This window comes from Pseudomonas reinekei (genome assembly GCF_001945365.1).
GTDB lineage: Bacteria > Pseudomonadota > Gammaproteobacteria > Pseudomonadales > Pseudomonadaceae > Aquipseudomonas > Aquipseudomonas reinekei.
In genome coordinates this window covers 1-87522 of record NZ_MSTQ01000022.1, presented here as the reverse complement: position 1 = coordinate 87522, position 87522 = coordinate 1, and the positions used below count along the sequence as shown (strand labels likewise).

Here is an 87522-nt window from a genome sequence, read left to right as displayed (position 1 = left end):
GTGAGGCCGAGCGCAGGTGCTGCGCAGTGGGCAACCCGGCATGGATGCCGGGTTAGCCGCCCCCGGCCATGGATGGCCGATGGCGGCGGGCCCACGGAGCAGGACCGGAGCGCGGGCATGCCGAGCCTAGGCGAGGCACCGAACGAAAGGGGCAAGAGCCCTTTGGTTACTTTGGGGCTTTTCCAAAGTGACCCGCTGTAAGAGCGGAACCCTAAGCAGCCGTTACCGCAGAAACGGATATGTACACCAGCAAATGCAAGGCTGACAGTCAGGCCGCCATCGCTGGCAGGCCAGCTCCCACAAGAATCGGGTACGACCGCAACATCAAGGTCGCCTGTCAGGCCGTCATCGCTGGCAGGCCAGCTCCCACGGAAATCGGGTGTGGCCACAACAGCCAGGTCGGCTGTCAGGCCGCCTCGCATTTGATTTGGCTTTTGATTCACCTGCCCCCTCGTGAGGCCGAGCGCAGGTGCTGCGCAGTGGGCAACCCGGCATGGATGCCGGGTTAGCCGCCCCCGGCCATGGATGGCCGATGGCGGCGGGCCCACGGAGCAGGACCGGAGCGCGGGCATGCCGAGCCCAGGCGAGGCACCAAACGAAAGGGGCAAGGGCCCTTTGGTTACTTTGGGGCTTTTCCAAAGTGACCCGCTGTAAGAGCGGAACCCTAAGCAGCCGTTACCGCAGAAACGGATATGTACGCAACCCACCCAAAGCATGGTCGGCTACAAGGCCGCCAAGCCCAAAAAATCCGACAACCACAATCGCCGCCGCTCCTCTAGAATGCCCCAAACCGCGAATAACAAAAGGATCACCCCATGGACCACACCAACCATATCCTGATCGTCGACGACGATCGTGAAATTCGCGAACTGGTCGGCAACTACCTCAAAAAGAACGGTCTGCGCACCACCATGGTCCCCGACGGCCGGCACATGCGCAGCTTCCTCGAAACCAGCCAGGTCGACCTGATCGTCCTCGACATCATGCTCCCCGGCGATGACGGCCTGGTCCTGTGCCGCGAACTGCGCTCAGGCAAACACAAAGCCACGCCCATCCTGATGCTCACCGCGCGCAACGACGAAACCGACCGCATCCTCGGCCTGGAAATGGGCGCCGACGACTACCTGACCAAACCCTTCGCCGCCCGCGAACTGCTGGCGCGGATCAACGCCGTGTTGCGCCGCACCCGGATGCTGCCACCGAACCTGCTGATCACCGAAAGCGGCCGCCTGCTCAGTTTCGGCCGCTGGCGCCTGGACACCACCGCGCGCCACTTGCTGGACGAAGACGACACCCTGGTCGCCCTCAGCGGCGCCGAATACCGGCTGCTGCGGGTATTCCTCGATCACCCGCAACGGGTGCTCAGCCGTGATCAATTGCTCAACCTGACCCAAGGCCGCGATGCCGACCTGTTCGACCGGTCCATCGACTTGCTGGTCAGCCGCCTGCGCCAACGACTCAAGGATGACTCGCGGGAGTCGACCTACATCAAGACCGTGCGCAGCGAGGGCTACGTTTTTTCCTATCCGGTGGAAATGCTCGATACCCAGGTATAAGCATTTACCGAGGGTTTTGTATCCGTCTGTATAAAATCCTCCCCCGGATACCTAAACGCCGATTTCGAGCGTTTCAGGCACACATCAGCGATACACCCCGGCGTTTAACTGTGAACACCAGCTAGCACGAGCTACTGACCCCTCACACTTAAGCGCACGGAGAATTACCCATGTTCAACTTCTCGAAAGTTTCGTCCCTGGCACTCGGTCTCGCCTTGGTGGGCGGTCTTGGCTTGTCCAGCCTGGCATCGGCCAACACCTCGAACACCGTGTCAAACAGCCAGATTCAGTCGCTGCTGGCAGAGGGTGGTTCAGACCGGTTGCAACAAAATCGCGTGGTTGAAGGTGGCTCTGACCGCCTGATCCAGAACCGCGTCGCCGAAGGTGGCTCTGACCGGTTGCAACAAAATCGCGTGGTTGAAGGTGGCTCTGACCGCCTGATCCAGAACCGCGTCGCCGAAGGTGGCTCTGACCGCCTGATCCAGAACCGTGTCGCCGAAGGTGGTGCCGATCGTTTGCGAGAACTGCGTGAGCGAGTGGCTTCGATCCCTCACAACGCGCTGCTCGGCGGCGTGATCGTTGCCGAAAACCGTGCCGAGTTCGGTTCAAAATATCAGCGCTACTGATCACGATTGCCCAATCAGCAAATATCCCTGTGGGAGCGGGCTTGCCCGCGATGATGGAACACCAGGCGACATCATCGTCGACTGTCAGGTCCCATCGCGGGTAAGCCCACACAGTTTTGTTTTTTGAAGATCATCGCTCTCGATAATAACTATGCGTCAGGGTGTTTTTTCATCACGACGCTCCAGCACTAAAGTAGGCACATCTTCTCCCCACACTCTGGAGCAACATCATGAAAAGCATCATCGGTATCGGCTTCGCCCTTTCGGTTCTTGGCGCCACTTCCGCCATCGCCGCCCCACACGCAACGACCCCCGTCGTAGCAGCAGCCAAAGTCAGCCAACCGGCCATCCTGAACGTGAACACCGTCAGCGTTGACCAGAAAGACACCCAGGCGAGCAAACTCTACGTCGCCGAAAATCGTCCTGAGTTCGGTTCCAAATATCAGCGCTATTGATCAACGGCCTTGGGCTGCTTGAAACAAGAAACCCCGCCAACGTGCGGGGTTTCTTCATTTCCAATGTGGCAAACTCGCTCATCACTGGGTTATTCCAACAGCAATTAAACAGTTGCCAATCGTGCAGCCAACGCCTTGGCCTGACTGGCGACGTCAGTGACGGCGGTGCTTTCCCACCACATACCGCGCAACGGCGGGCCCATGGCGAACAGCCGCTCGGCCACCCGTCCCTCGGCATCCAGCACCGCGCCATCCACCTCGGCGGCAATCCCCAGCGCCAACGGCCCCGGCCGAATCAGCCCGCGCGCCAGCAATTGCTGCGGCAACGGCCGGGCGACCCGGCGCCAGTCGTACTCGATGCCACTGGAGTTGATCAACGCCGCGCCCCTGACGACAATTGTCTGCGCCTCAGCTCGACGACGAATACGGATACTCACGCCACCGCCCGCAGCAGGCTCCAGCCCTTTGAACGACGCGGCCTGAATCCGCAAGCGCCCTTCTCCGTGCAAGCGTTCCACCAGTTCGGCGCTCAAGGGTGGCGAACGGTGGTGATGGCTTTCCCACCAGGGACGCACATGGCGCACAAACTGCCGGCGTTGCGCATCGGTGGCCTGATTCCACAAGCGACCAATGTGCGCGCGCACCGTGTCCAGCGGCGCTTGCCAATCAATCCCTTGCGCAATGGCATCGCGGCAGTGCCGACGCAGTTCACGCACCAGCTGGCGTGGTGTGCGAATGCTGTGATCCTCGGCCAGGAAATCCACCCAGGCCGGTGGCTGCCGCCGCACATGAGGCAACAACCCGTGACGGGAAAACACCTCGATTGGCCCGCGATGCCCGGCCTGTTCCAGCGACACCACGGCATCGACCATGGTCAGGCCCGAGCCGATGATCAGCACTGTCGATTGCGGGTCGAGCTGCTGCATGGCCGCCACATCCCACGGGTCGAGCGCCGCCGCGTTCAAGCCGCTGGATTCGGTCTGCGGTGTGCGCGCGGCCGGAAACATCCCTGTGGCAAGCACCGCACATGCACCCTGCAAACGCTGGCTATCGCTCAACGTCAGCCGCACCGATTCGGCATCGGTTTGCAAGTCCACTACTTCAGCCCGCACGTGCTCGACCGTCGAACCGTTAAAAGCCCCCACCGATTGCGCCTCGGCCAGACGCTGTTGCACATACAGGCCGAAAATCCCCCGGGGCGGGAACAGTTCACTGATCGGCACAGGTTGCTCGTTCGACTCTGGCCACCCTCCGGCGGCGATGTATTCGGTCAGCCATTGCGTCAAGTCATCGGCGTTGTCCGGGTCGACGCTCATGCGCGCGGCGTTGCCGTTGAGCGTATGGCCCAGTTCCACGGCGCTGTAGGCTTCGCCGCGCCCCAGCTCGGCGCGCGGTTCGATCACCAGCACCTGGCGTTTGCCCGGCAGGCGCAACAATTGCGCCGCCAGCATCGCGCCGCTAAGGCCGCCGCCGATGATCAGGATGTCCGCGTGACGGATGACGTCGGTCGGCTGTCCGCTTTGGGTTTCGCTCATGCCGTTCTCACTGATCAATGTTTGCCTGGATAAAAATCATGCAAATCGCCCCGGGCCAGCAGCTCGCTGGCGCTGCCGGACAACACCCTCTGGCCGGTATCGAGGGCGGGGGCCGTGGACGCGGACTTGATCGCCACTGTTGACGGGCCGACAGTCAGATCACCACGTTACGTACGAACCGCACCGCCACCGCCCCCTCGTTACGATAGGAATGTGGCTGGTTGCTGGCGAACATGAAAAACTCACCTGCGGCAATCTTGTGCGGCACATCGCCGACCATCAGCGTCAGGCAACCCTCGAAGACATAGAACTGCTCGCTCCAGCCATCGGCATCCGGCTCCGACGGGTAGTGCTCGCCCGGTTCAAGGCGCCATTCCCAGAGTTCGACTTCACGGGAGGCGTTGGCCTTGGCCAGCAACACCGCCTTGCTGCCGGGGATCGTCCCGGCCCAGGCCAGTTCGTTGATGCGGCTGTGGTCACGAACATCGGGCGCCTGGATCAGATCGCTGAACGCCACGTCCAACGCTTCGGCCACGCGGTCGAGGGTCGTCAGGCTGACGTTCTTTTCGCCCGCTTCGATGGCCACCAGCATACGGCGACTGACCCCGGACTTTTCCGCCAAAGCAGCCTGGCTCATGTCGGCCGCATGGCGCAGACGTCGAACATTCTGGCTGACGTGCTGAAGGACCGAAGCCCGCTGCGAAGAATCTTTGTGCACTATATTGCTCACTCAGTGGTGCTGCGCAGTATACTGCCCAACTTCCGGCGCATTGTGCGTCCCCCTCAGGTAGCACGCAAGATTATGACGTCGGTGAATACCTCCCAGAACCCTTCCCGCTTCCTTCGGCTCAGCAAGGCCGAATGCGTACTGGTGTTGATCACCATGGTCTGGGGCGGGACCTTTTTGCTGGTCCAGCATGCGATGACCGTCAGCGGCCCGATGTTTTTCGTCGGCCTGCGCTTTGCCGCCGCCGCGATCATCGTCGCCCTGTTCTCCTGGCGCAGCCTGCGGGACCTGACCCTGTTCGAACTCAAGGCCGGTGCCTTCATCGGCGTGGCAATCATGCTCGGATACGGCTTGCAGACCGTCGGATTGCAGAGCATTCCCAGCAGCCAGTCGGCTTTTATTACCGCGCTCTACGTGCCATTCGTGCCCCTGTTGCAGTGGCTGGTGCTGGGACGTCGACCGGGGCTGATGCCGAGCATCGGGATCATGCTGGCCTTTACCGGATTGATGCTGTTGTCCGGTCCTTCCGGCGCTGAGTTGAACTTCAGCCCCGGTGAAATCGCCACGTTGATCAGCGCCATCGCGATTGCCGCCGAGATCATCTTGATCAGCAATTTTGCCGGCCAAGTGGATGTTAAACGGGTAACGGTGGTGCAACTGGCGGTGACGTCGGTGCTGTCGTTCCTGTTGGTGGTGCCGACCCAGGAACCTATTCCGGACTTCTCCTGGCTCCTGTTGTGCAGTGCCTTGGGGCTGGGCGCGGCGAGTGCGGCGATTCAGGTGGCGATGAACTGGGCGCAGAAGAGTGTCTCGCCGACTCGCGCCACCTTGATTTATGCCGGCGAGCCGGTATGGGCCGGGATTGTCGGGCGGATCGCCGGGGAACGTTTGCCGGCCATTGCACTGCTGGGGGCAGGGTTGATTGTGGCGGCGGTGATTGTCAGTGAGTTGAAGACCAAGGGTAAAACTGTTACGGCGGCGCAAGCGCTGGAGCGGGAGACCCAGGGTTAACCGCTTTTTTTCTGCGTTTTATAGACAGCCATCGCGAGCAGGCTCGCTCCCACTCCTGGAATGCATTTCCTGTGGGAGCGAGCCTGCTCGCGATGGGGCCGGCACAGGCGAAATCCATATCCCCGAAACAATGTTAAACAGGCTTTTTCCGTCTACCTTGTAGGATTCTGCGACAGCTTGGCGTTTGGTGATCCGGGAGCTGGCACGTATGATGCTTCACAAACTTCCGCAGATTAGAAGCCTATGTCCCTGATAGTTCTACTGCTTCTGCCTTTCTTGGGTAGCTGTCTGGCAGCGGTGCTGCCACACAATGCGCGTAACACCGAATCGCTACTGGCTGGCCTGGTTGCCCTGATCGGCACCCTCCAGGTCGCTCTCCTGTACCCGCAAATCGCCCATGGCGGCGTGATCCGTGAAGAATTCTTCTGGCTGCCAAGCCTGGGTTTGAACTTTGTCCTGCGCATGGACGGTTTCGCCTGGCTGTTCTCGATGCTGGTGCTGGGCATTGGCACGCTGGTGTCGTTGTATGCCCGTTATTACATGTCGCCGGACGATCCGGTGCCACGGTTCTTCGCGTTTTTCCTGGCGTTCATGGGCGCCATGCTGGGGCTGGTGATCTCGGGCAACCTGATCCAGATGGTGTTTTTCTGGGAGCTGACCAGCCTCTTCTCGTTCCTGTTGATCGGCTATTGGCACCACCGCGCCGACGCACGGCGCGGAGCCTACATGGCGTTGATGGTCACCGGCGCGGGCGGTCTGTGCTTGCTGGCGGGGGTCATGCTGCTCGGCCATGTGGTCGGCAGCTATGACCTGGACAAGGTCCTGGCCGCCGGCGATCTGATTCGCGCACATGCCCTCTACCCTATCCTGCTCCCCCTGATCCTGATTGGCGCACTGAGCAAAAGTGCGCAATTTCCCTTCCACTTCTGGCTGCCCCACGCCATGGCCGCACCGACACCGGTGTCGGCCTATCTGCACTCGGCAACCATGGTCAAGGCCGGTGTGTTCCTGCTGGCAAGGCTGTGGCCGTCGCTGTCCGGCAGTGAAGAATGGTTCTACATCGTCAGCGGCGCCGGGGCCTGTACCCTGTTGCTCGGTGCCTACTGCGCGATGTTCCAGAATGACCTCAAGGGTCTGCTGGCCTATTCGACCATCAGCCACCTCGGCCTGATCACCCTGCTGCTCGGGCTGAACAGCCCGCTGGCTGCCGTGGCCGCGGTGTTCCACATCCTCAACCACGCCACCTTCAAGGCCTCGTTGTTCATGGCCGCCGGGATCATCGACCACGAAAGCGGCACCCGTGACATCCGCAAACTCAGCGGTCTGGTCAAACTGATTCCATTCACTGCGACCCTGGCCATGGTCGCCAGCGCCTCCATGGCCGGTGTGCCACTGCTCAACGGCTTCCTGTCGAAAGAGATGTTCTTCGCCGAAACCGTGTTCATCAACGCCACGGCCTGGGTCGAAGCCACCTTGCCGATCGTCGCGACCATCGCCGGGACCTTCAGCGTCGCCTACTCCCTGCGCTTTACTGTGGACGTGTTCTTCGGCCCGCCCGCCACCGACCTGCCCCACACTCCGCACGAGCCGCCGCGCTGGATGCGGGCGCCAGTCGAGTTGCTGGTGTTCGCCTGTCTGGTGGTCGGAATCTTCCCGGCGCAGGTGGTCGGCCCGTTGCTCGCCGCTGCGGCGCAACCGGTCGTTGGCGGGCAGTTGCCGGAATACAGCCTGGCCATCTGGCACGGTTGGAACGCGCCAATGATCATGAGCCTGATCGCCATGTCCTGCGGTGTGTTGCTTTACCTGCTGCTGCGCAACCAGCTCAAGCGCGGTCGCTTCAACCATCCGCCACTGGTGGGTCGATTCAACGGCAAGCGTCTGTTCGAACGGGCGCTGGTGCTCAAGATGCGCTTGGCCCGCCGTGTGGAACAGCGAGTCAGCACCAGGCGCCTGCAAACCCAACTGTTCCTGATGGTGCTCGCCGCCGTGCTGGCTGGGTTGATCCCGATGCTGCACAGCAGCCTGAGCTGGGGCGACCGGCCGAAGATTCCGGGTTCGATTGTATTCGTCATTCTCTGGTTGCTGGCAATCGCCTGCGCGCTTGGCGCAGCCTATCAAGCCAAGTACCACCGTCTCGCCGCACTGACCATGGTCAGCGTTTGCGGCCTGATGACCTGCGTGACCTTCGTCTGGTTCTCGGCGCCGGACCTGGCGCTGACGCAACTGGTGGTCGAAGTGGTGACCACCGTGCTGATCCTGCTGGGCCTGCGCTGGTTGCCACGGCGGATCGAAGAGGTTTCGCCGCTGCCGAGCACCCTGCGCAAAGCCCGCATCCGCCGCTTCCGTGACTTGCTGTTATCCACCGTGGTCGGCGGCGGCATGGCGCTGCTGTCGTACGCCATGTTGACGCGGCAGACGCCCAACGACATTTCTTCGTTCTACCTGAGCCGTGCCCTGCCCGAGGGCGGCGGCAGCAACGTGGTCAATGTGATGCTGGTGGACTTCCGAGGCTTCGATACCCTCGGTGAAATCACCGTGCTGGCGGCAGTGGCGTTGACCGTGTTCGCCCTGCTGCGGCGTTTCCGCCCGCCGAAGGAAAGCCTGCAATTGCCCGCCCAGCAGCGCTTGCTCGCACCCGACGTGGTCACCGATCTGGTCAACCCGCGGCACGCCAGCGATACCGCGCTCGGTTTCATGATGGTTCCGGCGGTGCTGGTGCGTCTGTTGCTGCCGATTGCGCTGGTGGTGTCGTTCTATCTGTTCATGCGCGGGCACAACCAGCCGGGCGGCGGTTTCGTCGCCGGGCTGGTGATGTCGGTGGCGTTCATCCTGCAATACATGGTGGCCGGCACCCAGTGGGTCGAGGCGCAAATGAGCCTGCGTCCGCTGCGCTGGATGAGCGTCGGCCTGCTGTTCGCCACGCTCACTGGCCTGGGGGCGACGCTGGTTGGCTATCCGTTCCTGACCACGCACACCTGGCACTTGGACTTGCCACTGCTGGGTGACATACACCTCGCCAGCGCGTTGTTATTCGACGTTGGCGTGTACGCGGTGGTGGTCGGTTCGACGCTGTTGATCCTCACCGCCCTGGCCCACCAATCGGTTCGCGGCCACAAAACCGCGTCCCAGCCCAAACCCGTCGCCATGAAGGAGGCCGTCTGATGGAAGAAGTCATCGCAATCGCCATCGGCGTCCTGGCCGCGTCCGGCGTCTGGCTGATCCTGCGCCCACGGACATTCCAGGTGGTCATGGGCCTGTGCCTGCTGTCCTATGGCGTCAACCTGTTCATCTTCAGCATGGGCAGCCTGTTCATCGGCAGAGAGCCAATCATCAAGGACGGTGTGCCCCAGGACCTGCTGCACTACACCGACCCGTTGCCGCAAGCGCTGGTGCTGACGGCGATTGTCATCAGCTTCGCCATGACCGCGCTGTTTCTGGTGGTTTTGCTGGCCTCCCGAGGCCTGACCGGCACCGACCATGTGGATGGCCGGGAGCCTAAAGAATGAATGCAATGACGCACCTGATCGCCGCGCCCATCCTGCTGCCGCTGCTGACCGCCGCGATCATGCTGATGCTCGGCGAGAAACACCGCCCGCTCAAAGCCAAAATCAATCTGTTCTCCAGCCTGCTCGGGCTCGGCATCTCCGTTCTGCTGCTGCAATGGACCCAAACCACCGACGTGCCCGGTTCCATCGGCGTGTACCTGCCGGGCAACTGGCAAGTGCCGTTCGGCCTGGTGCTGGTGGTCGATCGCCTGTCGGCGCTGATGCTGGTGCTCACCGGGATCATCGGCGTCTGCGCGCTGTTGTTTGCCATGGCCCGCTGGGACAGCGCGGGTTCGAGTTTCCACGCACTGTTCCAGATTCAGTTGATGGGCCTGTACGGCGCGTTCCTGACCGCCGACCTGTTCAACCTGTTCGTGTTCTTCGAGGTGCTGCTGGCCGCTTCTTATGGCCTGATGCTGCACGGCTCGGGCCGGGCGCGGGTGTCTTCGGGGCTGCATTACATCTCGATCAACCTGTTGGCCTCGACCCTGTTCCTGATCGGCGCGGCGCTGATCTACGGCGTCACCGGCACCCTGAACATGGCTGACCTGGCACTGAAAATCCCGCTGGTGGCGGAAGCCGATCGCGGCCTGCTGCATGCAGGCGCGGGGATTCTGGCGGTGGCATTCCTGGCCAAGGCCGGCATGTGGCCGCTGAACTTCTGGCTGGTGCCGGCGTATTCCTCGGCGAGCGCGCCGGTGGCGGCGATGTTCGCGATCATGACCAAGGTTGGCATCTACACCCTGCTGCGCCTGTGGACCCTGCTGTTTTCGGGTCAGGCCGGGGCGTCGGCGTACTTCGGTGGCGACTGGCTGATCTACGGCGGCATGGCGACCATCATTTGCGCTGCCGTGGCGATCGTTGCCGCGCAACGCCTGGAACGCATGGCCAGCCTGAGCATTCTGGTGTCGGCCGGGATCCTGCTGTCGGCGATCGGCTTCGCCCAGCCCAACCTGATTGGCGCGGCGTTGTTTTACCTGGTCAGCTCGACCCTGGCCCTGAGCGCGCTGTTCCTTCTGGCCGAGTTGATCGAGCGCTCGCGCTCCGCCAATGAAATCCCGCTGGAGGATGAAAACGAGATGCTGCCGCGGCCGCTGGAATCGCTGCACCCGGCCAAGGGCGTCAACCTCGATGACGACCGCAAAGCCGTGGTCGGCCAGGTGATTCCGTGGACCATGGCCTTCCTCGGCCTGAGCTTCATTGCCTGCGCCCTGCTGATCATCGGCATGCCGCCGCTGTCCGGGTTCATCGGCAAACTGAGCCTGCTCAGCGCCCTGCTCAATCCGATGGGCCTGGGCAATGGCAGTGACGCGCCGATCTCTAATGCGGCGTGGGGTTTGCTGGCGTTGCTGATTCTTTCCGGGCTGGCCTCGCTGCTGGCTTTCTCGCGCCTGGGCATCCAGCGTTTCTGGACCCCGGCAGAACGGCCTTCGCCGGTGCTGCGGCGGTTTGAGTGCGTGCCGATCTTCGCCCTGCTGGGCTTGAGCATCGCGCTGACGTTCCAGGCCGAGCCGCTGTTGCGCTACACCCAGGCCGCTGCCAATGCCTTGAACAACCCGCAGCAATACGTGATGGCCGTGCTCGGCACCCGTGCCGTGCCGAGTCCGGAAGCTCGGGCTGCACTGCTGGAGGTGCAACCATGAAGCGTCTGTTTCCTGCGCCGTGGTTGTCACTGGCCCTGGGGCTATTGTGGCTGGTGCTGAACTTGTCGATGAGCCCCGGCAACCTGCTATTGGGCGCTGCCCTGGGCTTCTGTGCGCCGCTGATGATGCGCAAGTTGCGTCCGTTGCCGATCCGCATTCGCCGGCCGGGTGTGATGCTGCGCCTGTTGTTGGTGGTGGGTCGCGATGTGCTGGTGTCCAACCTTGCAGTGGCCTGGAGCGTGCTCAATGCCGGCCGCCGCCCGCCCCGCTCGCGCTTCATCAAGGTGCCGCTGGACCTGCGCGATGCCAACGGCCTGGCGACGCTGTCGATGATCTGCACCGTGGTGCCCGGCACCGTCTGGTCGGAATTGGCCCTGGACCGCAGCATTCTGTTGCTGCACGTCTTCGATCTGGATGACGAAGCGCAGTTCATTGAACACTTCAAGGTGACTTACGAGCGCCCGCTGATGGAGATTTTCGAATGAGCGCCCTGCTGTCAAATGCGATTCTGCTGAGCCTGTTTCTGTTTTCCGTGGCGATGATCCTGACCCTGATCCGCCTGTTCAAAGGTCCCTCCGCCCAGGACCGGGTCCTGGCGCTGGATTACCTGTACATCGTTGCGATGCTGATGATGCTGACGCTGGGCATTCGCTACGCCAGTGACACGTACTTTGAAGCGGCGTTGCTGATTGCGCTGTTCGGCTTCGTCGGCTCCTTTGCCTTGGCGAAATTCCTGCTGCGTGGCGAGGTGATCGAATGAACGCAGAACTGTCTCTATGGGTGGAAATCCCGGTGGCGATCCTGCTGGTGCTCGCCGGCCTGTTCGCGCTGATCGGCGCCACGGGCCTGCTGCGTATGAAAGATTATTTTCAGCGCATGCACCCACCGGCCCTGGCCTCCACGTTGGGCGCGTGGTGCGTGGCACTGGCTTCGATCATCTACTTTTCGGCGTTGAAGTTCGCACCGGTTCTGCACGCCTGGCTGATCCCGATCCTGCTGGCGATCACCGTACCGGTGACCACCCTGCTACTGGCGCGGGCGGCGCTGTTTCGCAAGCGCATGGCGGGGGATGATGTGCCGGCGGAGGTGAGTAGTCGGCGGACCGAGAGTGGTAGCTAAGTTAAGAATATGCAGGGACTGAGCGGGCCTCATCGCGAGCAAGGCCGCTCCCACAGGTTATAGGCTGTACGCAGATTGTGTGAACGACAGCAATCACTGTGGGGTGAGCTTGCTCGCGATAGCAATCGTCCATTGAACACCGCAGACCCGCCTGTCTCAGCTCCAGGCCACTGCCAATAATCCACTGCCCAACACCACGCACAACGGCGAGTAAACCCAGGTATCCCAACGGGCAAACCTGGAGCCCTTGATCTCCTTGAAAAAACCCATCAGCTCCGAATCGCCAATTGCCCTGGCGAACAGCAACAGCGCAATCGCACTGATCACCCACTGCAACATTTGATGATGCACCTGCGGCAGCCACCAGCCGACCCGCAAACACACCAACAGGGCAATCACCATCAGGGCTGCGGCCACCAGCAGCGTGAGCCAGCCTCGCGGCTTGAAGGCCGGACGCAGTTGCGTGCCGCCTTCCAGTGGCACTTGGGGAACGGCCGCCACCGCGGCCCATTCACCGCCCAGCGCCCAATAAACGTGAACCAGAGCAATCGCCGCAAATATCGTCACCAGCCATTGAGCCAACGCAAAGGTCATGGTTGAGGATCCTTGAAAGGGATTTGGTCAAATCATCCTAGTCGGCATTTTTTGATGTGCACGACCGTTGGTGCACAACCTGACAAACGTGGGGGGCAACAAAAATCAGGAGCATCGCGAGCAGGCTCGCTCCCACTGGGGTTCTTCAGTGATCACAGATTCTGCGAACGACCGGGAACCCTATGTGGCAGCGAGCCTGCTCGCGATGGCGGTGTCAGACTCGCCGCATCACTTCAATTCGGCAGACACTTTGTCCGCCACATCCTTCGGCACCCAGGCCTTCCACACATCCGGATGCTTCTTCATGAAGTTCTCGGCTGCCTGACGGGGCGCGGTGTGTCTCTCGCTCATCTCGGCCAGTGCCTTGTTCAACGGATCAATCGGAAAATCGACCTTGGCGAAGAACTCGGCAATCTGCGGATACTGTTTCTGGAACGGCGTGGATACGCCAATGGACAGCTTCGAGGGCAGTGAACGCGTAGGTTGGGGATTGGGGTTGTCGGCGTCGGTCAGGGTTTTCCAGGCTTCGGCGTCGAACGGTGGCTCTTCAAGCTGGATGAGCTTGAAACGACCGAGCAAGGGCGTAGGCGACCAGTAGTAAAACAGCACCGGCTTGCCCCGGCGGATCGACGAGCTGATCTCGGCGTCCAGCGCCGCCCCCGAACCGCTGCGGAAGTTCACATAGCTGTCGTCCAGCCCATAGGCCTTGAGCTTTTGCTTGTTGACCACTTCCGAGGTCCAGCCAATGGGGCTGTTGAGGAAGCGTCCCTTGCTCGGCGCTTCCGGGTCCTTGAACACGTCCTTGTATTTGGGCAGGTCGCTGACACTGCGCAAATCCGGCGCCATCGGCTTGATGCCCTTGGCCGGGTCACCCTTGATCACGTACTCCGGCACCCACCAACCTTCGGTGGCTCCCTTGACCGTATCGCCGAGGCTGACGACCTTGCCTTGCGCTTCGGCCTTGACCCACACCGGACTGCGTCCGGCCCACTCTTCGCCAATCACCTGAATGTCATTGTTGGCCAGGGCGGTTTCCAGGGTAATGGTCGTGCCCGGCAACGTGTCGGTCGGCAGGCCGTAACCCTTCTCGACAATGATCCGCAGGATGTCCGTGATCAGGCTGCCGCTTTCCCAGTTCAGGTCGGCGAAATGAATCGGCGCCTGGGCGGCCAGAACCGGAACGGGAGACGTCAACAAACCGCAAGTGGCCAGAACCGCAGCCAGCAACCGTCTAAAACCTTTCATGCTTTTGCACCTCGTGCTGTTCACAGCAATCTCAGGATGGCCTGGCAGAAGACCGCAAAGCCTCTGAATAATCAGTCAACTGACTGTAGTAGAGGTTCCTGCTTTCGAGGGGCATGGATCAGTTTTCAGAAATTTCCTGCAAGCGCATCAACTCTCTTCTGACCATGCTGGCGTAGGCCGCCGGGCGCAACGCGTAGATCTGTGACGCCACCCAGTTCAGCCAGGCTCCCTGCAGAACAGCTTTCTGCTCGAACAACCGCAGGGCTTCGGCTTGGGCGCTCGCCTGATAATGTTCGTGGAAGTCGGCGCGGGTCTGGGTCATTACTCGCTGGCCTTGAAGGTCACCAGCTCGCCTTTGCGCCATTTAGCGGCTTTGGCGGTTACCGCTTTCAAGGTTTTGGTCAGGCCTTCCTGTAACTGCTGGTGGGCGGCAAACACCGTGACCACGCTATGACCTTCCTTGAACAAAACGGCCTGGCCGTCGGCGGTGGTGACGAAGGCGTAGTCGCCCAGGCCATAGACCGTCAGTTTGATTTCACGGAATTTGATTTCCAGCTTGCCGCCCTCACGGCTGGGCAATACCGAAGCGCTGAAATGATCACCGACCTTGAGCTTGAGCCCCGGCTTGTCATCCACCACCAGTGCTGACTCGGTGTCGATTTCGGCAACGTAGATGCCTTCGGCATTTTGTTCGGTGATGTAGACGAAACGTGACTGAAACTGCTTGACCAGCTTTGCGCGCAAATCACCCAGAACGAACAAAGCATGCATATCGAGATTACTTACTGCCAAGGAAACATCCCCACATCTAAAAATGATGCTGCACGCGAAAAAGCGCACAGCCGAAAAAGGCGGCAATGCCGAAAATAAAACCAAAAGACCCGAGGTTGAAAGCCTGAATGAGCAGAGGACTCATCCATCAAGCGGCTAGAGCAGACTACTGGAACGTCGCTCAAATCGCTTTGCCTGGCATTCGTCAAGGGTTGAAGGAAAACGCCTTTCTTACAGCCAGAGAAATACGGACTATCAACTTCAGGGAAAAAACTCTTAAAAAAAAGCACTTTTCTGACATATCGCCCGCCGAAAATTGCTTTAGATACCCCTCAATCCCCACCAGTGAGGGTGATTCTAGAGCAGCGATGCTCACCGAGACTACCCATAACGACGTACATACGTCGGCAAAACTACGAAAAGGACTTCATATGTGCACGATGACACACTTCGCCCACCCGCAACTTCCCTGCTCCGGCAACCCTTCGGCCCTGTATCCGGTGGCATTGCATGCCCCTGACACGCATCTGCCAGACCACCAGCCGCCCAGGTTTCAGGTGATTCTGGCCGGGAATGCATTTTTCCATATCAAGGAAATTTCCACGGGGCATGTAAGAGGCTTCCGGGGTAATCACAACGACGCCTGCGCCCTCGCCCGTTCGCTTGAGTCGCGCATTTGACTGCTTTACCGCTCCTCTCCCTTGAATACGTTTCGTCATGCCGGCGACTTAACTCAGCCGCCGGCCTGCAACTGCTGCCATACTGCCCGACCAATCAAACGCGTCCCGCCAAAGAGGACGACGTTGAACACAACAATATATTTCCAAGGGAAGGCTGCGACGTGACGGAATTTGATATCGGCGAGTTTTTTATCCGGGGCGAAGCCAGAGAAATCGAAGGCGAGTTCCAGGCAGTGATAGTCATGCGCGCCAAGCCACCACAAAAAGCCGTGACCTATCACCAGGTCGAAAAAGATCGCTGGTTCAAAAGTTCTGAAATTGCCGCCATCGCTGCCCAGGAATCCGCCCGGGAATTGAAGGCTGCCGTCGACGCCGGGGCATTGAAAGCCTGATGCCCGGGTTTGTGGCGTCTATGCTCATCGCTGCGTTTGAACATCGCTTTCGAACTTACTGAAACGCTACCCGCTCAGAAGTAATGGAGCCGTAGCTCAGGCTTCGTACGCGACCGATTATCTGCAAGGAGATGAAGATGGAATCACCGACCCACGACTTGAAAGGCTTGTTCGACCAGCTCGGCCTGGATTCCACCCAGAAAGCTATCGACGATTTCATTGCCAGCCATTCACCGCTGCCCGATGACAAGAAGCTCATCGATGCCGATTTCTGGACGCCACAACAGGCAGGTTTCCTCAAAGAACAATTGCGCGAGGATGCCGACTGGGCGCGGGTGGTCGACGACCTCAACCTGCGCATGCATCAGGTTCACTAGTTTGAGCCTCAATGCAGGCTGGCTGATCTGTCGGCGTTCAATTGCGCCAACCAGGCAGCCTTGCATTCCTCCGCTTCGGTGCGGCTGGAAAATGCCGTCCCCCGGCGTTCACCGTTGAGCAACACCACCCAGCAAACACTCTGCCCCAGCGCCCGCAAACTGGCGGGTACGCCGCTGCCGATCATCACCGCGACATCCACTTTGCCTTGCATGCTGCCCCCTCGCCTATGGTTAGCAACCTGATTAGTAGACAGGTTAATCAGGTTCGTCGCGAGGAAACAGCAAAGACCCTGCACAGATTAATTGCAGGGTTAGTAACAATCGTTCACCGGGCCAAATGGGCTAACGCGGTTTTTCTGGCTTGTACCCCAGGCGCAAGCCACCCCAATGACGCCCCTTGAGCATGATCGGCACCGACAAGTCGTGCATCAGCTCACCCGTGTCACGGGTGTAAGTCTGTAGCAGCACCGGTTGCTGGTGGCTGCCGCAACGGATCCCGGTGCGATCGGCGAACTTGCGTTTGGTACGGTTTTGCAGGGTATCGACCTGGGCATCACCCGTCAGTGGCTGACTGAAAACCGCGTTATGGGTCGGTACGTAGCCTTGCTGAGTGCAGGCGATGGCGAATACCAAACCTTCATGGCGTGGCAGCAACGGCTCTTGGATAGTCGGCAAGACCTGATCGGTGTAGCGGTCGAAGCGTGTCTGAAATTTCGCCGGGCTGGTGTTGGGGATCGCCTGATAGTTGCGGTCGAACAGGTCGTCGAGGCTGATACGGCCCGCCTCAATATCCGCCTCGAAACGCGCCGAGATCTGGCTTGCGCCTTCCCGGGCCAGGTCATACACGCGCTGGTGATAGTCATCCAGGCCGACTTCGGCCAAGCGCTCGCTGATGGTTTCGGCCTGACCTTCCATCTGCACCGCGGCTTCGGCCAGGCGCCGGGTCTGCTGGTCACTGATCGCCAGGTCGCTGCGCATCTGTTCGATAGCGTGAAACAGACTGTCGAGTTGCTCACGATTGGTGTCGGCGCCACGGGCAATTTCCCCGACCTGATTCTCGACGCTGGCGGCCAGTCGGGCGATGTTTTCCAGGTGTTGCCCGGTGTGCTCGACTTGCTCGACGCCGGTATCCAGGTCCCTGGATAACTGACGAATCTGTTCCACCACCTGGGCGGTTCGGTGCTGGATGTCGGCCACCATTTCCCCGACCTCTCCCGTCGCCGTCGCCGTTCGCGCAGCGAGCCCGCGGACTTCGTCGGCGACCACCGCGAAACCACGGCCATGCTCGCCGGCGCGTGCGGCTTCAATGGCGGCGTTCAGCGCCAGCAGGTTGGTCTGGCTGGCGATGGACTGGATGACCAGGGTGACGCGCTGGATATCATCACTTCGCAAGCTCAACGCTTCGATCAGTTCACGGCTGCTGTTGGCGCGCTGGCTGAGTTGATGCATGCGCGCAATCGACTCGATCAGCTCGACCCGCCCTGCTGCACCGCTCTGATGGGCCTCGCTGGCCGCACTCAACGCCTCGCGACTGAGGATCGAAGTGGCCTGTTCGGTAGCGATCATGACTTCAGCGTTGCTGACGATTTGTGCGGCCGCGCCGAGTTGCGACTGCAGCTTGTCGGCCAGCTGTTTGACGGAAAAGGCTACGCCAGCGGCTGACAGCGCATTGTGACTGGTGGTGTAGGAAAGATCCCGGGTCAGAGCAGAAATGGCGCTGGACGTATCCGCAGGCGCGGTTTCGGGCGTTGCGCGCGACCGCAGGCGTGGCAGCCAGATAATCAGGATGACCAACGGCAGACCAAGGTAAAGCGACCAGCCCCCCAGCGTCATGCCACACAGCAACAGCATCAGGGCGATGCTTTGCAGCGTCGGTGTGAACCAGCGGTTTTTCGGCAAAAACACTGGTGCAGGCACGGCCGCAACCAGAGACTCGTCTCTCGTCATCGTTGTCACCCCAAACATCTTCTAATTGTTGTCTTCGGATTAAACGCCACTATAGGGCCATTATCTATGAGCCTTTAGTCGTGGACGTTGCAACAGATCAATAGAAGGACGGAGGTTTCTACGGACGTCGGAAAGCAAAGATCGCAGCCTTCGGCAGCGCCCATAGGGTTAAGTGAACCCATGCAGGTGCTGTCGAAGGCTGCGATCTTTTCAAGGCAGCCCACGTTAAACGGGCTGCCTCGCAGAATCAGGCCTGACGCTGGTGCTTGTCGATCTGCTCGTGACGCTCTTGAGCTTCGATGCAGTACTTGGTGGTTGGACTGATCAGCAGGCGCTTGAGGCCGATTGCCTCGCCGCTATCGTCACACCAGCCGAAGCTGTCTTCCTTGATGCGCTCAAGGGCTTGTTCCAACTGAGGCAGCATGCGCTGGTCGCGATCGATCGCGTTCACCAGCCAGGTACGCTCTTCTTCAACGGAAGCCGCGTCAGCCGGATCGGCCGGGGTGTCCAGGCTTTCGATGGCGATGCGATTCTGTTCGATGCGCTCATGGGTTTCGACTTTCATGTTCTGCAACAGCTCGCTGAAAAAAGCATGTTGCTCGGCGTTCATGTAGTCATCCGCCGGCATGGCCAGCAACTTGTCCTTTGTCATTGATATCTCTATAAAAAACGTGCATTAAGGCGAATTAGGGAGCGTTCCGGCAGACCTGGACGGGTCATCGGAAAGGCGCCGTTTATACCAAGCGCCACCCGGCACTCAATTTACGAGGGGCGGCAGTCTAAGGCCGAGTTGAGGCCTCAGCAACTGAAAAGACAGCGAATTTGTCCGACAAAGCCTCGAAAATGTTTTACGGCAGGCGTTGAGGTGGATATCGGAGTGCGTTTATAGCAAGAAATTCAACCCAGCACAGGTATATAGAAGATAAACGGCTGTGTTTGCACGTCCCTGTACCGGCCCTGCATAAACAAAGTCGCCGCTTCCACCCAAGGTGGAAGCGGCAGAGGCACGAGCCTCAGTCGATCAATGCATGAACAGAGCGATCAGGATGATGATCGGGATCGGTACGCCGAGAAAGAACAGCAATAATGAACGCATGATGATTCTCCTGGTTTAACGAATCGTTGGGGTGGTTACGTAGGTGTCGGTTTCCAGATACACCACGGCATCCCGGCGACGGCCACCGAAGGTCGCGGCAAGGCTGGCGAAGAACGCACCGGCCAACAGGGCAACAAACATCCAGAGGGTGGTCCAGGCGGCGACTTTGGCGGCAGTGTCAGCCGCTTGCTGCGCAGCCAGCTTGGCGTCGGCCACGGCTTTTTGCGTGCGGGCATAGACTTCATCGACCCGACGTTCTGCGTCCGCTTGCGTCAAATTGGTCCGTTGCGCCACCAGTTGCGCCAGATAAGCGCGATCTTCGGCGGCCAGTTGCCCGTCGTTGCTCAAGGAGCGCACGAAGATCCGGGTTACCGTGCCCCGCGCGGCGTCATCGCTGACGGCGGCCGGACGATCATCGCGAAACAGGCTGTCAATGTAGTAACCGTATTGATCGCCATCGGAATTACCAGCCGCAGCGCCCGCCGCTTGCGTGGCTGCAGTGGCGGCACCACCGACCATGTTTGCCCCTGCCTGCACCCCGCCGCTTACCAGGCTGCTGACCGAGCCAGCCACCAAGGTGGCCGTCACCAGCGTCGCCACGCACCAGGCGAGAAAGCCATGGGCGGTGTCGCGGAAGTACACCTCATCGCCATGCATGTACGCCCACTTCACCCGCAGCCGCCCGGCGATGTAACCGCCGGCGCCAGAAGCGATGATTTGTGTGACAGCCAGCCAGACAATGGTCGAAATACCCAGGCCCTTGGCGCTTACACCTTCATTGGCCCACGGCGAGACCGCCGAGAATCCCAGGCCGAAACCCAGCAGCACAAGGATCAGCGATAACGCCGCGGCAGCCGCGGCCCCGGCGAAAATCGCCCCCCACGACACGCCGGACAGCGTCGTCGATTCGTCTTCGGCAGGATAGAAACCATCAGAGGATCTATTCATTGTTATATCGCTCCAGGCAGAAAAATGGTGTTACAACTCTCGAAGGAGCAATTGCAGACACCGTGCCAGGCGCGCATTTTGAAAAACCCCAAGGTTTTCAGTGAGGTACAAAGTTTGAACTTCGGCGATTCTTGCAATTTGCAACGAATAGGCAGACTCAGCGGGTTTTATGCATTGAAGCGTCCATGAACTTTTATTTAGAAAGCCTGCGACCATTTCTTGGCAAAATGCCCCACAACGTTGTGAACATTTAATCAGGCCAAATCCATGACCCGCATCTTGACCATCGAAGACGACGCCGTGACCGCCCGTGAAATCGTCGCCGAATTGAGCAGCCATGGCCTCGACGTCGATTGGGTCGACAACGGCCGTGAAGGGCTGGAGCGTGCGGTCAGCGGAAACTATGACCTGATCACCCTCGACCGCATGTTGCCCGAGCTCGATGGCCTGGCGATTGTCACCACGTTGCGGACCATGGGAGTGGCCACGCCGATCCTGATGATCAGCGCCCTGTCCGACGTCGATGAGCGCGTTCGCGGTCTGCGCGCTGGCGGCGACGATTACCTGACCAAGCCGTTCGCCACCGATGAAATGGCTGCCCGGGTTGAAGTGCTGCTGCGTCGACAGAACACCGTGACCGCCCAGGCCACCACGTTGCGGGTGGCGGATCTGGAGCTGAACCTGATCAGCCACGAAGCCAGCCGCGACGGTCAACTGCTCACGCTGCTGCCCACCGAATACAAGCTGCTGGAATTCCTTATGCGCAACACCGGGCAGATCCTGTCGCGGATGATGATTTTCGAAGAGGTCTGGGGTTACCACTTCGACCCCGGCACCAACCTGATTGATGTGCACATCGGCCGCTTGCGCAAAAAGATCGACCCGCCTGGCAATGTCCCATTGATTCGAACCGTGCGAGGCTCGGGTTATGTCATTGCCGAACCCGTCTAAAGGCTGGCGCTCTTCCAGCAGTCGCTTGCTGGCGCTCTACAGTGCGCTGTTCGTCGCCTGGAGCGGCATTCTGATGGGCGTCATGTACTTCGAAGTATCCGCTTACCTGGACAACCTGGCCAAGCATTCGCTGATGCAGCGCCAGCACCTCTTTTCGCGTTTCCAGGGCGAACAACTGGTGGACGCCCTCGCCGTCAGCATGACCTTCGACATCCGCGGCATCGATGGCTATGGCCTGTTCGATCAGCAACAGCGTTACCTGAGCGGCGCCCTGGACCACATCCCCCGTGGCCTGCCGCTGGACGGCAAGATTCACATGCTCAGCGATTGCGCCGACTCCGACGACCCGACGCTGCCCAATGACAGCTGCGACGCCGTGGCGACCCAGACCCGGGACGGCCTCCTGCTGGTGCTGGTGCGCGACAACGGCTCGCTGTTCGCCGTAACCCGGATCATTTTGCACGCGTTGTTCTGGGGCGTGACCCTGACCATCCTGCCGGGCATCGTTGGTTGGCACCTGTTGCGCCGCCGTCCGCTAAGGCGGATCCGCGCGATTCAGGCCAGCGCAGAAGCCATCGTCGCCGGTGACCTCACCCGACGCTTGCCGCTGTCCAATCGCCGGGATGAACTGGACATGCTCGCGGCCATCGTCAACGCCATGCTCGAACGCATCGAGCGCCTGATGCACGAGGTCAAAGGCGTTTGCGACAACATTGCCCATGACCTGCGCACGCCCCTGACCCGCCTGCGCGCCCAGCTTTACCGCATGCAGCAACAGGCCGGCGAAGGTTCGGCGCAGGCGGCGCAACTGGATCTGGTATTGGGCGAGGCCGACACGTTGATGGCGCGGTTTCGTGGCTTGCTGCGGATTTCCGAACTGGAGGATCGCCAGCGCCGTTCCGGCTTCGTGCAACTCGATCCGGTGTCGTTGCTGCAAGAGTTGCATGAATTTTATCTGCCACTGGCGGAAGACGACGGCCTGACGTTCGAGCTGCAATTGCCTGAATCATTGCCGCCGCTCAATGGTGATCGGGCCTTGCTGTTCGAAGCGTTGGCCAATCTGTTGAGCAACTCGATCAAATTCACCCCGCCCGGCGGCCAGGTGATTTTGCGCGGGATCGACGAAGGCGGACACACCCGCATCGAAGTGCTGGATTCCGGCCCGGGCATTCCCGAGGCCGAGCGCGAAGCGGTATTCCAGCGCTTCTACCGCGCTGAGGCGGGGAATCTGAAAAGCGGTTTTGGCCTGGGGCTGTCGATCGTCGCGGCGATTGTCAGCCTGCACGGGTTTACGCTGGAGGTGGGCCGCAGCGAATTGGGGGGCGCGCGGTTGGTGCTCGATTGTGAGCAGCGTCTGATTGCTCCCGCCTGACGCTGCTCACAGACAAACCACCCCCTGTGGTGTTGTCAGGTCGGGTAATTGGCCCGCAGCGCCTCGAGGCCTCCCTGGTAGATCCCGGCAAACAACGCCTCTACTTCCTCGTTACTCACACCTACCGGTTCAAACCGGCCGGACCATGTAACCCGAGCCCCGTCGCCCTGCGCTTCAACCTTGATCGTCGCCAGGTATTCGGACGCCGGAAACGGTGCCTGCAAAATCGAGTAGCTGTACGTCTTGGCGGCGTTGTCGAACGTTTGCAGGCGCTCGACCACCACGCCACCGTCCGCCGTTTGCAGACTGCGCACACGCCCGCCTTCGCTCAGCTCGCTCTTGGGGATGAACGGCAGCCAGTCCGGCAGCGAGTTGAAACCACCGATCAATTGCCAGACCTGATCGGCCGAGGCCGGGATGTCGATGAATGCTGATGCAGTTGCCATGTAAAGCGCCCTCAATGAATAAGGTTCAGATGGCCATGCTGTCGACGACACCGCCGTCGACTCGCAACGCAGCGCCCGTGGTGGCCGAGGATAGCGGCGAAGCAATGTACGCCACCAGGTTCGCGACTTCATCGACATGGGCAACGCGCTGGATGATCGAGGTCGGCCGCGCCTCACGTACGAAGGCGTCGGCTTCCTCCTGGAGGCTGCGACCGGACGCGGCAATGGCATCCTTGAGCATCAGCTCCACGCCATCGGTCAACGTCGGGCCTGGCAGGATCGCGTTGACCGTCACCCCGGTGCCCGCCAGCCGCTTGGCCAGTCCGTGGGACACCGCCAGGTTGGCGCTTTTGGTCACGCCATAATTGAGCATGTCGGCCGGAATGGCGATGCCGGATTCCGAGGACAGGAAAATCACCCGCCCCCAGCCCTGCTTGACCATGTCCGGCACGTAATGCCGGGCCAGGCGTACACCGGAGATCACATTGATTTCGTAGAAGCGCGTCCACTCGCTATCGGGCGTTTCAAAGAAATCCACCGCGTTGAAAATCCCGAGGTTGTTCACCAAGATGTCCGCCCGCGGTTCGGCGGCGAACAGTTTCTCCGCGCCTTCAGCCGTACCGAGGTCAGCGGTCAGTCCACGTAATTGAGCACCGGGCACCTGCTCACGAATGCTCGCCAACGCCTGCTCGACCTTGGCCGACTCGCGACCGATCACCACCACCGTGGCGCCGGATTCGGCCAGTGCCTTGCTGATGCCCAAACCAATGCCAGCGGTGCTGCCGCTGACAATCGCCAGTTTTCCACCCAGATCGATTTTCATGCTCAAGCTCCAATGATCGGCAACGGCGCGCGCTCGGAAACCAGTTTCGCTTCGCGCATCGCTTGCCAGAAGGCTGCGGGAATCACCGCCGACAACGCGGCCACATCTTCGGCAATCCGTTCCGGGCGGCTGGAACCTGGAATCACCGCCGCCACGGCCGGGTTTGCCAACGAGAACTGCAACGCAGCGGCTTTGATATCAACGCCATGGGCTGCCGCGATGCGTTTGATCTGCTCGACCTTGTCGATGATCGCCGGGCTGGCCTTCTGGTACTCGAAGTGCGCGCCACCGGCCAGGATGCCCGAGCTGTACGGGCCGCCGACCACGATCTCGACGTTCTGTGCCAGGGCCGCGTCCATCAAGCGTTGCAAGGCGCGGTCATGGTCGAGAAGAGTGTAGCGACCCGCCAGCAGAAAACCGTCCGGTTGCGCTTCGCTCAGATCAAGGGTCAATTCGCACGGCTCGACCTTGTTCACGCCCAGGCCCCAGCCCTTGATCACGCCTTCTTCACGCAGGCGGGTCAGCACTTTGAACGCGCCGGTGCGGGCCTGGTTGAAGTACTCGAGCCACTGATCACCGTAGAAGTCCTGGGCGATGTCATGCACCCAGACAATATCCAGTCGATCGGTCTGCAGGCGCTTGAGGCTGTCTTCGATCGAACGCAGGGTGGCGTCGGCGCTGTAGTCGTTGACGATCTTGTTCGGGCGACCGTGCTCGAACACCCCGCTCTTCTCGCCCAAATCCCGGGCAGCGGCGTCTTCGACTTCATCGAGGATCACCCGCCCGACCTTGCTGCTGAGTACGTAGTCGTCGCGGTTGTAGCGCGACAGCGCAGCGCCGAGGCGAATCTCCGACAGGCCCGAACCGTAGAACGGCGCGGTGTCGAAGTAGCGCACGCCGGCATCCCAGGCAGCGTGGACGGTGGCTTGCGCTTGCTCTTCAGGAATGGCACGGAACATGTTGCCCAGTGGTGCAGTGCCGAAACCCAGCGCGCCGGGCAGTTTGTCTTTCAAGCTCATCATCAATTCCTCTCGAATGCGGATTGACCCTGTAGGAAACGGCTTGCAGGCGATCGCGATTTAGCCGGCGATACCTGTGGCGACTGGTTCAACGCTATCGCCAGCAAGCCGGCTCCTACAGAGAACGGTGATTTGTCTTACCGATGGGCCAATCCTAGATTGCGCCGTTCGGACCGTCCAAGACATAATGTGCAGCACTTGAGTCCCTATAGGTCTGACATGATCGACATCCGCCAATTGCGCTACTTCGTCGCCGTCGCCGAAGAAGAACACGTCGGTCGCGCCGCCGAACGCCTGCACATTTCCCAGTCGCCCCTGAGCCGGCAGATCGCCCAGCTCGAAGAACGCCTGGGCCTGACCCTGTTCGAGCGCAGCCAGCAACGCATCCGCCTGACCCGCGACGGCCAGACGTTCCTCGCCGAAACCCGCGCCCTGCTGACCCACGCCAATCGCCTGGAATCCCTTGGCAAACGTCTGGGCCGTGGTGAGGAAGGCGGGTTGTGCATCGGCTATATCGAAAATGCCATGCATGCGGGCGTCCTGCCCAATGCCTTGCGCGTGTTGCGGGTTGACCGGCCGAATGTGCATGTCGCGCTGTACAACCTGAGTTCCGCCGAACAATTGGAAGGTCTGCGTCAGCGTAGTCTGGATATCGCCCTGGTCAGCGAGCCGCCGACGGACGACGATCCGGACTTGCTGGGTTTTCAGGTGTTGGATGACCCGATGCTATTGGCCATGCCCGAGGAACATCCGCTCGCACAGAAAACCGTGCTGACGCCGGAAGATCTCGCCGACCAGGAGTGGATTGGCGTGCAACACCACCAGAATGTCAGCGGCCGCGAAAACTTTGTCAGCGCCTGCATCCGCGCCGGCTTCACCCCGGACATCCGCATGGAGGCCACCGGCCCCTTCACGGCAATGGCGCTGGTGGCCTCGGGACTGGGCATCGCGATGATTCAGAAGGGCCTGAGCCGCAACGCACCGCCGGGCGTGGTGCTGCGGGAGGTGCCATGGATTTCCCTCTCCAGACCACTGTGGGCGGCGTGGCACCGGATCAATTTGCGGCCGTTGGTGGAGACATTCAGGAAAGTGCTGACCGAACCAGACTCGGCCCAGGGTTTATGGCAGCCGTTCAAGGTTGTTTAACGGCTGTCAGCGTTACTTCATGAAAGCTACAACGCCTTGCGTCGTTGCCTACGCTTACGCCAGAATCCGCCGGCTTGTGCGCCTTGGGGCCGGGTTCTATCGTTGGCCGGTCGCTGGAAAACAGTGATCGGGTTTGGTAGCCCGGCTTGCGAAGTGCACAACATCATTTGCGATGATTCTCCGTCGCTGTTTTATGGTGGTCATGCACAGGGTGCCCTCGGGCGCGCCGGTCTCCTCGCATCCCGGTCTACCAACCTGTGCATGGCCGCCACCTTCGTTTGGTAGCGAACGGTGATGGCTCCTTTATTACGATGAGAGGAGTTCTATGTATGTGCAAACCCACGCCACCAAACACCGATCCAATCGCCCCGAACGAAAACCTCCATTCACAAAAAAACCAAGAACACATTGACCACATCCTCTCCGCCACCGACATCCGCGCCACCCCACGCACACTCTGCACGATGTACGTCATCGACCCGCAAATCGACGTCGAAACCCTCCTGGGCGATGCGTGCGAATCACTGGCCTCGGCCCATGTCATGACCCTGGACCTGGCGGATCGGACAGAGGGATCAAGCCGCAACACCCTGCTGGGCATCGCCCAAGTCATCATGCTCGGCGAACTGGCAGTGAACCGGGCTCTGGATCGAATCGACCCACCTGCATAAACGCAATCCCCTGTGGCGAGGGAGCTTGTCGGATCGCCGCACCGTCCCGCTGGGTCGCGCAGCGGCTCTAACCCCTGCAACCTCGGTCATTCAGGCACACCGCATACGCAGGGTTTACGACTGCTGCGCAGCCGAGCGGGACAGTGCGGCGATCCGACAAGCTCCCTCGCCACAGGGTTTAGGGCGTTCAGGAAAGCGTTGATGAACTCAAAACCTGCTCTATAACCCTGCGGGTTTGAGCTGTTTTTGGAAGAGCTGCTCCTAGAATGCTGCGTAGAGTGCCGGCCCCTTACATTGCGCCGAGAATGGCTCATGCCCATCAAAAATCGCCCAGCTCTCCTGGAGCTCACTCAACTGAAATTGAACGTACTTGATGCCGCTACACCACAGTCCACACATAGGTACTTGAACTCCAATTTTGAAAGTTTGATACACCAGATGCGCATCGAGCCGGTGCCTGACTTCAAGCATGCGTCTCATGCTCCGGACTACTGCAACATACTTCGAAGTGGGTTCTATGATCGACATAACAGCTTCATGTTGAACAACAGTGGAGAAGACGTGTTCATACACGCGCGTCGTGAACCAGCTCAATGCACAGGTCCGTTTGACGGCGATAAGTTTCACCTCAGCATCAAACCCGATGAGGTGCCAGAGGCATTTGACGCATTACGTGGGCTACTCTTTTCCGATGACAGTCCAATTGACCAGTGGAAAGTCACAGATATGGAGAGAGCAGAACCTGCGAGTCGCGTCAGCGAGGGAGCCCAATTCACCCTCTACGTAAAATTGGACCTGGCGAGCGAGCAAAACTTGGTACAGGAACTGCATCGCGTGCGGCACTTTGTGGAATGCCTGGAGTCGATACTGACCGAAAGCAACATCCAGCCTGGCCAGCACCCGGACTCAGACATTCGCCCCTCGTCCTGGCAGTACGTCAGCTATAGAAACGAACTGCGCAGTCAGCGTGAAGGAAACGAGGCACAAAATCAGATGCTCAGAAGCGAGCCGTTCTACCGGTTGGTCACTGAATAAACACCGCGGATAAACTGCCCTTCTCCACAGCCGATCAAAGCCGTATGCAGAACCTGTGCAGGAGCAAGCCTGCTCGCTCCTAGCGATTGCATTTCGAGTGCTTGTTTAATGGCTGTCAGCGTTACTTCATGAAAGCTACAACGCCTTGCGTCGTTGCCTACGCTTACGCCAGAATCCGCCGGCTTGTGCGCCTTGGGGCCGGGTTCTATCGTTGGCCGGTCGCTGAAAAACAGTGATCGGGTTTGGTAGCCCGGATCTTCCAGGTGTGCAAGTGCGACCTTCTGTGAAGGCTTTTTTGTCTTTACATTTATGGTGGCCATGCGCAGGGCGTCTTCGGAAGCGCCGGATTCCTGGGATTACGAGGGTGTCAGAAATTTTGTGTTCGGGCATAACATGAGTAAGAGGTGCATGTATGGCAACCAAAAAGAAACCCCTGCGTGACCTACCAAAGTAAACGCCATCCCTGTGGCGAGGGAGCTTGCTCCCGCTGGGTCGCGCAGCGGCCCTGAACCCTGCCGCCCAGGTCATTCAGGCAACCCGCCTACGCAGGGTTTACGACTGCTGCGCAGCCGAGCGGGAGCAAGCTCCCTCGCCACGGGGTTTGGTGCTTTACTTGAAAAAACCGAGCCCAAGCGAGTAAGCCGTGATGAACCGCAACGATCTGCGCCGCGTGGACATGAACCTGTTGGTGATTTTCGAAACCCTGATGTTCGAAAAAAACCTGACCCGCGCCGGGGAGAAACTGTTCCTCGGCCAGCCTGCCGTCAGTGCGGCACTCGCCCGATTGCGCGATTTGTTTGATGACCCGTTGCTGGTGCGTAACGGTCGTGTGCTGGAGCCGACGCCCCGGGCGCTGGCCATTCTCAAGGAGTTGCAGCCGGCGATGGACACCATTTCCGGCGCGGTGAGTCGGGCCAAGGATTTTGATCCGTCGATCAGCCGCGATGTGTTTCGCATCGGGTTGTCCGACGATGCCGAGTTTGGTCTGTTTCCACCGCTGCTCAAGCAGATCCGCGAAGAAGCACAGAACGTTGTGGTGGTGGTCCGGCGGGTGAATTACTTGTTGATGTCATCGATGCTCGCCAGCGGGGAAATTTCGGTGGGCATCAGTTACACCACAGAGTTGCCGGCCAATGCCAAACGCAAAAAATTGCGCGACCTGAGCGTCAAGGTGCTGCGCGGTGATGATCGCCCCGGCCCGCTGACACTGGATGAATTCTGCGAGCGTCCCCATGCGCTGGTGTCGTTTTCCGGGGACTTGAGCGGTGCGATCGATAACGACCTGTCCCGTATTGGTCGCTCCCGTCGAGTGGTGCTGGCGGTACCGCAGTTTTCCGGCCTGCGGGCGTTGCTGGCAGGCACTGACATGCTTGCGTCGGTGCCGGACTATGCGGCGACTGCTCTGATCGAAGGCAGCGACCAGTTGCGTGCCGATGACCCGCCGTTCGATATCAATCTGTCGGAACTGTCGATGGTCTGGAACGGCGTCAGCGATAACGATCCGGCAGAACGTTGGTTGCGCTCGCGTATTGCGGAGCACATGTCTGCTCCACTGCCGAAGCATTGAGCGAATTGAAGTTCGGGTCGGTCTCGCGCAGGTAGATCGGCAGGTCGGTCATCGGCGGCATGGCCGGTATTTCGAAGTACATCTGGATCACCCAGCCCCGGTGATAGCTGGCGTGGTTGACCACATGCATGAGCATCGCGCCGGCGTTCATGGTGCCGCTTTCACCGGAGATAAACGTGAACCGCAGGGGTTTGTCCAGCGAGGCATCGGTCTGCCGGGCGCTCCAGTCGCAGTACCAGTGATCAACATTCTGTTGCGCCAGGCGCAGGTCGGGCAATGCCGGGTGCACCAGGTCATGGGAAGTCTTGAAACCATGCCCTCGGCCCTCAAGGTGAGCCTGCCAGAGACAGTCCACCACGTACATGTGATTGAGCGTGCCGATCATGCTCTTGAAGATTCCGGCGCGCTCCTTATCGATTTCGCCTGGCGGTAACTGCGCCAGATTGTCGAAGAGGCGCTGGTTGGCCCATTGTTTGTAATCGGCAAGCATGCGGGCAGTGCGGGCATTGATCATCGAACTTCTCCGATGGCGAATAGCGCTTCTCCCAAGGATAGCGCTATCCACGCCAAATGCCGCGGGTGCTGATCATCGGTACGCATCAGAAAATCCGACCCGGTGGACTGCACGATCCAGCCAGTCATGATCGGCACGATTTCTGTACCTGCCGGCAGTGCTAGAGTAAAACCGCTTGTTCGACTGACATAAAACCCTGAAATAATGACAGCCGACCAATTGCGTTAACCTTTAAGGCGTTTGCGAATTATGATTATTCCCACTCGCTGAAACAGAAGCCTATGAACATCGCAAACTCGTCCGCCCCCCACGAAATCCAATCCGAAGCACCGCGCCTGATCGTCTTCCTCGCTTACCCGGAAATGGGCCTGCTGGACCTGACCGGCGCGCAAACCGTGTTCTGGGCGGCCTCCCGTTATCTCAAGAGCAGCAATCTGCCGGGTTACACACTGCAAACCGCGAGCCTCACCGGCGGCCTGATTCAGACTGCCGAAGGCCTGGCAGTCGACACCGTGCCGTTGAGTGGTTTATCCGAACACTTGATCGACACGCTGATCGTCCCCGGGGCGCCGGAGATTATTCTGGCCATGAACAATTCCCTGGACGTTGTCGGCTGGCTCAAAAACGCCGCGACCAAGGTCAGACGTACCGCCTCGGTGTGCAGCGGCACGTTCCTGCTGGCTGAAGCCGGATTGCTCGACGACCGGCGCGCCGCTACCCATTGGGCGATGTGCGGCTTGCTAAAGGAGCGTCACCCGTCGATCGAAGTCGACAACGATGCGATCTTCATTCAGCAGGGCTCGGTCTGGACTTCCGCCGGGGTCAGTGCCGGCATCGACCTGGCCCTGGCGCTGGTCGAAGAAGATTGTGGACGTGAACTGGCGCTGCTGGTGGCGCGGGAAATGGTGGTGTTCCTCAAACGTCCCGGGGGCCAGGCTCAATACAGTGAATTACTGCAATCGCAGACCACCGACGGCGCCGTGTTTGACGACCTGCACCTGTGGATCTCAAAAAATCTTGCGAGCAATAACCTGACAGTCGACCTGCTCGCCCAGCAGGTGCAGATGAGCCCGCGCAACTTCGCCCGGGTCTATAAACTCAAGACTGGCCGCACCCCGGCCAAAGCGGTGGAGGTGCTGCGCGTGGAGGCCGCCCGACGCCTGCTGGAAGATTCCGAGCGCAACATCGATCAAATTTCCCGACTGTGCGGGTTCGGTGATGAAGAACGCATGCGCCTGACATTCCAGCGCAACCTGGGCGTCTCGCCAAGGGACTATCGCAACCGCTTTTCCCGTTGATCAACGGCCCGTTGCATCGGCAGGGAACTCCTGGGGGTCACCGGGCATCCTAATCGTTGTGGTACTTCCTTTATGCTCCACGCTTTCGGAGGACACCGTCATGCGACGTTTGTTGATCATTTCTTCCCTGGTACTTTGTTTGCCTTTCGGTTCGGCCATGGCCAAAGTGGACGCGGGTGATGTTGCCACCTCGGCCGGCGTATCCGCTTCGCTCTACTCGACGTTCAAGGACGACAAAATGATGATTCCCGCCCGTGACGACGCCTCCAGCTTCGTCGCCAGTGGCGGTGCGATTCGCGGTGTTTATCTGGAGCAGGTCTTACAGCGTATCCGGCAGGAAAACCCCGGCCTCAATGCCAGCGATGAAGATTTGGCGCAAGCCATTCTTGTCCAGCAAGGCGTTGCTGCCGATCACTGAAGACGACCAACCTCAGCGGTGGGGCTCGTGACACCTGGATTGCGTTTCCAGCCCTGCCTTGCTGTCGGTTGACCGTCCCCTGCCCCAGACTTGACCGGACACTGTTCAGCGATAACGCGGTGCCGCCGTGGAGTTGCCGAACAGCCCGCTCAACACTTGGCGCTGCGCTTCATGGCGGTCCCACTGGCTGCCATCGTGCAACCCCGGGATGGTCACCACTTCACCCTTCGCCAACCCCACCAATGCCGCATCGACCATGTCCTGCGCGGACATCACGATCTCCGGCGGCAGATTTTCCACCGGGTTGCCCGCTTCGCTCCAGAAGTCGGTCGCGGTGGCTCCCGGCAGCACTGCCTGGACGCGCACGCCTTTGTCGGACAACTCCCGATGCATCGACTGGCTCAAGCCCAGCACAAATGCCTTGGTCCCACCGTACACACCGTTGAGGATTTCCGGGGCAATGGCAACGATTGAAGAAATGTTGATCACCGTCCCGGCGCCGCGCGCGACGAAGCCAGGCACCACGGCGTAGGCCAGTCGCATCAATGCGGTGACATTGAGGGTGATCATGTCTTCCATCTCATCCACCGGGCTGCCAAGCAACGGCATGACTGCGCCGACCCCGGCGTTATTGACCAGCAGCGTGATGCTGGCATCGTTGCGCAGAATGTCTTCTACCCGCCGCACATCGGCCTTTTCCTTGAGGTCGGCGGCGACCACTTCCACGGTGCGACCGGTCTGGTCACTCAAATGTCTGGCCAGGGCATTGAGTTTTGCCTGGCTGCGGGCGACCAGAATCAGGTCATAGCCCTGGCGGGCGAGACGGTCGGCGTACACCGCGCCAATTCCCGACGAAGCGCCGGTGATCAATGCAGTGCCTTTGGATGAGAGCGCCATAATCGGTTTCCTTCACAGTGGGGCGAGATATTCGCCGGTTGGATACCGTTATAAAGGCCCTCGCCTGCGTCTCAAATGACGTTTAAAGTACGGTTTTAGGACATCACCATTTGAGGACATCCTGATGATCACCGTGGCGTTCGTGGTATTCGAAGGCTTCCAGTCCATGGCACTGGCGGCGATGCCGGTGTTCGAGTACGCCAACTTCAGCGCTGGCGAAACGCTGTACGACGTGCGCGTGCTATCCGCGGACGGCTGCTCGTTGCGGGCCTCCGGCGGTTTGAGTATCGGCACTGAAGCATTCGATGAGCGCGTGTTCGACACGGTGATCGTGGCCGGCGGTGATTCCATCCTCGAACAGGCGCCCGACGCGGTGCTTGAATACCTGCGCACCAGCGTCAACACCGCGCGCCGCACCGCGTCGATTTGTTCCGGGGCTTTTGTCCTGGCTCAAGCCGGTTTACTTGAGGGAAAACGCGCGACCACCCATTGGGCGTATGTGCGGCAGCTGCAGGAACGTTTCGAGGGGATCCACGTGGAGGCCGACCGGATCTACGTGATTGACGGTGCCATCTGGACCTCCGCCGGCATGACTGCCGGCATCGACCTGGCGCTGGCCATGGTCGAGAAAGACCATGGCGCCGACCTCGCCCGTTCGGTGGCGCAGAAGCTGGTGATGTATCACCGCCGCGCGGGCGGTCAGTCGCAGCATTCGGCGCTGCTGGAACTGGAACCGAAATCCGATCGCATCCAGACCGTCTTGACCTACGCCCGCGAACACCTGGACCAAGCGCTTTCGGTCGAGCAACTGGCCGAGGTGGCGCGCCTGAGTCCACGGCAGTTCAGCCGGTCATTCCGCGCCGAAACCGGTCAGTCGCCGGCCAAGGCCATTGAAAACCTGCGCCTGGAAGCGGCGCGGCAAATGCTCGAGCGCGGGCGTTTGACCCTTGACCAGATCGCCCTGGAAACCGGCTTCAGCGATCGCCGCCGCATGCGCGAAGCGTTCCTGCGGGCATTTGGACAGCCACCGCAGGTGATACGGCGCAGTGCGCGATCAGCGTCGACTTGATCCCGGCAGGCGCGCGCCTGTATTTAGCGCGGGCGCAGGCTGAGACGTTCCTCAGCCAAATGTGCCTCGACCCAATCGTAACCCGCCAACGTCGCATGCTCCGTTTGAATCGGTTGTTCATGCGCCGCCGTCACAATCAGCAGATCCGCACCCGCCGCTTCGGCCGCGAGAATCCCCACCGTCGCGTCCTCGAACACCAGGCATTGCGTAATCTCCACGCCCAGCCGTTCAGCCGCGAGCCGATAACCGCCAGGGTCGGGTTTGCCGAGACTGACGTCTTCGGCGGTGACCATCACGTCCGGCTCGGGAATCCCCGCCGCTGCCATTCGACGCAATGCCAGCCTCCTCGGCGCAGAGGTGACGATGGCCCATTGATCAGCCGGCAGCGACTTGAGAAACGCCGCAGCGCCGGCCACTTCCTCGACGCCCTCGACATCGTCGATTTCCGCCTGGGTGATCCACGCCGCTTCGGCTTCGGCATCCACACCGGGCAAGGCCAGGCGCGTGATGGTGTCGATGGCGCGGGCACCATGGATGGTCGGCAGGAAGGTTTCGACGTCGACACCATGGCGCAAGGCCCAAGTGGTCCAGACGCGCTCGGCGGCGGCAATCGAAGTGAGGATGGTGCCATCCATGTCGAAGAGGAAGGCACGGTAAGGGGTATCGAAGACGGATGTTTGAGCTGGCAAAAGGTCCTTCCTGTCTCAAGAGTCTGACGGATGTTTTGCGCAATCTACATGATCCGTCGCAACACCTACAGGACAGGTCGGGACTTGAGTGCGCCTTCCACACAATCGAGCAATTGCCCCAGCGCCCAGGGTTTCTTGATGAAAGCCACCTCGTGCCGGACCCCGGAGCTTTGCGGGGTTTCGTAGCCGGACATGATCATGATCGGCTTGTCCGGCCAGCGATCGCCAAACTGGTTGGCGAGATCGGCACCATTGAGTTTGCCGGGCATGGTGATGTCCGTGAGCAGCAAACTGACTTGCGCAGCATGCTGCTCCAGATACTCCGCTGCAGCATCGGCACTGTCTTGCGGCTGCACCTTGAAGCCTTCTTCCTGGAGAATTTCACAGAGAAATTCCAGGATCAGCGGATCGTCTTCAACCACCAGAATCAACCCTTCAGGAAGAATACCGCCCGCCGTCGTCACTTGGCTCATGAACTTGCCGCTCCCTGATTGCACCTATGATTTCACGGGTCTGAACCCGCTACCTACAAGTAGGAGCAGCGGACTCAGCGGAAATTCATTTTTGATACACCCAGGTGATAAATCAAGCGTCCTGCAGGATCAGATCAGCGCCCTTCTCGGCCACCATCAACACCGCGGCATGGGTGTTGCCCGAGGTGACGTTGGGGAAAATCGACGCATCGACGATGCGCAGTCCGTTGAGCCCGTGCACCTTCAGGCGCTTGTCGACCACCGACTTCTGCTCGTCGGCACCCATCGCGCACGAACCGCACAGGTGATAGATCGAACCGCTGTTTTCACGGAAGTACTGCAGCATTTGCTCGTCAGTCTCGACCACCGGGCCCGGCAACACCTCTTCAACGGTGATGCCCTTGAGCGCCGGCGCCTGCATGATCTTGCGCATCAGACGGCTGCCCTGGATCACCTCGTCGATGTCCTTCTGGGTGCTCAGGTAGTTCGGGTCGATCAGCGCTGCATCACGCGGATTTTTCGAGGCGATGGTGATGTGCCCGCGACTGGTCGGCCGGCACGGGTTGAAGCACAACAGGAAGCCAGAGTACGGCTCGGGCTTGAGGCTGGCCTTGTTGTTTTTCGGGATCTGGTACGACAGCGGGTTGAAGTACAACTGCAGGTTCGGGTTGGCCTGCTGCTCGTTGCCGCGGAAGAAACCGCCAGCCTGGTTGACGCTCATCGCCAGCGCGCCCTTGCGGGTGAACAGGTATTTCAAGCCGAGCTTGAACTGACCGAACAACGAGCTCAGTTCATCGTTGAGCGTCGCAATGTTGGCTTTGTAGTAGTAACTGACGCACAGGTGGTCCTGCAGGTTTTGCCCCACCGCCGGCAGGTGTTTGACCAGCGGGATGTTGTGCCTGGCCAGCAGTGCCTGATCGGCGACACCGGACAGTTGCAGAATCTTTGGTGTGTCCACGGCGCCGGCGCAGAGAATCACTTCCTTGTTGGCCGTGAAGGTGCGCGCCACGCCGTGCTGGGTGATGGAGATCCCGGTGGCCCGCTGTTGTTCATCGAACAGCACGCGGTCGACCAGGGCGTAATGTTCGACGGTCAGGTTCGGCCGGCTCAACGCCGGGTGCAGATGGGCGAAGCTGCTGGAACAACGCTGGCCGTCACGGGTGTTGACGTCGTAGATGCCCGCGCCTTCGAATTTCGGCCCGTTGAAATCGTCACTGTGCGGATAGCCCAGTTCATCGCAGCCCTTGAGGAACACATCGCAGATCGGATGGGTCTGGCCCTTCATCGGCGTGATGCTGATCGGTCCGCTGCCACCGTGATATTCGCTGTCGCCCAGCGGATGATTTTCCAGTTTGCGGAAGTACGGCAGTACGTCCTTGAAGCCCCAGCCGTCGTTGCCGTTCGCCGCCCAGTCGTCAAAGTCATGGGCCTGACCGCGGACATAAATCATCGCGTTGATCGAGCCCGAACCACCCTGCACTTTGCCGCGCGGGGCGTAGATTTGCCGATTGCCCAGTTGCTTCTGTGGCTGGCTGTAATACATCCAGTTGAAGGTCGGGTTGTAATACATTTTGGCGAAGCCGACCGGGATCTTGAACCACAGCGAACTGTCCTTCCCGCCCGCTTCCAGCAGCAGCACCGTGTGTTTTCCCGAGGCCGAAAGGCGATTGGCCAAAACACAGCCCGCGGCGCCAGCGCCAGCGATGATGTAGTCGTATGTCATGCACGGTTACCGCGTAAGTCGTTGTACAAAAAAAACCTTGGCCAGGCGCACATCCCTGTGGGAGCGAACTTGCTCCGGGCGGCGTTCCGACAATGGCGTCGTATCAGTCAACATCAATGCTGAATGTCAGGCCCTCATCGCGAGCAAGCTCGCGCCGACATGGAGTGCGCCAGGCCGCAATCTCCTGTCAGCCCCTGGCTGGCGATGTGTCTTTGACGTCCGCCGGGGTCGGTGCCATTTGCAGGTGCAGGCGCTCTCCGGTGTAGGGCGAATGCTTGCGCACCACGTCCATGTTCAGCTCTACGCCAAGGCCCGGTTCGGTGGACGGGATGATGTAGCCGTCCTCCCATTGCAGCGGCTTGGTCAGGACTTCGGCATGGAAACCACCCCAGGTCATGATGCTTTCCTGGATCAGGAAGTTCGGCGTGCAGGTCGCCAACTGGAAACTGGCCGCCGCGCCAATCGGCCCGTTGTAGAGATGCGGCGCGATCTGCGCGTAGTAGGCTTCGGCCATGCTGGCGATTTTCTTCGCCTCCAGCAGGCCACCGCAGCGGGCGACGTTCATTTGCAAGATCGATGCTCCGCCCGCCTGCAGCAACTTGAAGAATTCGTACTTGGTGGTCAGTCGCTCGCCCGTGGCAATCGGGATGCTGGTCTTGGCCGCGACTTGCGCCATGGCGTCTTCCTGGCCAGGCGGCACCGGCTCTTCGAACCACAGCGGGTCGTACTTCTCCAGACGCTTGGCCAGGCGGATCGCCGAGGACGGCACCATTTGCCCGTGGGTGCCGAACAGCAGGTCGCACTTGTCGCCCACCGCTTCGCGGATCTTGCGGCAGAAGGTTTCGCAGCGCTCCAGCACTTCCAGCGAGATCTGGTGCCCGGAATACGCGGTGTACGGTCCGGCCGGATCGAATTTCAAGGCGGTGAAGCCTTTGTTCATGTTTTCGATCGCGCACTCGGCGGCCAGGTCCGGGTCGTCGTAGTCGTACTCGCCCTTGCTGTTGACCGGGTACAGATAGGTGTAGGAACGCAGGCGTTCGTTGACCTTGCCGCCCAACAGTTCATAAACCGGTTTGTTCGCCGCTTTGCCGATGATGTCCCAACAGGCCATCTCCAGGCCGCTGACCACGCCCATCATGGTCAGGTCCGGACGCTGGGTGAAACCGCTCGAATAAGCCTGGCGGAAAAAACGCTCGATGTGGTGCGGATCCTGGTTCAACAGGTAGCGTTCGAACACGTCCTCGATGATCGGCAGCATGGCTTTGGGGCCGAAGGTGGCGGCGTAGATTTCGCCCACGCCTTCGATGCCGCAATCGGTCTTGATCTTGACGAACAGCCAGTACATCCCACCGACGTGCGGTGGCGGCACGGCAACGATATGGGTTTCAAGGGCGACGATTTTCATCTCAGGCACCTGTCTTCTTCAAAGATTTACGATTGATACGTGCGCGCAAAGTCAGGGCCGCCAGGGTTCCGAGCAGGCCGACGAAAGCGATGTAGCCGAAATACAGCTTGTAACCAAAGGCACCGGGGTAATGTTCGGTGAGGTAGCCGTTGATCAATGGAATGAACGCGTCCGGCAGGTAACCCACGACCGAGACAATGCCGATGGCCAGGCCGGTGATGCGCAGCGGAATGTTGCAGGTGTCGAGGATCGCCCAGTACAAGCCGCGAATGGCGTAGGTCATGAGGCCGATGAAGATCACCGTGCCGATCAGCAGGCCCATGCTGTTGAGCGCCGGGAATACGATCAGGCCCACCATCGCCAGGGACGCCAGCAACAGCGCCACGATCAGTACCGAAATGTTCGAGAACCTGTCACCCAGCCAGCCACCGCCGATACCGCCGATCGGGCGCATCCACAACTTGATGGTGGTGATGGTGCCGGCCATGACCGCGGTCATGCCGCCGCCCTGCAAATAGTCCGAGAAACTGTAAGTGGCCCAAAAGATGTGATAGCCGCAGAACACAATCGCGGTGACCAGCCACAGCTCCGGAATTTTCACCAGGGTGGCCAGGTCGCTGAGCAGGTTGAACTTGCCCTTCTCCACCGCCGCCGTGTCTTCCATCGACTTCGGATCCTTGATCAGCACCAGCACACAGCCGATGGCAATACAGGTGAAGGCATAGAGATAGACCACGTGCTTGAAGCCTTCGGCGGCCGATTCGCCACGGGTTTCAGTGGCGAAAGCGAACAACCCCAGCGCCACGGTGGCCAGCAAGGCTTCAACCAGACCGCGACCGCCATCGAGGATGCCGAAGAAGCGGCCCTGTTCAGTGTGGTGAGCGATCATCTTCACCCGCTTGAGCACCGAGGCCCAGAAGGTCAGGCCGGTGGTCAGGCCCCAGCAGCCAAAGATAATCATCAGGCCGGTCATCGACGGCGCGGTGGAATACCACAAGCCGAGGGCGCCGGTGGCGACCAGCGAAAAGAAAATCAGGAAACGTGGCGCAATGCGATCCGCCAGCCAGCCGCTGGGCAGGTACGACAACAGGAAAATCGTTCCCAGCATCGAGTACAGATAACCCAGCTCGCTGTGGTTGATCTGGAACACTTCGAGCATGGTGGTCTGGTAGACCTGACGCAGGTACAGGATCGGGTAGATCGCACCGGCGGCCAGCACCAGCAGCATCAGTTGGAAATAGCGACTTCCCTTGTCACTCTGGCGTTGTGTAACCGCGTTCGAACCCTGAACAGCGGCAGCAGTGGATGCATGCTTGGACATCGAGTAGACCTCTGGCGCCCGGTGGTCCGGGCGGCCGTGTTAATTGTTTTTATGGGTGCAGCGTGAGGCGTGTTGCGGTTGGATCAATACTTCATGACCACCAGGCGGGTCTGGGTGAATTCGAGCATGCCGTGCTTGCCATCATCGCCGCCCAGGCCCGAGCGTTTCCAGCCGGCGTGGAAGCCCTGATACGGGTCGGCCGGGGTGCGATTGACGTACAACTCGCCGGCCTCGATGGCATTGGCGACTTTTTGCACGGTGCGGTAGTTCTCGGTGTAGAGCACCGAGGCCAGACCGAACTGGTGGTCGTTGGCCATGGCCAGGGCTTCGTCGATGTCGCGGTATTTGAGGACCGGCAGCACCGGACCGAAGATTTCTTCCTGGATGATTTCCATGTCCTGGCGGCAACCGCTGAGCAGCGTTGGCGGATAGAAATGGCCCTTGCCTTGCGGGATGAAACCGCCGGTTTCCAGCACCGCGCCGTCGGCGATGGCGCGCTCGACCATGGCGTGGATGTTCTGCCGCGAACTGGCGTTGACCAGCGGGCCCATCTGGCTCGCGTCAGTGACACGGTCACCGAATTTCACGGCGCTGATTTTTTCTTTCAGCAGGCCGAGGAATTTGTCGTACACGCTTTCCTGCACATAAACCCGCTCCACCGCCGTGCACAATTGACCGCAGTGGGTGGTCTTGGAGGCCACGATGGCGTTGGCGGCTGTTTCAAGGTCGGCGTCGGCTTCGATGATCGCCGGGGTTTTACCGCCCAGCTCCAGCGACGGCTTGGCGATGTTGGCCTTGCAGTAATCGAGCACGATGCGCCCGGCGTTAACGCTGCCGGTCAGCGTGATCAAGCCCACGGCCTTGTGCGTGCAAACCGCTGCCGCCGTGCCGTGGTCCATGGTCAGGATGTTGACCACACCTGCCGGCAAGCCTGATTGCTGCACTGCCTTGGCGATCTCGAACGCCGAGGTTGGCGTGTTGTTGCTCGGGCGAACGACCACGGTGTTGCCGGCAATCAGCGCCGGGGCGATTTTGCGCAGCAAGGTATAGACCGGGTAGTTGAACGGAATCAGGCAAGCGACCACGCCAATCGCTTCGCGGTGCAGAAACAGGTTTTCGTTCGGGCTGTCGCTGGGGATGATTTCGCCTTCGATACGGCGTGCCCATTCGGCGTGATAGCGGGTGATCTGCGCGGCGTAGCGGGCTTCGTTGCTGGCATCGCTGACGCTTTTGCCGGACTCGGCTGCCAGCGCTTCACCGATGTTCATCGCGTTGGCTTCGAGGGCGTCGGCGAAAGCGCGCAGGTGTTCGGCGCGTTCGATGCTGGTCAGTTTGCCCCAGACTTTTTGCGCCGCTGCCGCCGCGTCGACGGCAGCAGTGGCCTCGTCCCGGGTCGCCGCCGAAACGTGGCCCAGCAACGCTTCGGTCGCCGGGTTATAGACCGCGATCAGCGCTTCGCTGGCAGGTTCAATGAAGTGGCCGTTAACAAAGTTTCGCTCGAGTCGCATGTGAATCGCCCATCGTTGTTTTTATCCAGTCCGGGCAGTTTTGGCGTCCGGCGCGTGTTGGACAAACGATTTATTGAGCGAGGTAACATTCTAAAAATGAATGTTACCTGTAGGCGCTGAGCTTGCTCGGCTCCTACAGGGGCTGCTGACGTTCAGGTAGCGGCGGTAGAGGGTTCGAGCTGCCTTTGCGCCAGCCAGATCTCTTCCTGCAGCCACTGGCTGAACACCTGCAATTGTGGCAGCGACTGCTCGGGGCGTGTAACCAGCCAATATGACTGGTGGCCTTCGACGTGCACGTTGAGTACCTGGGTCAACTGTCCGCTGGCCAGTTCCGACGCAACCATGTGCCAGTCGGCGATGGTGATGCCCAAGCCGTCGGTCGCCGCGCGAATCGCCAGGTCGAGCAGGTCGAACTCATAGCCGCCCTGGGTATCGACGCCACTGATGCGCGCCGCGTCCAGCCAGTGTTTCCAGGTCAGGTAGCGTTGGTCTTCCCTGGCCAGCACGTGCAGCAACGTCAGGCGATTGAGGTCGATGCCCTGCTCGCTCCATTCCCGCGCATACAAGGTGGGTGCACACACCGCAATGTGCCGCTCCTGAAACAACAACGAACTGTCCAGACCGTCCCACTCGCCGTCGCCAAAACGGATCGCGCAATCCAGCGTACTGGTTTCCGCCAGGCTGTCCTGCAGGCGCGTGGTGATGCTCAATTCCAGCTCCGGATGCCTCTCGCGCAAGCGCCCCAGGCGCGGCATCAGCCAGCGGTTGGTGAAGGTCGGCGGTGCGTTGATGTGCAGGCGATTGGCGTGGGATTTCTGCTGAATGCTGCGCACCGTCAGCTCGATTTTGTCAAAGGACTGGTGCAGCGCTCGCAGCAACACCCGCCCGGCGCTGGTCAACTCCAGGTGATGGTGACGCCGCTCCAGCAGGTTCTCGCCCAGCTGTTCTTCCAGTTGCCGCACCTGGCGGCTGACTGCGCTCTGGGTCACGTTGAGCAACTCGGCGGCGCGGGTGAAGCTGCCGGTGCTACCAGCCACTTCGAATGCTTTGAGGGCATTCAGGCCGGGCATTTTGCGTTTCATGAAAGGCTCTCAAGGACCGGTGACAAGGCCCAAGGATCCCACGTCGCCGCCACATTGTCCTACAGGATTTTTTCAGTAACATGCGTTCGAGGAAGGTTTCAGTGGATTTTTAATCGTTTGTTCATCCCTGCGCAGATCGCAAGACTTGTCGGCATCTCTAATAAAAATAAACGAGAGCCGTCACATGCCCTTCCCCGCGTACTTGCGCCACAGTCCGTTATACCTCGCTCTACTCTGCACCTTTGCGGCCCCTGCCATGGCCGTGCAAGTCACCGACAACCTCGACCTCGGCGGCGCCGTTCGCGCCCGTTGGGATTACGATCCCGATCGCGACATCCAGAAGTTCGGCCTGGACACCGTGTTCCTCAGCGCCAGGTACAATTCCGACACCTGGATCGGTGAGGCCCAGTACCGTTTCTATGGTCGCTCCTATCCGTACCAGTACACCAAGGATTACGGCGATATCCAGTTCGCCAAGTTCGCGTGGGTCGGCTACAAGTTCAATCCCGATCAGCAGGTGCAAGTGGGCCTGAACACCGTGCCGTTCGGTTTGCAGCCGTACTTCGGCAGCACCTTCTACGAAACCCTGGGCAACGTCATTGGCCTTGAAGATGTGCAACAGGTCGGTGCCAAATACATTCAGCAATCGGGTGACTGGAACGTCCAGGCCGGCTACTACTTGCGCCCGGCCTGGCAAGGCAAAGGCACCAGCAACGGGGTCAGCTACTCCAGCATTGTTTCCGAAGCCGACAGCTATGTGGCCGACGGCAGCGACAACCAGGAGCGCAACACCGTGGTATTGCGCGTGGCCAAGGCACTGGACCTGGGGCCGTGGAAATCCGAGGTCGGCCTCTCAGGCCTGACCTCGACCCTGGAAAACCGCGACACCCATGACGACGGCCGGCGCAACGCGGTCGCCGTGCACTACCTGGGCAAGAACGGCCCGTGGACCGTACAACTGCAAGCGGCACGCCAGCAGATGTCGCCACGCAACCCCGGCTCCGATGAGCTGGTGACTCTCGGCGGTTACGACGGCACCTACAACGTTGCCAGTCGCGGCAATCTGTATGTCGCGGACATCAGCTACGACATTGCCGGCAAATACCTGTTCGACCAGCTCAGCGGGATCAAGCTCTACGCCAACTACAGCGGCTTCGACAAATCCGCCAGTGGCTTCCAGACGTCGCAACGGGCAATCCTCGGGACGTCGTTCTCCCTGAGCAAACTGTGGATCGCCACAGAATGGATATTCGGCAAGAACGATCCGTACATCGGCGGCAGCAGCTACACCCAGAGCCTGGGGGCTGGCGGGACGAATCAGTGGGAGAATCAGTTGTACATGAACATCGGGTACTACTTCTGATCCAGTAGTTTTTTTTCAAGTAAGCCATCGCGGGCAAGCCCGCTCCCACAGGTTCGGTGCCCCCTGTGGGAGCGGGCTTGCCCGCGACGGCGTCCGCCCAAACAACACTTGCATCGGCCCTTGGCCAATAGTCAGATAGGCACACCCGACAAAAAACAATAACCGAGTTTCCCTCCCATGCGACAACTGCCCTCGCTCAACATGCTGCGCGTCTTCGAAGAGGTCGCGCGGCATCGTAGTTTCAGTCAGGCCGCGTTAGGGCTGAACGTCACCCAGGGCGCGGTGAGCCGGCAGATCAAACAACTCGAAGACTACCTCGGCGTGGTGTTGTTCGTCCGCACCCCGCAAGGCCTGTCGCTGACCGAAGCCGGCAGCGCCCTATCCCCGCAACTGAGCGATGCCTTCGACCACATCGAACGCGCACTGCAAGCCGTGCGCGTGCCCAACCTGCGTCAGCGCCTGAGAATCCTGGCGCCGCCGACCTGGGCGACGCGTTGGTTGTCAGCGCATTTGCGGGTGTTCTGCCAACGCTACCCGGACATCAGCCTGAGCGTGACCAACCAGGCCAGTCACGACAGCCTCGCCGAGATCGATTGCCATATCCGTTTCGGCCTCGAAGCGAACAGCCACTGCCACAGTCAATTGCTGGTGATGGAACGGCACATCGCCGTGGCCAGCCCAGAATTGTTCATCGACCGTCAACCACCCGACCTGCAACAGTTTCCCTTGCTGCACATCCTGCACAACGGAAAACGCTTGAAGGTCTGGGAAAACTGGCTGGCGGCGATGGGCCGGGAGGATGTCGATGCCGCGCGAGGCCTGGAATTCAGCACCCTGGACCAGGTGATCCACACGGCGCTGGCCGGTGGCGGCCTGGCGGTGATCGACCGGCAGATGATCGAGAAGGAACTGGCCAGTGGCAGCCTGTTGCCCATCACCCCTGTGGAAGTGATCGGGCCGTATGGCTATTGGCTGGATGTGGCGAATGACAAATGGGGGTTGTCGAAAGTGCGGTTGTTTACCGAGTGGCTCGGTTTAGTCAGCAATCCCTGATACCCCCCTGCCTCCCCTGTGGGAGCGAGCCTGCTCGCTCCCACATTGGGCTGGTGCAGGTATTTAGACTGAGGCGGCCACTTTCACCGCCACCGCAGCCCCCCCCTCCACCGGACTCTGCGCCTTGCACGCCTGGCTCAAGGTCAGCGACTTGGTTTCCGGCGCCCAGGCCCACGACAGCAACGCACCAATCGCCAGGATCGCCGCGAGAATGCCCATGGTCGGGCTCAGGCCGATGCCTGCCACGCTCACCGGTAGCAGGAACGTACTGACCGCCGAGCCCAGGCGACTGACCGCCGTGGCCAAGCCGATGCCGCTGGCGCGTACTTCGGTCGGGAAACTCTCGGCCGGGAACACGCCCACCAGGTTGCTCACCGCCGACAACACCAGGGTGAACAAGCCGAACACCAACACCATCAGCCAGGCTGCACTGCTCGGCAACACCGCCAGCAGGAACAGCGCCACGGCGAGGATGATGAACGAGTTGATCAGGAACCCGCGTCGGGTGAACTTGATGGTGCACCAGATGCCGATCAGTGCACCGAGGATCAGCAGCATGTTCAGCATCAGCTCGGTGCCAAAGCCTTCGGCCAGGCCCATTTTCTGCAGGATCGACGGCAGGAAGGTATAGATGGCGAAGTACGGCATCACGATGCAGACGAAGAACAGGCAGTTGAACGCCGTGCGTTTGCGGTATTCAGGGCTGAACAACACCGCATAACCGGAACGGGTTTCGGTGGACTGGGTTTCGTCGAGCTCGACATTGGCGCCCAGGTGCTTCTTGACGATGGCACGAGCCTCGGCAATCCGGCCTTGATTGACCAGCCAGCGTGGTGACTCCGGGGTGCCGATACGGGCAATCAGAATCAGCGCGGCGGGGATTGCCGATGACGCCAGCATCCAGCGCCAGGCATCGTCGCCAAGGCTGAGCATCGCGGTGCCGACGAAGGTTGCGGCCACGTAGCCGAAGGTCCAGATCACGCTGAACGAACCGAGCAACACGCCGCGATGTTTCTTCGGCGCGAACTCGGCGAGCATGGCGTGGCCGACACTGAAGTCACCGCCCAGACCAATGCCAATCAGCACCCGGCAGAGGAACAGCGCCATGGCTGATTCAACGTAGAACTGCATCACTGAAGCGACGGTGATCAGCACGAAACTGACCAGGAAGATTTTCTGCCGGCCGACCTTGTCGGAGATCCAGCCGAAAAACAGACTGCCGAGGAACAGGCCGATCAGCGCCGAGGCACCGATCAGGCCTTGCCAGAAGGCGTCGAGTTGCATCTGCGGGCTCAGCAGGGTGAACGCGATACCGATCAGGCCGAGGATGTAGCCGTCGGTGAAATGCGCACCGAAGGTCAGGCCGGCGATCTTGATGTGAAAGCGCCCGATAGGCAGGTCGTCGATTTTTACCGGTTGTACGGACATGTAAGTCTCCAATTGTTGTTATTGACGGAGAAATGAAGCCGATAACGCTTGTTTCTAACTGTGGGAGCGAGCTTGCTCGCGATGGCGGCGTGTCAGACAACAATGATGCTGAACGCGAGACCGCTATCGCGAGCAGGCTCGCTCCCACAGGGGTTTAGGGGAGGTTAGAGGCCACCCATCAACAGGTATTTGATTTCCAGGTAGTCCTCCAGACCGTACTTCGACCCCTCGCGGCCCAGGCCCGATTCCTTGATGCCACCGAACGGCGCGACTTCCGTGGAAATGATCCCTTCGTTGATCCCGACCATGCCGGCCTCCAGGCCTTCAGCCATACGCCACACGCGGCCGATGTCGCGGCTGTAGAAGTAGGCCGATAAACCGTAGGGCGTGTCGTTGGCGCGTTGCAGCACTTCGGCTTCGTCCGTGAAGCGGAAGCACGCGGCCACCGGGCCAAAAGTTTCGTCCTGGGCGATCAGCATGTCGCTGCGGGCTTCGGCGAGGATGGTCGGCTCGTAGAACGTGCCGCCCAAAGCATGGCGACGACCGCCGCAGAGCAACTTGGCGCCCTTCTCCAAAGCATCGCCAACGTGCAGTTCAACCTTGGCCAGCGCCGCTGCGTTGATCAGCGGACCTTGCTCGGTTTCACCGTCCAGCGCATTGCCCACGCGCATCGCTGCGACGGCCTCGGCCAGTTTGCCGGTGAAGGTTTCGTAGACGCCGTCCTGAATGAAGAAGCGGTTCACGCAAACGCAGGTTTGCCCGGTGTTGCGGAATTTCGAGGCCATCGCGCCTTTGACCGCCGCGTCGATGTCGGCGTCGTCGAACACAATGAACGGCGCGTTGCCGCCCAGTTCCAGCGATACCTTTTTCAAGGTCTCGGCGGCCTGGCGCATCAGCAATTTGCCGGTTCGGGTCGAGCCGGTGAACGACAATTTTCGCACGATGCCGGAGGCCTGCAGCGCACCGCCAATCGCCACGGCATCGCCGGACACCACGTTGAACACACCCGGGGGAATCCCGGCCTGCTCGGCCAATACCGCCAAAGCGAACGCCGACAACGGGGTTTCCTCCGAAGGCTTGAGGATCATCGTGCAACCGGCCGCCAGCGCCGGGCCGACCTTGCGGGTGACCATCGCCAGCGGGAAGTTCCACGGCGTGATCGCGGCGACCACGCCGATGGCTTCCTTGACCACAATGATCCGCGCATCGGCTTTGTGACTCGGAATCACGTCGCCATAGGCGCGCTTGGCTTCTTCGGCGAACCACTCCAGAAAGCTCGCGGCGTAGACCACTTCGCCCATGGCTTCAGCCAGCGGTTTGCCTTGCTCGCGGCTGAGCAACGTGGCCAGGTCCTTCTGGTTGCTCAGCATCAATTCGCCCCAGCGCTTGATGCGCTGGCTGCGCTCCTTGGCGGTCAGCTTGCGCCATGTCGGCAACGCGCGATTGGCCGCGTCGATGGCCAGGTTGGTTTCTTCGGCGCCGGCCTTTTGCACATTGGCGATCAGCTCGCCGGTGGCCGGGTTGAGCACCGGGTAAGTGGCGCCACCGCCGGACCCTTCGCCGGTAAACCAGTGCCCATCGATGAAGTTGCCGTGTCGGATCAGCGCGCTCATGCCACGGCCTCGGTCAGGTTAAAGCGCTCCAGGCCCGGACGGGCGGTGCGCAGGATACGTTTGCCGGCGGTGTAATCGTTGATCACGTCGCACGGGGTGTAGTTGCGTTCCAGTTCGTGCAGTTCTTCGGCGTCGAGTTTGGTCTCCAACGCAGCCAGGGCACTGTCGAATTGCTCGGTGGTGTCCGCGCCGACCAGCATGCAATCCACGCCTGGGTGATTGGCCACCCACGCCTGGGCAATCTGCGCATTGGACACGCCGCGGGCACGGGCCACACGTTGTACCGAATGGGCGATTTCGAAGGAGGCTTCGTCGCTGTACATCTGCTGGGTGAAGAAGTCGGTCTGGTTGCGGGTCGATTTTGCATCACCGGTCAGCAAGCCACGGGCCAGCGGGCTGAACACTGAAACGCCCAGGCCCTGATCGCGGCAGAACGGGATCATCTCGCGCTCTTCTTCGCGGTAGGCACAGTTCAGTTGCAGCTGCATGTTGATCGGTTTGACCCAACCATTGCGTTCGCAGGCCATGAGGATTTTTGCCAGTTGCCCGGTGAGCATGGTCGACACGCCGATGTAGCGCGCCTTGCCGGAGCGCACGATCTCGTTCATGGCGCTCATGGTCTCTTCGACCGGGGTGTTGACGTCGAAGTAATGCAGCATGAAGACATCGACATAATCCATGTCCAGGCGTTTGAGCGAAGCATCGATGCTGTCCATGATGTGCTTGCGCGAGTGGCCGCTGGCGTTGATGCCGGTGCGGGTGCCGTAGCCGACTTTGGTGGTGATCACCAGGTCTTCACGACGGGCCAGGCGCTTGACGATGCGCCCTACCACTTCTTCGCCGACACCGGCGGAATAGAAGTCCGCCAGGTCGATGAAGTTCACGCCGTTGTCCAGCGCGTGTTTGACGATCGGCTCGCTTTTCTTCTCGTCGAAGATCCACGGTTTCCAGTCCGGTGTACCCATGTTCATGGTGCCCAGGCACAGGCGGGAGACTTCGAGGCCGGAGTTGCCCAAACGGATGTATTGCATGGCGCGGACCTCAGGCTTTTGGCGTGTAGAAAGGGTTGCTGATGTGGTTGACCACATCTTTGAGCTGCGCGGTTTCCGGCTTGCCGGTCAGGGCGGCGCGGATGGCGGTGCGGCAGGCGTTGTAGTTGTTCAGGTACACGGCATCCAGGTCATCGCAGGCCGGGTTGACCCAGTTGGCGGTGACGATGGCCCACTCGTCTTCGGCTTCCGGCGGCAGGGTGCCGTCGAGCAGTGCTTCGAGAACAGCCTTGGCGATACCGGCCTGGGACGCGCCCCACGTGGCGTTGCCGTGCAGGTCGCTGCCAATCGCGGCTTTGTTGACGTACAGGGTCATCGGCTTGACCGGAATGTTCGGCTGGGCGATGACCATGAACGGGCAATGACCCTGGCTAGGCGAAGCCAGGCTGTTGGCAAACGCCTGCCCTGCCGGGCCGTTGCGCGGGCCGATCAAGATGTTGATGTGCGCGGCGTTCACGCCTGGGCCTTCGAAGCCTTCACCGATGTACAGGTCGAGTTCTTTCATGAGCGGTTACTCTTCAGGGAGTTTTCTGGATGATCACAAGCACACGCATGCACAGGGCATGGCGTGAGTACGGAGTGGATTCGAAGAGCGCAGCAGGACGCTGGCGAAGACGCGGCAGTGATGATTGATCATGGTTGCAAACGCTCTTTTTTGTTGTTGATGAGCTGGTTTGCGATTTTTTAACACTGGGGATTGGCGGGGCTGTAACCATTAAAAGTCATGGGGGTATGAGTTCAGGTCATACCCTTTCAAGCGCGATAAAAAAACCTGTGGCAGCGCGCCTGCTCGCGATTGCGTAGTGTCAGCCAATACATCTGTTGGCTGACACACCGCCGTCGCGAGCAGGCTCGCTCCCACAGGGGATTGCGTTATTTATGGTTATTGCGACATCGCGTCTTTTTTCATCGCGTCTTTGGACATGGCGTCTTTTTTCATGCCGTCCTTACTCATGGAATCCTTGGACATCGCGTCTTTTTTCATCGCGTCCTTGGACATGGCATCTTTCTTCATGGCGTCTTTGGACATGGCATCCTTGGACATCGAATCCTTGCTCATGCTGTCCTTGCTCATGGTGTCAGCCGCGAACACGCTAGCGGCACCTACGGCCAGGCACATGGACAAAACGACGGTGGTCAACTTTTTCATGATGAAACTCCTTGGAGCATGGGTTTGCGGACGGTGAAGGTGTCGGACGTTCATCAGCTGCCACCGAACCAGTTGTAGCCCTGGTCTTCCCAGTAGCCGCCGCTGAAGGTGTTGCTGACGAAAATCGCCTGAATGTGTTTGGGGTTTTTGTAGCCCAGCTTGGTCGGCATGCGCAGCTTCATCGGGAAGCCGTACTCACGCGGCAGCACCGCGCCGTCGTAAGTCAGCGACAACTGGGTTTGCGCGTGCAGCGCGGTGGCCATGTCGATGCTGGTGTAGTAGTCGTCAGCGCATTTGAAGCCGACGTATTTGGCATCGGTGTCGGCGCCGATGCGCTTGAGGAAATCGCTGAAACGCACGCCACCCCAACGGCCAATCGCGCTCCAGCCTTCCACGCAAATGTGCCGGGTGATCTGCTCGGTCTGGGCCATGGCGCGCAGTTCTTCGAGGCGCCAGCTGCGTTTGTCGGCGACCAGCCCGGTGACTTCCAGGCGATAGCTTTCCTCCTCCACCGTCGGCGCGTCTTCGATACCGTAGAAAGCATTGAAGGGAAACGGCCGGGTGATCATCGACGCCGGGTAGGTCGGTGCCATGGCATTGGGGTTGAACAGCCAGCCCTGCACCCGGTCGTTGAACCGCGACATCGACGACAACGCCGTCTCGACGCTGTCATTGTCGGTGATGTTGCAACCGGACAGCATCGCCACGCCGCCGAGGGTCAGGCCCCGCAAGAGAAAGGAGCGACGCGAGCGATCTTCGATCTGGGGTGCGAGGATCTTGCGGGCATCCGTGAGGATCGAAGCCTCATCCAGCCCGGGCACCTGAATGCGCTTTTTCATACCGGCTCCTTGCGGCCAACAATCATGGCCAATAGCGTTTTGGGCACCAGCGCGACCATCACCAGATGCACCGCGACAAAAGCCACCAACAGCGCCATGGCGAAGAAGTGCACACGGCGCGCACCTTCGTAACCCCACATCAATTCGCGCAAGATCGGGAACTGCACCGACTTCCACAGCACCAGCCCGGAGAGCACCAGCAGCGTGATGTCGATGATCACAAACAGGTAGGCGAAGCGTTGCACCTGGTTGTAATGACCGAGGTCGGCATGCCCGAGTTTTCCGCGCAATGCAGCCCACAGGTCGTGCAACACGCCTTTGGGCGACAGCGGAAAAAAGCGTCGTTTGAGCCGACCACTGAACAGATTGATCATCAGGTACACCAGGCCGTTGATCGCCAGGAACCACATTGTCGCGAAGTGCCATTGCAAGGCGCCACCGAGCCAGCCGCCGAGGGTGATCGACGTGGGAAAGCTGAAGTCGTAGATCGGCGAGGCGTTGTAGATGCGCCAGCCACTGGTGACCATCACCAGAACCGCCAGGGCATTGAGCCAATGGGTCAGGCGCAGCCAGCGTGGATGACTGGCCTTGGGTGAGGCAGATGACTGCGCCATGTCCGGCTCCCGATGTTGTTGTTCGTTGGAGCCGAGTATGGGAGCCGGAAGATCGCCAAATCCTCACGTAAAGTTAAATTTAATGTGATAAATGGCCTCTGCGGACACCCCGCTTCCACAGGGGTTTGTGTGATCTGTAACAAGCGCATCTATGGTTAAATGCCGCCCCCGCAAATTGCCGACCCAAACCCATGAACGCAGACGCCCTCTCCACCCTTCACGACCACTTGCTGACGGCGCTGGCAACACCGCCCGCCGAAACCCGCCGCCTGTTCCACGGCCGGGGTCGCTGCTGGCCGGGGCTGGAGCAGCTGACCGTGGACTGGCTGCAAGGGGTGGTGCTGGTGGCGTTGTTCAAGGAACCGCAAGCTGAGCAACTGGAAGACCTGAAGCAACGGCTGATGGCGATCACCCAGTCACCGCAGTGGGCGCAATCCGGCGCACACACGTTGCTGCTGCAACACCGCTACCTGCTGCAAAGCACCACCGAATGGCTGCTGGGCGACGTCATCGACGAAATGACCATCACCGAAGGCGGGCTGAGATACCGGGTGGACCTGGGGCGCAAGCAGAACACCGGGCTGTTCCTCGACATGCGCTATGGCCGCGATTGGGTGCGGGCCAATGCCGACGGCAAACGGGTGCTGAACCTGTTCGCCTACACCTGCGGCTTCTCGGTGGCAGCGATCGAAGGCGGTGCGACCCACGTGGTCAACCTCGACATGTCCAGCCCGGCGCTGAGCCGTGGCCGCGACAATCACCGGCTCAATGGCCATGACCTGAGCCAGGTCACGTTCCTCGGCCACGACCTGTTCAAGTCCTGGGGCAAAGTGATCGGCAAAGGCCCGTACGACCTGGTGATCATCGATCCGCCGTCGTTTCAGAAAGGCAGCTTTTTGCTGACCAAGGATTACCAGCGTGTGCTGCGCCGCTTGCCGGAATTGCTCGCTGAAAACGGCACGGTGCTGGCCTGCATGAACGACCCGGCGTTCGGCGCGGACTTCCTGATCGACGGCGTCACCCGCGAAGCACCGAGCCTGCACTTTGAACAAAGGCTGGAGAATCCGCCGGAGTTTCCCGATGCGGATGTGGAATGCGGGTTGAAGGCATTGGTGTTCAAACTCGGGAACTGAAAATGAACGCGTGATTTCAACGCTGCCGCAAGCCATCATCAACGCCATGCTCGCCGCCGATACCGCTGAAGGTAATGGCCATGCGGTGCCGGGGCTGGATGCTCAAACGCTGCTCAAGGCGCTGCGTCGGGCCGGCTGGCCGGGGGATTCGACTAGCGGTACTTGAGTGAAACACTCGGTCTTTCTAGGATGAACTTACGCAGCCGCTTGTTTGCTCAACAAGCCGTTGCGTAAGTGGTGAGTGCACTGAACCCCCTACAAGCTCACCGCTTGCTTCATGCGCATCTTGAGCTTCAATGGCTCTACTTACTCCCCATCAAAGAGCTTTGAGGCTCTTTTTTTACCTTCGAAAAACACCCTCTTTCATTGTGGGAGCGAGCCTGCTCGCGAAAGCGATGTTTCAGTCGCGATCAAGGTGACTGACACGACGCCATCGCGGGCAAGCCCGCTCCCACAGGGTTCTGGATTGTGGAACAGAGGGTGATCAGACCAGGCGCAATCGCGGACCGCTGGCTGGCACCGCGTCATCACCCAACCGTCCACGCACAAACTCATTGGCTTTGAACGTCAACTGATCCAGATGCCGGTCCCGCTGTTTCTCGGCATCGACCATTGCCCGCTTGCCATGTTTTTGCAGCAGGTAGGTATGAATCTGTCGCACTTCCAGCGAGCTGTAGATCGGTGCCACGTCCAGCAGCGCCATCAAGCCGTCGCTGCCGTGGTCGCGGGTGTTCATCAGGACCTGGGGCGCCCGCACGCCCACCACCTGAAACCCCATTGCCTCGAAATACGGCACCTTGGCCACCGCGCAAGTCAGCTCGGCATGGGGGTAACGGCCGACCATTTCCCGCAGCATCCGGCGCGCAACGCCCTGGCGCCGATGTTCCGCCTGAACCGCCATATACGCCACGCCACACGCCTCGGGATCGTCCTTGACCGGCAGGTACAACAAGAAGCCAGTCACCGTGTCCGGATCGTCCGGATCGGTGGCGACGATCAACTCTACATCAATGCCTTTCGCACCGTTCAACGCTTCCAGGTACAGATGCACCTCGTAGCCGATCGCGTACTGGTAAACGTTGTAGAGCAGGTTGCTCGGCGGTATCGCGACCATGCTGATGTCGGTCAGGTTGTCGACCACCATCTGCAGGATCTGGCTGTTGATGTGCTCGGGGCACGGCGTTTTGAAGTGCGTGATCTGCGGCATTGCGAGGGTTGGCTCCGGGGTGGCGTAAAGCGTTCGTTGCGGGCGGCCATCTTAACGCGTTCCGGCCCCTTTCTGGATTCATGAACCACGCGCATGACTCTATAGCTGAAAACCGCAAAAACATTTTCATCAACCCACAGGTCACTCCTATTGATGAGGGCTGCGAAGTGCCACAGGGCACTGCACGCGAAAATAACCCGAGGAACTGACCTGATGACGATTTCCCGACGCACATTTTTGATTGTCGGTGCAGTGACGGCGGCCAGCGTGGCGCTGCCGCCGTTCATTTCTGTACAGGCATCCATCGCCAATGCCGCGCGCCCGATCAAAGCCTCGGTGACGATCTGGGTGAACGACGAACCGCGCGACCTCGACCTCGATACCCGCACCACGCTGCTCGATGCCCTGCGGGAAAACCTGCAACTGACCGGCACCAAAAAAGGCTGCGATCACGGCCAATGCGGCGCCTGTACGGTGATCGCCAATGGACGGAGGATCAATTCGTGCCTGACCCTGGCCGTCATGCACGAGGGCTCGAAGATCACCACCATCGAAGGCCTCGGCACACCGCAACAGCTGCACCCCATGCAGGCCGCGTTCATCAAGCACGACGGCTATCAGTGCGGTTACTGCACACCGGGGCAGATTTGTTCGGCGGTCGCCGTGCTGGGGGAAATTCGCGATGGCATACCCAGTCATGCCAGCCCCAGTCTCACTGAACCACCCAAGCTGATCGCCAGCGAAATCCAGGAGCGCATGAGCGGCAACCTCTGTCGCTGCGGGGCGTACTCCAACATCATCGAGGCGATCAATGAAGCCGCGGAGGCCAGCGCATGAGACCTTTCACTTATCTGCGCGCGAAATCCCCCGCTGAAGCGGCCGCACTGGCAGCCCAAGTCAGTGACTCGCGATTCATCGCCGGCGGCACTAACCTGCTCGACCTGATGAAGCTCGACATCGAAACGCCCACGCACCTGATCGATGTCAATGGCGTCGGCCTGGACCGCATCGAAGCCACGCCCGAAGGCGGTCTGCGCATCGGTGCCCTGGTGAGAAACACTGACCTCGCCGCCGACTCGCGCATTCGTAAAGACTACGGTTTGCTCGCACGCGCCCTGCTCGCCGGCGCCTCCGGGCAGTTGCGCAATGTCGCCACCACCGCCGGCAACCTGTTGCAACGCACACGCTGCCCGTACTTTTACGACACCCATCAGGCCTGCAACAAACGCCAGCCGGGCAGTGGCTGCGCGGCCATCGATGGCTTCAGTCGACAGCTCGGTATCATCGGCGTCAGCACCGCTTGTATCGCCACCCACCCCAGCGACATGGCCGTGGCGATGCGTGCACTGGATGCCCTGGTCGAAACGGTGAAACCCGACGGCACCACCCGCAACATTCCCCTCGCCGAGTTGCATCGATTGCCCGGCGCCACACCGAACATCGAAACCACGCTGACAGCTCACGAATTGATCACCGCTGTCACCCTGCCGACGCCGATTGGCGGCACTCACATTTACCAGAAGGTCAGGGACCGCTCGTCCTATGCGTTCGCCCTGATTTCAGTCGGTGCGATCATCCAGAACGACGGCAGCGGCCGCGTCGCCCTCGGCGGCGTGGCGCACAAGCCATGGCGTGTCGAAAGTGCCGAGTCGGTCATGCCACAAGGCGCGAAAGCCTTGACCGAACAGCTGCTCGCCGGTGCGACACCCACCCATCAAAACGCCTTCAAACTGACCCTGGTCGAGCGCACGCTCGCGGCGGTGATGGCCCAAGCGAGGGAGCACGCATGAAATTCGACACACCAGCCACCACCAACCCGATCGACCAGATGAAGGTCGTCGGCAAGGCCACCACGCGCATCGAAGGCCCGTTGAAAACCACCGGCACGGCGCATTACGCCTACGAGCATCACGACGCCGTACCAAACCAGGCTTACGGCGTGGTGGTCGGCTCGGCCATCGCCAAGGGTCGAATCGCCTCGATGGACCTTGAGGCCGCCCAAGCCGCGCCGGGCGTGCTCGCCATCGTCACCGCCGCCAACGCCGGCACGCTTGGCAAAGGCAAATACAACACCGCCAAATTGCTCGCCGGGCCGGATATCGAGCATTACCACCAGGCCGTCGCTTTGGTAGTGGCAGAAACCTTTGAGCAGGCACGGGCCGCCGCGGAATTGGTCAACGTCAGTTATGCCCGCGCCGAGGGCGTGTTCGATCTCGCGGCTACCCGTGATTCGGGTAAAGAAGCCAAGGACCAAATGCCCGACACCGTACATGGCGACTTCGAAGGGGCTTTCGCTGCTGCGCCGGTGCAACTGGATGCGACTTACACCACCCCCGATCAGGCCCACGCGATGATGGAACCATTCGCCTCGATGGCGGCGTGGGACGGCGACAAGCTGACCCTGTGGACATCCAATCAGATGATCGACTGGTCCGTCTCGGATCTGGCGACCACCCTCGGCGTGCCGAAGCAGAACGTGCGATTGATCTCGCCGTACATTGGCGGCGGCTTTGGCGGCAAGTTGTTCATCCGTGCCGACGCAGTGCTGGCCGCGCTCGGCGCACGCATGGCCGCAAGGCCGGTGAAAGTCGCGCTCGCGCGGCCAATGATGTTCAACAACTCGACCCACCGCCCCGCCACCATTCAGCGCATTCGCATTGGCACCACCGCAGACGGCAAGATCACCGCCATGGCCCACGAAGGCTGGTCCGGTGACTTGCCAGGCGGCAAGGTCGAGAGTGCCACGCAACCGAGCCAGTTGCTGTACGCCGGGGAACATCGCCGGGTGACGATGCGCCTGTCGACCCTCGACCTGCCGGAAGGCAATGCCATGCGTGCACCGGGAGAGGCACCGGGCATGATGGCGCTGGAAATCGCCATGGATGAAATGGCCGAGAAACTGAAACTCGACCCGATCGAATTCCGCATCCTCAACGACACCCAGGTCGACCCGGTCAAACCGCAACGGCCCTTTTCGCAACGACGCTTGATCGAATGCCTGCGCACCGGGGCCGAACGTTTCGGCTGGAGCAAACGTCAGCCGCAAACGGGCACGCAACGCGAAGGCCGCTGGTTGATCGGCCAGGGCATGGCCGTTGCCTTTCGCAACAACCTGCTGGTGAAGTCGGGAGCCCGGGTTCGACTGAATGATCAGGGCATCGTCACCGTTGAAACCGACATGACCGATATCGGCACTGGCAGCTACACGATCATCGCCCAGACCGCAGCGGAGATGATGGGGGTCAATCTCGACAAGGTCGTGGTGCGCCTCGGCGATTCGAGCTTTCCGGTGTCGGCAGGGTCCGGTGGCCAGTTCGGTGGCAACTGCTCGACGGCCGGGGTCTATGCGGCGTGCCTGAAACTTCGCGAAGCCGTTGCCCGGCGCCTTGCGATCAAGCTGGACGATGCAACGTTCGCCGAAGGCGAAGTCCGTTCCGCCGATAAACGCGTGCCGCTGCAAGCGGCCGCGAAAAGCGGGGAACTGGTGGCCGAGGATTCGATCGAGTTTGCCGAGCTGAGCAAGACATTCCAGCAATCGACCTTCGGCGCGCACTTCGTCGAAGTCGCCGTGGACAGCGCCACTGGTGAAATCCGCGTGCGGCGGATGCTCGCGGTCTGTGCCGCCGGGCGCATCCTCAATCCGACCTCGGCACGCAGCCAGGTGATCGGTGCCATGACCATGGGCGTCGGCGCGGCGCTGATGGAAGAACTGGCAGTCGACAAGCGCCTGGGCTTTTTCGTCAACCATGATTTCGCCGGATACGAAGTGCCGGTGCACGCCGACATCCCGCATCAGGAAGTGATTTTCCTCGACGAGACCGATCCAATTTCATCGCCAATGAAAGCCAAGGGTGTCGGTGAACTGGGGATCTGCGGGGTCAGTGCCGCGATCGCCAATGCGGTTTACAACGCGACGGGCATTCGAGTCCGTGAATACCCCATCACGCTGGACAAAATGCTCGATAAATTGCCGCCAATGATCTAATTCGCTCGCCGGGTCACGGCGCGTCGGGATCATCCGCCGCGCTGACCGGTTTCCTTGATTGGCGCCTCGACCCGCACCCGGTCAAATAATCGCTCGGCCCCTTCATAGAAGCTTTTGAGCCGTTCTCGGCGTTACAATCAGGAATGACCTATGAGGGAGACTCATGAATGTTGCGCGAGAACGCGAATGACCTGCTCGCGTTTCTCGCGGTAGCGCGGGAGCGAAGTTTTACCAAGGCGGCCGGTAAACTCGGGGTTTCCCAATCGGCGCTGAGCCATACCATCCGCAGCCTGGAAGCCCGGTTGGGTTTGCGCCTGCTGACGCGCACCACCCGCAGCGTCTCGCCCACAGAAGCCGGTCAACACTTGATCGACAGCGTGGCTCCGCACTTCGAAGAAATCGAAATCGGCCTGGCAGCATTGAGTAATTTGCGCGATACGCCTGCCGGTAACATCCGCATCAATGCGGTGGATCATGCCCTGGAATACATTCTGTGGCCGGTGCTCAAACCCTTTCTGGCGCAATACCCGGACATCTCGGTCGAGGTGAGCTGCGATTACCGCTTCGTCGACATCGCGGCCCAGGGTTTTGATGCGGGGGTGCGTCTGGGTGAAGACGTAGCGCAAGGCATGATCGCTACGCGCATCGGACCGGACATGCGCATGGCAGTGGTGGGATCGCCAGCCTACTTTGCCCATCGGACGCTGCCGAAAACCCCGCGGGACCTGACCGATCATCAATGCAATAACCTGCGCCTGCCCACCCACGGCGGCTTGTATGCCTGGGAGTTCGAAAAGGGTAAGGAAAGTCTCAAGGCCCGAGTCTCCGGGCAGGTCACGTTCAACGGCGTGTATCCGTTGCTCACTGCCGCGCTGGATGGTTTTGGCTTGAGCTACATCCCTGAAGACCTGGTGGCCCCGCATATTGCCGATGGCCGACTGGTGCGGGTACTGGAGGACTGGTGTCCGTTGTTTGCCGGGTTTCATTTGTATTACCCGAGCCGTCGACAGGTGTCGCCGGCGTTTGCGTTGTTGCTGGAGGCGTTGCGGTATCGAGGGTGATGATGATTTGGCGGGGAGCTGGCACCGGCCCCTTCGCGAGCAGGCTCGCTCCCATAGGTATTTGGGTGTTCACGCGGGCGTTGGCAAGACCACCCCAGGATTGGTGAATCCAACCCGATGAAAAATGGGGGGTTCCCCCGTAAATGCGGAATATGCCCCACACGTTTTTTCCAAGCACCCTGAAACAATCTGAAACAACTTGCTAATTAATTAACACTTTTTCTCCGCGCCTGAATGATGGCCCAACAGTTGCACTTGCCCCAATACCGCAGCAGCTGTCGATCCCGAACGGGATCACAGGGTTGGCCGATTTGGCATGACGCGAGGGGAAAAAATGAAACGTGCTACTCCACCGACTCACCCCGTGAGCGGTTTACGCATGACAGGCCTGGCCTCTGCGATGCTCGTGACTCTGGCCACGGCCAACGCTGTGCCGCTCGACGATGTAAACGAGCCGCCACCGACAGACCCCTCGGCCTACTACCCTCCGCCCGCTGACCCGATCGCTGCGGCCGCCGCGCTGGAAGCCTTGAAAAGCATGCCGGAAGCCAACCAGGGGGCGATTGCCTACCCCAACGGCGTTTACGGTGATCGCAATTCACCGCGGGCCGAGAACGTGCTGCCGCCGAGCATTCAGACCTCGTTTAATTTCCCTACCAACGGCAAGCCCAGCCCATTGTTCGGCGCCCAGCCTTACACCCAGCAATTGCTGCTGTTCGAGGAGTTCGGTACGGAAAAACTCGACCCCACCCTGCCTGCACCACCACTGACATTCCCGGTACCCACCGTCGGCCCATTGCCGCAGCAAGACCCGGACAATGTCGCCCGCAGCGGCCCTTCGAGTTCGGCATTGGAAGCCTTCATGCGCCAGCCCGGGCTGTACCCGTTTCCATCGCAGTTCTCCAACGTGCTGGACCGCAACCCGTGGAAGGCGCAGATCGAAACCTTCCTCAACCGCCATCCGGTGGGTTCGCCGGCAGAGGGCCGGCCACCGGGAAAAGGCTGGTCGCATCAACGCTGGAACGAGTTCTATCCACAGGTCGCCTTCAAAACCGTGCAAGCAGGCGCTAAGCTCAATGGCGGCATGCGTGACCGCCGGCAATTGCACAACTATGCCGTTGGTGAGTTCGGGCCAGGCGGGCTCTACTACCAGACCTCGGACATTCCGACCACGACGGGCACGACCAAAGGCATCGATACCCGATTCCACCCCAGCATGCCGGTTCAGAATCACAATGCACTGTGGACCTTCGACGGCACCTTTCCGCCCAAATTGCTCATGGTCCGTTACGGCCAACCGTTGCTGATGCGGCACTACAACGCCCTGCCGATCGACCCGGCGGCCAACATGGGATTCGGTCTGCACACCATCAGCACCCACGAACACAATGGCCACTCCCCGGCCGAAAGCGACGGCTACACCAACGCGTTTTTCTTTCCGGGGCAGTACTACGACTATCGCTGGCCGCTACAACTGGCCGGCTACGACACCATCAATACCGACGCGCACGACCCACGCGCGGCGTTCCCCTGCGCCCCGGGTGAAACGCTGTTCGTCAACGACGCCCACCCGGGCCTCAAGACCTGCGACAACGGCACCATCAAGATACGTGGCGACTGGCGCGAAACCATGAGCACCCACTGGTTCCACGACCACATGCTCGATTTCACCGCGCAGAACGTCTACAAGGGCAATGCAGTGATGATGAACTACTACAGCGCCCTGGATCGCGGTAACGAAGCAGTCGAAGACGGCGTCAACCTGCGTTTGCCCAGTGGTTCGGCGCTGCCGTGGGGTAATCGCGACTACGACGTCAACCTGGTGGTGGCCGACAAGGCCTGGGACGCGAACGGTCAACTGTGGTTCAACCCGTTCAACACCGACGGCTTTCTCGGCGATCAGATCCTGGTCAACTGGCAGTACGAGCCGCGCCTGAAAGTGCGCGCGCGCAGTTATCGCTTCCGCATCCTCAACGGCTCGGTGTCGCGCTATTTCAGAATCGCCGTGGTGCGTGAAATCGCCGGCAACGGTGGCGAATTTCCAGGGCCGGCAGGTTCCAACGTGTCTTACGCCCGCGTGCCGTTCCACATGATCGGCAACGACGGCAACCTCATGGAACACGCCATTCCGTTCGACGGCAGCATGGACCTGGACGGCGACGGCGATAAGCAGAACCACAACGCGATCCTGCCAACCCAGGGCATCGCCGAGCGCTTCGACATCATCATCAACTTCGCGAAAAACGGCATCAAGACCGGTGACAAGCTCTACTTCGTCAACCTCATGGAACACAAGACCGGCAAGGGTCCGGAGAAAAACCTGCTGAGCCTGGCCGATGTGTTGTCCGAGAAGTACAAAGCCGTGATCAAACAGGGCAGCAAAGGTCCGGAATGGGACAAGGGTGACCCGGTGGTTGGCAAGTTCATGCAAATGGTCGTGCAGCCTTACTCCGGCACCGATGTGAGCATGAACCCCGCTGACTACGAGCCGGCCAAACCCGGCAAAACCGCCGGGAAAATCATGATCCCGCTGACCCTCGATCGTGACGATCCGCAGGTCCAGGCCAGGCTTAAACTGGCGCGGCACCGCGAGTTCGTCTTCGGCCGTTCCGACGGCACCGATGAAGCACCGTGGACCATCAAGACCGACGGCGGCTTTGGCTACGCCATGGACTCGCGGCGGATCAGCGCAGCACCGCAACTGGCCAACGGCCCGACCGATGGTGGCTACAGCGGCGACGGCACGCTGGAAGTGTGGAAAATCAAGAACGGCGGCAACGGCTGGAACCACCCGGTGCATGTGCACTTCGAAGAAGGCATCATCCTGAGTCGAGACGGCAAGGCGCCACCGGAATGGGAAAAAGGCGCACGCAAGGACGTCTATCGCATCGGCGAAGGCATCGACAGTTCGGTGGATGTGGAAATGGCCATTCACTTCCGCGAGTTCGCCGGGACCTACATGGAGCACTGCCACAACACCCAGCACGAGGACACGTCGATGCTGCTGCGTTGGGATATCGAGCATCCCGGCCAGTTCCAGTTGATGCCAACGCCCCTGCCAGGTTGGGACGGTGTTACCTACGTCAACTCCGCCGCGCTGCCAACCTTCCGCAATGGCGATGGCAACGGCAGTGATGACGATGATGACGAAACCCAGAACAAGAAACCGATAGCCATCGCCGACAGCGCGGCCAGCAGCAACGGCCAACCGGCGACCATCAACGTCTTGGCCAACGACAGCGATCCGGACGGCAACGTGCCGCTCAAAGTGGTGGGCCTGGCGCAACCTGACTCCGGCCGGGGCACGGTCAGCACTGACGGCCTGCGCGTGGTCTACACGCCACCGCCAACCGTTACGGCACCGTTTACCGCGGCCTTCACCTACCAGGCCAGTGACGCCAAGGACGCCGTCTCGGAACCGGCAACGGTCTCGGTGGCCGTTACCCCGGCAGCGGTCAATGAAGACCTGGTGGTCACCAGTGCCTCGGTCACGTCCCGCAGCAACAGCCGCTACACCTGGGAACTGGCCGGCACCACCTCACGGGGCACCGGCAACACGCTGACGGTCACCGCTACCACCACCGCCGGCCCACTCAGCCTCGGCAACGCAATCCTCACGCCGATTGGTACCGGTGCACGCTGGAGAGTGTCAGTGACCACCACCGGGGCAGGCCCGACACCCAACCCGACCGTGACCCTTCGCTCGGCGTTCGGCCAGGCGGTGACGGTGCCGGTCGTGGCGCATTGATGGAGTTCGATGGCGCCCGGTTCATGCCATGTGAACGGGGCGCCGTTCGATCAAGGAGCACCTTGTTCTGTCGCGAAAGCGCTCGCCGGTGACTCAACTGATTTTGTTCACCGGGCAATAGGAACCGGACAAATAGACGTGCACTTTATTTTTGGGCCGGTAGTTTCCCATGGCGATCACCCGCTGCTGCACACTCTCATCAAAACATTCCTGACCGAACTGTGTGTTTCCAATGGTTCGGAAGTACCGTGAATTCAACAATCGGTAGGTGCCACCTAAAAACTCACTATAGGAATCGGTGATTTGCGGAATGGTTTTCGGCTCGCGGGGAATCTTGTTCGGGTCCAGTTCCAATCCACAGTCCATGATTTTGTTCGCCATCCATCGCAGGGGGATATCCGACAACGCATTCTTGGCATACCCGCCTCCGACATTGGCATGAGCACCGCAGAACCAAACCTGCTCCATGACTTGATTAGGCTTGGCAATCGGACACCACAGTGCACACACATAATTTTCCCGATGCTCATCAATGGCTATTGCATGGAATGCATTGCGCACAATCCCGCTGAGTTCCGTGTCATGGAACTCATAATATTGATGGTTGAATCTCTCAGCAGATTTAAACGGGACGCCCAAGGCACCCACCGTGTCCCAGACGCCCAGAAAATGAATATTGATTTCCCGGGAATAACTTTGGCGGAAGAATCTGGCGTTTTCGGTATCCGCGCTGGAGTCACGGTTGCGGTAGAGGCTGTAAGCGTCGTCAATGCGCTTGAGGTGCGTTTTAGTCAGCAAGCCGACGTTTCGAATCATGCCGACCAGGCTACGTGCAGAATAGGCACCACGACTGAAACCAATGATGTAGACCTGGTCGCCTTCCTCGTAGCTCTTCGCCAGTTCCGAATAGCCTTCCTTGATTTTTTTCGACAACCCGACACCGAATACACCGCCTTCGAGCTTGTCGTACCAATCGGTACCTACCCCAGTGATATAAATGGTTTTTTGGACAGTTCCGTCTTTGTGCGTCGGCAAAACTGCATCACGCAGCTTGACGACGTTAGTGCTGGTGTTGCCGTCGATTTCCGGCGCCTGATCGGGTAAGTTCCAGGTGCCGTCGAAGGCGACAATGATTTTTTTTGGCATGATAATCTCCGTTCGCTGTTGGTAAGCCATTCACCATAAACGTCGTGCGTGCATCCACTGCGCAGCTCGTATAACCCCGACTGACTCCGGCTTTCCCAACCCAGCGCTTCGTCACCTGGCACTTGCTCGACTTACGTCAACGCTCGGGCGCAACGATGCGGAAACGTATGTTGATGTCGTTGGAGACCACACTGTCAGCCCATTCACCCAAACCGATCTTGAAGTCACTGCGCTTGAGCGTTAACTCGCCATCGAAAATGCCAACGGCATTCTCCGCTTTCAGCTGCACTGGCACCTCCACCTCTTGAGTGAGGCCCCTGAGCGTAAGACTGCCGGTGATCAAGTATTGGTTGTTGCCCAGGTCCTTGACCTGAGTCGATTCGAAGGTGGCCTTCGGATAGGTGGCTGTATCGAACCAGGCAGGCTTGGGGAGTTCGGTTTTGGCATCGCTGTCGTCCACCTCGATGCTGTCGAGGTCGATGATCAACTTGGCGCGCGCATTCTGTGGGTGCGTTGTGTTGAAATCGAGGACCCCGACGAATTTGCCGAACGTGCCATACACCCGCGAGCCCATCTGGTTGTAGGTGAAACTGAGGGTACTGGCCGCGGGATTTACTTCGGTGTATTCGACTGCATGGGCGCACGCACACACACTGAACAAAAGGACGCAAGCCCATGTAGAAAAACGCGAAGCATGAGCGCTCATTGGGCTCTCCGGGGTGCAGGCGACAGTAGGTGGACTAAAGCAAAGAACCACCGTTTATGCCACCCGCAAAAAAGGGCAGCCTCACGGGCAGCCCATTTCAGCGAATCACATTGATGCTCACCACTGATACGTCGCACTCGTCTGCACCGTGCGTTGCGCGCCGTACCAGCACCACGAGCAGGAATAGCAGAGAGCCACATACTCTTTGTTGGCAAGGTTGCTGGCGTTCAAGGCCAGGCGGAGGTTGTCCGCCCACGCCGAAGCTTTTGGCGACGCCATCGTGGAAGGTGTAGTCGGCCCAGGCCGAAGCGGTATGACGCGCTACACCCTATGCATTATGAAGCTTCAGGGCTGTTTCCCTACCTGCCTGCCAAGGAAATCCCCCACCAACCGCGCGATCTCCCCGGGTTTTTCATCCAGCGCAAAATGCCCGGCCTCCAGCACATGAATTTCCGCATTCGGCAGGTCTCGTCGATAAGCCTCGGTTTCGGCGACGTCAAACGACGGATCAAACTTGCCCCATACCACCAGCGTCGGCGGTTGATGCTCGCGCAGCCAGGCTTGCCACTTCGGATAGCTGGCCACATTGTTGCGGTAGTCGTAGAACAGATCGCTCTGGATATCTGCATGACCTGGCTGGTTCAGGAAGTTGAACTCGTCGGTCCATAAATCCGGGTTGAACACCTCGATCGCCGGATTGGCGCCGACATGCCGTTGCCGGGTGGTCGCCAACGAGAAAAAGCTCGCTCGCAACCCCGCCTCGTTCGGCGCTCGATTGGCCCAAAACTCACGTCGCTTCTGCCACAGCGGCCCAAGCCCGTCTTCATGCGCAACCGCATTCTGAACGATCAGTGCCTGCAGGCGTTCGGGATGGGCGAGCATCATTCGAAAGCCCACCGGGCCGCCGTAATCCTGCACATACAGCGCATATTTGTTCAGGCCCAGGGCCTCGGTGAAATGCTCCATCACACTGGCCAGGTGATCGAAGGTATAGGCAAACCGCTTCGAATCCGGGGCATCGCTATGACCAAACCCCGGATAGTCCGGCGCCACCAGGTGATAGTGCTGCGCCAACCGTGACAGCAACGGGTCATACATGCGCGAAGAACTGGGAAAGCCGTGCAGCAACAACAACGTTGGCGCATCCGGCCGACCCGCTTCACGATAGAAAATCGTCAGGTCATCGACTTTGATACTGCGGTAGGCAACGGCCATTTGCTCCACCGCAGAGCTCGCCGATTCGGCAGCGTAGGCGGCGCTGGAAAGCGACAGGCCCAAGGCGCAACCGAGGGCCAGGGCAGACAGCAATTTACTCATGGGAAACTCCGATTCAAGGTGCAAAAGTGACCTGGCAAACAGTGCCACTTCGATGTATCCACCCCGTACCGGATTTGTAATCCCCTGTATGTTCAGCGCCGATCTTACAGAGCGATACACACGCCCCGCGGCCGCTCTGCTACACCAGCCGCTCAATCTTCTGATGTTTCCACACCAATTGGTAATACAGCGTCTGCAACACCAGCATCCCCAGATACGCCACTGGAAACGCCATCCATACGCCTTGCAATCCGAACCGCGCATCCAGCCAATACGCCACCGGCAACTGCACGCCCACCACGCACACAATTGAAATCGCCACGGGCACCATCACCGTGCCGCTGGCGCGCATGATGCCGCCGATGATCGCCTGGAAACCGAACACCAGCAGGCTCCAGAGCATGATGTGCAACAGGTGCTCAGCCATGTTCAGCGTCGACTCTTCGGTGAGGAAAGACGCCAGCAACCCGCTCGACAACAAATAACCGAGCACGATCAAACCGCCCGTCAGGCATACATTGATCATCAGCCCGGCCTTCAAAATCGGCCCGATGCGCTCGATGCGCCCTGCCCCGATGGCCTGCGCCCCAAGGATCGACGCCGTGATTGCAATCGACAGCGCCGGGAACTGCACGTAATTGACGATCTGCGTCACCGCGCCATACGCCGCCGTTGCCTGCGAACCGTGCTGGTTCACCAGCGCCAGAATCACCAGCTCCGACAGCGACAACACCACCATCTGCAACCCGGTGGGCAACCCGATGCGCAACACCTTGCCGAGGATCACCCAATCCAGCTTCATCGCCGCAAAAAACTCGCGGTCCGGCGCCAACGGATGGCCACGACGAATCAAGCGCCAGGCCAGCCACCCCATCGCCGCCAGGTTGCCCGCCAACCCGGCAAACGCCGCACTCTGAATCCCCAGCGGCGGTAACCCCAGCCACCCGCGAATCAACGCTGGCGTCAGCGCCAGGCCAATCGCGGTCGACACCACCAGCGCCAACAGCGGCGACAACGTATCGCTCACCCCGCGCAGCAACTGCGTGAACAACACAAACACCAACAGCGTCGGCATGAACCACAACATCACATGGGCATACGCCACCGCATCGTCCAGCACATCCGCCGGCGTCCCCAAACCCACCAGCGACGACCGCGCAAACACACCCCCCACCACTGCCGCGACCAGCCCGATCAACACCCCCAACATCAGCGTCGCCCCGGCAATCGCTTTCACCAAATGCGTCTCCCGCGCCCCCCACGCCTGCCCGATCAACACCCCTGCGCCAGCGCCCAAGCCAATGACCAACGCGATGAAGAAAAACACGATGGGAAACATGCCGGACACGGCCGCCAGCGCTTGCGTGCCAAGCATTTGGCCGATGTAGATGCTATTGACCGTACCGGACATGGATTGCAGGAAATTCGACAGGACCATGGGCGCGAGGAACAGCAGGTAGATTTTCCAGAGTGGATGTTGGGATTGCGCTGGGGTTTGCATTAGCTGGAGGTCCATCTCGACGGCGTGAGGGCTGAAATGAGGATAGCTTCAGTGAGTTATGACCGAGGGGTACAGTTCAACCCGGGGTTCCTGGCGCTCAATCCCAATGGCCGCATACCCGTGTTGGTCGATCATCGCCATGGAAGGACGTTGTTCGAGTCCGGGGCCATCCTAATCTATCTGGCCGAGCAATTCTCACACGCCAAACAAAGGCGACGCCCGCGTCAATGACGATTGTCGGCACGCTATGGATATTGCATGCCCTCTATGACCTGGTTCACCAACGGTTTTTCATTAACCCAGCGGTACCAGACTGGTATCCGGTGTTCTGCGCCAGCGTTGATGTCACGATCGGGATATACGTCATTTGGCTGGCTCGGCGGACCAAACGTCCATTCGCCTGATCATTGCAGCACCGCAGCGCCCGCTGCGAATGTTCTGATACGAAACGCACACACGGCCCCTTGGTTTTTTCACGCTCAAAGATGGTTGACTTAAAATAGATGACCAGTTAGTTTACTAAAACCTTCTCTCAGTCGGATATTGCCATGGCTCGCCCAGTCAACCTTGAAGTCAGATCCCGTTTGCTGTCGATTGGTCGTCAGGTCGTGCATAACCATGGCTTCAATGGCTGTGGCGTACAGGACATCACTGCCGCCGCCGAGATTCCCAAGGGTTCCTTCTACAACTACTTCGCCAGCAAGGAAGACTTCGCCGCCGAGATTCTCGAGGAATACTGGACCTCGATCGAAAGTCGTCACGGCCCGATTTTCTACGATGCGCGAATCAAGCCGCTGGAGCGTATCAGCCAGTTCTTCCAGGCCCTGGTGCACGAGCACGGCGAGCATGCGTACAGCCTGGGTTGCCTGATCGGCAATCTGTCGCTGGAAATGTCCAAAGGCAGCGAGCAGACCCGCCTGCGTCTGGCCGACGTTTTGGCGCGCTGGGAAGGTTTGCTCGCCAGTTGCCTGCGAGAGGCGCAACAGCGCCGCGAACTGGCTGAGGAGCGCGACGCCGAAGAACTGGCCTGTGTCATCGTCGAAGGTTGGGAAGGCGCGGTAATGCGCGGCAAGGTCTTGCAGGACAGCGCGCCGTTGCAGCGTTTCGTTTCCATCGTTTTGCCACGGCTACTGGAGTGAGTTTTTTTGCTCACTTAATAAACCGACTGGTCATTTATGACCTCATTAACCACCCGTTCTTCCATGAAAAACCTCACAGGTGAAACCGAAATGAGCAGCCTCTACGCAGACCCCGCTGAACCCGCACTGCCGGCCACTGGTTTTCAACTCGACCTGGCGAAAGCCGCGTTGGTGGTCATTGATCCACAGAACGATTTTCTCAGCCCGACCGGCGCCAGTTGGGCCGTGTTCGGCGAGAGCATCGTCGAGAACAACACTGTCGAAAACCTGGAAAAACTATTCAAAGCCGCCAAGGATCTGGACCTCCCGGTCGCCGTGTCGCCGCACTATTACTACCCGCACGACCACGACTGGCATTTCGGCGGGCCGCTGGAAAAAGTCATGCACAGCATCTGCATGTTCGATCGCAAAGGGCCGAACACCCTGGAAGATTTCGAAGGCTCCGGCGCCGATTTCCTGGAGATCTACAAACCGTACATTCTCGACGGCAAAACCATCATCGCTTCACCGCACAAAGTCTACGGCCCGGAAACCAATGACCTGGCCCTGCAACTGCGCAAGAAGGGCGTGTCGCAAATCATCCTCGCGGGCATGGCCGCCAACCTGTGCGTGGAATCGCACCTGCGTGAATTACTGGAACAGGGCTTTGAAATTGTTGTGGTGCGTGACGCCACTGCGGGACCCCGTCTGCCGGATGGCGACGGATACCTCGCGGCGATCATCAATTACCGCTTCCTCGCCCACGGCTTGTGGACGACAGAAGAAACCGTCGCGCATCTAAACCAGCAGCGGGCGACCTTGCACGCTTGACTTGACGCAAGGGTGGTCGAGCACGTTGTTCGGCCGCTCAACGATCTCTGTCTATGAGAGAACCGCCATGAAAATCCCGTCTCGGTACGAACATTTCGTTTTCGGCATCGTGCAATCTGGTCTCACTTGCCTGGTCGCCGCCGCCATCGCTACTAGACCTCATGCATTCGAGATCGCATTCGTTGGCCGCTGGCTAAGCTCATGGATGTTGTCATGGGCGCTGATTGTGCCGGTGGTGCTGCTCGCAGCGCCCTTGATTCGGAGCTTGGTGCGAAGCCTTACTGTCGCTGGTGAATGAGTACGGTCTCGGTTATCGGGGGATTTTGTCGCCCAACAATAACCCCAAGCATCCACTCCGGACCTGACATAAACGCATCGACGAGATCTGAGACCAGGGCAACATCGACGACGAGCGTGGGCAGGAGCAATCGCTACCGCCATCATCTGTTTAAGTCACTTACGGGCAGCCACGCAGATAGATCTGTGTCTGGTTAGCCGATACCACCGGCGTGAAAAATCCGCTCACAGCCTTGCAACGCCGCGAGGGCTTCGGGGCGGAGTAGACCGTGGGTATCGGAAATCACGCCGATTTTCATGCAGGGCTCCAGGCCGGTTCAGGGATTAGCGACGCTCACTTCGGCGCATTCCGGGGATCGTCATGGCTATCAACATACTCGAGCCCCAGCGGCCCTGTCCCGTAAACCTGTGAGATGTACTCGCCGGATTTCGCCCAGTGAAAGTGCGGCGTGTTGGCCGGCAGTATCACGACGCTACCCGGCCCGTAGGCAACCAGTTTGTCTGGATCAAAAACCGTACCGAACCCGATGTAGAACACACCGGACATGACGGTATAGATCCGGCTTTCAGGGTGGGTATGGGGCATTAATTTGGTGCCGTTGGGCACTTTGACTCGAACGACATAAGGCGCGGGTTTGCTGGGGTCGCCGGCCACTATGGCGAGTTTTACTTCTTTCGGGAATGCGGGAAAGCTGCGCCATTCCACGTCTTCGTTGTGTACGGCGCCGACTTTATCGAGGGGCAAGGGTTGCGCCTGGACAAGCGGCGCGGCTGCACTGGCGACAAGAAGTGCTGCCAGGGACGTGGTTTTGAGGATGTGCTGAATCATTGGAGACACCTTAGCGATGCAGTGGACAGTATCGTCAGGGTGACTGTAGGGGTGATTGGCGTGGCTGATAATGATGCGGTCGCGCAATACAGTTGATCCGCGATGTAACCAATGACCTGGCGCACCCGGTTCGACAGACTGCGCCCCATCATCACCATGACCATAGGCGCTGCGGTCGCCCTATCAATGCCATCGATGTTCAACATCACTTCAATGAAGTTCTCTTAAAAATTGTGCGGCGTAACATTGGCTCCATACCAACCAAACACCCCGGAGCACACGATCATGAAACGCCAGACCATCCTCAGCATCGCATTCTCGATCTTCGCAGTTAACGCGTTTGCCGCGACCTCTGCTCAACCCGTAGTCGCTGAAGGCGGCTCGGACCGATTGATTGAAAGCCGTGTGGCTGAAGGGGGTTCGGATCGTTTGATCCAGAATCGTGAGGCTGAAGGCGGTTCGGATCGTTTGATCGAAAAACGCGTCGCTGCCGATGGTTCTGACCGCCTGAAAGGCAACACCGTTGCCGCTGATGGCTCCGACCGCCTGAAAGGCAACACCGTTGCCGCTGACGGCTCCGACCGCCTGAAAGGCAACACCGTTGCCGCTGACGGCTCCGACCGCCTGAAAGGCAACACCGTTGCCGCTGATGGCTCGGATCGTCTGAAAGGCAACGCTGTCGCCTGATTGAATCGCTTCACCGCAACACCTCGAAAAGCCCGGCCTGATCAGCCGGGCTTTTTCGTGGGCGGTGTTTTGCCTGCAGGTACTTGCGGAGGCTGGCGGTAATCCTTGTGGGAGCCGGCTTGCTCCCACACTGGAAGTTGGTGCAGAGCATTGCAGAACTCAGCCGACGATGCAGTTTTTAACGCTCCATCACCGCGCTCGCCAACAACGCCTCCAGCCCCATCGGCTTGGCAAAGAAATAACCCTGGGCCTGCCCTGCGCCTATTTCGCGCAGCAGATCCAGAGTCGCTTGATCCTCTACCCCCTCGGCCACCACGCTCAGGTCCAGTGATTCGGCCATCCGCACGATGGCCCGGACGATTGCGCGGCTGCGGGCGCTGGTGGTCAGTTCGAGGATGAATGACTTGTCGATTTTCAAGCCGCTGAATTGGTATTGATGAACATAGCTCAGGGATGAAAACCCCGCGCCGAAGTCATCGAGCACCACCGTCATGCCGTTGTCAGCCAGTTGCTGCATGGTCTGGCGGGCAATCGCCGGCTCGGCCACCAGCGCACCTTCAGTCAATTCCAGGCAGATCCGCGAGGGCGAGACCTGGTGTTGCGCCAGCAGGGCAAGGACATCACTGGCGAAGTCAGGGCGCGTCATGCTGTAGCTGGAGCAATTGACGTGCACTGCCGGCCAGTTGGCGTGCTCGGGTTGGGCGAGGATCGCGGCGATGCTGGCCAGCATGTACAAATCCAGGCGGCCGATCAGGCGCAACCCCTCGACATCCGGCAAGAACTCGCCCGGTGCGATCACCCGCCCGCCCGGCTGATGCCAGCGGATCAGCGCCTCAAGGGCCAGCAGTTCGCCGGTTTCGACGCTGACGATCGGCTGGAAATATGGCAGCAGTTCGTCGGAACGTTTGAGCGCGTTGCGCAAGGCCCCTTCCCGCTCGACCTGGTCCGAGACTTCACGGCGCACTTCCTGGTTAAACACCGCGTAGCTGTCTCGCCCGGCACTCTTGACCCGGTACATCGCCGCATCGGCATCGCGCAGCAAGTCGGCGGGCTCGTGGTGGAACTGATTGTCAGCGCTGACGATACCGATACTGCAGGACGAAAAAACTTCATGGCCATTGATGAAAAACGGCAGGTCGAACGCCACCAGTATCCGCTCGGCGATTTCAATCACCACCTCCAGCGGCGCCTCGGGCGCGAGCACCGAAAACTCGTCGCCGCCCAGGCGCGCCAACATGTCGCTTTCGCGCAGGCAGCCGCGCAGACGGTGGGCAGCCTGCATCAACAGCAGGTCACCAAAATGATGGCCGAGACTGTCGTTGACCATCTTGAAACGGTCGAGGTCGATGAACATCACCGCCAGGTGTCCGCCTTCGCTGCCGAAGCGCGACCAGGCCAGGTTGAGGCGCTGTTGCAAGTAGGTGCGATTCGGTAGCCCGGTCAGTGCATCGTGAGCGTTTTCGTGCTGCAACTTGGCATTGGCGTGATCGAGCTCGCGGGTGCGGTTCTGCACCCGGGCCTCGAGCTTGAGGTTGGCGGCGTGGATTGCTTCGGCGGCGGTGCGTCGTGACAACGCCGTGTCGATGTGGCGCGACACGAAGGTCAGCAGTTCCTGATCACGCTGGGTGTACAACACCTGCGAGGTATAGCTTTGCACCGCCAGCACGCCACGCACCACATCGCCATCGAACAATGGAATGCCCAGCCACGAATGCGACCGGACAGCCAACGGGGCCAGTTCAATCTCCCCGTATGCGGCCAATCGCTCAGCCTCGCCGACGTCGATCAGGCAAGGTCGACGCTGGCGGATCACGTACTCGGTCAGCCCCCGGCGCCCTCGCCGCGCTGCCGGGCAGATGGTCTGTCGCTCGTCCACGTAATAGGGAAAGGTCACTTCATTGGTGGCATCGTCAAACAGCGCAATGTAGAAATTCTGCGCAAACAGCAAGTCACCGACGATCCCATGCAAGGTCTGGAACAATTCGGCCATGTCGCCTGGCTGGCTCGACAACTCAGCAATCTGGAACAACGCGCTCTGCAGATGCTCGGCGCGCTCGCGCTCAGTCACTTCCTGGCGCAGGGCGTCGTTGAGTGCCGACAACTCCAGGGTACGGCGCATCACCGTTTGTTCCAGGTCCTCGCGATGCAGAATGCGGTCCAGTGCCATGGCCACGTGGCGCGCCACCACCAGAAACAGCGCGCGGTCTTCAGCGCAGTAGATGCGCGAAACGTCATAGACCTGCATCGCCAACATGCCAAACACGTCGTCCGAGGCATTTTTCAACGGTGCGCCCATCCAGAACTCGGGACGATCACCCACGCAGTAAAAGCGCTCCTCGGCCTGGGCCGCGAGAATGCCGGCGGCATCGATCAGCAACGGCTGGCCGGTGGTGAGGACTTGACCGGTCAGCGACAGGTGCGAAGGGTCAAGGTATTCGTAGTGCGAGGACTCCACCGCATCCGCGTCGATGATGTCGACGTAATACGGGTAGTCGATCTTGCCACTGTGCGGGTCATACAACGCGAGATAGAAGTTCTCCGCGTCGATCAGGCTGGCCAGCAGCCTGTGCACGCCCACCAGGAAAACCGAGCGGTCGCGGGTTGAACTGGCCAGGTAGGTGATTTCATACAACACACGCTGTGTGATCTGCGCACGGGCAAGGGTGCTGGTCTGTAACTCTACGCCCAGGCGCAGGGCGAATTCGGCGAGTGCCGGTTCTGCGGCCTGATCCTCTGGCGCCAGCAGCCAACCCAATTCACTTTCGCCTCTGCCGGTCGGCCAGCGGTGCAAATGCCGGGTCTGGCAAAAGGTTTCAAACGCTTCATTGTCGATGTTTGCAGGCCACTGCACCTGCGGGTCACCTTGTCCGACCCAATGCAATTGTTCACCGGCGCGATAAAACACCCACGTGTTGGTGTAGCTCCAGCTACGCGCCGTCTCCAGCAATTGATCGATCGTGTCCTCGCGGGCAACGCCCGCCACGCAGACCGTATCCGGGTTGCCTGTTGATTGAGGTGAAACAGTTTCGCAATCGGTCAATTGTGGGGAGTCGGTCAGTGTACCAAAACTCATCAGCGCTCCCTGAGCCAAACCTGGCGATACTTACTGATTACTAGCAATGTGCCAGTGATCTTTCCGTTTAAAGCGTATGGGGATTTTTTTCAATCACTTTATCGATTGAGTACCCAGTATGAGACGGGCAACAAGGTATTCGCGCGTCAGACGCAACTCATCAACTATTCCCAGCTCCCAGTGCGTGCGCCATGCGCACCAAGTCCGCAAAGGACCGGGCGTGCATCTTCTTCATGGCATGGGACCGGTGAATTTTGACGGTGATTTCGCTCAGGTTCATTTGCCCGGCGATCTGCTTGTTCATCAGGCCTTTGACGGCAAGCGTCATGACTTCTTTTTCACGGGCCGTCAGTGATTGGTAGTCAGCATGCAGGTTCGAAGATTGCCGTTCGAGTTCACGGCGCTTGATATCGGTTTGCAGTGCGCTGGATACCGCGTCCAGCAGATCCTGTTCACGAAACGGCTTTGCCAGGAAGTCCACGGCCCCGGCTTTCATCGCCTTGACCGACATTTCGATGTCACCATGGCCGGTGATGAAAATAATGGGAATGGTCGTGTTGGTTTCAACCAGTTGACGCTGGAAGTCCAGCCCGCTGTTGCCTTGCAGGCGTACATCCAGAACCAGGCAACTGGCGCTGCCGGTCTTCGGCTGGCTGAGAAATTCCGCCGTGGAGGCGAAGGTTTCGACACGGATGCCGGCCGAGCGCAAAAGGTTGCTCAGTGCGTCGCGAATGGAGGCGTCATCATCCACCACGTACACGATAGAACCATTGCTTTGCGGCTCACAGGCTGGGGCGCTCATGCACGACGCTCTTCGTGAAATTGACGAAAAAAAGTGTAGCACAGCCCCATCGTGCGTCCGGCATGCCCCTAGTGTGCGGTTGTAGCATGATGGCGGGCCTTGCTCAGGTTATGCAATGAAGCGCGGTTGCAGGGCTGAAATCATCGAAAAGAACCCCCGTGGTGAACGCAGCAACGCTTCCACCTGCACGCTGTAACTTTTGCCACGGGTGCACCAACTGCAAAAGTGCTCGCAGTTGTTGGAAAAAATCCGGTAGTGACGTTCACCGACTCTCGAACGCGCGCGACTGACGATTTCAGCGCTGGAATATTCGCTGCGTTCCTGGAGTATCCACACGGGCCTGCCGCCGGCGAAGCTTTCCAGATCGGTGACCTCGATCGGCCCTGGTTTGATTGAACCGCTGTACCCGGCGTAATGAGCGACGCGGCCGCCTCCCAAGTGAATGCCGTGATGGATGTAGAACCGGCGCGGGCTGATCAGGTGCGAGCCGACCGGTGAGTGAACAAATGCCCGTTCGCTATTCAACAAGGGTTCGGCAAGCAAGTAGCTGTGCAAAAGGCGGGCATCTGAATATCGGCCCAATACGCTGGTCGTCAGCCTCAAGAGTTCCAGTGCTTTCGAACGCAGTAATGAAAATCCTTCGATGAGATTAGCTATTGAGTTTTTCACGATAACGTTCTCCGCAACCCTTGAGACTCACTATATCGTCGGGGTTGCGGAGATTCATTTGTACATCCGATTAGTTGATTAGACCCATTAATATGCCCCACATAAACTTAGGTATGACGTGGGCATTGGCCAACCATACTCACCGCTGCACCACGGGAAGCGTGAACTGCACAGTGGCCCCGCCAGGCTGGTTGGCGCCGGCCCATAAACGGCCGCCATGGGCCTCGATGATCGAGCGACAGATCGACAATCCCAACCCCAGCCCCGTCGGCTTGGTGGTGTAGAAGGAAGTGAACACCTGATTGGTGTTTTCCACCGGAAAGCCCGGGCCTGAATCGCTGACGCTGACCCGCACGTAACCGACATCGCCCGGCTCCGCGCGGACCTGCAAGTGCCGCTCGCCTTCACGGGTGCTGCTCATGGCCTCCAGTGCATTCATGATCAGGTTGAGCAGCACCTGTTGCAGCTCAACGCGGTCGCCCTCGATGAGCGGCAGCCCATCGGTGAGTTGTGTCTGCAGCACGGTGCCAGTTTTCAGGATCTGGCTCCGGGTGAAGCCGATCATTTCGCCGATGGCCGCATTGATGTCCACCGGACCTTTCTGCGGAGGCGCCTTGCGGATATGCCCGCGGATCCGCCCTAACACATCCGCAGCCCGGTTCGCATCCTCGATGAGACTGCTGAGCACATGGCGGACTTCGTCGAGCTCGGGCGGCCGGGCGTTCAGCCAGCGCTGCGCGGCATTGGCGTTGAGGATGGCGGCGGCGATCGGCTGATTGACTTCGTGAGCGATCGACGCCACGAGCTGGCCCATGGTCGCGACGCGGTTGGCGTGGGACAACTCGGTCTGCACCTCGCGATAGCGCCGCTCGCTTTCACGGATTTTTTCTTCCGCCTGCTTGCGTTCACTCAGGTCCAGCACGAAAGCCACCCCTTCCTTGCTGTTGGCCTCGAACATCGCCAAACCGACAATGACCGGCAGGCGGCTACCATCCTTTTTGTAGTACTCCTTCTCGAAGGGTTGAGCGTGGCCGGTTTGCACCGCTTGCCGCATCGAACGCTCGCTGACTTCGCGATACTCCGGCACCGTCAATGCGCGCCAGTTCATGCGGCCCGAGACCAGATCCTCGCGATTGAAGCTCAGCATGCGCAGGAACGCATCATTGGCCTCGACAAGGTCACCCTCGGCATTCCACACGACGATACCGATGATGTTGGCGTCGACCAATCGGCGGATCTTCGCTTCGCGCTCTGCGACCTCGCGGTACAGACGAGCATTTTCCAGCGAGATCGCCGCCTGCGACGCCACCAGTTTGAGCACGGCGATCCGGTCGGGGCTGAATGCCCGGGCGGTCAGATTGTTTTCGAGGTAGAGCGCCCCCACCAACTTGGCCTGGATCATCAACGGCAAACACAGAATCGAGCGCGCGCGCTGCTGACGAATGTACGGGTCTGTGGCAAACATCGCCTCGGCCACGGCGTCGTCGAGAACAACGCTCTCACGGGTGCGCAGGACATGATAGAGAACAGACTCCGGCAACAATTGCGAACTCACCGGCGTATCGCGCAACAGGGTGGTGTCGTCAGCGGTGGTCACTTGCGCGACGATCCGGTGCTCGCCACCGTCCGACAGGATCAACAATCCCCGCTCGGCGCCGGCCTGTTCGATGGCGGTGAACATGACCGTATCGATCAGTTTCTCCAGAACGATTTCGCTGGACAGGGCCTGGGACACTTTGAGAACCGTGGCAAGGTCAAGGTGTTCGACCGCCGTGGCCATGGTGGTGGTCGGGCCGAGCGTGTGCGCTTGGGTCCTCAGCGATGGATACTTCGCGTCGAGCTCCCGCACCTTGCCGTCGGCGCCCCAACGCAGGTAGCCGTAGCGGGCATCCTGCAAATAGACATGGGCGATCTTGCCGAGTCCACGCCTGGCGTAGAAACGCGCGGCCAGTTCGTTGGCCAGCGCCTCGATATGGCTGAAGCCGCTGTCCTGCGCCGACTTGATAGCCTGCTCGTACAGCAACTCGGCATCAACCAACCGCCCTTCGACACGGGCAATTTCGGCACCGACCAATGCCGCACGGCTGGCAAAGTTTTGCGGACACTGCTGTGCCCAGGTCTGCAGTTGCCGGTGATCGGCGGTCATGGCGAGCAAATGCTGCGTTTGCTCGCTCACCGGTATGCCATCGCACCAGGCTGCCCGGGCCAGCGCGTCATGGAAATAGAATTCGGCTTCTTCGAAGAACGACTGGCAGACCCAGAGTAACCCCTGCGCCTTGGCGGCGGCGTCCATGGCCGCTTCAATATCGTCGGCCATGTAGCGCGCCTGCAGCTTGCGAACCCAGTACAAGCACTCCGCCAGTACCAGATCCGGGGTGCTGGACAAGTGGGCTTCAGTGGCCTGCTCATTCAACTCGCCGTCGTCCAGGCGTCCGAAGGTCGGCGTCAAGCCGCGCAGCATCCGGATCAGCAGCCATTGGGTGAGGATAAAATCAACCACCAACCCGAAGCGCACCTTCCTGGCGTAAGCCAGACCCTGTTCGGATTCACCCTGCACTTCGGACAACGGCTCGCCGGCAAAGAGCAAGTCGGCAGTAAGGTTATTGCCCGCGTAGGCGCCATACGGCAGATCACCGATGCGGTTCGCCGCCACAAACGAACGGCGCAGCAGGTCGCGGCATTGCCCCACAGGTTTCATCCAGCGCACGGCGAAACACGAGAAGCAGAGATAGGTACTGGCCTCGAATCGCGTCAGGCCTCGTTGTTCAACAAGGTCGCACCCCAGCTGACCGAATCGGAACCCTATCTGGTAGTCACCGAACCGCCGACCCGCGACCCTGAACACATTCGCGTAAAGCACACAGGACGCATCGCAATTGCCCCACTCAAGGCTCAGGCTGACCGCCTTGCAAATCGTCAGGCACGACAGGTTCGCGTCCGTCTGCAAGGCTGGCGCGAAGAGTTTGCCCAGCGCATTGACCGTCACGAGGGATGTAGGGTCCTTCATCAATGGCAGGTCGATAAGATCCTCAATGGCCCGGTCCCCCAGTAACGAGCCGATTTGGTCGTACTCGCGACGCACTTCATCATCACTCGGATGTGCCGACCACTCGATGCCCACATGCCGCAGGTAGTCAAGGCACACCGCGACCGCGGCGTCGCTGCGATCCAGCAGCAGGTAGACGTCCATTTGCAGACAAGCAACGCTGGCGCGTTCCGTCACCGTCCTGGCGCGACCTGACAGCGCGGCCAGGCGTTTGTCCGCGAGGGTGAGCTTTCCGGTCAACAGCTCGCATTCGGCCCGGTTCAACGCCAGTGCGAAGACCAGTCCATGCCGACGCTCCCAGCAATCGTCGCCGGATAAATGCGCACCCGTGGTCAGATAATTAAGCGCGGAAGCGTACGCCGTCGACGCCTTGGCGCGCTGGCCGGCAATCAGGTTGAACTCGGCCAACTGCTCCCGCTCACTCCGCTCCGTGAGCAGAGACGCGCCGAGATTGAGCTGGCCAACGATGTCGAAGATCGCCTCTTCCAATTCTTGCGCAGGCGTCTGCGATGCGAGCAGCCGGCCGATTCGCAGGTGGGCCTCAGCGCGTGAATCCTTGGGAATCAGTGAGTAAGCGGCTTCATGGATCCGGTCATGGACAAAACCATAGGCATCGTCCAGTCGCTCGACCAGTTCCTGGCGAATCGCGTCCCACAACACCGTGCGCACTTGTGCCTGGGGCACGCCCATGGCAGTCGACAGTGCAGCGATACCGGCGACGTGCCCCAGACAGGCAAGCTGCTGCAACGCTTGCTGAGTCTCGGGCTTCAAGCGGGTGAGTTTATCGACCATCAGGTCGACGATGTTATCGGTATAGCCCTTGGCATGGATGCGATCCGGGTCCCAGCACCAGCGCCGCGCAGCATGATCGAACGTCAGCAGTTGCTCCTCGGCGAGCGCTTGCAGGAACTGGATCACAAAGAATGGGTTGCCGGCGGTTTTATCCAGCACCAACTGCGCCAGAGGCTCGATACGCGCCACCTCGTCATGCAGCGCCTCGGTGATCAACTGCTCGATATGCGCCTTGGTCAGCGGCGCCAGCGTGATCTCATCGACCCTGCCGCCCGCATCACGAATGGCCTGGAGCTTGCTCGTCAGCGGGTGCGTGACATCCACTTCGTTACTGCGATAGGCCCCCACCAGCATCAGATGGCGCATATCCGAACGGGTCAGCAAATCTTCCAGCAGATCGAGGGTCGCCGTGTCGAGCCACTGCAGATCGTCGAGAAACAGCGCGAGCGGATGGTCGGCCCGGGCAAACACACCGATGAAGCGCCGGAACACCAGTAGGAAGCGCCGTTGCGCCTGTTGCGGGTCCAGCGCCGGGACCGGTGGCGGCTCGCCGATGATGAGCTTGAGTTCGGGGATGAGGTCGGTAATCAGCCTTGCATTGGCCTCCAGCGCCTCGTGCAAGGCGTCACGCCAGTGCGCCAGTTCCGCATCGTTCTTGCCCAGCAGTGAGCGCACCAGGCTTTGAAACGCCTGCACCAGCGTCGAATAGGGAACGTCGCGCCGGTATTGATCGAACTTGCCGGAGGCGAAAATCCCGCGCGGTGGCACCAGCACTTTGTGCAGTTCGTTGACCACCGACGATTTACCGATGCCGGAATAACCGGTGACCAGCACCAGCTCCGGCGCACCATTTGCCACGATACGCCCGAACGCGGCCACCAGTGTCTCGACCTCCTGCTCACGGCCGTACAATTTTTCAGGGATCATCAAACGATCGCTGGTGCCATGTTCGCTCAGCATAAAGGCGTTGATCTGGCGCTGCTGCTGCCAGTCGGCCAGGCATCGACGCAGGTCATGCTCGACGCCTGCGGCCGTTTGATAGCGGTCTTCGGCAGTTTTGGCGAGCAGCTTCATGACGATGCCGGACAGCACGTCGGGAATGGTTTCAACCCGCGCACTCGGTGGCAGCGGCTTCTTCGCGATGTGGCAATGCACCCATTCGATGGGATCGGTGGCGGTGAACGGCAGGGAGCCGGTCAGCATCTGGTACAGGGTGACGCCGAAAGAATAGAGGTCGCTGCGCGAGTCGATCGAACGGTTCATCCTGCCGGTTTGTTCGGGCGCCATGTACGCGAGCGTGCCGGCGATGGTTTCCGGCGCCTGCCGCTCACGGGGCAGCCGTGACGCGAGGCCGAACCCGGTTAGCCGTGCCTGGCCATCCGCACAGTTCACCAGAATATGACTGGGCTTGATGTCTTTATGGACGAGTCCGCGTTGATGGAGCTTGCCCAGGACCACGGCAATGCCGATGGCGTGACACAGAAAAACGCTGATCTCCATGGGCGCCGCCAGCAACTGCAACAACGGCTCGCCACCGGGATCTTCAAGCACCAGCTGCATCTGCCCGGCTTCGCGCAGCATCTCAAGCGGGCGCACCGCCCAACTGCCCTCCAGTTCACCCTTCAAGGCAAACTCATGGGCGAGACGACCAAGGCAGGCCGGCAGTGGCTGCTCGGCAGCGGGACGCGCGACCAAGACAGTACTTTCACCGCTGGCGCTGGAGCGCAGTTCCCGACAGAAAATACGCTCACCATCGTCCCAAAGTATTTGCATGTTGTTTTCCATCGCTGAGGGCACAAAAGTCGTGTTTTGCCTGCCGTTTGTCGCCGAGTCATCCACCGGTAACGCTCACGCCGAATCACATTAACGCTTAATCGCTACGCGCCAAGTGTTCATTGCCGGCACGCGCACGATTGAACACCGACCACAATGTCATTGAACGGCGTGGGCTACATCAACAATCAGATCTCAGCGACCTATACATAGATATACTTTTCCACCTTTCAGGACCGCGTATCTTGTGGTGACGACAGGCGCATTCACGAGCCGATCACATGACGCAGAACACTCCTATGCGCACTGCTACAACCATTGCAATTGTTGACGATGACGATTCCGTTCGAGGTGCCCTGGAAAGCCTCGTGCGGTCCAGTGGCTATAAAACCAGAACCTATTGCAGCGCCCTTGAGTTTCTCGCCGCCAACGCCTCGACTCAAACCGATTGTCTGCTTTCCGATATCCAGATGCCGGGGATGAGCGGTGTAGAGATGCTCGAACAGCTGGTTGCGACGGGCTACCACATTCCGACGATTTTCATCACGGCCTATCCCGGCGCGGCGCCCACCCTGAGCGCCGACACTCCAGACCTGGTGGCCTGCCTGCCTAAACCCTGCGACGCCGACAAACTGCTGAACTGCATCGAAGCCGCGCTCCTTCAGCGCCATTGAATATCCCGCTGTCACCGATACGAATCCTGTTGATCGCCAGTACTTCAACAGCGAAAGGGCGGCAGTTGCCCGCCACCCGGCTGTAGTGCGCTGATGAATCCGCCTCACTTTTTGAGTGGTGTCACCAGAGGCGTGTTACCGGTGTCGACGACGAACACCGCCAACAGCTTTGCAGGTTCGGTGTCACTGGCGTTGGCGCTGACCAAGTGCACGGAGCCCGGTTCCTCTACGAAGTTTTCGCCGACGTGGTAGATCTTTTCAGGCTCGCCTTTGACCTGGATGCGAAACGAGCCTTCCAGGACCGTTGCATAGATAAACGCCGATTGCGGATGGGTGTGGGACGGCGACGCGCCGCCCGGCCCATATTCGACGACCACGCCTTTCATGCTCTTGCCAGGGATGTTGGGGATGGGACGGTCGAACACGACGGTGACCTTGCCGGGAGGCGGTTCAGCGGCCCAAGCGGCGCCGATCGAGAGCGTTGCGAGGACAGCGGCTAACAGCAGACGAGTAACCATGAGGTTTGCTCCTTGGTGGGGCGAACAGGGTGGCGCGAGGGTTAGCGGGACGAGGACTGCGCGAGCCAGTCGTCGAAGTCGATCGCGCCCAGGCGCGCGTGCTTGCCGGCGGTCAGCGACTGGTCGTCGAGCACGGAGCCGAAATAGCGCGCGTTCACATCCGGGACGACCTTGCGGTTGTCCCCGGTTGCCTGCAGGAAGCGCCGCACCAGTTCATCGATCGGCAGGGCTTCGGGGCCTGCGACCTCGACCGTGCCATTGACCGGTGCCGCCAGCACGACATCGGCCAGCGCCGCCACAACGTCATCGGACGCGATGGGTTGAATCAGCGCCGGTGAAGCGTGAATCTCGTCACCGACGGCGAACGACTGGGCAATGCCGCCGACAAACTCGAAGAATTGCGTGGCACGCAGCAGCGTGTAAGGCACATCGGACGCCTTGATCAGTTTTTCTTGTGCGACTTTGGCCCGGAAGTAACCGTTTTCGGGCAGCCGATCAGTCCCGACAATCGACAGCGCAACGTGATGGCCTACCCCGGCAGCCGCTTCGGCGGCCAGCAGGTTGCGGCTCGAGGTTTCGAAGAAATCGAGAACGGCCTGGTCCTCCCACGACGGCGCATTGGCCACATCGACCACCACATCAGCGCCATCCATCGCTTCGGCCAGGCCCTCGCGGGTGATGCTGTTCACCCCGGTGCTCGGGCTGGCGGCGAGCGCGTCGTGCCCGCGTTCCCGGAGGATGTTCACCAGTTTCGATCCGATAAGGCCGGAGCCTCCGATGACGACGATCTTCATGGGTTTTCTCCATGTGTCGACAGCAACCATTGCGTCGGCGTAAAGCGAGATTGCCTGGGCACGCGGGCCGAGTCCTTGCAACGGCCTTGAATTTTCCTTGGCGAACCCTTGGATTTACGTCCAAAGCAGCTATCGTTCGTCCAGACGCCCTGATCGCAGAACAGAAGCGGTGCAGCGGGTTTCCAGCTGCCTTATTATCAGCGTACACATCAACAATCGCCTGGGACACGGAGTTGAGGGCGCGGCGCCTGGGGATGCTTGCTTTGCAGTTCACTTTTGATGACTTCGTGCTCAATCAGGATCGCCGGGAATTGACCTTGCGCGGGGACGTCGTGGCCGTTGGCCCGCAGGTCTTCGATCTGTTGCTGCTGTTCGTCAGCAACCCTGATCGGGTGGTCAGCAAGGATGAGCTGCTTGAAGAAGTGTGGAGCGGCCGGATCGTCTCGGAATCGACAATCACCAGCCACATCAATGCGCTGCGCAAGGCCATTGGCGATACAGGCGAGGAACAGCGCCTGGTGCGCACGGTCGCCCGCAAGGGTTACCGTTTCGTCGGGCAAGTCAGGGTCGACGATAGCGGGCTACAACCCGAGGTTAACGTCCGCCCGACCGCGCGCCCTTCTGCCCTCGCCCTGCCGGACAAACCCTCGATTACGGTCCTGCCCTTCCACAACCTGAGCGGCGATCCGGAGCAGGAATACTTCGCTGACGGCGTGGTGGAAGACATCATCGCCGCCCTGTCGCGTATCCGCTGGCTGTTCGTGATCGCCCGCAATTCCAGCTTCACCTATAAAGGCCGGGCGGTGGACGCCCAGGGTGTCGGCCAGGAGCTGGGGGTTCGTTATGTGCTGGAAGGCAGCGTGCGCAAGTGCGCAAACAAGGTGCGCATCACCGGGCAGCTGATCGACGCAACCAGCGGAGCGCATATCTGGGCGGAGCGTTTCGAAGGCCTGCTCGACGATATCTTCGAGCTGCAGGATCGCATCACCGAAAGTGTCGTCGGCGCCATCGCGCCGCAACTGGAACAGGCCGAAATCGAACGCGCCAAACGCAAACCCACGGAAAGCCTGGGCGCCTACGATTATTACCTGCGTGCCATGGCAAAACTGCACAGCGGCAGCCGGGAAGCCGTCGAGCAGGCGCTGTCGATGCTCTACAAGGCCACCGAACTCGATCCGGAATTTGCCTCGGCCTATGGCATGGCCGCCTGGTGCCACTTCTGGCGCAAGCTCAACGGCTGGATGACCGATCGGCCCAGCGAGATTGCCGAGGGCATTCGTCTGGCGCGTCTGGCGGTGTCCCTCGGGCGCGATGATGCGGTTGCCTTGACCCGTGGCGGCCATGCACTGAGCCATCTCGCCGGCGAACTGGACAGCGGCATCGCACTGCTCGACAGGGCCCGCTTGCTTAGCCCCAATCTGGCCCCCGCCTGGTACCTCGGCGGCACCCTGCGCGCACTGCACGGTGAAACAGAGGCTGCCATCAAGGACTTGAGCCATGCCGTTCGCTTGAGTCCGCTGGACCCGGAAATGTTCCGGATGCAAGTCGGCATGGCGCTGGCAAACTTCTTCGCCAGGCACTTCGATGTCGCTGCGCAATGGGCGGAAAAGGCACTGGGTAATTTGCCCAGCCTGCTGGTCGGGGTGGCCCTGTTGGCTGCCAGCCTTGCCCATGTCGGCCGAATGGATGAAGCGCAACTGGCCATGCAGCGCCTGCGGGAGCTGGATCCGACTATGCGCCTGAGCAATCTCAAGGACTGGCTGCCGATCAAGCGCCCCGAGGATCTCGCGAGTTTCGCCAATGGGCTGAGGCTGGCCGGACTGCCGGAGTGACGCTGCCCGCCTGTCGCGCGTTACTTGATCCACAGACTCAATATGCCTACCTTTGACTCTATGGATCAAAAGGCAGGTAATGGCATGGCCGTCGTCGCGCAAGCGCAATCGTTCAGTAAAAGTCAGTGCGTCACCGGGCTGCGCGCCGCCGTGAGCATTCTGGAAAAGTGGCAGGCCAGCAGCGAACAGGCTTGTCGCATCCTGCGTATTTCCCGCAGCACCTACACCCGCGCGCGGCAGCGTGACCCGGACTGGGCGGTGGCGCTGGATGCGGACCAGATGCAGCGCATCAGTTTTGTGCTGAACATCCACGCCACGCTGCGCCTGGTGTTCGACAATCCCGATAACGTCTACGGCTTCCCGTCGATGGCCAATGACAACGAGTTTTTCAATGGCCGCAGCCCGCTGGAGATCATGGCCCAGGGCGACATGATTTCCCTGTACGAAACCTTCCGGCGCATTGATGTGCTGCGGGGCGCGCAATGGTGAAGGTGGCCGAGCTGGCGGTGTTGGCCGGCAAGCCATTGCAGGCGTATCGGCTGGTCAATTCGAAGTTTCCGCCGATTGCGTTGTTTGAGGATGTGGCGGACGCCGATGAGTTTGAGCTGTTGTTCGAGATTCAGGCGCTGACCAATCCGCGGCTGAAGAATGAAGTGGGTCAGCTGGAGTTGATTCCACGCCGTGAAATTCCGTTCGGCATTACGGGCTGTTCTTATGCGACGGCGCCGTTTACCCACGTCAATCCGGCGGGTTCGCGGTTCAGCGATGGCAGCTTCGGAGTGTTGTATGTGGCGGATTCGATGGAAACTGCACTGGCCGAGGTGAAGCATCACCAGAGCCTGTATTGGTCGAAGGTGCCTGGGCTGAACTATGAACGCTTTGTGTTTCGCGGGCTGACTTGCGCTTTTGTTGATACGGGGATGAAAGACGCCACCCGCCTGCCGATGAATGATCCGGTGTACGCGCCAGACGACTACAGCCATTCGCAAGTGCTGGGCCGGGCAATCAGAAAGGCGCGTTGCCCAGGGCTGCGTTATCACTCGGTGCGCCTGCCGGGCAGTGTCTGCTGGGCATTGATGACGCCCAAACCGGTGACATCGATCATCCAGACTGCCCATTACGAGATGGTCTGGAACGGACAGATCACCAGTGTGAGCCAGATCAGCGAGGCTTGAGGCGGCTGACGGCGGGGTTAATTTCGCTGCCTTCTTTGCGTCACCAGCTCGTCACATACCCGGGGCTAGCATGGCGGCTTACAACGTCGCCGGGAGTTCTGACCATGCTGTCAAGCAATGACAACCTGATGCAACGCATCCACCGCGAACTGCTCGATCACAGCGACGAAGAACTGGAACTGGAGCTGCTCGAGGACGACCACGACCTCAACGCACTATTTGCCGATCACGTTGGCGACAGCCGCGAAAAAGAACAACGACGCCGCTACTTCAGCGAACTGTTCCGCCTGCAAGGCGAACTGGTGAAGTTGCAGAGTTGGGTGGTCAAGACCGGGCACAAGGTGGTGATACTGTTCGAAGGCCGCGATGCGGCGGGCAAAGGCGGCGTGATCAAGCGCATTACCCAGCGCCTCAACCCTCGAGTGTGTCGCGTGGCCGCCCTGCCCGCGCCCAATGACCGCGAACGCACACAGTGGTATTTCCAGCGCTATGTTTCGCACCTGCCGGCGGCGGGTGAAATCGTGCTGTTCGACCGCAGTTGGTACAACCGCGCCGGTGTCGAACAAGTCATGGGCTTTTGCAACGCTGACCAATATGAAGAGTTCTTCCGTACCGTGCCGGAGTTTGAGCGGATGCTCGCGCGCTCAGGCATCCAGCTGATCAAGTACTGGTTCTCGATTTCCGATCAGGAACAGCACCTGCGCTTTCTCAGCCGCATTCACGACCCGCTCAAGCAGTGGAAACTCAGCCCCATGGACCTTGAATCCCGGCGCCGCTGGGAGGCTTACACCAAGGCCAAGGAAATCATGCTCGACCGCACCCACATCGCCGAAGCGCCATGGTGGGTGGTGCAGGCCGACGACAAGAAAAAGGCTCGCCTGAACTGCATTCATCACCTGCTCGGGCAAATGCCTTATGAGGAAGTGGAAGTGCCGACAATCGAGCTGCCGCAACGGGTGCGTCAGGAAGATTATTCGCGCAACCCGACGCCGCCGGAAATCATCGTACCCCAGGTTTACTGAGGCGCCCTTGCCCGCCTGGATCGCTATAGATCCAGGCGGACATCCAGTCGTCATCGTTCTGTAACTTTGTACAGGTCATACTCTGGCCATACAACGCGTGCTTTTTTTCTGCTGCCTTTCGAGGCGGCTTTTTTTTGCCCGCTCCACGCCCCTGCGGGGTAATCCCGCCGTTCCCGCCTGTATTAATCTTGCGAGCAGAACACGGCGCACCTCAATCAACACTCGTTGTGTACGTAAGACGGTTCCTAGGACTGTTCTGATTTACATTTTGAACATTAAATCTGCTTTCCAACTACGCCCCAGCATCTACGCACTCTCCCGCCTCTCATCCGCTAAAAAACCATACAGAGCCACCACATCGCCATGATTGTGCCGGTGAATTTGCGCCCGCTAACGTCCAGCCAATAAGGCTCAGTCAACCATCATCATCCCGGACGTAACAAATCGATCTGGAGGATGGCAGCACTGTGCAAGGAGAGAAATTTTCAAGCGGACTGACGGAGAGAGAAAGGATGCATCTGACGCAAATGGCCGCGGTGCGTGGCGAAGATCCGAAAGGTGGCAGCCAATGAGCCACGAAGACATGTACTGCGTGGCGCAACTCACGACCCGGTTGATGCCCAATTGCAACACCGTGCGCAAGTTGGAAGTACCCGCCGATCTGCCGGGGGTGGTGATTTTCCTGCATGGCGTGAATGACCCCGGGGCGTCCTATGAGTCGGTGGAAACCGGGTTGTGTCAGGGGGTCAACGAACGGCTGGATCGACCGGATCTGAAGGCGGGGCGGTATGGGGCCAAATACCAGAAGGCCCGGCAAACGGCTCGGGAAACATGGAAAGACAAAGAAGAGCAAATACTCGACGACCCTGACACGTATCTGTATCAGCGCGACACCGACGATCCCAAAATCCGCAGCCTGATGATCCCGTTCTACTGGGGCTATCGGGCCGCGCCGGACCAAGTCAAGCGTGATGACGCCGGTG

General features: G+C 60.1%; 83 protein-coding genes and 4 pseudogenes. 42 read left to right on the top strand and 45 right to left on the bottom strand.

Annotated features, from left to right (window positions below):
* The first annotated feature begins 815 nt into the window (after positions 1–815).
* From BVK86_RS25525 to BVK86_RS25515, 3 genes are all read left to right on the top strand, one after another.
* Positions 816–1556, top strand: coding sequence for a response regulator (locus BVK86_RS25525; protein WP_075949020.1), 741 nt, complete (start codon positions 816–818; stop codon positions 1554–1556).
* Between the two features lie 170 nt (positions 1557–1726).
* On the top strand, positions 1727–2182 hold the full coding sequence (locus tag BVK86_RS25520) for a hypothetical protein (protein WP_075949019.1): 456 nt from the start codon (positions 1727–1729) through the stop codon (positions 2180–2182).
* Between the two features lie 230 nt (positions 2183–2412).
* Positions 2413–2637, top strand: coding sequence for a hypothetical protein (locus BVK86_RS25515; RefSeq protein WP_075949018.1), 225 nt, complete (start codon positions 2413–2415; stop codon positions 2635–2637).
* Positions 2638–2741: 104 nt separating this feature from the next.
* On the opposite strand, the gene BVK86_RS25510 is transcribed toward BVK86_RS25515, so the two are convergent.
* The 3 genes and pseudogenes from BVK86_RS25510 to BVK86_RS25505 all read right to left on the bottom strand — a co-directional run bounded on the left by BVK86_RS25510 (position 2742) and on the right by BVK86_RS25505 (position 4890).
* Positions 2742–4172, bottom strand: coding sequence for an FAD/NAD(P)-binding protein (locus BVK86_RS25510; protein WP_075949017.1), 1431 nt, complete (start codon positions 4170–4172; stop codon positions 2742–2744).
* Positions 4173–4186: 14 nt separating this feature from the next.
* A pseudogene (locus BVK86_RS30235) lies at positions 4187–4309 on the bottom strand (ABC transporter ATP-binding protein); the annotation flags it as partial.
* A gap of 17 nt (positions 4310–4326) precedes the next feature.
* Positions 4327–4890, bottom strand: a complete 564-nt coding sequence (locus BVK86_RS25505; protein ID WP_075949016.1) for a helix-turn-helix domain-containing protein — start codon at positions 4888–4890, stop codon at positions 4327–4329.
* Between BVK86_RS25505 and BVK86_RS25500 the strand changes: the two genes are divergently transcribed.
* The 7 genes from BVK86_RS25500 (at position 4885) to BVK86_RS25470 (ending at position 12217) form a co-directional block, all read left to right on the top strand.
* The gene (locus tag BVK86_RS25500; protein ID WP_075949015.1) at positions 4885–5910 is read left to right on the top strand and encodes a DMT family transporter; all 1026 of its coding nucleotides are present in this window, start codon (positions 4885–4887) and stop codon (positions 5908–5910) included. The genes BVK86_RS25505 and BVK86_RS25500 overlap by 6 nt on opposite strands.
* Positions 5911–6153: 243 nt before the next feature.
* A complete protein-coding gene (locus BVK86_RS25495; protein WP_075949014.1) occupies positions 6154–9072 on the top strand; it encodes a monovalent cation/H+ antiporter subunit A in 2919 nt (972 codons plus the stop codon).
* A complete protein-coding gene (locus tag BVK86_RS25490) occupies positions 9072–9416 on the top strand; it encodes a Na+/H+ antiporter subunit C (RefSeq protein WP_007944721.1) in 345 nt (114 codons plus the stop codon). The genes BVK86_RS25495 and BVK86_RS25490 overlap by 1 nt, the downstream gene beginning before the upstream one ends.
* Positions 9413–11098, top strand: coding sequence for a monovalent cation/H+ antiporter subunit D (locus BVK86_RS25485; protein WP_075949013.1), 1686 nt, complete (start codon positions 9413–9415; stop codon positions 11096–11098). Before BVK86_RS25490 ends, BVK86_RS25485 begins: the two co-directional genes overlap by 4 nt.
* The gene (locus BVK86_RS25480) at positions 11095–11583 is read left to right on the top strand and encodes a Na+/H+ antiporter subunit E (RefSeq protein WP_075949012.1); all 489 of its coding nucleotides are present in this window, start codon (positions 11095–11097) and stop codon (positions 11581–11583) included. The genes BVK86_RS25485 and BVK86_RS25480 overlap by 4 nt, the downstream gene beginning before the upstream one ends.
* Positions 11580–11858, top strand: a complete 279-nt coding sequence (locus tag BVK86_RS25475; protein WP_075949011.1) for a K+/H+ antiporter subunit F — start codon at positions 11580–11582, stop codon at positions 11856–11858. Before BVK86_RS25480 ends, BVK86_RS25475 begins: the two co-directional genes overlap by 4 nt.
* A complete protein-coding gene (locus BVK86_RS25470) occupies positions 11855–12217 on the top strand; it encodes a Na+/H+ antiporter subunit G (protein WP_075949010.1) in 363 nt (120 codons plus the stop codon). Before BVK86_RS25475 ends, BVK86_RS25470 begins: the two co-directional genes overlap by 4 nt.
* A gap of 156 nt (positions 12218–12373) precedes the next feature.
* Here BVK86_RS25470 and BVK86_RS25465 read toward each other — a convergent pair whose 3' ends face one another.
* From BVK86_RS25465 to BVK86_RS25450, 4 genes are all read right to left on the bottom strand, one after another.
* Positions 12374–12811 (bottom strand): DUF3995 domain-containing protein, encoded by a 438-nt coding sequence (locus BVK86_RS25465; RefSeq protein WP_075949009.1) that lies wholly within the window; start codon positions 12809–12811, stop codon positions 12374–12376.
* Between the two features lie 228 nt (positions 12812–13039).
* On the bottom strand, positions 13040–14056 hold the full coding sequence (locus BVK86_RS25460; RefSeq protein ID WP_075949008.1) for an ABC transporter substrate-binding protein: 1017 nt from the start codon (positions 14054–14056) through the stop codon (positions 13040–13042).
* A 118-nt stretch (positions 14057–14174) separates the two neighbouring features.
* Positions 14175–14378: a hypothetical protein gene (locus tag BVK86_RS25455; protein WP_075949007.1), complete on the bottom strand. Its 204-nt coding sequence runs from the start codon at positions 14376–14378 to the stop codon at positions 14175–14177.
* On the bottom strand, positions 14378–14827 hold the full coding sequence (locus BVK86_RS25450; protein ID WP_075949006.1) for a hypothetical protein: 450 nt from the start codon (positions 14825–14827) through the stop codon (positions 14378–14380). Before BVK86_RS25450 ends, BVK86_RS25455 begins: the two co-directional genes overlap by 1 nt.
* A 431-nt stretch (positions 14828–15258) precedes the next feature.
* Between BVK86_RS25450 and BVK86_RS25445 the strand changes: the two genes are divergently transcribed.
* The 3 genes from BVK86_RS25445 to BVK86_RS25435 all read left to right on the top strand — a co-directional run bounded on the left by BVK86_RS25445 (position 15259) and on the right by BVK86_RS25435 (position 16276).
* Positions 15259–15507, top strand: coding sequence for a hypothetical protein (locus BVK86_RS25445; protein ID WP_075949023.1), 249 nt, complete (start codon positions 15259–15261; stop codon positions 15505–15507).
* A gap of 161 nt (positions 15508–15668) precedes the next feature.
* Positions 15669–15899 (top strand): hypothetical protein, encoded by a 231-nt coding sequence (locus BVK86_RS25440; protein WP_075949005.1) that lies wholly within the window; start codon positions 15669–15671, stop codon positions 15897–15899.
* Positions 15900–16036: 137 nt separating this feature from the next.
* Positions 16037–16276: a DUF2789 domain-containing protein gene (locus BVK86_RS25435; protein ID WP_075949004.1), complete on the top strand. Its 240-nt coding sequence runs from the start codon at positions 16037–16039 to the stop codon at positions 16274–16276.
* Positions 16277–16284: 8 nt separating this feature from the next.
* On the opposite strand, the gene BVK86_RS25430 is transcribed toward BVK86_RS25435, so the two are convergent.
* From BVK86_RS25430 to BVK86_RS25415, 4 genes are all read right to left on the bottom strand, one after another.
* Positions 16285–16488 (bottom strand): hypothetical protein, encoded by a 204-nt coding sequence (locus BVK86_RS25430; RefSeq protein ID WP_075949003.1) that lies wholly within the window; start codon positions 16486–16488, stop codon positions 16285–16287.
* A 130-nt stretch (positions 16489–16618) separates the two neighbouring features.
* The gene (locus BVK86_RS25425) at positions 16619–17842 is read right to left on the bottom strand and encodes a methyl-accepting chemotaxis protein (RefSeq protein ID WP_408002995.1); all 1224 of its coding nucleotides are present in this window, start codon (positions 17840–17842) and stop codon (positions 16619–16621) included.
* 628 nt (positions 17843–18470) lie between these two features.
* The gene (locus BVK86_RS25420) at positions 18471–18875 is read right to left on the bottom strand and encodes a TraR/DksA family transcriptional regulator (protein WP_007907888.1); all 405 of its coding nucleotides are present in this window, start codon (positions 18873–18875) and stop codon (positions 18471–18473) included.
* A gap of 459 nt (positions 18876–19334) precedes the next feature.
* Positions 19335–20267 (bottom strand): hypothetical protein, encoded by a 933-nt coding sequence (locus tag BVK86_RS25415; protein WP_075949001.1) that lies wholly within the window; start codon positions 20265–20267, stop codon positions 19335–19337.
* 267 nt (positions 20268–20534) lie between these two features.
* Here BVK86_RS25415 and BVK86_RS25410 point away from each other — a divergent pair, with 267 nt between their 5' ends.
* Together BVK86_RS25410 and BVK86_RS25405 are read left to right on the top strand one after the other, a co-directional pair.
* The gene (locus tag BVK86_RS25410; protein ID WP_020796732.1) at positions 20535–21218 is read left to right on the top strand and encodes a response regulator transcription factor; all 684 of its coding nucleotides are present in this window, start codon (positions 20535–20537) and stop codon (positions 21216–21218) included.
* Positions 21196–22590 (top strand): sensor histidine kinase, encoded by a 1395-nt coding sequence (locus BVK86_RS25405; protein ID WP_075949000.1) that lies wholly within the window; start codon positions 21196–21198, stop codon positions 22588–22590. The genes BVK86_RS25410 and BVK86_RS25405 overlap by 23 nt, the downstream gene beginning before the upstream one ends.
* A gap of 35 nt (positions 22591–22625) precedes the next feature.
* On the opposite strand, the gene BVK86_RS25400 is transcribed toward BVK86_RS25405, so the two are convergent.
* The 3 genes from BVK86_RS25400 to BVK86_RS25390 are packed head-to-tail and all read right to left on the bottom strand — an operon-like array spanning position 22626 to position 24878.
* Positions 22626–23036: an SRPBCC family protein gene (locus tag BVK86_RS25400; protein WP_075948999.1), complete on the bottom strand. Its 411-nt coding sequence runs from the start codon at positions 23034–23036 to the stop codon at positions 22626–22628.
* Between the two features lie 25 nt (positions 23037–23061).
* A complete protein-coding gene (locus BVK86_RS25395; protein ID WP_075948998.1) occupies positions 23062–23859 on the bottom strand; it encodes an SDR family NAD(P)-dependent oxidoreductase in 798 nt (265 codons plus the stop codon).
* Between the two features lie 2 nt (positions 23860–23861).
* Entirely contained in the window at positions 23862–24878 is a 1017-nt protein-coding gene (locus tag BVK86_RS25390; RefSeq protein WP_075948997.1) for an aldo/keto reductase, read from the bottom strand.
* 219 nt (positions 24879–25097) lie between these two features.
* On the opposite strand from BVK86_RS25390, the gene BVK86_RS25385 reads away from it, so the two are divergent.
* The 3 genes from BVK86_RS25385 to ospF all read left to right on the top strand — a co-directional run bounded on the left by BVK86_RS25385 (position 25098) and on the right by ospF (position 27730).
* The gene (locus BVK86_RS25385) at positions 25098–26024 is read left to right on the top strand and encodes a LysR substrate-binding domain-containing protein (protein ID WP_075948996.1); all 927 of its coding nucleotides are present in this window, start codon (positions 25098–25100) and stop codon (positions 26022–26024) included.
* Between the two features lie 329 nt (positions 26025–26353).
* On the top strand, positions 26354–26695 hold the full coding sequence (locus tag BVK86_RS25380; protein WP_075948995.1) for a DUF6124 family protein: 342 nt from the start codon (positions 26354–26356) through the stop codon (positions 26693–26695).
* 312 nt (positions 26696–27007) lie between these two features.
* Complete coding sequence (gene ospF / locus BVK86_RS25375) at positions 27008–27730, top strand: type III secretion system effector phosphothreonine lyase (RefSeq protein ID WP_075948994.1); 723 nt, start codon at positions 27008–27010, stop codon at positions 27728–27730.
* On the opposite strand, the gene BVK86_RS29880 is transcribed toward ospF, so the two are convergent.
* Positions 27709–28050: a hypothetical protein gene (locus tag BVK86_RS29880; RefSeq protein ID WP_162279036.1), complete on the bottom strand. Its 342-nt coding sequence runs from the start codon at positions 28048–28050 to the stop codon at positions 27709–27711. The genes ospF and BVK86_RS29880 overlap by 22 nt on opposite strands.
* A gap of 326 nt (positions 28051–28376) precedes the next feature.
* Between BVK86_RS29880 and BVK86_RS25370 the strand changes: the two genes are divergently transcribed.
* Positions 28377–29297, top strand: coding sequence for a LysR family transcriptional regulator (locus BVK86_RS25370; protein WP_075948993.1), 921 nt, complete (start codon positions 28377–28379; stop codon positions 29295–29297).
* On the opposite strand, the gene BVK86_RS25365 is transcribed toward BVK86_RS25370, so the two are convergent.
* A complete protein-coding gene (locus BVK86_RS25365) occupies positions 29218–29811 on the bottom strand; it encodes a DinB family protein (protein ID WP_075948992.1) in 594 nt (197 codons plus the stop codon). The genes BVK86_RS25370 and BVK86_RS25365 overlap by 80 nt on opposite strands.
* A 281-nt stretch (positions 29812–30092) precedes the next feature.
* On the opposite strand from BVK86_RS25365, the gene BVK86_RS25360 reads away from it, so the two are divergent.
* Both BVK86_RS25360 and BVK86_RS25355 read left to right on the top strand, forming a co-directional pair.
* Positions 30093–31109 carry a GlxA family transcriptional regulator gene (locus BVK86_RS25360; protein WP_075948991.1) on the top strand — a complete coding sequence of 339 codons (1017 nt, stop codon included), beginning with the start codon at positions 30093–30095 and terminating at the stop codon, positions 31107–31109.
* A gap of 100 nt (positions 31110–31209) precedes the next feature.
* Positions 31210–31527 carry a DUF2388 domain-containing protein gene (locus BVK86_RS25355; protein WP_075948990.1) on the top strand — a complete coding sequence of 106 codons (318 nt, stop codon included), beginning with the start codon at positions 31210–31212 and terminating at the stop codon, positions 31525–31527.
* A 105-nt stretch (positions 31528–31632) separates the two neighbouring features.
* On the opposite strand, the gene BVK86_RS25350 is transcribed toward BVK86_RS25355, so the two are convergent.
* Positions 31633–32424, bottom strand: a complete 792-nt coding sequence (locus tag BVK86_RS25350) for an SDR family NAD(P)-dependent oxidoreductase (protein ID WP_075948989.1) — start codon at positions 32422–32424, stop codon at positions 31633–31635.
* A gap of 124 nt (positions 32425–32548) precedes the next feature.
* Here BVK86_RS25350 and BVK86_RS25345 point away from each other — a divergent pair, with 124 nt between their 5' ends.
* On the top strand, positions 32549–33493 hold the full coding sequence (locus BVK86_RS25345; protein ID WP_075948988.1) for a GlxA family transcriptional regulator: 945 nt from the start codon (positions 32549–32551) through the stop codon (positions 33491–33493).
* A 23-nt stretch (positions 33494–33516) separates the two neighbouring features.
* Here BVK86_RS25345 and BVK86_RS25340 read toward each other — a convergent pair whose 3' ends face one another.
* From BVK86_RS25340 to BVK86_RS25310, 7 genes are all read right to left on the bottom strand, one after another.
* Positions 33517–34182 (bottom strand): HAD-IA family hydrolase, encoded by a 666-nt coding sequence (locus BVK86_RS25340; protein WP_075948987.1) that lies wholly within the window; start codon positions 34180–34182, stop codon positions 33517–33519.
* A 65-nt stretch (positions 34183–34247) separates the two neighbouring features.
* Positions 34248–34655 (bottom strand): response regulator, encoded by a 408-nt coding sequence (locus BVK86_RS25335; protein WP_075948986.1) that lies wholly within the window; start codon positions 34653–34655, stop codon positions 34248–34250.
* 112 nt (positions 34656–34767) lie between these two features.
* Complete coding sequence (locus BVK86_RS25330) at positions 34768–36378, bottom strand: GMC family oxidoreductase (protein ID WP_075948985.1); 1611 nt, start codon at positions 36376–36378, stop codon at positions 34768–34770.
* 187 nt (positions 36379–36565) lie between these two features.
* Entirely contained in the window at positions 36566–37783 is a 1218-nt protein-coding gene (locus tag BVK86_RS25325) for a mandelate racemase/muconate lactonizing enzyme family protein (RefSeq protein ID WP_075948984.1), read from the bottom strand.
* Between the two features lies 1 nt (position 37784).
* Positions 37785–39104 (bottom strand): MFS transporter, encoded by a 1320-nt coding sequence (locus tag BVK86_RS25320; RefSeq protein ID WP_075948983.1) that lies wholly within the window; start codon positions 39102–39104, stop codon positions 37785–37787.
* Between the two features lie 83 nt (positions 39105–39187).
* On the bottom strand, positions 39188–40612 hold the full coding sequence (gene aldA, locus BVK86_RS25315) for an aldehyde dehydrogenase (protein ID WP_075948982.1): 1425 nt from the start codon (positions 40610–40612) through the stop codon (positions 39188–39190).
* 152 nt (positions 40613–40764) lie between these two features.
* Positions 40765–41694, bottom strand: coding sequence for a LysR substrate-binding domain-containing protein (locus tag BVK86_RS25310; protein ID WP_075948981.1), 930 nt, complete (start codon positions 41692–41694; stop codon positions 40765–40767).
* 184 nt (positions 41695–41878) lie between these two features.
* Between BVK86_RS25310 and BVK86_RS25305 the strand changes: the two genes are divergently transcribed.
* Positions 41879–43057, top strand: coding sequence for a hypothetical protein (locus BVK86_RS25305; protein ID WP_075948980.1), 1179 nt, complete (start codon positions 41879–41881; stop codon positions 43055–43057).
* A 177-nt stretch (positions 43058–43234) separates the two neighbouring features.
* Entirely contained in the window at positions 43235–44110 is an 876-nt protein-coding gene (locus BVK86_RS25300) for a LysR substrate-binding domain-containing protein (RefSeq protein ID WP_075948979.1), read from the top strand.
* Between the two features lie 63 nt (positions 44111–44173).
* Here BVK86_RS25300 and BVK86_RS25295 read toward each other — a convergent pair whose 3' ends face one another.
* From BVK86_RS25295 to BVK86_RS25265, 7 genes are all read right to left on the bottom strand, one after another.
* A complete protein-coding gene (locus BVK86_RS25295) occupies positions 44174–45538 on the bottom strand; it encodes an MFS transporter (RefSeq protein ID WP_075948978.1) in 1365 nt (454 codons plus the stop codon).
* Positions 45539–45702: 164 nt separating this feature from the next.
* Positions 45703–47151 carry an NAD-dependent succinate-semialdehyde dehydrogenase gene (locus BVK86_RS25290; protein ID WP_075948977.1) on the bottom strand — a complete coding sequence of 483 codons (1449 nt, stop codon included), beginning with the start codon at positions 47149–47151 and terminating at the stop codon, positions 45703–45705.
* The gene (locus BVK86_RS25285) at positions 47148–48182 is read right to left on the bottom strand and encodes an aldo/keto reductase (protein WP_075948976.1); all 1035 of its coding nucleotides are present in this window, start codon (positions 48180–48182) and stop codon (positions 47148–47150) included. Before BVK86_RS25285 ends, BVK86_RS25290 begins: the two co-directional genes overlap by 4 nt.
* A gap of 10 nt (positions 48183–48192) precedes the next feature.
* Positions 48193–48705 (bottom strand): formaldehyde-activating enzyme, encoded by a 513-nt coding sequence (gene fae / locus BVK86_RS25280; RefSeq protein ID WP_075948975.1) that lies wholly within the window; start codon positions 48703–48705, stop codon positions 48193–48195.
* 378 nt (positions 48706–49083) lie between these two features.
* On the bottom strand, positions 49084–49350 hold the full coding sequence (locus BVK86_RS25275; RefSeq protein ID WP_075948974.1) for a pentapeptide MXKDX repeat protein: 267 nt from the start codon (positions 49348–49350) through the stop codon (positions 49084–49086).
* Positions 49351–49403: 53 nt separating this feature from the next.
* Positions 49404–50189 (bottom strand): molybdopterin-dependent oxidoreductase, encoded by a 786-nt coding sequence (locus tag BVK86_RS25270; RefSeq protein WP_075948973.1) that lies wholly within the window; start codon positions 50187–50189, stop codon positions 49404–49406.
* The gene (locus BVK86_RS25265) at positions 50186–50803 is read right to left on the bottom strand and encodes a cytochrome b/b6 domain-containing protein (protein WP_075948972.1); all 618 of its coding nucleotides are present in this window, start codon (positions 50801–50803) and stop codon (positions 50186–50188) included. Before BVK86_RS25265 ends, BVK86_RS25270 begins: the two co-directional genes overlap by 4 nt.
* Positions 50804–50994: 191 nt before the next feature.
* Here BVK86_RS25265 and BVK86_RS25260 point away from each other — a divergent pair, with 191 nt between their 5' ends.
* Positions 50995–51936: a class I SAM-dependent methyltransferase gene (locus BVK86_RS25260; protein ID WP_075948971.1), complete on the top strand. Its 942-nt coding sequence runs from the start codon at positions 50995–50997 to the stop codon at positions 51934–51936.
* Positions 51937–51964: 28 nt separating this feature from the next.
* Positions 51965–52102 (top strand): annotated as a pseudogene (locus BVK86_RS29615) (P1 family peptidase); the annotation flags it as partial.
* A 318-nt stretch (positions 52103–52420) separates the two neighbouring features.
* On the opposite strand, the gene BVK86_RS25255 reads toward BVK86_RS29615, so the two are convergent.
* Positions 52421–53143 carry a GNAT family N-acetyltransferase gene (locus BVK86_RS25255; protein WP_075948970.1) on the bottom strand — a complete coding sequence of 241 codons (723 nt, stop codon included), beginning with the start codon at positions 53141–53143 and terminating at the stop codon, positions 52421–52423.
* Between the two features lie 213 nt (positions 53144–53356).
* On the opposite strand from BVK86_RS25255, the gene paoA reads away from it, so the two are divergent.
* The 5 genes from paoA (at position 53357) to BVK86_RS25230 (ending at position 61937) form a co-directional block, all read left to right on the top strand.
* The gene (paoA, locus tag BVK86_RS25250; protein ID WP_075948969.1) at positions 53357–53980 is read left to right on the top strand and encodes an aldehyde dehydrogenase iron-sulfur subunit PaoA; all 624 of its coding nucleotides are present in this window, start codon (positions 53357–53359) and stop codon (positions 53978–53980) included.
* Complete coding sequence (locus BVK86_RS25245; protein WP_075948968.1) at positions 53977–54933, top strand: FAD binding domain-containing protein; 957 nt, start codon at positions 53977–53979, stop codon at positions 54931–54933. Before paoA ends, BVK86_RS25245 begins: the two co-directional genes overlap by 4 nt.
* Entirely contained in the window at positions 54930–57128 is a 2199-nt protein-coding gene (gene paoC / locus BVK86_RS25240) for an aldehyde oxidoreductase molybdenum-binding subunit PaoC (RefSeq protein ID WP_075948967.1), read from the top strand. The genes BVK86_RS25245 and paoC overlap by 4 nt, the downstream gene beginning before the upstream one ends.
* A gap of 167 nt (positions 57129–57295) precedes the next feature.
* The gene (locus tag BVK86_RS25235) at positions 57296–58189 is read left to right on the top strand and encodes a LysR family transcriptional regulator (RefSeq protein ID WP_075948966.1); all 894 of its coding nucleotides are present in this window, start codon (positions 57296–57298) and stop codon (positions 58187–58189) included.
* 334 nt (positions 58190–58523) lie between these two features.
* Positions 58524–61937, top strand: coding sequence for an Ig-like domain-containing protein (locus BVK86_RS25230; RefSeq protein WP_075948965.1), 3414 nt, complete (start codon positions 58524–58526; stop codon positions 61935–61937).
* A gap of 93 nt (positions 61938–62030) precedes the next feature.
* Here BVK86_RS25230 and BVK86_RS25225 read toward each other — a convergent pair whose 3' ends face one another.
* The 5 genes and pseudogenes from BVK86_RS25225 to BVK86_RS25210 all read right to left on the bottom strand — a co-directional run bounded on the left by BVK86_RS25225 (position 62031) and on the right by BVK86_RS25210 (position 66607).
* Positions 62031–63083: a DUF2235 domain-containing protein gene (locus tag BVK86_RS25225; protein ID WP_075948964.1), complete on the bottom strand. Its 1053-nt coding sequence runs from the start codon at positions 63081–63083 to the stop codon at positions 62031–62033.
* Between the two features lie 136 nt (positions 63084–63219).
* The gene (locus BVK86_RS25220; protein ID WP_083659353.1) at positions 63220–63789 is read right to left on the bottom strand and encodes a YceI family protein; all 570 of its coding nucleotides are present in this window, start codon (positions 63787–63789) and stop codon (positions 63220–63222) included.
* A gap of 117 nt (positions 63790–63906) precedes the next feature.
* A pseudogene (locus BVK86_RS29110) lies at positions 63907–64114 on the bottom strand (hypothetical protein); the annotation flags it as partial.
* A 20-nt stretch (positions 64115–64134) separates the two neighbouring features.
* Positions 64135–65106, bottom strand: a complete 972-nt coding sequence (locus BVK86_RS25215) for an alpha/beta fold hydrolase (protein ID WP_075948963.1) — start codon at positions 65104–65106, stop codon at positions 64135–64137.
* Positions 65107–65245: 139 nt separating this feature from the next.
* Positions 65246–66607 (bottom strand): MATE family efflux transporter, encoded by a 1362-nt coding sequence (locus tag BVK86_RS25210; protein ID WP_075948962.1) that lies wholly within the window; start codon positions 66605–66607, stop codon positions 65246–65248.
* Between the two features lie 36 nt (positions 66608–66643).
* Between BVK86_RS25210 and BVK86_RS30225 the strand changes: the two genes are divergently transcribed.
* The 4 genes from BVK86_RS30225 (at position 66644) to BVK86_RS25190 (ending at position 68854) form a co-directional block, all read left to right on the top strand.
* Positions 66644–66838 (top strand): glutathione S-transferase N-terminal domain-containing protein, encoded by a 195-nt coding sequence (locus BVK86_RS30225; RefSeq protein WP_083659352.1) that lies wholly within the window; start codon positions 66644–66646, stop codon positions 66836–66838.
* A 317-nt stretch (positions 66839–67155) separates the two neighbouring features.
* On the top strand, positions 67156–67746 hold the full coding sequence (locus BVK86_RS25200; RefSeq protein ID WP_075948960.1) for a TetR/AcrR family transcriptional regulator: 591 nt from the start codon (positions 67156–67158) through the stop codon (positions 67744–67746).
* Positions 67747–67836: 90 nt separating this feature from the next.
* A complete protein-coding gene (locus BVK86_RS25195) occupies positions 67837–68556 on the top strand; it encodes a cysteine hydrolase family protein (protein ID WP_092267278.1) in 720 nt (239 codons plus the stop codon).
* Positions 68557–68623: 67 nt separating this feature from the next.
* Complete coding sequence (locus BVK86_RS25190; RefSeq protein ID WP_075948958.1) at positions 68624–68854, top strand: DUF2798 domain-containing protein; 231 nt, start codon at positions 68624–68626, stop codon at positions 68852–68854.
* A 196-nt stretch (positions 68855–69050) separates the two neighbouring features.
* Here BVK86_RS25190 and BVK86_RS25185 read toward each other — a convergent pair.
* Together BVK86_RS25185 and BVK86_RS25180 are read right to left on the bottom strand one after the other, a co-directional pair.
* A pseudogene (locus tag BVK86_RS25185) lies at positions 69051–69152 on the bottom strand (metallophosphoesterase family protein); the annotation flags it as partial.
* A 35-nt stretch (positions 69153–69187) separates the two neighbouring features.
* Positions 69188–69682 carry a cupin domain-containing protein gene (locus tag BVK86_RS25180; protein WP_075948957.1) on the bottom strand — a complete coding sequence of 165 codons (495 nt, stop codon included), beginning with the start codon at positions 69680–69682 and terminating at the stop codon, positions 69188–69190.
* A 285-nt stretch (positions 69683–69967) separates the two neighbouring features.
* Here BVK86_RS25180 and BVK86_RS25170 point away from each other — a divergent pair, with 285 nt between their 5' ends.
* A complete protein-coding gene (locus BVK86_RS25170; RefSeq protein ID WP_075948955.1) occupies positions 69968–70369 on the top strand; it encodes a hypothetical protein in 402 nt (133 codons plus the stop codon).
* Between the two features lie 178 nt (positions 70370–70547).
* Here BVK86_RS25170 and BVK86_RS25165 read toward each other — a convergent pair whose 3' ends face one another.
* The 4 genes from BVK86_RS25165 to BVK86_RS25150 form a co-directional block, all read right to left on the bottom strand.
* Positions 70548–73442, bottom strand: a complete 2895-nt coding sequence (locus BVK86_RS25165) for a sensor domain-containing phosphodiesterase (protein ID WP_075948954.1) — start codon at positions 73440–73442, stop codon at positions 70548–70550.
* A gap of 160 nt (positions 73443–73602) precedes the next feature.
* Entirely contained in the window at positions 73603–74244 is a 642-nt protein-coding gene (locus BVK86_RS25160; protein WP_075948953.1) for a response regulator transcription factor, read from the bottom strand.
* Between the two features lie 108 nt (positions 74245–74352).
* Positions 74353–74913, bottom strand: coding sequence for a lecithin retinol acyltransferase family protein (locus BVK86_RS25155; protein ID WP_075948952.1), 561 nt, complete (start codon positions 74911–74913; stop codon positions 74353–74355).
* 139 nt (positions 74914–75052) lie between these two features.
* Positions 75053–80524: a trifunctional serine/threonine-protein kinase/ATP-binding protein/sensor histidine kinase gene (locus tag BVK86_RS25150; RefSeq protein ID WP_075948951.1), complete on the bottom strand. Its 5472-nt coding sequence runs from the start codon at positions 80522–80524 to the stop codon at positions 75053–75055.
* Between the two features lie 281 nt (positions 80525–80805).
* Between BVK86_RS25150 and BVK86_RS25145 the strand changes: the two genes are divergently transcribed.
* Positions 80806–81198: a response regulator transcription factor gene (locus BVK86_RS25145; protein WP_075948950.1), complete on the top strand. Its 393-nt coding sequence runs from the start codon at positions 80806–80808 to the stop codon at positions 81196–81198.
* 104 nt (positions 81199–81302) lie between these two features.
* Here the strand turns inward: BVK86_RS25145 and BVK86_RS25140 are convergent, their stop codons facing one another.
* Both BVK86_RS25140 and BVK86_RS25135 read right to left on the bottom strand, forming a co-directional pair.
* Positions 81303–81716, bottom strand: a complete 414-nt coding sequence (locus BVK86_RS25140) for a cupin domain-containing protein (protein WP_075948949.1) — start codon at positions 81714–81716, stop codon at positions 81303–81305.
* Between the two features lie 41 nt (positions 81717–81757).
* Entirely contained in the window at positions 81758–82510 is a 753-nt protein-coding gene (locus BVK86_RS25135; RefSeq protein WP_075948948.1) for an SDR family oxidoreductase, read from the bottom strand.
* Between the two features lie 254 nt (positions 82511–82764).
* Between BVK86_RS25135 and BVK86_RS25130 the strand changes: the two genes are divergently transcribed.
* The 5 genes from BVK86_RS25130 to BVK86_RS25110 form a co-directional block, all read left to right on the top strand.
* Positions 82765–84342 (top strand): winged helix-turn-helix domain-containing tetratricopeptide repeat protein, encoded by a 1578-nt coding sequence (locus tag BVK86_RS25130; protein ID WP_408002949.1) that lies wholly within the window; start codon positions 82765–82767, stop codon positions 84340–84342.
* Positions 84343–84426: 84 nt separating this feature from the next.
* Positions 84427–84831, top strand: coding sequence for an antitoxin Xre-like helix-turn-helix domain-containing protein (locus tag BVK86_RS25125; protein WP_075948947.1), 405 nt, complete (start codon positions 84427–84429; stop codon positions 84829–84831).
* Positions 84825–85517: an RES family NAD+ phosphorylase gene (locus tag BVK86_RS25120; protein WP_075948946.1), complete on the top strand. Its 693-nt coding sequence runs from the start codon at positions 84825–84827 to the stop codon at positions 85515–85517. The genes BVK86_RS25125 and BVK86_RS25120 overlap by 7 nt, the downstream gene beginning before the upstream one ends.
* Positions 85518–85621: 104 nt before the next feature.
* Complete coding sequence (gene ppk2, locus BVK86_RS25115; RefSeq protein ID WP_075948945.1) at positions 85622–86539, top strand: polyphosphate kinase 2; 918 nt, start codon at positions 85622–85624, stop codon at positions 86537–86539.
* Positions 86540–87107: 568 nt separating this feature from the next.
* The coding region (locus tag BVK86_RS25110; protein ID WP_425272402.1) for a T6SS effector phospholipase Tle3 domain-containing protein at positions 87108–87522 on the top strand (415 nt) is incomplete at its 3' end.

Coding starts and splice junctions, on each gene's coding strand:
- BVK86_RS25525 (WP_075949020.1), top strand. CDS start 816: ATGGACCACACCAACCATATCCTGATCGTCGACGACGATCGTGAAATT.
- BVK86_RS25520 (WP_075949019.1), top strand. CDS start 1,727: ATGTTCAACTTCTCGAAAGTTTCGTCCCTGGCACTCGGTCTCGCCTTG.
- BVK86_RS25515 (WP_075949018.1), top strand. CDS start 2,413: ATGAAAAGCATCATCGGTATCGGCTTCGCCCTTTCGGTTCTTGGCGCC.
- BVK86_RS25510 (WP_075949017.1), bottom strand. CDS start 4,172: ATGAGCGAAACCCAAAGCGGACAGCCGACCGACGTCATCCGTCACGCG.
- BVK86_RS25495 (WP_075949014.1), top strand. CDS start 6,154: ATGTCCCTGATAGTTCTACTGCTTCTGCCTTTCTTGGGTAGCTGTCTG.
- BVK86_RS25490 (WP_007944721.1), top strand. CDS start 9,072: ATGGAAGAAGTCATCGCAATCGCCATCGGCGTCCTGGCCGCGTCCGGC.
- BVK86_RS25485 (WP_075949013.1), top strand. CDS start 9,413: ATGAATGCAATGACGCACCTGATCGCCGCGCCCATCCTGCTGCCGCTG.
- BVK86_RS25480 (WP_075949012.1), top strand. CDS start 11,095: ATGAAGCGTCTGTTTCCTGCGCCGTGGTTGTCACTGGCCCTGGGGCTA.
- BVK86_RS25475 (WP_075949011.1), top strand. CDS start 11,580: ATGAGCGCCCTGCTGTCAAATGCGATTCTGCTGAGCCTGTTTCTGTTT.
- BVK86_RS25470 (WP_075949010.1), top strand. CDS start 11,855: ATGAACGCAGAACTGTCTCTATGGGTGGAAATCCCGGTGGCGATCCTG.
- BVK86_RS25465 (WP_075949009.1), bottom strand. CDS start 12,811: ATGACCTTTGCGTTGGCTCAATGGCTGGTGACGATATTTGCGGCGATT.
- BVK86_RS25460 (WP_075949008.1), bottom strand. CDS start 14,056: ATGAAAGGTTTTAGACGGTTGCTGGCTGCGGTTCTGGCCACTTGCGGT.
- BVK86_RS25455 (WP_075949007.1), bottom strand. CDS start 14,378: ATGACCCAGACCCGCGCCGACTTCCACGAACATTATCAGGCGAGCGCC.
- BVK86_RS25450 (WP_075949006.1), bottom strand. CDS start 14,827: ATGCATGCTTTGTTCGTTCTGGGTGATTTGCGCGCAAAGCTGGTCAAG.
- BVK86_RS25445 (WP_075949023.1), top strand. CDS start 15,259: ATGTGCACGATGACACACTTCGCCCACCCGCAACTTCCCTGCTCCGGC.
- BVK86_RS25435 (WP_075949004.1), top strand. CDS start 16,037: ATGGAATCACCGACCCACGACTTGAAAGGCTTGTTCGACCAGCTCGGC.
- BVK86_RS25430 (WP_075949003.1), bottom strand. CDS start 16,488: ATGCAAGGCAAAGTGGATGTCGCGGTGATGATCGGCAGCGGCGTACCC.
- BVK86_RS25425 (WP_408002995.1), bottom strand. CDS start 17,842: ATGATCGCTACCGAACAGGCCACTTCGATCCTCAGTCGCGAGGCGTTG.
- BVK86_RS25420 (WP_007907888.1), bottom strand. CDS start 18,875: ATGACAAAGGACAAGTTGCTGGCCATGCCGGCGGATGACTACATGAAC.
- BVK86_RS25415 (WP_075949001.1), bottom strand. CDS start 20,267: ATGAATAGATCCTCTGATGGTTTCTATCCTGCCGAAGACGAATCGACG.
- BVK86_RS25410 (WP_020796732.1), top strand. CDS start 20,535: ATGACCCGCATCTTGACCATCGAAGACGACGCCGTGACCGCCCGTGAA.
- BVK86_RS25405 (WP_075949000.1), top strand. CDS start 21,196: ATGTCATTGCCGAACCCGTCTAAAGGCTGGCGCTCTTCCAGCAGTCGC.
- BVK86_RS25400 (WP_075948999.1), bottom strand. CDS start 23,036: ATGGCAACTGCATCAGCATTCATCGACATCCCGGCCTCGGCCGATCAG.
- BVK86_RS25395 (WP_075948998.1), bottom strand. CDS start 23,859: ATGAAAATCGATCTGGGTGGAAAACTGGCGATTGTCAGCGGCAGCACC.
- BVK86_RS25390 (WP_075948997.1), bottom strand. CDS start 24,878: ATGAGCTTGAAAGACAAACTGCCCGGCGCGCTGGGTTTCGGCACTGCA.
- BVK86_RS25385 (WP_075948996.1), top strand. CDS start 25,098: ATGATCGACATCCGCCAATTGCGCTACTTCGTCGCCGTCGCCGAAGAA.
- BVK86_RS25380 (WP_075948995.1), top strand. CDS start 26,354: ATGTGCAAACCCACGCCACCAAACACCGATCCAATCGCCCCGAACGAA.
- ospF (WP_075948994.1), top strand. CDS start 27,008: ATGCCCATCAAAAATCGCCCAGCTCTCCTGGAGCTCACTCAACTGAAA.
- BVK86_RS29880 (WP_162279036.1), bottom strand. CDS start 28,050: ATGGCCACCATAAATGTAAAGACAAAAAAGCCTTCACAGAAGGTCGCA.
- BVK86_RS25370 (WP_075948993.1), top strand. CDS start 28,377: ATGAACCGCAACGATCTGCGCCGCGTGGACATGAACCTGTTGGTGATT.
- BVK86_RS25365 (WP_075948992.1), bottom strand. CDS start 29,811: ATGATCAATGCCCGCACTGCCCGCATGCTTGCCGATTACAAACAATGG.
- BVK86_RS25360 (WP_075948991.1), top strand. CDS start 30,093: ATGAACATCGCAAACTCGTCCGCCCCCCACGAAATCCAATCCGAAGCA.
- BVK86_RS25355 (WP_075948990.1), top strand. CDS start 31,210: ATGCGACGTTTGTTGATCATTTCTTCCCTGGTACTTTGTTTGCCTTTC.
- BVK86_RS25350 (WP_075948989.1), bottom strand. CDS start 32,424: ATGGCGCTCTCATCCAAAGGCACTGCATTGATCACCGGCGCTTCGTCG.
- BVK86_RS25345 (WP_075948988.1), top strand. CDS start 32,549: ATGATCACCGTGGCGTTCGTGGTATTCGAAGGCTTCCAGTCCATGGCA.
- BVK86_RS25335 (WP_075948986.1), bottom strand. CDS start 34,655: ATGAGCCAAGTGACGACGGCGGGCGGTATTCTTCCTGAAGGGTTGATT.
- BVK86_RS25330 (WP_075948985.1), bottom strand. CDS start 36,378: ATGACATACGACTACATCATCGCTGGCGCTGGCGCCGCGGGCTGTGTT.
- BVK86_RS25325 (WP_075948984.1), bottom strand. CDS start 37,783: ATGAAAATCGTCGCCCTTGAAACCCATATCGTTGCCGTGCCGCCACCG.
- BVK86_RS25320 (WP_075948983.1), bottom strand. CDS start 39,104: ATGTCCAAGCATGCATCCACTGCTGCCGCTGTTCAGGGTTCGAACGCG.
- aldA (WP_075948982.1), bottom strand. CDS start 40,612: ATGCGACTCGAGCGAAACTTTGTTAACGGCCACTTCATTGAACCTGCC.
- BVK86_RS25310 (WP_075948981.1), bottom strand. CDS start 41,694: ATGAAACGCAAAATGCCCGGCCTGAATGCCCTCAAAGCATTCGAAGTG.
- BVK86_RS25305 (WP_075948980.1), top strand. CDS start 41,879: ATGCCCTTCCCCGCGTACTTGCGCCACAGTCCGTTATACCTCGCTCTA.
- BVK86_RS25300 (WP_075948979.1), top strand. CDS start 43,235: ATGCGACAACTGCCCTCGCTCAACATGCTGCGCGTCTTCGAAGAGGTC.
- BVK86_RS25295 (WP_075948978.1), bottom strand. CDS start 45,538: ATGTCCGTACAACCGGTAAAAATCGACGACCTGCCTATCGGGCGCTTT.
- BVK86_RS25290 (WP_075948977.1), bottom strand. CDS start 47,151: ATGAGCGCGCTGATCCGACACGGCAACTTCATCGATGGGCACTGGTTT.
- BVK86_RS25285 (WP_075948976.1), bottom strand. CDS start 48,182: ATGCAATACATCCGTTTGGGCAACTCCGGCCTCGAAGTCTCCCGCCTG.
- fae (WP_075948975.1), bottom strand. CDS start 48,705: ATGAAAGAACTCGACCTGTACATCGGTGAAGGCTTCGAAGGCCCAGGC.
- BVK86_RS25275 (WP_075948974.1), bottom strand. CDS start 49,350: ATGAAAAAGTTGACCACCGTCGTTTTGTCCATGTGCCTGGCCGTAGGT.
- BVK86_RS25270 (WP_075948973.1), bottom strand. CDS start 50,189: ATGAAAAAGCGCATTCAGGTGCCCGGGCTGGATGAGGCTTCGATCCTC.
- BVK86_RS25265 (WP_075948972.1), bottom strand. CDS start 50,803: ATGGCGCAGTCATCTGCCTCACCCAAGGCCAGTCATCCACGCTGGCTG.
- BVK86_RS25260 (WP_075948971.1), top strand. CDS start 50,995: ATGAACGCAGACGCCCTCTCCACCCTTCACGACCACTTGCTGACGGCG.
- BVK86_RS25255 (WP_075948970.1), bottom strand. CDS start 53,143: ATGCCGCAGATCACGCACTTCAAAACGCCGTGCCCCGAGCACATCAAC.
- paoA (WP_075948969.1), top strand. CDS start 53,357: ATGACGATTTCCCGACGCACATTTTTGATTGTCGGTGCAGTGACGGCG.
- BVK86_RS25245 (WP_075948968.1), top strand. CDS start 53,977: ATGAGACCTTTCACTTATCTGCGCGCGAAATCCCCCGCTGAAGCGGCC.
- paoC (WP_075948967.1), top strand. CDS start 54,930: ATGAAATTCGACACACCAGCCACCACCAACCCGATCGACCAGATGAAG.
- BVK86_RS25235 (WP_075948966.1), top strand. CDS start 57,296: ATGTTGCGCGAGAACGCGAATGACCTGCTCGCGTTTCTCGCGGTAGCG.
- BVK86_RS25230 (WP_075948965.1), top strand. CDS start 58,524: ATGAAACGTGCTACTCCACCGACTCACCCCGTGAGCGGTTTACGCATG.
- BVK86_RS25225 (WP_075948964.1), bottom strand. CDS start 63,083: ATGCCAAAAAAAATCATTGTCGCCTTCGACGGCACCTGGAACTTACCC.
- BVK86_RS25220 (WP_083659353.1), bottom strand. CDS start 63,789: ATGAGCGCTCATGCTTCGCGTTTTTCTACATGGGCTTGCGTCCTTTTG.
- BVK86_RS25215 (WP_075948963.1), bottom strand. CDS start 65,106: ATGAGTAAATTGCTGTCTGCCCTGGCCCTCGGTTGCGCCTTGGGCCTG.
- BVK86_RS25210 (WP_075948962.1), bottom strand. CDS start 66,607: ATGCAAACCCCAGCGCAATCCCAACATCCACTCTGGAAAATCTACCTG.
- BVK86_RS30225 (WP_083659352.1), top strand. CDS start 66,644: ATGAGGATAGCTTCAGTGAGTTATGACCGAGGGGTACAGTTCAACCCG.
- BVK86_RS25200 (WP_075948960.1), top strand. CDS start 67,156: ATGGCTCGCCCAGTCAACCTTGAAGTCAGATCCCGTTTGCTGTCGATT.
- BVK86_RS25195 (WP_092267278.1), top strand. CDS start 67,837: ATGAGCAGCCTCTACGCAGACCCCGCTGAACCCGCACTGCCGGCCACT.
- BVK86_RS25190 (WP_075948958.1), top strand. CDS start 68,624: ATGAAAATCCCGTCTCGGTACGAACATTTCGTTTTCGGCATCGTGCAA.
- BVK86_RS25180 (WP_075948957.1), bottom strand. CDS start 69,682: ATGATTCAGCACATCCTCAAAACCACGTCCCTGGCAGCACTTCTTGTC.
- BVK86_RS25170 (WP_075948955.1), top strand. CDS start 69,968: ATGAAACGCCAGACCATCCTCAGCATCGCATTCTCGATCTTCGCAGTT.
- BVK86_RS25165 (WP_075948954.1), bottom strand. CDS start 73,442: ATGAGTTTTGGTACACTGACCGACTCCCCACAATTGACCGATTGCGAA.
- BVK86_RS25160 (WP_075948953.1), bottom strand. CDS start 74,244: ATGAGCGCCCCAGCCTGTGAGCCGCAAAGCAATGGTTCTATCGTGTAC.
- BVK86_RS25150 (WP_075948951.1), bottom strand. CDS start 80,524: ATGCAAATACTTTGGGACGATGGTGAGCGTATTTTCTGTCGGGAACTG.
- BVK86_RS25145 (WP_075948950.1), top strand. CDS start 80,806: ATGACGCAGAACACTCCTATGCGCACTGCTACAACCATTGCAATTGTT.
- BVK86_RS25140 (WP_075948949.1), bottom strand. CDS start 81,716: ATGGTTACTCGTCTGCTGTTAGCCGCTGTCCTCGCAACGCTCTCGATC.
- BVK86_RS25135 (WP_075948948.1), bottom strand. CDS start 82,510: ATGAAGATCGTCGTCATCGGAGGCTCCGGCCTTATCGGATCGAAACTG.
- BVK86_RS25130 (WP_408002949.1), top strand. CDS start 82,765: ATGCTTGCTTTGCAGTTCACTTTTGATGACTTCGTGCTCAATCAGGAT.
- BVK86_RS25125 (WP_075948947.1), top strand. CDS start 84,427: ATGGCCGTCGTCGCGCAAGCGCAATCGTTCAGTAAAAGTCAGTGCGTC.
- BVK86_RS25120 (WP_075948946.1), top strand. CDS start 84,825: ATGGTGAAGGTGGCCGAGCTGGCGGTGTTGGCCGGCAAGCCATTGCAG.
- ppk2 (WP_075948945.1), top strand. CDS start 85,622: ATGCTGTCAAGCAATGACAACCTGATGCAACGCATCCACCGCGAACTG.